Source organism: Halomonas saccharevitans (assembly GCF_032333995.1).
GTDB lineage: Bacteria > Pseudomonadota > Gammaproteobacteria > Pseudomonadales > Halomonadaceae > Halomonas > Halomonas saccharevitans.
Map to the genome: position 1 here is coordinate 1 of NZ_JAVXUR010000004.1, position 112214 is coordinate 112214.

A 112214-nucleotide genomic window follows, 5' to 3' on the forward strand; every position below is an offset into this window, starting at 1 on the left:
AGTGAAACCGATCAGCGCCGATGGTAGTGTGGGGACTCCCCATGCGAGAGTAGGTCATCGTCAGGCACCTATTCCGAGAAAACCCCGAGCTCATAAGAGCTCGGGGTTTTTTCATGTGGGCTCAGAAATTGTTGATCGTGTCGGCGCGTCCGGTCAACTGGTTTGGGGTGCCGGGAACGGGGCAGGGGCGGGGTAGCCAGATCATGCGTGAGCGACTAGGGTGTATGCCGGTACACGTGCAATGGATTCCGATATCTCAGGAGGAGATGATCATGAAAAAGAGAAACATGCTGCGCAAGCTTAGCCTGGCCCTGCTGATTGCCATGCTGGGGGCCGGCCTGGCCGCCTGTGAGGAGGAAGGACCTGCCGAGCAGGCGGGGGAGAACATCGATGAGTCGATGGAAGAGATGGGCGATGGCGTCGAAGAGATGGGCGATAATCTGGAGCAGGCCGCGGAAGACGCGCAGAACTGATTTCAGCATCGTGACACGAAAAAGGCCGGGCAATGCCCGGCCTTTTTGCGTTTCGGTTCGGTTCGAGGTGCGGCGAGCGATCAGCTCGGGTTCTGCTCGATGCCCTGGAGGTACCAGGGCGCGTCGTCACGTAGCTGGCGAATCAGGTGCCAGGTCTCGTTGAACTCGGTCTCCTCGCCGTTCTCGGCGATGATGCCGTGGAAGATCACCGTGGCCTCTGCCTGCTGGCCGACCTCGCGAATATCCCCCAGCTCGGCGAACAGGCGCACGATCTCGGTGCGGTTGTTGGCCGGCTGGCGATCCCGCTCCTCGCGCAGCAGATTGTAGAGCTCCGGCGTCACGTACTCCTGAATGCCGGCGAAGTCGTTGTTGTCCCAGGCGCGCTGCAGGGTCATGAAGTGCTCCTTGGCACCGCCCAGGAAGCGCTCGCGGTCGAACCACTCGGGCTCCGAGGCGAGTCCACCGCCCATCGGCGCGCTCGCGGCCTGGAAAGCCTGGGGGCGGGCTGGGGCCTCCTGGGGACCGGAGCCGCCTGCCGTGGCGGTCCGGCGACGGCTGGCAAACAGCCGGAAGAGCAGGAAGGCCACGCCGGCGACCAGCAGGATATCCATCAGGCGAAGCTCATCGAAGGCGCCGCCGAAGAACAGCGCGGCGAGCAGACCACCGGCCAGCATGCCACCGAGCATCCCGCCCAGGCGAGATTTCGGGCGGGTCTGGGTGGTGCGGTTGCCGGCGGCGTCTCGGCTGGTGGTGGCGGCGGGCTGCTGCACGCTGCGCGACTGGCTGCCGAAGCTTTTGCCGCCGCCCATGCGGCGGGCATCGGCATGGTCGACGGCGAGGCCGAAGCCCAGCACGCCGACCATGAGCATGACGAAAAGGTGACGCATCAGGGGGAATCTCCATCGGGGAAGGGGTGGGGTGATACGGGAAAAAGTCGGAAGTCTCCATTCTAGCGACTATGCTGGTCGGCCACGACAACTAACCGCGCCACCACAAGGCATCAAGGAGTCCGTTCATGCGCCTGTCACGAGAGAAGAGCCTGCTGCTGATCGTCGACCTGCAGGCCGGCCTGCTGCCGGTCATCGAACACGGCGAGCAGGCGGTCACCGAGGCGGCCTGGCTAGGGGCGCTGGCCGGCTCCCTGGAGGTGCCGGTCTGGCTCACCGAGCAGTATCCGCAGGGGCTGGGGGGCAGCGAGCCTCGCCTGCTGGAGGCGCTGGTTGATCATCGCCTCTGGCAGAAGCTGCATTTCGGCGCCCATGACGAGCCGGCCTTCGCCGAGGCCCTGGCGCAGAGCGGCAAGCGTCAGGTGATACTGTGTGGCGCCGAGGCGCATATCTGCGTGATGCAGACCGGGCTTGGCCTGCTCGAGGCTGGCTATGAGGTCTATTGGCTGGTCGAGGCGACCGCCAGTCGTCGCGCCGGGGAGGCGCGGCTGGCGAGAGAGCGGATGACCCAGGCCGGCGCGGTGGCGGTGAGTGCCGACATGGTGGCCTACGAGTGGCTGCAGCGCTGCGACGACGAGCGGTTCAAGCAGGCCCATCGCCGCTTTCTCAAGGGGCGTTCGGCGCGCCCCCTGACGTTTACGTGAGCGTTTTGCTGAGTGGGCTCAGGCGGCCCCTTCGGCACGGGTGAAGACCAGGGTGTCGCCTTCGGAGAGCGCCGCGTTGAAGGCGTAGCCGGCCACGTCGAAGTCCTTCAGGCCCTCAGGGTCGTCCAGGCGCTGGTGGATCATCCAGGCGGCCATCAGGCCGCGGGCCTTCTTGGCGTAGAAGCTGATGATCTTCAGCTTGCCGTTCTTCTCGTCCTTGAAGACCGGGGTGATCACCCGGGCGGCGAGCCGGCGCGCGTCGATGGCCTTGAAGTACTCGTTGGAGGCCAGGTTGACTAGCACCGGGCTGCCGCTGTCGGCCACGGCGCGATCGAGCTCGGCGGTCAGGGTCGCCTTCCAGAAGGCATAGAGGTCCTTGCCGGCCGGGTTCTCGAGGCGGGTCCCCATCTCCAGGCGGTAGGGCTGGATCAGGTCCAGGGGGCGCAGCAGGCCGTAGAGACCGGAGAGGATGCGCAGGTGATCCTGGGCGAAGGCGTTGTCGCCGTCATCGAAGCGGTCGGCCTCGAGGCCCACGTAGACGTCGCCCTGGAAGGCCTGGGCGGCGGGCTTGGCGTTGTCCGGGGTGAAGGGCGTGTGCCACTCGGCGAAGCGAGCGGCATTGAGCCCGGCGAGCTTGTCACTGATGCCCATCAGCTCGCTGAGCCGTTGGGGCGAGTAGTCCCGCAGTATCTCGATCAGTTCTTGGCTCTGCTCGAGATGATCCGGCTGAGTGTGCCGGCTCGTGGTGGCGGGGGTCTCGAAGTCCAGCGTCTTGGCGGGCGATATCACGCTCAGCATGGGGGCGCTCCTATGGTAAATGGGTGGCCTGACGGCGATGGCAGCCAGTATATCAAGTCGCCTGCATGCCATGGGCTATCGGGCAGATAGCCCCTCCTCGACGCGCCTTGCAGTCGGCGGCCGCAGGGCCCCGGCGGCGTGACAAACTGCCGGGGTTGAGTCGCCGACGGGGCGAGCGTATGCTTGCCCTCCCAAAGCCCCGGCGGAGCCCGGAAGGCCATCGTTTATTGCCAGGAGGGATGCCGGATACAGGGCGTGACCGGCTTCCCTCCGCTTCACTGGACGCAGGGTAGTTGCCATGCCAGAGGCATCCTCACTGTTCACCCGGCTCGAATACCGGCTTGCACAGCAGCTGTTCCATATTCGCTGGCTGCCCCGGTCGCCGCGAACGCAGCGCCTGACCATGCACCTCTTCCAGCGCTGTGCCGATGCCGGGCATCCGGCGGCGCTGGCCCAGTACGGTCACATGCTCTTCCATCGTGGCGTCAGTCCTCAGGACAAGGCTCGTGGGGCGCGTTACGTGCTCGAGGCCGCCCAGGCCGGAGATGCCAAGGCGCAGTATCAGGCGGGCCAGATCCACGAGCACGGCTGTGCCCAGTATCCGCGGCGCGATGACCACGCCGTGACCTGGTACGCGCGTGCGGGCGAGGCGGGCCATCCCCTGGCGGCGACCCGCCTCGCCCGGGCCTATCGCCATGGCGAGCTGGCCCTGCCGGTGGATGCCGAGAAGGCCGGGCACTGGCAGGCTCTGGCCGATCGCCTGGCCGGCTTCGACGATTCGCAGGCTGCCGTCATGCCGGGCGCCGCAGTGGACAAGGCCGGAGGCGAGACGCGACACTAAGCCTTTGCCGCGACGGCACCGGTACTTCGACCAAGGACTCTCCCGCCCGTGACGCTACCCACACTGCTGGATATCGAGGCGTCCGGCTTCGGGCGCGGCAGTTACCCCATCGAGATCGGCCTCGCCCGCGCCGATGGCAGCACCTGTGCCTTCCTCGTCCAGCCGCTGGATGAGTGGACGCACTGGGATCCTAAGGCCGAGCTGCTGCACGGCATCAGCCGCGGCCGGCTGCAGCGCGAGGGGTATCCGGTGCGCCAGGTGGCGCGCTGGCTCAACGACGAGCTCGGAGAAATCGGCATCGCCTACAGCGACAGCTGGGGCTACGACAACACCTGGCTGTCGCTGCTCTTCCATCATGCCGGCATGCTGCCGGCCTTCCGCCTGGAAGCCCTGCGCATCCTGCTGAGCGAATCCCAGCAGGCGCAGTGGAGCCGCACCAAGGAAGCCCTCATCCTCGAACAAGGCATCCATCGGCATCGCGCCGGGGAAGACGCCCGCCTGCTGCAGCTTACCTACCAGCGCACCCTCGAGCTCGATGCCGACGCCTGAACCTTCAGGCGTCACGGTCCAGCCGGTCCTCCAGGACATCCAGCAGCTCAACGGGGTCGGTGGCATCGATCAGCTCGGCTCGGGTCCGGCCGTTCAGGAACCCCTGTTCCACCGTGCTGTCGAGGAAGGTCAGCAGCGGGGCATAGAAACCGGCGGTGTCGAGCACGCCGATGGGCTTGTCGTGCAGGCCGAGATACTGCCAAGTCCAGGCCTCGAAGAACTCCTCAAGGGTGCCGATGCCGCCGGGCAGGGCGATGAAGGCATCGGCACGGGCGGCCATGCTGGCCTTGCGCTCGTGCATGTTGCGCACCCGCACCAGCTCATTGAGGCCGTGGTGGGCCTGCTCGCGCTCGACCAGGTGGTCGGGCATCACCCCGATCACTTCGCCGCCGGCGGCCATCACGGCATCGGCGAGGCGGCCCATCAGGCCGACACGGGCGCCGCCGTAGACCAGGCCGTGGCCGCGGCGAGCCAGCGCCTCGCCGAGCCGCTCGGCGGCCTCGAGGTGTTGCGGGTCGCGGCCCTCCCGGGACCCCAGGTAGACGCAGAATCTCGACATGCTCTCCTCCTTGGCAGGGCCATTATCCTAGCCCGTCCTGCCGCGGCACCGGAAGGGCCGGTCCGCAAACGCGAAGGGCGCCTCAAGGGCGCCCTTCGTGGTCGTGGTGGGCGGCTCAGCGAGCGCCTGAGGCGTCGCGCTTGATGGCCTGGCGCAGCAGCTTGATGCCCACGCCGCTGATGACGATCATGCTGGCGATCAGCGCGAGACTGGCAATCACATGGGTGTCCAGGTACATCCGGGAATTCTCCTTATGTTATCGGAATCGTGTCGTCGGGGACGGTGTCGCGGGGGTGATGCGATCGGCTCGGAGCCGGCGTCACGGCAGGCAGTCGGCGACGCCATAGTGTTCGTCGAGCCACTGGCCGATGACGTTCTCGCCGCACAGGTGGTGCGCATACTGTGTGTGCAGGCAGCGGACCTGGTCGCGGTTGGCGATCCCGCCGATGCCGCGCGCGGTGAGCACGCCATCATACCCGAGGCGGAAGACCTCCGCCTTCTGCGCCTCGCTCATGTAGTTCCAGCGCGCCGCCACGTAGGCATCGTGGCTGCGGTGGTAGGCGGTCAGGAAGTCGGGGTCTTCCTGCAGGCGGGTCTCAAGCTGCTTGATCACACCGGCGGCCTCGATGTGCGAAATCTCGATCTTGAGACGCTCCGAACAGAGCCAGTAGAGCGTCGGGAAGGGCTTGCCATCGACGATGGGCGCCATGCGCAGCACCAGCGGGGTGCCCTCCCCGTCGGTGGCGGCCAGGGCCTCGATGCCTCGGGGCGCGCGGCCGAGCTGCTCGGCGATGATGGCCAGCTGGCGCTCATCAGGGGCCTGATCGGTTCGGATCACCATCGTCGTTGTCCCGTACAAACTTGTTCGAGTGCCCCACGGCCAGGAAGAAGGCGCGGTTGAGCTGCTCGGGGGTGGGCACGTAGCGCCATTCCCGCTCGCAGTACTCGCCGGCCCTTGCCATCAGCACGTCGTAGAGGCGGTTGAACGGCGCATCATAATCGTAAGGGTCGGCGCCGAACAAGCGGATGTGCGGATAGTCGGCGAAGCGGTCGATGAAGTATCGCTTCAGGTCGGCCTCGACGGCGCGGTGGCGAGGAGTATCGTCCGGGTCCAGCCAGAGGGTGTAGCGGATGGCCATGGGGGCTCCCGTGGTTGGAGGGCTGTGGTGATGTGACAGCGGCGGGGCGGGTTTGGCTCGGGCGCGGCCCGGCCGGGGGCGTGCTCACCCAGTCTTCGGGCGGGTGCGGCTCATTGCCGGGCCAGCAGGGCCTCGCGGGCGCCGGTGAGCCGCATCAGATCGCCCGGGGCGAGGCGGATCTCGAGCCCCCGCCGGCCGCCGCTGACGTGGATCGCCTCGAGGGCCCGGGCGCTCTCATCGAGGAAGGTCGGCAGGCGCTTGCGCTGGCCCAGCGGGCTGATGCCGCCCACCACGTAGCCGGTGGCCCGCTCGGCCTCGGCGGGATCGGCGAGGCTCGCCTTGCGCGCCCCGGCGGCTCGGGCCAGGGCCTTGAGGTCGAGCTGGCAGGGCACCGGCACGATGGCCACCGCCAGGCGGCCGTCGTCGAGGCGGGCGAGCAGGGTCTTGAACACCTCGTCGGGCGGCAGGCCCAGCGCCCGGGCGGCCTCCTCGCCATAGGCGGGGGTGCGGGGGTCGTGCTCGTAGCTTTCGAGCTGGAAGGCCACGCCGGCCTTCTCCAGCATCTTCACGGCCGGGGTCATGCGTCTGCCGGCTCCTCCTGGCGATGGGCCTCCAGGGCCTCGCGCAACTCTCCCTCGATGGGCACGGCCTGCTTGGTCGCGTGATCGAAATGCACCATCACGGTGTGGCCGAGGTTGGTCAGCTGGCCATCCTGGCGCGCCTCCTGGCTCACCGTGAAGGAGCTGTTGCCGAGCCGCGAGACATAGGTGCGGATCTCGATCTCGCGGCCGTACTGCAGCTCGGCCCGGTAGTCGACCTCCATGCGCGCCATGATCAGCCGCCACTTGCGCGGGTCCAGGTCCGGCGTGAAGAGCCGGAAGAGGTCGTTGCGGGCCCACTCGAACCAGGCCGGCAGCCGGGTGTTGTTAACGTGACCCAGGGCATCGGTGTCATAGAAGGCGGGTTCCACGGTGCGGACGAACATCGGCGGTTTCCTCTTGGGCGTCTCCGGAGGGACAGCTTTGCCCCGAGCAAGCGCTCGGTCAAGTGCTGGTGCTGGGCGATTGGGGCCGGCGCGCGGCGAACCAGGCCTGCAGGCGGGTCCAGGCCACCAGCCAGGCGGTGGCGACGACGAAGCCGGCCACGGTGCCGACCAGCAGCCCGAAACGCTCGTAGGTCAGCGAGACGCACAGCGCGTAGCAGAGCAGCGAGCCGAGCCCGGCCGGGTAGTGCTTGATCACCGTGGCCACCGGCGCCGCGCCGTGGGTCAGGTGCAGGATCACCAGGAAGGGATACATGGTCACCGGGAAGGCGGCCATGACCCCGGCCCAGGCGGCCGGCATCACATGAGCGAGGCCGGTGATCAGGAAGATGATGCCGGCGGCCAGGGCGGCCCGCAGGCCGAGTGCCGCCCAGCTGAAGCCGCCCCGGGGGCCGGCCGCGGTATCGGGGACCCGCCGATAGAGCCGGATGAACAGCACGATCGCCGCCAGGGTGGTGAGGGTGCCGGTCAGCCGCGTGAACTCCACCTGGGTCAGCAGCAGACTCACTCCCAGCCAGGCCACGAAGCCGCCCGCGCTGCCTGCCAGTACCCCGGGCAGGCCATCGCGCCGGGCACATAGCAGGTAGCCGCCCCCCAGCGCCAGGGTGGCGCTGAAGCCGGCCAGGGTGTGCACGGCGCTCTGGGTGGCGAAGGCCGGCGAGATCTCCAGGCCGATGAAGAACAGGGCGATGGCGGTGCCCAGGGGGTAGCCGGAGAGCAGGCCGGCCACGCGGGTGCTGACGCGCTCGGCGATCATCGAGAGGCCGAGCACCACGCCGATGGAGACCGCGAGCTTGGCCAGCTGCCAGGAGAGGGGAACGTCCATATCGTATCTGGGTCCTTATCATCAGGGTAAGACGAGTCGTCGAGGAGACGTGCCATGGCCGGTCATGAACTCTCGCCCCCGCCGCGGCCCGAGGCCTGCGAGCTCTGCGAGCGGGCGGCACCGCTGACCAAGCACCATTTGATTCCGCGGGCCCTGCACGGCAAGGCCCGCTACCGGCGCCGCTTCGACCGTGCCGAGCGTCTCACCGCCATCCTCTGGGTCTGCCATGCCTGCCACCGGCACATCCACGCGGTGCTCGGCGAGCGCGAGCTGGCCGAGCATTATCGCAGACGCGAGGCCCTGTTGGCCCATCCGCAGATCCAGACCTTCGTGGCATGGCTCTCCACCAAGCCGGCGGGGTTTCGGCCCAAGAAGCGAACCGTCCGCCGCGGCTAGCGGGGCAGGGCGGGCTTTACGCAGGCATCAGATCAGGCTCAGACCAGACGCAGGCCCTTGAGGTCGGTCCAGGCGGCCCTGAGCGCGGCGGCCAGCGGTTCGCGCAGGTGCTCGGGCAGCGCCTGTTCGGCGGCCTCGACGCTCTCGACATCGCGGTTGCGCAGCCAGCAGTAGGCCCAGGCGCAGGCCTCGTCGTCGCTGGCCGGCACGGGGCGGGCGGGCATCTGCACCAGCAGGAAGGTGGCGGTGCGCGCCGCCCACAGCGGCGGCTCCTCGCCGTCGGCGCGGCTCCAGTCGTTGAGCGTCTCGCCGCTGGGGGTCTCCTCCGGCAGGCCGATGCGGGTTACCCGGGCGCTCTCGGCGAGCAGCAGCGCCAGGCGATCGGCATCGCCCTGGCCGAGTGTCAGCCACTGGGCGACCAGGTCGGGCAGGCCGCGGCGCACCTTGGCATAGAAGCCGTCTTGCGGCATGGTCTTGGTCATCTTGTTGGCCTTCTGGGAGCGGGAACTGCACATGGAATTCGATTTTGCCACGCCCGTCGAGCGTCGCCACCCTCCCGAGGGCGACTGGCCCTCGCAGAAGTGGCATCGCTACGGCGAGGACGTGCTGCCGCTGTGGGTCGCCGACATGGACTTCGCCTCGCCGCCGGCGGTCATCGAGGCGCTGCAGGCGCGGGTCGCCCACGGTGTCTTCGGTTACGGCCAGGTGCCCGAGAGCCTCAAGCAGGCGGTCTGCGACTGGAGCGCCGAGCACTACGCCTGGAGCATCGAGCCGGACTGGCAGCTGTGGCTGCCGGGCGTGGTGCCCGCCCTGCACCTGGCGAGCCTGGCGCTCACCGCGCCGGGGGACGGGGTGCTGACGGTCACGCCCATCTATCCGCCCTTCCTGCGCGTCGCCGAACATACCGGCCGCATGCCCCAGCAGGCGGCGCTGAGGGCGCCGGGTGCCCCCGGGGAGCCCTGGCGGCTCGATCTCGAGGCGCTGGAGGCGGCGATCACCCCCGAGACCCGGCTGCTGCTGTGGTGCCAGCCCCATAACCCCACCGGTCGCGTCTGGACGCGGGAGGAGCTGGCGGGGCTCGCCGCGTTGGTCGAGCGCCACGACCTGCTGGTGGTCTCCGACGAGCTGCACTGCGACCTGCTGCTCGAAGAGGGGGCGCGCCACACGCCGCTGGCCGCCGCCTTTCCGGCGCTTGCCTCGCGCATCCTGACCCTCTGGGCGCCCTCCAAGACCTTCAACCTGGCGGGGCTCACCGCGGCCTGCGCGGTGATTCCCGACGCCGGCCTGCGTCGGCGATTCGCCGCGGCGGCCAAGGGCCTGCAGCCGGACGGTAACGTGCTCGGGCTGGTGGCCGCCGAGGCGGCCTATCGCCATGGCGAGCCTTGGCGCCAGGCGCTGCTCGAGACGCTGCGCGAGCAGCGTCGGCGGCTGGTCGAGCGGGTGGCGCACTGGCCGGGGGTGAGTATGAGCGCGCCCGAGTCGACCTACCTGGCCTGGCTGGACCTGCGTGAGGCGCCCGCCCTGCAGGGCACCGAGGCATCCCCCCAGCGCTGGTTGCTGGAGCACGTGGGCGTCGCGCTCTCCGACGGTGCCGACTTCGGCTGGCCGGGCTTCGTGCGGCTCAACTTCGGTACCACGGCGGCTCAGCTGGAGGCGGCCCTGAGTCGGCTCGACGGCGTGCTGAAGGGCTGAATCGCCGCGCTCCGGCGTCGGCAAGGCTCAGACGACGACGGCCGCCCCATGTGGCGGCCGTTGTCGCGAGCGTGCTCGGGCGATCGGTGGTTCAGTAGAGTTGGGCGAAGAGCTTGCGGCGGTAGGTGACCGTCAGCGGATGATCGGCGCCCAGGGCGTCGAAGGCCTGCAGCAGGGTGCGACGAGCGGCATCCTCACCGTATTCCCGGTCGCGCTTCATCAGGGCGAGCAGGGCCTCCAGGCCGTCCTCGTACTGGCCATCGGCCAGCTGACGCAGGGCGCGCTTGAACTGTGCCTCGCTGTCGTCGCGCTCGCCCAGGGCGGCCAGCTCTTCGGCGGAGGGCGCCTGCTCGCCGAAGGCGATGCTGGCGCGCACGCCGCGCGCGGGGGCGGCATCGCGCTCCTCCGGCGGCAGGTTGTCGAGCAGCTCGCGGGCCTGCTCGGCCTCGCCGTCGGCCACCAGGGCGCGGGCCAGCTCCACCTGGTAGGGCGTGTGCTGGGGATACTGCTGGATGAGCTCCTGATAGATGCTGCGGGCGGTGGCGGCATCGCCGGCGGCCAGGGCCTCGGCGGCCTGGTCCTCGGGCGTCTGCGGGGCCTCCTCCGGGGCCGGAAAGTAGCGGCCCAGCCACTCGCGGATCTGCTTCTCCGGCAGGGCGCCCTGGAAGTGGTCGACCAGGCCGCCCTGGCTGATCAGCTTGACGTCGGGCGCGCTCTGCACGCCCAGCTGGGCGGCGATCTCCGGCTCCTGATCGATATCCAGGCGACCCAGCAGGAAGGTGCCCTGATATTCCCGGGCCAGCTTTTCCAGCACCTGGCTCAGCTGTTGGCTCGCCGCCTCGTTGCGGCTGCCGCAGTCGAGCAGGACCGGGACCTGCATGGAGGTCTCGAGCAGCTGTTGGATGTTGCTGCGGTCGACGTCGAGGATGACATCGGCCTGCTGGCCGTCGGCGGGCCCGGCGTTGCTATCTCCGGCGGGGGTGTCGGTGGTGAGCGGCTCACCGGTGCGGGGGTCGACGATGGGCATGGTGACTAGCCTTGATCCGGGATGAGTTTGCTCAGTAGATGCGGGTCGCCGGCGGCGACTTCAAGGGCTGATCGAAGGATGGGGTCACGTCAGAGAGGGTGTGCGAGCACAGTGGCGGACACAACGAAAAAAGGCGTATCGTCCTAGGACGATACGCCTTTCTCGAAATTGGTAGCGGGGACCGGATTTGAACCGATGACCTTCGGGTTATGAGCCCGACGAGCTACCAGACTGCTCCACCCCGCATCAACGTGGAGCGTATTTTACACGGAGTTCTCCTTTAGTCAAGGATCGATTTCCAACGCTCGTCCCAGGGCCGGTCCCTGGTCCATACTCGACTGGCGTCACAAAAATGACTGTCCAACAACTCATAATGGTCATGCTGGTGGTGGCCCGCCGGGTCACCCCATGACGATGTCATTCATATCAGGGAGATAGCCAATGACAAATCAAGCACCCGTCGCCTGGGTCACCGGTGGTACTGGCGGCATCGGCAGCGCCATCTGTCGTACGCTGGCCTCACAGGGCTACCTGGTGGTCGCGGGATACCACAATCCGGAGAAGGCGAAGGCCTGGCTGGAGACTCAGAAGGCCGAGGGCTACGACAACATCGCCCTGTCCGGCATCGATCTCACCGACTACGATTCCTGCGTGGCCGGGGTGAAGGAAATCCGCGAGGCTCACGGTCCCGTCAGCGTCCTGGTCAACTGCGCCGGGATCACCCGCGACGGCACCATGAAGAAGATGTCCCCGGACCAGTGGAACGAGGTGATCGATACCAACCTCAACAGCGTTTTCAACACCTGCCGCAGCGTGATCGAGGACATGCTGGAGCAGGGCCATGGCCGCATCATCAACATCTCCTCCATCAATGGTCGTAAGGGTCAGTTCGGCCAGGTGAATTACGCGGCGGCCAAGGCAGGGATGCACGGTCTGACCATGTCACTGGCCCAGGAGACCGCCACCAAGGGGATTACCGTCAACACGGTGTCGCCCGGCTATATCGCCACCGACATGATCATGAACATTCCCGAGAAGGTGCGCGAAGCCATCCGCGAGACCATTCCGGTCAAGCGCTACGGTACCCCGGAGGAGATCGGTCGTCTGGTCGCCTTCCTGGCTGACAAGGAACAGGGCTTCATCACTGGCGCCAACATCGACATCAACGGCGGGCAGTTCATGGGCTGACCGCTCACCGCTGCAGCAGACTCGCCGTCGGTGATCCCGGCGGTGAAGAGAAGAACGCGAGGCCTCCGCCTCGCGTTCTTGTGTTTTGACAGGGGGTGTCTCGACGGAGAGTCGTCTCAGGGCGGCGGCCGCTCGGCGAGGATCTCGAGCATTCGGTCGAGCTCGCCGACCTCGCGTTCCCAGGGCTGCTCGGGCATCGGGCCGTTGGCGAGCAGCTCGCCGAGCAGCTGATGGAGCTCGTCGGCGCGGGAGATCGTCTGGCCCATGTTCTCGTTGAGCCGCTCCACCTGAATCGCCAGGCGCAGTGGATCGTCGCGGTGCTGGACGCGGCCGCCGGCCAGCAGGGAGAGATGGGCGCGCAGGCGGGCGAGCCTCTCCTGGGCCTCGGCCGGGGTGCCGGCCTCTCGGGCGGCATTGCGCGCCTCGTGGGCGCGACGCAGTGCCGACGGCAGATCGAGGTCGCGGGGCAGAGAGATCTCCTCGGCGGGACCGCCGGCCAGGCGCCGGGCATCGGCTTGCAGGTGCGCCGTGAGCAGCGGGCGGATGGCCTGCCAGCGGTTGGCCTCCTCGGCCAGGGCCAGGCGGTCCAGGCGCTCACGGCGGGCCCGCACGATGCCGCTCCAGCGGCGACGCATGCCCTCGGTGCGCCGACCGGAGGGCAGTGGCTCCAGCGCCGTGGCCTCGCGGACGGCCTCGTCCAGCTTGTGGGCCTCTTGGCTCTGCGTGGGATGCCAGGCGTCCAGTCGGTCGATCAGTGCCTGCATGGCCTCGAGCCGGGCGCGGTTGCGCTGGGCCTGATCATCGCGGGCGGCCTCGCGGCTGGCGAAGATGTCGTCGCACAGCGCGCGGAACTCTCGCCACAGGGCCTGCTCCTCGCCCTTGGGTGCCCGGCCCAGCGCTCGCCAGCGTCGCTGCAGGGCCTTGGCCTGGTCGGCCCGTTGGCCGGGCGGCAGGTCGCGTGCCAGCAGCTCGCGCGTCTCGTCGATCAGTGCCCGCTTGGCTTCGGCGATCTCCCGCGCCCGCCGATCGATCAGCGCCTGGAGCTCGTGGAGAATGCGCCCGAAGCGTCGGCCGATCGGTTCGGCCTGGTCGCGGGGCACCGGGGCGAGGCGACGCCACTGCTCCCGCGCGCGGTCGCGGATCTCGCGCAGCCCATCAGGGTCGGCTTCATGGGCAGGCTGCTCGAGCAGCGTCTCAAGCTGCTCGCACAGCGCCAGACGAGCCTCCAGGTGGCGCTGCCGCTCGGCCTGCTGGCGCTCTCGCCAGGGGGCCAGGCGTTCCTTGATGCGATCGGAGGCGGCGCGGAAGCGGGCAGAGAGTTCGCGATTGGCGGCGGCGTCACCCAGCGCCTTCCACTCCTTGACCATCTGGCGATGGCGACGGTCGAGTTCGGCCTCGTTCATTTCGGTCTGCTCGGCCAGCGCCTCGATGGCCTGGCACAGCTGATCGCGCTTGGGTCCGGCCACGAAGCCGCGCCAGTCGCGAAGCTCGGCCAACCGCGCCGCCAGGCGCTTGAGACGAGCCTGGTCGGCGGGTGGGAGGGGCCTGGGCAGCTGCTCGGCCTGTTGGCGCAGGCGCTGGTGGAGACGGCTGGCGCCCTTGAAGGCGCCGCGCTCCAGCAGGCCCTCCAGCTGGTCCAGCTCCTCGTTGAAGTGGGCGAGCCGGGCGTCAGGCTCGCCACCGTCGTCCTGGGCCTCTCGAGCCAGGTGCTCTCGGGCGCGCGCCAGCAACGGCGTCGGCGCCAGTCGCGCCGGCCAGCCACAGGCCTCGATCAGGGCGCCCAGTCGATCATCGTCGCCTTCCGCCAGCGCCTGCTCGATGGCGTCGGCGCGTTCGTCCAGGCGCACCCGGGCCTGGACGATCCGTTCGTAGTCGGCGAGTGCCGTATCATAGCGGCGGCGCAGCGCCTCGTCGGCCAGGTGATGGTCAGAGAGGGCCTGCCAGCGGCTGGCCATCAGGCGCTTCTGGGCGCGCAGGCTGGCGATGTCCTGATCGGTGAGCCGCTCACCCTGATGCAGGCCCTCGAGGCTCTCCTCCAGCGCCTCGACGAGGGATTCTCGGGTCTGGTCGGCATCCTCGCGCCGGCGGTGGTCGGCATGGCGGGCATGCTCCTGGGCCTCGTGGTCGCCGATGATCTTGCGACAGCGCTGGCAGGCATCCTGGTAGCGGCGCTCCTGGTGGGCATCCGCCAGGTCACGCAGCTTCGCCCATTCGCGCATCAGGTGGCGCAGGCGGCCGGCATAGAGCGGCTCCCAGGGGCCATGGGCATGGCGCTCGAGTTTCTCCAGCAGCGCCTCGCGCTCGGCATGGGCCGCCGTCAGGGAGGCGGCGTCGGCGCGTCGTCGATTGAGGCGCTCGCGAGCCTGGCGGGCCACCTGGCGATCACGCCGGGCATCATGGGCCAGCCGGGCGAGGCCCGCCTCGCTCTCGACCCGCGCGGCGGCGGCATGGCGCACCGCGGCGATGCCGTTGTCGCAGGCCTGGCGGACCAGATCTTCCTCCGCGTCGAGGCGGGCCAGCGCCGCCAGGCGCAGCTGCTGGTTGTCGCCCTGCAGTGCCAGTTCGTTGAGCAGCGCTCGATCCTCGAGCCGCTCGACCAGTGCGATACGCGCCTGAAGGTCGTGATGGCCGCGGCGACCGGTGAGCAGGGCGACCAGATGCCGCCTGAGTTCGGGGGAGGCATCCGGCCGCTCGCTTAGTGTCAGCAGGCGTTCGGGATCGTCGATCGCCTCCAGGGCGGCCAGGCGCACGCCGGCATCGGGGTCCAGGGTCAGTTGCTCGAGGGTGCGGCGCTGGTCGTCTCTGGAGGGGTCGAGGCGCGATACTGCCTGACGGCGCACCTCGGGGGCCGGGTGCTTCCAGCGCGGGGCGAACAGGCGGCGAAGGAGTCCTGACATGGGGCATCCTGACGAGGAGAGCGCGCCCGGAGGGGGCGCGAGATGATCATTATTATCGGAAAAAACGGCGCGAAACTTGAGTCTCTCGTATCTAAGCACGTGACGTGGCGGCAGAAAAGGCTCGACGCCGGCGAGGTGTGGCCGCTAGGAGACACTGACAATGCGCGCCTATGTCCTTATGATCGGTTGCAGGGTTGCAGTCACTCGCTTAGCTTTGAGCTGTACCCCGATCATCACCCTACGCGGAGTTCGGCAATGAGTCTCAATGTGGACAGGGACAGTATGGCCTTCACCTTCAAGGGGGGAATGCTGCCGATGACGGTCATGGAACTGACCAGTGCCGACCCCGAGCGCATTCGCGAGCAGCTGGCGAGCAAGCTCAGCCAGTCGCCGGCCTTCTTCCAGCACACTCCGGTCGTTCTCAATGTGGAGAAGCTCGACGAGCCGCACCTGGCGCTCGAGCGCATCTGCGCGGTGTGCCGCGCCCACAAGCTGTTGCCGGTGGCTGTGCGCGGCGGCCCGGATCCGGTCAAGCAGTCGGCCTGGGCCCTGGGGTTGGGCTGGTTCCCCCCCCAGGAAGCGTCGCGTCCGCGCGCCCTGGAGAGCGTTGCCGACGCTGCGCCTGCCGGTGATGGCAAGCCCGACGCGCCTGAGGCGGTCGCCACCGAGGCTCCTCCCGGCGCCACCGCGGGGGGGCGTATCTATCGCGGCACGGTGCGCTCCGGCCAGCAGGTGACCGCCCCCGAGGGCGATCTGGTGGTAGTCGGAGCGGTCAATGCCGGGGCCGAGGTGCTCGCTGCCGGCAACGTTCACGTCTATGGTGCCCTGCGCGGGCGGGCACTGGCCGGCATCCACGGCGACGACAAGGCCGGCATCTTCTGCCGCGAACTGCATGCCGAGCTGCTTTCAGTGGCCGGTAACTACAAGCGCCTCGAGGACATCGATCCGCGCCTGCTGGGCACCACCGTTCAGGTTCAGCTGTTCGACGGCCAGCTGAGCATCAAGTCGCTGGACTGATGTCGGCCAAGCGCGTGGCGGCAAAGTTCACGCCCGCGTTATTTTTCCTCATGACAAGACAGGATGTGACATTTGGCCAAGATCATCGTTGTGACCTCCGGCAAGGGAGGGGTCGGCAAGACGACCAGCGCAGCCGCCATCGCCACCGGGCTAGCGCTGCGTGGCAAGAAGACCGCGGTCATCGACTTCGACGTGGGTCTGCGTAACCTCGATTTGATCATGGGGTGCGAGCGCCGCGTGGTTTACGACCTGGTCAATGTGATTCAGGGCGAGGCGGGGCTCAATCAGGCGCTGATTCGCGACAAGCGGGTCGATAATCTGCATATCCTGCCGGCCTCCCAGACTCGCGACAAGGAAGCCCTGACCCAGGAGGGCGTCGAGAAAGTGCTCGATACCCTGAATCAGGACTTCGACTTCATTATCTGCGACTCCCCGGCCGGCATCGAGCGCGGCGCCCAGCTCGCCATGTACTTTGCCGACGAGGCAATCGTGGTCACCAATCCCGAGGTCTCCTCGGTGCGTGACTCCGATCGTATCATCGGCCTGCTGGCATCCAAGACACGGCGCGCCGAGCGCGGCGATGATCCCATCCGGGAGCATCTGCTGATCACTCGCTATAATCCGGGCCGGGTCGACCTGGGGGATATGCTGAACCTGGATGATATCCGCGAGATCCTGGCCATCGACCTGCTGGGCCTGATCCCCGAGTCCGAGGCGGTGCTGCGGGCCTCCAACCAGGGGGTGCCGGTTACCCACGACGACAGCAGCGATGCCGGCCAGGCCTACGCCGATACGGTGGCCCGGCTGCTCGGCGAGGAGGTGCCGCTGCGCTTCCACGAGTACCAGAAGAAGGGCCTGTTGAGCCGCATGTTTGGAGGAACCCGCCGGTGAAGTTGCTCGATTTCCTCAAGCGAGAGCGCAAGAAGTCCGCGTCGGTCGCCAAGGAGCGGCTGCAGATCATCGTGGCCCACCAGCGCACCCAGCGAGGGCAGCCTGACTACATGCCGCTGCTGGAGAAGGAGCTTTTGGAGGTGATTCGTCGCTACGTGCAGATCGATGACGACGCGGTCAACATCACCCTCGACAGCGAGGACAACTGCTCGGTGCTGGAGCTCAACGTGACCCTGCCCAAGGCTTGAGCGGGCCTCGTGCTGCTCCCGATCACATCGCGGGAGCAGGGCCGGCGGCTGAGCCGGTCGAGGCGCTGTGGTAGGCTGGGCCGCTGAATCCCTGCCTTCGGAGAGCTCGCCCATGGCGCAGTCGAAAGCCGCCCCGCAGACCTTCCTGTGGCACGACTACGAGACCTTCGGTGCCGATCCGCGCCGCGATCGTCCCTCGCAGTTCGCGGCCATCCGTACCGATGCCGAGTTCAACGAGATCGGCGAGCCGCTCGAGTTCTTCTGCAAGCCCGCCGATGACTTCCTGCCCCATCCTCAGGCCTGCCTGATCACCGGGATCACGCCGCAGCAGGCCCGCCGTCGCGGCCTGCCGGAGGCCGAGTTCGCCGGTCGCATCGAGGCGGCCATGAGCGAGCCCGGGACCTGTGCGCTGGGCTACAACAGCCTGCGATTCGACGACGAGGTGAGTCGCCACCTCTTCTATCGCAACCTGCTCGATCCTTACGCCCGGGAGTGGCAGAACGGCAACTCGCGCTGGGATCTGATTGACGTCGTGCGCGCCTTTCACGCCCTGCGCCCCGAGGGTATCGAGTGGCCGACCCGCGACGACGGCGCGCCGAGCTTCAAGCTCGAGGAGCTGACCGCCGCCAACGGTATCGCCCATGCGGGCGCCCACGATGCCCTGGCGGACGTGCGCGCCACCATTGCCCTGGCGAGGCTCCTGCGCGAGCGTAACGCCCGCCTCTTCGACTACCTGCTCGGCCTGCGCGGCAAGCGCGCCGTCTCCAAGCAGCTTGACCTGCCCAGCCGCAAGCCGGTGCTGCACATCTCGCGGCGCTATCCGGCCAGTCGCGGCTGCAGCGCCCTGGTGATGCCGCTGGCCGAGCATCCCTCCAATCCCAACGGGGTGATCGTCTTCGATCTGTCGATGGATCCGACTCCGCTGATGGAACTCTCGCCCGAGCAAATTCGCGAGCGGGTCTTCGTCAGCAACGACGATCTCGCGGAGGGCGCCGAGCGCATTCCGCTCAAGGTCATCCATATCAACAAGTGTCCGGTGCTCTTCCCGGCCAGCGCGCTCAAGGATGTCTCGGGGCCCCGCCAGGGCGAGTACGGCGAGATCGTCGAACGCCTGGGGCTCGACCTGGCCGCGTGCCGCGAGCACTGGAAGCGACTCGCCGCCCGCCCAGAGATCGCGGCGCGTGTCGCCGAGGTGTTCGCCGCGCCCCATCCCGAGCCGCCCTACGATCCCGACCTGATGCTCTACGCCGGCGGCTTTTTCTCGCCGACGGATCGCCAGCAGATGCAGCGGGTGCGCGAAACCGATCCCTGGGATCTGGTGGGGGCGCGCTTCGCCTTCCAGGATCCGCGCCTCGAGGAGATGCTGTTTCGCTATCGGGCCCGCAGCTATCCCGACACCCTGGAGAGCGAGGAGCAGGCGCGCTGGGAGGCCTTCCGTTGGGAGCGCATGAACGACCCCGCCGTCGCCAGCCTCACGCTGAAGGACTTTGCCCGCGAGATCGAGCGGCTCAATGGCGCATCGCTCGCCGATCGCGACCGGCAGGTGCTCGAGGAGCTGGTGATGCACGTCGAGTCGATGATGCCGCCCCAGGCCTTCGGCTGACCAAGCCCCTCCTTCGTGATGATCAACGAACAGCGCCCGGCCAGATGGCCGGGCGCTGTCGTCTCGGGGGGTGAGGCCCCGGGTCAGTCATCGTCCTCGGGCAGCGGCGCCAGGTGCCGGCTCAGGGCCAGCACGTCGCTGGGCTCATCGCCCGGATCGAAGCTGACGCGTGCCACGGCGCTGTCGCCCAGGGCCGGCCAGGCCTGGCGCAGTTCGTCGGCCGTCACCGTCAGGACGCGCTCGGCGAGACGCCGGTGGCGGTCGAAGCCGGTGTCGCCGTTGGCCAGCGCGCGCCAAAGGCGGTTGGTGCGCCCGGAGAGGCTGGTATCGCGCTGCATCAGGGCATCGTGCACTGCCTGGCGATAGGCGGCCAGCTCGTCGTCGTCGAGCGCTTCGAGGCGCTTGGCGAAGTCGTCCAGGAAGGCGTCGATATGGCCCTGGATCGCCTCGCTCTCGGTATCGGGGGACTGGACCAACAGGCTGATGCCGGGGGCGTCGAGCATGGGCGAGTAGCCGGCATTGACCACGTAGCCCAGCTGCTCCTCGGTGCGCAGGCGCTGGTAGAAGGGGGTCTCCAGCAGCTGGCCGAGCACCGCCAGGCGGGCCTGGCTCTTAAGCGAGCGGTCCGGCCCCTGCAGATAGCGCAGCACCAGCGAATCCTCCCGGGTAGTGGTGGGAATGAGCTCGGGGAGATCCTCTGCCTGCAGCGGGGTGAGGTCGGGAATGGCCTCGCTGGGTAGGGTCGGGGCGAGCGCCTCGGCCACCTGCCGGGCCTCGCGGCCGGCGAGCTCGCGCGTCAGGTTACCCACCGCCATCGCCTCCAGGTGCAGCTCGGCGAGGAAGCGCTGGCGGAAGTCGCGCAGGTCGGCGGTCTCCAGGTCGCGGCTCGCCTGAAGCAGCGCCTCGGTAGGCCACTGCGGGCGCACCAGCGCCTCGGACAGGGTGCGGTGAGCCTGGCGGTAGAGCGCATCCTGCGGAGCGTTGCGCCACTCGCGCTGGAGGCGGTAGCGCACCCGCTCGAAGGTCGCCTCGTCGATGGTCGCGTCCTCGAGCTGGGCGATGACCCGTCCGATCAGGCGCTCCTGGCGATCCCGCCAGCCGGAGAACGACAGGGTGATGCCGCGGGCGTGGGCGTAGGCCTCGAAGCGGTGGCCGGCCAGGCGTGCCGGATAGAGGGTCTCGTTGAGGCTGTCGACGAGCCAGCCGGCGAGCAGCCGGGAGAGCGCCGCCTCGCGGGCCTCGCGGCTCGCCGCGGGGTGCTGGAGGCTGAAGCGCCACTCCACCTGGGGGGTGTCGAAGGTGGCATCCGCCATGTGCCAGAAGTCGAACCCCGTCTCGTCGATGGCCAGGCCCGGCACCTCGTCCTGGCGCTCGATCAGCTCGAGGTCGGCGGCGATGTAGGGGTTCGGCTCGGGCAGGGCGATGCCGGGCAGCGGCTCGCCTTCGTCTTGCATCGCGACCTCGCGCCAGGGGGTGTCGAACCAGGGCGAGACGGCGTCGCCCTCGACCTCCGGGCCGCTATAGAGGCGCAGCAGCCGGTTGGGGCGCAGGCCGTCGAGCCACTGCTCGATCAGCGCGCGATCGAAGCCGTCGTGGCGGTAGGGCGCGATGTTGACGTCCTCCAGCGGGTAGCGCGACAGGTTCATGGCCAGGCGGATGGCGTCGCCCTGGGGCGCGCCGTGCTGCTGGAAGCGGAACTGCTGGTCGGCCAGGCGCGCCTGCTCCTCATAGCGCCAGGCCTCGAGACCTTTATCCCGAATGCCCTCGATGGCGGCGAACAGGCTCGCCTGGACGCGCGGCAGCGCCTCGGCACCCTCGGGCGTCAGGCTGATGTCCACGGCGAACAGCGCATGGCGACCATCGCCGCGGGTCACCCCGGCGGAGAGGCCGTCGGCCCAGCCCGCCTCGCGCAGCACCGCGAGCAGGCTGCCTTCGCCCTCGTGGCCGAGCAGGTGAGCCAGATAGTCGGCCGGCTTGTGGCGATAGGCGGTCTCGGGGTCGGGCACCGGGAACAGGAAGCTGACTCGCTGGCTGTCTCGCACCGACTCGAGCCGCACCGCGCGCGGCAGGCTCTGCTCCTCGACCAGCGGGGCCTCGATGCTTGGCCGGGCGAGGCCGCGGTCGGGCACGCCGGCGAAGCGCTCGGTGATCAGGGCCTCGAGCTCGTCGAGGGGCTGGGGCGCCACCACCGCCAGGTGCATGACGTTAGCGTCGTAGTGCGCCTCGTAGAAGTCGATCACGCGCTCGCGCAGGCTCGGCTCTCCCACCGGCCGGTCGCCCAGGGTCTCGCGGCTGCCTACCGAGAAGCCGGTGGCGGGGTGGGCGGGGTTGAGCAGCTGATCGAGCACGTCCTGGGCACGGCGGCCGTCGTCGCGCAGGCGCGCCTGGTATTCGGAGTGCACCACGTTGCGCTCGCTCTCCAGGCGCTCGGCGTTGAACAGCGGTGATACGAAGAAACGGCTGAAACGATCCAGGGCGCCGGCCAGGGCGTCGGGCTCGATATCGAAGAAGTAGTTGGTGTCGTAGGGGGCGGTGAAGGCGTTGTGGCTACCGCCGTGACGCGTCAGGTAGCCCTGGTAGGCATCGGGCTCGGGATAGGCGTCGGTGCCGAGGAACAGCATGTGCTCGAGGTAGTGGGCCAGGCCGGCGAGATCCTCGGGATCCTGGGCGCTGCCCACGTCGACGTTCAGTGAGGCCGCGGCCTTGTCGGACTCCGGGTCGCTGACCAGCAGCACGCTCAGTCCGTTGTCGAGGGTCAGGGCGCGGTAGTCGCGATCGTCGTGGGGGCTGACCTTGGGCGAGACGCTGGCGTTCACGGCGTCGGCGCGGGCGGTCAGGCCCGTCAGCAGGGCCGCGGCAACGGCCAGCCAGGCGAGCAGATGGCCCGGGTAGCGGCAAGAGGCAGGCAAGGCGTTGATCATCATCGCTCCTGTGGGACGGAATGGCGCAGCATGGGGCCGGTGGGATGGGCGCAGGTCGGCTCCTGGCAGGCTGGGTCGTTGACCTTCCTTGATACCATGAAAGCGCCCAGGAGTTCCGCGGGGGCGGAGCCGAGCAGGGCCTGAGCCTCGCTAGGCGGTGTCTGCGGATCGAGCCAGCGCTCGGCCTGTCCGGGCTCGATCACCGCCGGCAGGCGGTCGGTGATGGGCGCCAGCAGGGCGTTGGTCGGCACCGTGATCAGCGCCATGGAGTCGTGGTGCTGGCTGAGGCTGGTGTGAAAGCGACACCAGATCCCGGCCAGCAGCAAGGGGCCGCGATCGACGCGGGTGACCAGGAAGGGCTGCTTGAAACGCGGCTGTGGCTTCCAGGCATAGACGCCGCTGACCGGTACCAGACAGCGCCGGGCCGTGAAGGCCTCGCGAAACATGGGGCGCGTCTGCAGGGCCTCGGCCCGGGCGCAGTGGGGAGCATGGTCGAGCACCTTGAGCCAGGGGGGCGTCAGCCCCCAGAAGGCCGTCACCAGCCGCGGCCGCCCGGCATCCAGGCGGATCATCGACAGGGGGCGGCGTGGCGCCAGGTTGGGGCCGGTGATCAGGGCGGTCTCGGCGACCAGGTCGGGCAGCAGGCGCTCGAGGTCGAGCGGGGCGATGTGCAGTCGGCCGGCCATGGGGACTCCGAGTGGATGGAGCGTCAGGGTAACCAAGTCCATGGGCGGAGAAAAGCCGCGAACGCGGCGCGATCCGGCCGCCGCTTGCATCGTGAATGGCCCTGGATATCCTGTCGAAAACAGTGTTCGATGAGAGTATCCTTGTCGCCCGACGCGCGTTGCGCGCCACCACTCCGCGAGGATCCCGATGGCTCGACCCAGACAGCATGCACCCGAGGCGCTCCATGCCCACGTCATGGACGCCTGCGATGCCTGGCTTAAGCAGCATCCGGTCCACACGCTTTCGCTGCGGGCGCTCGCGCGGGAGGTCGGCTGTGCGCCCAGCACGCTGCTCAAGCTCTACGGCAGCTTCAGCAACCTGCTGCAGCACGTCAACGTCGAGACCCTGGCCCGGCTGCGTGAGGTGATCGAGCCGCTGCTCGCCGATCAGGTGCCTGAGCAGCGCCTCAAGGCCCTGGCGCGGGTCTACTGGCAGTTCGCCCGCCAGGACCCCCATCGCTGGCAGCTGCTCTTCGACTATCCGCTGGCTCAGGAGGGCGAGCTGGATCAGCGTCAGAACGCGATGATCGAGGGGCTCTTCCTGCGGGTGGAGGCGACCCTCAAGGAGTACCAGCCATCGCTGGATGACCTGGAGGCGTGGCGGCTGAGTCGCACCCTTTGGGGCAGCGTGCACGGCCTGGTCCAGCTGGGCCTCAACGAGCGTCTCGGCCACTGGCACGGCGAACCGCTGGAGGTGGGCGAGCTGCTCGACCAGCTGCTCTCGACCATCCTGGCCGGCCTCGGGCGCGCGCCAGACGCGCCGTGATGTCCCCGCTGCTGTGGGGGGCGACGGGGCTGGTGATGGCGGCGGGTGGCTGGCGGCTGGCCAGTGCCCCGCGACCCTTTCTGCGGGGCGCGCTCTTCCTGTTGCTTCATCTGGTCTATCGGCTGCGCTTTCGTGGTCGCGGAAGCATTCCCGCGAGCGGCCCGGCCATCGTCGTCTGCAACCACGTCAGCTTCATGGACGCGCTGGTGGTGGGCGTGGCCACCCCCCGGCCGCTACGCTTTTTGATGGACAAGCCGATCTATGATTCGCCCTGGCTCAACTGGCTATTTCGCCGGGTGGGGGCCATTCCCGTGGACGCCGATCGGCGAGATCCGGGCAGCGTGCGACAGGCGCTGGCCGAGGTCAGTCGGGCGCTGGGGCAGGGTGAGGTGGTGATGGTGTTTCCCGAGGGGCGACTGACACCGGACGGCGAGATACAGCCCTTTCGCCGCGGCCTCGAGCTGATACTGGCTCGCGATGCGGTGCCGGTGATCCCCGCCGGGCTGGCTGGCCTCTGGGGCTCCTGGACCTCGCACCGGGCCGGCAAGGCGCTGACCCGGCCGCCGCGGCGCTGTCGCGCCCGAGTGGCGCTCTACTTCGGGGAGGCCATGCCGCCCGGCGAGGCGAGCCGGCAGCGCGTCGCCGAGCGGGTGCACGCCCTCAAGGTCGAGGCCGATGGCTGGGCCGAGCCCGACGCGGACCGCGACTAGGCCGCGCCGGTCTCATCCGGGGCCTGGATGGCGGGCCTCACGCGACCCGTGCGGCGCGACGCACCGGCTGCCAGCAGCGGGCGGCGGTGATCAGGTTGTCGCGCACCTCGAGGATCTCCATGCGCACGTTGCCGATCTGCAGGCAGACCGGTCCGTCGGGGAAGGACTCCAGGTGCTCGAGGATAACGCCGTTGAGGGTCTTAGGGCCGTCGGTCGGCAGCTGCCAGCCCAGCGCCTTGTTGACATCGCGGATGTTGGCGGTGCCGTCGATCAGATGGCTGCCGTCGTCCTGCGGGTGGATCTCCTGGTCGAGGCCCGCCACGTCGGTGGTGAACTCGCCGACGATCTCCTCGAGGATGTCCTCCAGGGTCACCAGGCCCTCCACGTCGCCGTACTCGTCCACCACGATCCCGATGCGCCGCTTCTGCTTCTGGAAGTTGAGCAGCTGGGTGTGCAGTGGCGTGGACTCGGGAATGAAGTAGGGTTCTCGCGCCTCCTGGACGATGGCCGCCTTGGTCACGTCGCCGCGGGAGAGAAAGCGCGCCGCGTTGCGCAGGTGGAGCATGCCGATGATGTTGTTGATGTCACCCTTGTAGACCGGCACCCGGGTATGCTGGCTGGTGCGGATCTGGGCCAAGATCTCCTCCAGGTCGTCGTCCAGGTCGAGGCCCATCACCTCGTGGCGCGGCACCATGATGTCGTTCACGGTGACGTTCTCCAGGTCGAGGATCGACAGCAGCATCGACTGGTGGCGGCGGGGGATCAGCGTGCCGGCCTCGTGCACCACGGTGCGCAGTTCGTCGCGGGTCAGGTTGTCGGCGCCGCCGTCGATGCTCTTCACGCCCATCAGGCGCAGCAGGCCGTTGGAGATCGCGTTGACCAGCCACACCAGCGGGTAGAGCAGCTTGAGCAGCGGCTCCAGGGCCAGCGAGGCGGGGTAGGCGATGCGCTCGGGCTTGATTGCCGCGTAGGTCTTGGGCGTGACCTCGGCGAAGATCAGGATGGTGATGGTCAGAAGCGCGGTGGCGACGGCCGGGCCGGTCACCTCGCCGAAGAAGTGGATGGCGATGATGGTGGCGATGGAGGCCGCCAGGTTGTTGACGAAGTTGTTGCCGATCAGGATCACGCCGATCAGCCGATCCGGCCGCGACAGCAGGCGCATGACCCGCTGGGCGCGCGACTCGCCGCTGCTCGCCTGATGGCTCAGGCGGTAGCGGTTGATCGACATCATTCCGGTCTCGGAACTGGAGAAGAAGGCGGACAGGCAGACGAGCAGGAACAGCAGGCCGAACAGCAGTCCCAGCGGGAAGTCGTCACTCAATGTCGAAGGATCCTCAAAGGCGTATCAGGCTCGAGTTGTAGGGGCTCGGCCAGCGGGTGTCAAGGCGGTGCCGGGCTCAGCCGCGGTCGAGCACGATCTCCAGCACGAACTTGCTGCCGAAGTAGGCCAGCAGCAGCACCAGGCAGCCGCCCAGGGTCCAGCGCACCGCGCGCATGCCGCGCCAGCCCAGCCGATGGTGGCTGAACAGCAGGGTGGCGAAGATCACCCAGGCGGCCAGCGAGAGGATCGACTTGTGGGCGAGGTGCTGGGCGAACATGTTGTCGACGAACAGGAAGCCGCTGACGATCGACAGGGTCAGCAGGATCATGCCGGCCCAGATCATCTCGAAGAGGATCCGCTCCATGGTGGTCAGCGGGGGCAGCGACTGGACGACGCCGCGGATGTGGTGATGGCGCAGCGCCTGGTTCTGGATGCCCAGCAGCACCGCCTGGACGGCGGCGATCGCCAGCAGGGCGAAGGCCAGGGCGCTGCTCAGCGCGTGCAGGGCGATGCCCGGGGTCATGCCGGTGGCACGCTCCGGACTCGGCAGCCCCGATGCCAGCAGCAGGCTCAGGCCGGCCAGCGGCAGCAGTCCGGTGGCGATGTTGAGCACCGGCTTGAAGAGGCTGGCCAGCAGCAGCACCAGCACGGCCAGCGCGCCGACCAGCACCGCGCTGGTCGAGAGGCCGGGCAGCAGGGAGTCGCCCCGGGCCAGCAGCGTGGCGGCCAGCGGCAGGTGGCAGAGCAGTCCGAACAGGGCCAGGGCACGCACCAGCATGTCGCGCGGTGGTACCCGCCGGGCTAGGGCGAGGCCCTGCCAGGAGGCGGCCCCCATGTAGAAGAGGAAGGCCATGACGGCAAGTGATAGCGGCTGCATCGATCGCTGTCCGTGCGCCTTCGCCAGCGCTTATGAAATGGTATTGCTACTATACCGAATCCCCACGGCGGCGCACAGCGCGGCGGCGCTCCCTCGGGACAGCGAATGCCGGTCATGCATGGAGACTGCCGGCCAGGGCGCGTATAATTTTCGACCATTGCAGGGAGCCCCGGCCGATGCCGGAGCGGTTTCCCCGGCCATCGTGATTGGAGAGGCCCCATGTTCCAGAATCTCAGCGAGCGTCTGTCCCAGACGCTCAAGTCCATCAAGGGTCAGGCCCGCCTGACCGAGGACAACGTCAAGGACACCCTGCGCGAGGTGCGTCGAGCCCTGCTCGAGGCGGATGTCGCGCTGCCGGTGGTCAAGGCCTTCATCGACCGGGTGCGCGAGCGCGCCGTGGGTCAGGAAGTCTCCCAGAGCCTTTCTCCGGGCCAGCAGTTCGTCAAGATCGTCCAGCAGGAGCTCGAGGCGATCATGGGCGAGGCCAACGAGGGCCTGACCCTCAAGGGCTCGCCGGCCGTGGTGTTGATGGCCGGCCTGCAGGGCGCGGGCAAGACCACCTCGGTGGCCAAGCTGGCGCGCTACCTGCGCGAACGCGAGAAGAAGAAGGTGCTCGTCGTCTCGGCCGACGTCTATCGTCCGGCGGCCATCGACCAGCTCGAGACCCTGGCCCGCGAAGTCGAGGTCGACTTCTTCCCGTCGCGCAGCGATCAGCAGCCGGTGGCCATCGCCGAGGCGGCGATCAAGCACGCCAAGATCCAGTTCCATGACGTGGTGCTGGTCGATACCGCCGGTCGCCTGGCCATCGACGAGGCGATGATGGCCGAGATCCAGGCGCTGCATAAGGCGGTGGTGCCCGACGAGACGCTGTTCGTCGTCGATGCCATGACCGGCCAGGACGCCGCCAATACCGCCAAGGCCTTCCACGAGGCGCTGCCGCTGACCGGGGTGATCCTCACCAAGGCCGACGGCGATGCCCGCGGCGGCGCGGCGCTCTCGGTGCGCCACGTCACCGGCAAGCCGATCAAGTTCATGGGCGTGGGCGAGAAGGTCGACGCCCTCGAGCCCTTCCACCCGGACCGGGTGGCCTCGCGCATCCTCGGCATGGGCGACGTGCTCTCGCTGATCGAGGAGGCCGAGCGCACCGTCGACAAGAAGAAGGCCGACCAGCTCGCCAAGAAGGTCAAGAAGGGTCAGGGGTTCGACCTCGAGGACTTTCGCGACCAGCTCCAGCAGCTCAAGAAGATGGGCGGCATGGGCGGCCTGATGGGCAAGCTGCCGGGTATGGGGCAGATGGCTGAGATGGCCCAGGGCCCAGGGCCCGAGAAGGAGATGGGCAAGCTCGAGGCGCTGATCAATTCGATGACGCCCCAGGAGCGGCGCAAGCCCGAGATCATCAACGGCTCGCGCAAGCGTCGCATCGCCGCCGGTGCCGGCCTGCAGGTGCCCGACCTCAATCGCCTGCTCAAGCAGCACAAGCAGATGCAGAAGATGATGAAGAAGGCGGGCCAGAAGGGCGGCATGCAGAAGATGATGCGCGGCATGTCCGGCATGATGGGCGGCGGCGGCCCGGGTGGCCCTGGCGGCATGGGCGGTATGGGTGGTCCCGGCGGGATGCCCCGGCGCTGAGCCGGCGCATGGCGCGGCGTCGAGCGCAAAAAGGTTTCCAAGTCGAGCGATTTTCCGTAGAATATCGCGTCTTCACAGGCAGGGCCGCGATCGACGCGGTCATCGTCGTGACCGAATGACCCGAAGCCGGGCCGTCGGCCCGCTTCCCGGAGCAGATTGGCGAGGGCCAGCAGGGTATCGGCACCTCGGCCGAAACATCCGTAACTTCAACCGAAGGATAATCAACGCATGGTTACCATTCGTCTGGCACGTGGTGGCGCCAAGAAGCGTCCCTTCTACCACCTCACCGTGACCGATTCTCGCAAGTCCCGTGACGGTCGCTTCATCGAGCGCCTGGGTTTCTTCAACCCCGTCGCCCGCGGTCAGGAAGAGCGCCTGCGCGTCGACCTGGAGCGCATCACCCACTGGCAGAGCCAGGGTGCCCAGCTCTCCGACCGCGTCGCCGAGCTGGTCAAGGAAGCCCGCAAGCAGGCCTGATAGGTCTGACTTGCCTGCTGCAACGGTCCAGGGGTCGTCGATGAGCGAACATGCGCAAGCGCAGCCAGCCGACGATCACGTGGTGCTGGGCAAGCTGACCAGCCCCTACGGCGTGAAGGGCTGGCTGAAGGTGTATTCGTATACCAGTCCCATGGACGGCATCCTCGACTACGAGGTCTGGGTGCTGCGCCAGGGGAGTCGCCTGACCCGCGCGCGCCTGCTGCAGGGGCGCCGCCAGGGCAAGGGCCTGGTGGCGCAGCTCGAGGGGGTCGACAGCCGCGAGGCGGCCGAGGCCCTGGCGGGTGCCGAGATCCTTTTGCCCAAGGCCGAACTGCCCGAGCTCGACGCCGACGACTTCTATTGGTATCAGCTCGAAGGGCTCGCCGTGGTGACCCGCGACGGGCTGGCACTGGGCCGCATCGACCACCTCTTCGAGACCGGCGCCAACGACGTCATGGTGGTGAAGGGCGAGGCCGACGAGCGCATCGAGTCGCGTGAGCGACTGCTGCCCTTCCTGCCCGGTGACGTCGTGCTGGAGGTCGATATCGAGGGTGGCGTGATGACCGTAGACTGGGATCCGGAATTTTGAGTTCCGATTCGATCCCGGCGCCGGCCATGTGGATCGGCGTGGTGTCGCTGTTTCCCGAGATGTTCGAGGCGATCACTCGTCACGGCGTCACGGGCCGGGCGGTGGAGCAGGGGCGCATCGCGCTCGAGTTCTGGAATCCCCGGGACTACGCCACCGACCGGCATCGCACCGTGGACGACCGCCCCTACGGCGGCGGCCCGGGCATGTTGATGAAGGTCGACACCCTGCGGGCGGCCATTCACGCCTCTCGCGAGCGCGCCGAGGCCGCCACCGGCCAGCGGGCCAGGGTCATCTACCTGTCCCCCCAGGGGCGGCGCCTGGATCAGCAGGGCGTGCAGGAGCTGGCCTCGGGCCCCCCGCTGGTGGTGGTGGCCGGGCGCTATGAAGGCATCGATGAGCGGGTGGTGGAAGCCGACATCGATGAGGAGTGGTCGATCGGCGACTATGTGCTCAGCGGCGGCGAGCTGCCGGCCATGGTGCTGATCGATGCCGCGGCGAGACTGGTGCCCGGGGTGCTGGGCCATCAGGATTCCGCGGTCGAGGACTCCTTCAACGACGGGCTGCTGGACTGCCCGCACTATACGCGCCCCGAGGATGTCGACGGGCGGCGAGTGCCGGAGGTCCTGCTCAGCGGCCACCATGGCGCCATCCGGCGCTGGCGGCTGAAGCAGTCACTGGGGCGGACCTGGCTCAGGCGTCCCGACCTGCTGGAAAGCAGGTCGTTGAGCGACGAGCAGCGCGTGCTGCTCGAGGAGTTCATCGAGGACTACGCGCTGGCCGCGAAGTAGGTCAGGGCGGAGGTGCAGGGCGCGTCCCCGGGACGGCGGACCTGTGTCACCAACGGCATTCCCGCGCTCTCGAGCTCGACTCGGGCGCCGGGATCACGACGCACCGGCGACGAACCGCATCCGGCGCGTCACGAGATATTTTTGAGGAGTTGTTGTCATGAGTAGCAAGAACAAGGTGATCCAGGCGCTCGAGACCGAGCAGATGAGCAAGGAAGTCCCGGCCTTCGCCCCCGGCGATACCGTGATCGTCCAGGTCAAGGTCAAGGAAGGCACCCGCGAGCGTCTCCAGGCCTTCGAAGGCGTGGTCATCGGCAAGCGTAACCGCGGCCTGAACTCCGCCTTCACCGTGCGCAAGATCTCCCACGGTGTCGGTGTCGAGCGTACCTTCCAGACCTACAGCCCGCTGGTCGATTCTATTGAGGTCAAGCGTCGCGGTGACGTGCGCCAGGCCAAGCTGTACTACCTCCGCGAGCGCAGCGGCAAGTCTGCTCGCATCAAGGAAAAGCTGGCCTGAGGCGAGAGCCTCTGCCCGCGTGTGGCGTCGGGGCTCAGGCCCTGACCCCACTTCCGGAACCCCGTCACCGCTGCCGCGGGGCGGGGTTTCGCTCTGATTGGGCCCGTTCGGGAGTCGTATGGGAAGCACCACGCAGGCCGCCGCGCTGATCGATGCCTTCCTCGACGGCCTGTGGCTGGAGCAAGGCGCCAGCGACAACACGCTGAGCGCCTATCGCCACGACCTGACGCGCTGGCAGGCCCGCCTGACAGCGGTCGGCGAGCCGCTGCTGTCGCCGACGAGTACTGCCCTGCCGGCCTGGCTCGACGAGCGTCGCACGGCGGGCTACAGCCTGCGCAGCAACGCGCGGCTGCTCTCGAGCCTGCGGCGCTTCTACCGCTGGGCTCTCGGTGAGGGGCTGGTCGATCACGACCCGCTGGTCGACGTGCGCCTGCCCCGGGTGCGCCCGGCGCTGCCCGACACCCTGGAGGAGGACGAAGTGGAGCGCCTGCTCGCGGCGCCGGACCTCACCACCGACCTCGGCGTGCGCGACCGGGCCATGCTGGAGGTGCTCTACGGTGCCGGGCTGCGGGTCACCGAGCTGGTGGGGTTGACCACCGATGCGGTCAACCTGCGCCAGGGCGTGGTCAGGGTGCGCGGCAAGGGCGACAAGGATCGCCTGGTGCCCCTGGGCGAGGAGGCCGTGAGCTGGCTCGAGCGCTATCTGCGAACCGCTCGCGGCGCGCTGATGGCCGACATCACCCGGCCGGCGCTGTTCCCCGGGCGCGACGACCGCTGCCTGACGCGTCAGGCCTTCTGGTACCGCATCAAGGCCCATGCGCGGGTCGCCGGGATCGAGCGTCCGCTGTCGCCGCACACCCTGCGCCATGCCTTCGCCACTCATCTGTTGAATCATGGCGCCAACCTGCGTGTCGTACAGCTGCTGCTCGGTCACAGCGATCTCTCGACCACGCAGATCTATACCCATGTGGCGCAGGTGCGACTCGAAGACCTGCATGCCAACCATCACCCTCGAGGCTGAACCATGAGATTATCGATCCTTACCCTATGCGGGGGCCTGCTGGCCGCGTCCCTGGCCCTATTGCCCGTTGCCCAGGCCGATCCGGCCCGGCAGCTGGCCGAGACCCTGTCGGTCAACGGCCAGCCCATGCCGGTGGAACGCGTGCGCGAGACGCCGCTGGAGGGCTTCTATGAGGTGACGCTTTCGAGCGGCGAGACCTTCTACAGCAACGCCGACGGCAGCCACTTCCTGGTCGGTGACCTCTACGAGAACGCCGAGCGCGGCCTGGTCAACCTCACCGAGCAGGGCCGCAACGCCGAGCGCAGCGCGCGACTCGCCGCGGTGCCGGAGAGCGAGCGGGTGATCTATCGCGGCACCGGCGAAACGCGCGCCGAGCTGGTGGTCTTTACCGACACCACCTGCCCCTACTGCCGCCAGCTCCACGAGGAGGTGCCGCGGCTCAACGAGATGGGCATCGAGGTCCACTACCTGGCTTTCCCGCGCAGCGGGTTGGGTTCGCCGGGCGGACGCCAGCTGCAGCAAGTGTGGTGTGCCGACAACAAGGCCGAGGCGATGTCGGCGGCCAAACGCGAAGAAGCGCTGAGCGGCGCCGCGGACTGCGACAATCCGGTCGAGGAACAGTATCATCTGGGCATGCAGCTCGGCGTGCAGGGCACGCCGGCGATTGTGCTGCCCGACGGCCGCCTGGTGCCCGGCTATGTGCCGGCGGAGCGTCTGGCCGCCATGCTCGGTTTGAGTGAATGATGGCCGAGTGATGACCGACGCCGACGAGCGTCGGCACGAGGGGCCCTGCGGGCCCCCTTACACGCTGAGACACATGCCAGAACAAGGGGAAAGACATTGAAACCGGTGAGAGTGGGAATCTGTGGCCTGGGGACCGTCGGTGGCGGAACCTTCAACGTGCTGACGCGCAACGCCGACGACATCGCCCGGCGGGCGGGGCGTCCGATCGTCATCGAGCAGGTCGCCTACCGCAGCCCCAATCCCGGTTGTGATACCACCGGTATCAAGACCACCGCCGACGTCTTCGAGGTGGCCTCCAACCCCGATGTCGACGTGCTGGTCGAGCTGATCGGCGGCTACGACGTGGCCCGCGAACTGGTGCTGACCGCCATCGAGCACGGCAAGCACGTGGTCACCGCCAACAAGGCGCTGATCGCGGTGCACGGCAATGAGATCTTCAAGGCGGCCCATGAGAAGGGCGTGATCGTCGCCTTCGAGGCCGCCGTGGCCGGCGGTATCCCGGTGATCAAGTCGCTGCGCGAGGGCCTCGGCGCCAACCGCATCGAGTGGGTCGCCGGGATCATCAACGGCACCGGCAACTACATCCTCACCCACATGCGCGACGAAGGCCGTGCCTTCGAGGACGTGCTGGCCGAGGCCCAGGCGCTGGGCTATGCCGAGTCCGACCCGACCTTCGACGTCGAGGGCATCGACGCCGCGCACAAGCTGACCATCCTCGCCTCCATCGCCTATGGCGTACCGCTGCAGTTCGAGAAGTCCTACACCGAGGGCATCTCGCGGATCACCGCCGAGGACGTGGAACAGGCCGATAACCTGGGCTACATCATCAAGCATCTGGGGCTCTCCAAGCGCACCGAGTCCGGGCTCGAGCTGCGCGTGCACCCGACCCTGATTCCCAAGGACCGGCTGCTGGCCAACGTCCACGGCGTCAAAAATGCCATCGCAGTGATGGGCGACGCCGTGGGCCCGACCCTATACTACGGCGCCGGTGCCGGCGCCGAGCCCACCGCCTCCGCGGTGGTCGCCGACCTGCTGGACGTGGCCCGCGACATCTCCACCGATCACCACTACCGCGTGCCCTACCTGGCCTTCAGCGGCATCGACGAGGATGTCAGCCAGCTGCCGATCATGCCCATGGAAGACATCACCACCGCCTACTACCTGCGGCTCTTGGCGGTGGATCGCCCCGGCGTGCTGGCCCGGGTGGCGACCATCCTCTCCGAGCAGGGCATCTCCATCGAGGCGCTGATCCAGAAGGAGGTCACCGAAGGCGAGCTGGTGCCGATCATCCTGCTGACTCACCGTACCCGCGAGAAGCAGATGAACGAGGCCATCCGCCTGATCGAATCGCTGGCCGACGTCGCCGGACCGCTGACGCGGATCCGCGTCGAGTCGCTGGACGAGGAGTAAGACATGCGCTACATCAGCACCCGCGGGCAGGCGCCCGCGCTCTCCTTCGAGGAGGTCGTGCTCACCGGCATGGCCAGCGACGGCGGCCTCTACGTGCCCGAGACGATCCCCGAACTCGGCCATGACGACCTGGCCGCCATGGCCGGGCTCTCCTACGCCGAGATCGCCTTCCGGGTCATGCAGCCCTACGTCAACGGCGAGATCGACGACGACACCTTCCGCGGCATCGTCGAGGAGGCCTACGCGACCTTCAGCCACGACGCCGTGGTGCCGCTGAACCAGCTCGACGCCAACCACTTCCTGCTCGAGCTGTTCCACGGCCCGACGCTGGCCTTCAAGGACGTGGCGCTGCAGCTGCTCGGCCGCATCCTCGATCACTTCCTGAAGAAGCGCGGCGAGCGGGCGGTGATCATGGGCGCCACCTCCGGCGACACCGGTTCCGCCGCCATCGAGGGCTGCCGCCACTGCGACAACCTCGACATCTTCATCCTCCATCCCCACAACCGGGTCTCGGAGGTGCAGCGTCGCCAGATGACCTCGGTGCTCGCCGACAACGTCTTCAACGTCGCCATCGAGGGCAACTTCGACGACGCCCAGGCGATGGTCAAGGCGAGCTTCGCCGACCAGGGCTTCCTCGACGGCACCCGACTCGTCGCGGTGAACTCGATCAACTGGGCGCGCATCATGGCCCAGGTGGTCTACTACGTGGCCTCCGCCGTAGCGCTGGGCGCCCCGCACCGCGAGGTCAGCTTCTGCGTGCCCTCGGCGAACTTCGGCAACGTCTTCGCCGGCTACATCGCCAAGCGCATGGGGCTGCCGGTTGCGCAGTTCATCATCGCCACCAACGCCAACGACATCCTGCACCGCACGCTGGCCGCCAACGACTTCTCCAAGCAGGAGCTCAAGGCCACCCTGGCGCCGTCCATGGACATCGTGGTGTCGTCCAATTTCGAGCGGCTGCTGTTCGAGGCCTACGGCCGCGACGGCGATGCGGTGAGGGCGCTGCTCGAGCGCTTCCAGAACGAGCCGACCGCCCTGGCCGATGCGCCGCTGGCCCGGCTTCGCGAGAGCTTCGCCAGCCACAGCGTGGACGATGCCACCATCCTCGAGGTGATTCGCGAGGCGCACCATCGCACCCAGGAGATCCTCGATCCCCATACCGCCACCGGCTACCGGGCGGCCGAGCGGGCGCGCGCCAATGCCACGACGCCGGTGATCACCCTGGCCACGGCCCATCCGGCCAAGTTCGCCGAGGCGGTGGTCAAGGCCGGCTTCCCGGGCGTGCCGTTGCCGCCGCACATGGACGACCTGCTGGAGCGCGAGGAGCGCTACACCGTGCTGCCGGCAGAGCTCTCCGCGGTGCAGAAGTTCGTGGTTGAGAACCGCCGCTAAAGCGTGCAGCTGAAAGTAAAGCAGCGAGGGGCGCCGGGGATAGGCCTTGAGGGGGTCCGATGCCATGGATGGCATCGGTAGCGCCCAGGGAGGGGTTAACAGCGCCCCCGAACAGGCCTATCGCCGGATCAGCCCCGAGCGGGGATCTCCGGCATCACCAAGTCCTGAGCCCTTCTCACGATGCCCCTCGCTCAGCCTGGAGGTCTTCCCCTGCCTCTCGGGTTCACCCCTGAACTTCAGAGGAGCCTGGCGTGGACGCCGTGACCGATCCCATCGACCTGAATGAACGCCTCCAGCCGCGCATCGAGCCGCGTCCCCGCGACGAGGCGCTCTATGCCCGTGCTCGCGAAGAGGGGCTCTCCGAGCTTCAGGCCCGGGTGCTGGCCGGGCGGCTTGCCGGCTACCAGGGGGAGCTTGGCCCGCTGGTCTCGCCGAGCCTTCGCCACCTGGCGCATCCCGAACGACTTAAGGATGCCCGACGCGCGGCCGAGCGCATCGCCCAGGCGGTAGTCGACGGCGAGCACATTGGCATCCTCACCGACTACGACGTGGACGGCATCACCTCCCACGTGGTGATCCGCCGCACCCTGGTGGAACTCTTCGGGGTGCCCGAGGCGAAGCTGCACAGCCTGATCGGCCATCGCATCCACGACGGCTACGGCATCAGCCTCCCGCTGGTGGAGCGGACGCTTGCGCTCTCGCCGCGGCCGAGCCTGGTGATCACCGCCGACTGCGGCAGTAGTGACGAGCCGCGCATCGCGCGGCTCAAGGCCGCCGGCGTCGAGGTGGTAGTCAGCGATCACCACGCCCTGCCGCTCGAGGGGCCGCCGGCCTCGGCCTACGCCACCGTGAACCCGACCCGCGACGACTGCGACTACCCGGATCCGACCATCGCCGGCTGCATGGTGGCGTGGCTCGTCATGTCGCTGGCCCGCCAAGTGCTGGTCGAGTGGGGCGTGCTGGCGCCTGCCACCCCCAAGCTTTCACCCTGGCTCTCTTACGTGGCGCTGGGCACCGTGGCCGACTGCGTGTCGCTGGGCGGCAGCGCCGCCAACCGCGCCGTGGTTCACCACGGCCTGACCCTGATCAACCGCATGGAGGCCGCCTGCTGGCGCACCATGGCCGAGCGCCTGGGGGCCGACAGCGTGCCCTTCGACGCCGAGACCCTGGCCTTCCAGATGGGGCCGCGCATCAATGCCCGCTCACGGCTCGACGACCCCTACGCGGCGCTGCACTTCATGCTCGCCGCCAACGAGGCGGTGGCCCATCGCCACCTCGAGACCCTCGATCAGGACAACCAGTCCCGCAGGGCGATCGAGGCGGAGATGGCCCAGCAGGCCAAGGCGCTTGCGGTGCCGGCGCTGAGCGCCGACGAGCCCGCCATCGTGATCTATCTGGAGGAGGGCCATCCCGGGGTACAGGGCATCGTCGCCTCGCGACTGGTGCAGGCCTTCGGCCGGCCGGCCCTGGTGCTGACGCCGGCGGCGGCGCCCGGGATGCTGACCGGCTCCGGGCGCTCCATCGAGGGCCTGCACCTGCGCGAGGCCCTGCAGCGCACCTTCGAGCTGGCACCCGAGGCGCTGCCGCGCTTCGGCGGCCACCGCGGCGCCGCCGGGGTGGGGATGCCGGCCGAGCGGCTGACGGAGTTCCGCGCCGCCTTCCTCACCGCCGTGGGCGAGCAGCTGGGCGATATCGAGCTGCGCCCGCGCATCCTCACCGATGGCGAGCTCGCGCCCGACCAGCTCTGCCTCGCCACCCTGGATGAACTCGAGCGGCTCGCGCCTTTCGGCCGTGAGTTCGATGCCCCGCTTTTCGAGGGCGACTTCCTGGTCGAGTCGCTGCGCCCGGTAGGTGCCGACGGCAGCCACCTGATGCTCGAGCTCTCGGCCGGCGCCACCAGCCTCAAGGCGATCTGGTTTCGCGCCCTCACCCCCGGCGAGGTGCCGGCCTTCGGCGTCGGCGCCAACCTGCACTGCGCCTTCAAGCTCAACCGCAATCGCTGGCGGGGGCGCGAGAGTTTGCAGCTGATGATCGAGCACGCCGAGCGTAAACCCTGATTTCCCGCTGCGCTCGATATCCGGGTCGCCGGCGAAGCCTCGCAATCCTCATTGAGCAGTCAGTCAACTCCGGTTGCTCCTCTCCGGCGGCAGCCAGCCTCCCTTCGCTCGCGACGGAAATCAGCGCTCACGAATATTTTAGGAGCACGTGATGGACCCTAAGGAACTGCCCACCGACCCCCATCGCCTCCACGAGGACGTCATGGCGATGCTGATCGGCACGCTCTTCGTCGCGCTCGGCGTGAGCTTCTATACCCAGGCGATGCTGCTCACCGGCAGCACCGCGGGCCTGGCCTTCCTGCTGCAGTACGCCACCGGCTGGCGCTTCGGGGTCGGCTTCTTCCTGATCAACCTGCCGTTCTACTGGCTGGCGATCCGGCGCATGGGCTGGAGCTTCACCCTGCGCACCTTCGTGGCCATCGCCATGGTCTCGATGTTCTCGGAGTTCACCGCCGGCTGGGTGCGCTTCGAGTGGCTCCAGCCCCTCTATGCCGCCCTGATGGGCGGCAGCCTGATCGGCATCGGCATGCTGGTGCTCTTTCGTCACCGCACGAGCCTGGGCGGCATCAACATCCTCTCGCTCTACCTGCAGGACCGCTATGGCTGGCGGGCGGGCTATGTGCAGCTGGGCATCGACGGCGGGATCATGCTGATCGCGCTCTCGATGCTGCCCCTGGAGCGGGTCGGGCTCTCGGTGCTCGGCGCCGTGGCGCTCAACCTGATCATCGCCCTGAACCACAAGCCGGGCCGCTACATGGGCGTCAGCTGACGACCCGTCGGCGGTCCGCCCGGGGAAGGGCCTCATTAGGTCGGCCAGACCCCGGGCGTGGCGAGTTCCAGCAGATGGTCGTCGGGATCCCGGAAGTAGATGCTTTCGCCCCCGCGCGGCCAGTGGGTGCGCCCCTCGATCGCGACGCCGTGCTCTGCGAGTCGCGTCTCCCAGACGCCGAGCTCTGTTTTAGCAATGGCGAAGGCCAGGTGCACTCGGCCGTCGCCGTCGTGGGGCGGGATGGTACCCATGCCGTCGGGCAGCACCACGGTGTCCCGGGTCTCGCCGTGCCGGAACAGCAGAAGCACCGTGCTAGCCCCGGCGTCATAGGCGGTGAAGCGGTGGTCGGCGTTGAAGGGCGAGAGCCCCATTACCTCCTCGAAGAAGGCCCGGGCGCGGGCCATGTCCGCCACGTAGAGTGCGGTTTCCAGCACGCCGTCGAGTCTAGGCATCGGCGCCTCCGCGTCGAGATTCTTCCCGTAGCCTAGCAGTCCCCGTCGAGCACTCTCGAGTCTCGTCGCCTTCCTTAATGTGCCGCCCCGTCCGGGGTGGTGCTCGTCACGAATCGCCCCTCTTCTCGATCCGCTCCTCGTCCTGAACGGCCGCTAGGCGTGGGCGGCGGCGTGGTTCGATAGCTATATGAATCAATGCTCACATGTCTCCGGCTTGATCAGAGTCACGAGAGGCGGGCGGAGAGCGGCTAGAGTGTTAAGACACCATTAACACGGTAACTCAGGCGTCGTGATGTCCGTCCGATGGCTCGTCTCGAGCCACGACGGCGCCAAGGGCACGACAAGACCTTCAAGGGGGGCGATATGGGTGAGGCCAACGATCAGGGCGAGACCCGTTCCAGCGGCAAGCGGCGCGAGTGGCTTGCCTTCCTGTTTGTGACGGCGGTGGTGGTTCCACTCCTGACCATTGCGGTAGTAGTCGGCTATGGCTTCGTGGTGTGGATGTTGCAGATCTTCGTGCTGGGCCCGCCCGGGCACGGCGGTTAACCCTCACGAATCAGTCGAGCGAGAAGAGACATGAAGATCATAGCGGCGCTGTGGAATACGCTGAAACGCCCCCCCGTGCACATCAGCCTGGGGGTCATCATAATCGTCAGTTTCCTGGCGGGCATCATCTTCTGGGGCGGCTTCAACACCGCGATGGAGGTGACCAACACGGAGAAGTTCTGCGTCAGCTGCCACGAGATGGAGAACAACGTCTATCAGGAGCTGCAGCAGACGGTGCACTGGTCGAACCGCTCCGGCGTTCGCGCGATCTGCTCCGACTGTCACGTCCCCCACAACTGGACCGACAAGATCGCGCGCAAGATGCAGGCCAGCAAGGAGGTGTGGGGCGCCATCTTCGGCACTATCGATACCCCCGAGAAGTTCGAGGCCAAGCGCCTCGAGCTGGCGCAGCACGAGTGGGCCCGCTTCAAGGCCAACGGCTCCCAGGAATGCCGCAACTGCCATGACTACGACAGCATGGACTGGAACGAGATGAGCGACGAGGCGCGGCGCTTCATGGAGCCTGCCGCGGAGCGCGGCCAGAGCTGCGTGGACTGCCACAAGGGCATCGCCCACCAGCTGCCCCAGCAGATGGGCAGCGTCGATCCCCTGCTCGCCGGCCTGGTTCGCGAGGCGACCTCGGTCAGCCTGGACGAGGGGGAGACCTACTACAGCGCCAAGTCCGTGGATCTTTACGCCGATGCCGAGCGCACCGAGCAGGCCGGCGTGCTGCAGGTAGCGACCGAGGTCAATGTGCTCGAGACCCAGGGCGAGAGTGTGAAGCTGGAGATCGACGCCTGGCGCAAGGAGAAGGGCTTCGGGCGCGTGCTCTACGAGGACTTCGGCCAGAACATCAGCAGCGCCGTGCTCGACAAGGACATCGCCCAGGACGGTGCAATGATCGAGACGCACCAGAGCGATGTCGTCGACGAGCTGACCGGCCTGCCCTGGGGCCAGGTGTCGGTGACGCTGTGGGCCGAGAAGGGGGCCTACCTGGGCAACCGAGAGGCGCTCTGGGAGACCGCTGGACAGACCTACCGCGACGCCTGCAGCGTCTGCCACACGGAGCCTGCGCCCGAGCATTTCGATGCCAACACCTGGCCGGCCATGTTCTCGGGGATGGTGGGGTTCACCAACATGAGTGCGCCCACGCAGGAACTGGTGCTCAAGTACCTCCAGATGCACTCCTCCGACTTCGTCGACGCTGCCCACTGAGTCCGCCCAAGGAGCTCTCATGACTATTAGCCGCAGAAGTTTCCTCAAGGGGGCGATGGCAGGATCCGCCGCCTCGCTGATCGGCCCAGGGCTGCTCGCCTCCTCGGCGGTCGCCGCCGAGGAGGCCGAGGTCGGGTTGGGCGTCTGGAAGACGTCCGGTTCCCACTGGGGCGCACTGAACGCCCTGGTCAAGGGCGGCAAGGTGGCCGAGATCAAGCCGTTCGGCGCCGACCGGCACCCCACCGAGATGCTCAACGGCATCAAGGGGCTGATCTACAACCCCTCGCGCATCCGCTATCCGATGGCCCGGCTGGAGTGGCTCAAGCATCGCCAGGACGCCGACCGCACCACCCGCGGCGACAACCGCTTCGTGCGCCTGACCTGGGACGCCGCGTTGGACCTCTTCCACGAGGAGCTGGAGCGCACCCAGACCGTCTACGGCCCCTGGGCGCTCTACGCCGGTGCGACCGGCTGGCGCCAGACCGGCCAGGTGCACAGCTGCGGCAACCACATGCAGCGGGCGGTGGCGATGCACGGCCACTTCGTCAAGAAGGTGGGGGACTACTCCACCGGCGCCGGGCAGGTCATCCTCCCCTACGTGCTCGGTTCCACCGAGGTCTACAGCCAGGGCACCTCCTGGCCGCTGATCCTGGAGAACAGCAAGACCGTGGTGCTGTGGGCCAACGATCCCTACAAGAACCTGCAGGTGGGCTGGAACTGCGAGACTCACGAGTCCTACGCCTACCTGGAGCAGCTCAAGGCCAAGGTGGCCGACGGCAGCATTCGGGTGATCAGCGTGGATCCGGTGCGCACCAAGACCCAGAACTACCTGGGCTGCGAGCAGCTCTACCTCAACCCGATGACCGACGTGGCCTTCATGCTGGCCATGGCGCACACCCTCTATAACGAGGAGCTCTACAGCCAGGCGTTCATCGACGCCTACGCCCTGGGCTTCGACGACTTCATCGCCTACGTCCAGGGCGAGGGCAACGACGGCGAGGCCAAGACGCCGGAGTGGGCCGCACCGATCTGCGGCGTCGACGCCGAGCAGATTCGCGACTTCGCACGGCTGCTGGCGGCCGATCGCACCCAGCTGCTGTTCGGCTGGGCGATCCAGCGCCAGCAGCACGGCGAGCAGCCCTACTGGATGGGCGCGGTGCTGGCCACCATGCTGGGCCAGATCGGCCTGCCCGGCGGCGGCGTCAGCTACGGCCACCACTACAGCTCTATCGGCGTGCCTTCCTCGGGGGCTAGCGCGCCGGGCGCCTTTCCGCGCAACGTGGATGCCGGCAAGACGCCCGAGCACGACAACACCGATTTCCAGGGGGCGGCCTCGACCATTCCCGTGGCGCGCTGGATCGACTGCCTGCTCAACCCCGGGGAGAAGATCCAGTACAACGGCAGCGAGGTGGTGTTCCCCGACATTCGCATGTGCGTCTTCAGCGGCTGTAACCCCTGGCATCACCACCAGGATCACAACCGCATGAAGCAGGCCTTCCGCAAGCTCGAGACCGTGGTCACCATCGACTACGCCTGGAACGCGACCTGCCGCTTCTCCGACCTGGTGCTGCCGGCCTGCACGCAGTTCGAGCGCAACGACCTCGACGTCTACGGCTCCTACTCCAACCGCGGCGTGCTGGCCATGCACAAGCTGGTGGACCCGCTGTTCCACTCGCGCAGCGACTTCGACATCTTCACCGACCTGTGCCGGCGCTTCGGGCGCGACGAGGAGTACCGCCAGGAGCTGGACGAGATGGGCTGGGTCAAGAAGCTTTACGACGAGTGTCGCGAGGCGAACACGGCGCTGAGCGCCGCGCCCGGGGGCGATGAGCCGATTTCGCCGATGCCCGACTTCGCGACCTTCTGGAAAGAGGGCTACGTCGACTTCGGACCCGGCGAGAACTGGGTACGCCACGCGGACTTCCGCCAGGCGCCCGAGGTAAACGCTCTGGGTACGCCCTCCGGCTTCATCGAGATCTCCAGCCGCAAGATCGGGCGCTACGAGTACGACGATTGCCAGGCCCACCCGACCTGGATGGAGAAGGTCGAGCGCTCCCACGGCGGCCCCGGCTCCGATCGCTACCCGCTGTGGCTGCAGTCGGTGCACCCCGACAAGCGGCTGCACTCCCAGATGTGCGAATCCGAAGAGCTGCGCGCCACCTACGCGGTGCAGGGACGTGAGCCGATCTTCATCGGCCCCGAGGACGCCGAGGCGCGCGGGATCCTGGATGGCGATCTGGTACGCGTTTATAACGATCGCGGCCAGCTGCTGGCGGGTGCGGTGGTCTCCGACGACTTCCCGAGCGGCGTGGTGCGCATCCAGGAGGGCGCCTGGTACGGCCCGGTGGGTCCGGAGATCGGCGCGCTGGATACGTACGGCGATCCCAACACCCTGACCATGGATGTGGGCACCTCGAAGCTTGCCCAGGCGCCGAGCGCCAACACCTGCGTGGTCGAGATCGAGCGTTTCGAGGGCGAGGCGCCGGCGGTGACCGCCTTCGGCGGACCGGTCACGGTGGACGTATGAACCAGCGGACGACGCCCGCACCCTCGGAGCAAACGGTGGAGCCGGCCGACTGGTCGGCCATCTGGGAATCGGAGGGCCTGCTTTGCGGTTGGTTCGCCACGCTACTCAGCGCCGAGCTGGATGAGGCGACGCTTGCCCGCTATCGCCGGGGCGAGGCGCAGCCGCTCTTGAACCTGCTGCGCGATGAGCATGGCCTTGTAGACGAGGTGGCGCGGGTAGACCGCGCCCTGTCGCAGCTGTTGATGTTCACCACGCCGCAGCTGGAGCTCGCCGCCGATTTCGCCGAGCTGTTCCTGGCCGATGCGCGCAGCGGCGCGCCGCCCTACGCCTCGCTGTATGCCGACGAAGCGGGGCGCTTCCACGGGGCCGCGGCCGAGCGCATGGAGGCGCGCCTCGCCGAGGCAGGCTATGCGGTTCGCCGCGAGGTGGGCGAACCTGCCGACCACCTGGCGATCATGCTCGACTATCTGGCCCGCCGCCTCCTGAGCCTGTCCGAGGCGAAAGGCGAAGGGGAGGATGTAGGGAGTAGCGAGGCGCTGCGCCTCGATACCCGCGGCTTCCTCGCCGAGGAGCTCTGCCTTTGGCTGCCCCGCCTCGTCGAACGCAGCGCTGCGCCGACGACGGCCAGCGACTTCTACCCGGCCGTGCTGGCGCTGACGGCCGCCTACCTCGAGACCCTGCGTGAGGCGCTCTAGCCTCGACCATGACGTGTTACGACGGCGACCGGAGCACAGAGCTCCGGTCGCCGTTTTTTTGCGTTTGGCCACACCTAGCCGGCCGCCCAGAACCACCAGGCGATCAGGGCGATCAGGGCCAGGCCGGCGAGATTGACGATCCAGCTCATCGTGCGTCCTCCTGCTTCGAGCCGCTGTCCTGTGTATCGCCACGGACCTCGGCGGTGGGGCGGAACAGGCGCAGCCGGTTGGCGTTGCTCACCACGGTGATCGAGGAGAGCGACATGGCGGCGCCGGCGATCATCGGCGAGAGCAGGGTGCCGGTGACGGGGTAGATCACCCCGGCGGCGATGGGGATGCCCAGCACGTTGTAGCCGAAGGCGCCCACCAGGTTCTGCTTGATGTTGGCAAGCGTCGCCCGGCTGATCTCGATGGCGGCGGCCACGCCGTGCAGCGAGCCGCGCACTAGGGTGATGCCGGCGCTCTCGATGGCCACGTCGGTGCCCTGGCCGATGGCGAAGCCCACGTCGGCGCGGGCCAGCGCCGGGGCGTCGTTGATGCCGTCGCCGACCATGCCGACCACCTCGCCCTGGGCCTGGCGGCGGCTGATCTCGTCGAGCTTGTCCTCGGGCAGCAGGCCGGCGCGGAAGTCGTCGATGCCCACCTCCCGGGCGATGGCGGCGGCGGTGTGCTCGTTGTCACCGGTCAGCATCACCACCCTCAGGCCGTCGGCCTGCAGGCGCTTCACCGCCTCGCGGGTGTCGTGGCGCAGGGGGTCGCTGATGCCGAAGATCGCGGCGAGCCGGCCGTCCACGGCGAGATAGACCACGGTGCGCGCCTTCTTCTCGAGACTGCCAGCGATCTCGCGACCGGCGTCCAGCGTGACGCCGGCCTCCTTCAGCAGCCGAGCGTTGCCCAGCAGCAGCGGCCGGCCATCACCGGCCGTTGCCGTGACGCCCCCGCCGGTGACGGTATCGAAGTCCATGATCTCGCCGGGTTCGGCGCCCTGTTCCTCCGCATGCGCCATCAGCGCCTCGGCCAGGGGGTGCTCGGAGCCGCGCTCCAGGGCCGCGACCAGGCCCAGTACTGCCTGTTCGTCACCCTCGATCACCTCGGCCTCGGTGACCCGGGGCTTGCCCTCGGTGAGGGTGCCGGTCTTGTCCACCACCAGGGTGGAGAGCCTGCTGGCGGTCTGCAGGGCGTCGCCATGGCGCACCAGCACGCCGTGCTCGGCGGCCTTGCCGACCCCGATCATGGTGGAGATCGGCGTGGCCAGGCCCAGCGCGCAGGGGCAGGCGATGATCAGCACCGTGGTGGCCGTGACCAGCATGTGGATCACCCGCGGCTCGGCGCCAACGTTGAACCAGACGAGCGCGGTGAGCACGGCGATGATCATCACCGAGGGCACGAACACGCTCGATATCCTGTCGGCCAGCTGGCCAATGGGCGGGCGGGAGGCCTGGGCGCTGGCCACCTGTTCGGTGATCTGGCCGAGGCGCGTGTTCGCCCCGACCCGGGTGGCCCGGTAGACCAGGCCGCCCTTGCCGTTGACCGTGCCGGCGCTGACCTCGTCGCCTTCGCCCTTGGCCACGGGCACCGGCTCGCCGGTCAGCATCGACTCGTCGATGTGACTCTGCCCCTCGGTCACCTCGCCGTCCACCGGCAGGCGCTCGCCGGGGCGCACGCGGATATGATCGCCCTGGCGCACCTCGTCGATGTCGACCTCGCGCTCCGTGCCGTCGCGGATCACCCGGGCGGTGCGGCTCTGCAGGTCGAGCAGGCGCTTCAGGGCCTCGCTGGTGCGCCCGCGAGCACGCAGCTCCAGGGCGTTGCCCAGCAGCACCAGGCCGATGACCATCGCCGAGGCTTCGAAGTAGATGCCCCGGGCCACCTCCGGCAGCCAAGGGCCGACGGCCACCACCGCCATGGAGTAGAGCCAGGCGGTGCCGGTGCCCATGGCGATCAGGGTGTCCATATTGGCCTGATGGTGGCGGAAGTTCTTCCAGGCGTTGACGAAGAAGTGGCGTCCCGGATAGGCCATCACGGCAAGCGTCAGCAGGCCGATCGCCAGCCAGTAGAGGCGTCCGCCGCCTACCGGCTGGGGGTGATAGACGAACATGCTGGCCATCAACGGCACGGCGAGCGCCAGCGACAGCAGGCTGCCCCTGAGGCGTTGGCGATAGGTCTGCTCGTCCTTGCGGGCTCGCGCCGCTTCCGCCTCGCGCATGTCGACGATGGGCTCGGCGCCGTAGCCCACGTCCTGTACGGCGTGGATCAGGGCTTCCGGGTCGGCGCTGCCGCGCACCTCGGCGGTATGGGTGCCGAAGTTCACCTCCGCGCTGACCACCCCGGGCGTCTGCTCGATGGCCTGCTGGACGCTCTTCACGCAGCTGGCGCAGGTCATGCCGCTGATGGAAAGGCGCCGGGTGGCCGGCCTCTTCTCACTATCCGTCTCACCACCAGGTTCATCACTCGGTGCGTCGCCGGATGCCCGGGGCTCCGCCGACTCGGCGTCTTCGGGTGTCTCGGCCTCGTCGGGGTCATCCGTTTCGTCGGAAGCCTCGTCTTCACCGGGCGGGTAGCCGGCATCAATCAGGGTCTCGTCCAGCTCGATCGCCGAGAGCGCCGTGGTGATCTCGAGGCGCTTTTCGGCGGGGGTGCCGGTAACCTCGGCGTCGGCGTCCTGGGCCTGGATGGCGCGACGCATCGTGGCCACGCAGCCCTGGCAGTTCATGCCGGGTACCCGGCGCTCGAGGGTGTGTCTGGCGTTCATCGGGTCTCCTTGCCGGCGTCGACGTCGGCATTGAGCGGTTCGGGAAAGCTCTCGATCAGGCGGCAGAGGCTGTGGCCGTCCGGTGTGCCGTCGGGCATCTCCTCCCAGGCCGCGAGGGCCTGCTCCATGCGCGTGGCGAGCGCCTCCAGCTCGGCGATGCGTCCGCGGATCTGGGGCAGCCGACTGGCCAGCAGGTCGCGCACCATCGGGCAGGGCGAGTCGCCATGATCGGCATGCTCGAGGATGTCGCGGATCTCAGCCACGCCGAAGCCCAGGGTGCGGGCGCGCTGAATGAAGCGCAGCCGCGCCAGGTCCTGCTGGCCGAACAGCTGGTAGCCGTTGTCGGGATGGCGCTCGGGGGTCAGCAGCCCCTCACGGGTGTAGTGACGAACGGTCTCGGCGGTGACGCCGGCCTGGCGGGCGAGTTCGCTGACCTTCATCGAGGGTTCTCCAGTGGATGTCATGACGCGAGTGTAAAACCTTTGGGTAACCCAAAGGTCAAGGGCAATGGCATCCTACGGACCCTGGCGAGCGTCAAGCGGATAAGTTAATGAAAGATAAAGAAATGAAACGTTCGTTCTACTAAAGTATTAGCAGATTTTGTTTTAAAACGGTCGTTTGGGCTTGATCCCCGACGGCAGATGCGCGAACACTGACGGCACGTGACCGCCCCGCGGCAAAACGACAACAACGATCCATCAGAAAGGGATGCCTCGCCATATGTCCAACAACGTCAATCGGCTCACACTCGCCATCGCCCTTGCCTCCACGGCGCTGATCGCCGGCCAGGCGGCGGCCTCCGGCTTCCAGGTGCGTGAGCAGAGCGCCAAGACCCTCGCCAACGCCCTGTCCAACGCCACCGCCGGCGCCGAGGACGTCAGCTTCATGGCCTACAACCCGGCCGCCATCGGCAACATCGACGGCAACCAGGTGGCCGGCGGGGTGGCCTATATCGATGCCACCTTCGAGCTTCAGGGTGCCGAAGCCTCTAGTCGTACCATCCCCGGCCTCGGCAATGTCGATTACGATCGAGGCGGCTCTCGTCAGGGCGGTGAGACGGCCACGGTGCCGAGCTTCGCCGCCAAGATGCAGCTCAACGAGCAGTTCGACCTGGGCTTGGCCATCTATGCGCCCTACGGCCTCTCCACCAAGTACGACGAGGACTGGATCGGCCGCTATCATGCTGTGGAGACCGAGCTCACCACCATCGATTTCCAGCCGACGCTTAACTATCGGGCAACCGAGCGGCTCAACCTGGCCGTTGGCCTGCGGGCGCAATATGCCGATGCGACGCTTTCTAACGCCATCGACTTTGGCACGGCAGCAGCCCTTAAAGGCGGAACCCCCGGTCGCGACGACGTGATTGGTACGGTTGAGGGTGATGACTGGGGCTATGGCTATACCTTGGGCGCTCTCTTCCAGGTGACCGATAAGACACGGCTCGGCGCCAGCTACCGCTCCGAAATCGACCTGACGCTCGATGGGGATGCGACCTTCCGGGGCACCACCGCCTACTCCGATGGCGCGGTTGCCACGGAAGCTGATCCCCGCATCATAGATCGTGGCGGCAAGGCCGAGCTGACGACCCCCGCTAACCTGAACCTGGGGGTCTACCATCAGCTGACCGATCGCCTGGCGCTGATGGCCAACGCCGAGTGGACCGAGTGGAGCAGCTTCGACGAGTTGGTAGTCGAATTCGAGGATGGCTCTAGCAGCCCAACCACCGAGAACTGGAACGATACCTGGGCCTTCTCGGTAGGCGCCAACTACGCCCTGAACAAGCAGTGGCTGCTGCGTGCCGGCCTGGGCGTCGACGAGAGCCCGGTGCCGAGCGCCGAGTTCCGCACCCCGCGGGTGCCGGATGCCGACCGCCAGTGGGCGACCTTCGGCGCCACCTGGATGCCCAGCCCCGAGCTCGGCATCACCGCCGGCTATATGCACGTCTTCGCCGACGATGGCGACATCGACCAACAGGCGACCGCCGACAACGAGAATGCCAGCAAAGGCAACCTCTCCGGCACCTACGAGGTGGAGGCCGACGTCTTCGCCCTCTCGGTGGACTACCGCTTCTAGGCGCGGCCTTTCCCGCACAATCTAGTCTTCATGACTCCGCGACCCCGGCCACTGGCCGGGGTTTTCGCGTTTGGGTGAGGGGTCAGGCGGCCGCGTCCTCGAGGAAGGCCGCCTGCATCAGCTCCCGGGTGTAGGCCTCCCGGGGCGCCTGGAACAGCGCCTCGGTGTCGCCCTGTTCGACTACCGCGCCGTCCTTCATCACCAGCACGCTATCGGCCAGGGCCCGCACTACCGCCAGGTCATGGCTGATGAACAGGTAGGTGAGGCTGTGTCTCTCCTGCAGGTCGCGCAGCAGCGCGATCACCGTGGCCTGCACCGAGCGGTCCAGCGCCGAGGTGGGCTCGTCGAGCAGCAGGAACTCGGGCTTGAGCACCAGGGCGCGGGCGATGGCGATGCGCTGGCGCTGGCCGCCCGAGAACTCGTGGGGGTAGCGGTGACGCATCGCCGGGTCCAGGGCGACATCGTCGAGCGCCTCCTGAACCCGGGCGTCCCGCTCGCGGCGACCGAGCTCCGGGGCGTGCACCCGTAGGCCCTCGCCGACGATCTCGCCCACCGTCATGCGTGGCGACAGCGAGCCGAACGGGTCCTGGAAGACCACTTGCATCCGCGAGCGCAGCGGGCGCATGCCGCTGCTGTCGAGGCCCTCGAGGGCGGTGTCGCCGAAGCGGATCTCGCCTCGGCTCTCGAGCAGGCGCAGCAGGGCGCGCCCCAGGGTCGACTTGCCTGAGCCGGATTCCCCGACGATGCCTACCGTCTGCCCCCAGCGGATCGCCAGATCGATGCCGCGCACCGCCTCGAAGTATTCGGCGGGTCGAAAGAGGTGCCGCTTGAGGGGAAAGCGCACCCGCAGGTCGTGGGCCTCGAGCAGCAGCGGGGCGTCGGTCGGCACCGGCGCCTTGCGCCCCTGGGGCTCGGCGTTGATCAGCATGCGCGTATAGGCGTGCTGCGGTTCGGCAAAGAGGGCGGCGGTCTCGCCGCTTTCCACCCGCTCGCCGCGGCGCATCACGCAGACCCGATCGGCGAAGTGGCGCACGATGCCCAGATCATGGGTGATGAACAGGATCGCCATGCCGTAGCGGCGCTGCAGGCCCTTGAGCAGGGTCAGGATCTGCGCCTGGACGGTGACGTCCAGCGCCGTGGTCGGCTCGTCGGCGATCAAGAGCCGGGGCTCGCAGGCCAGCGCCATGGCGATCATCACCCGCTGGCGCTGGCCGCCGGAGAGCTCATGCGGGTAGCTCGCCAGGCGCCGCTCGGGCTCGGGGAGGCCCACCTGCTCCAGAAGCTCGAGGGCGCGCGCCCGGGCGGCACGGCCGCGCAGCGCGGTGTGTTTGGTGAGTACCTCGATGATCTGGCGGCCCACCCGGTGCAGCGGGTTCAGCGAGGTCATGGGCTCCTGGAAGATCATCGAGATCTCGTTGCCGCGGATCTGGCGCAGGCGCTTGGGCGGCACCCGCAGCAGGTCCTCGTCGCCCGCCCCGCCGTGCCAGTGGATGGCGCCGGCGGGCCGGGCAAGCGCCGGCAGCAGGCCCATGGCGGCGGTGGAGGAGACCGACTTGCCGGAGCCGGACTCGCCTACGAGTGCCAGGGTCTCGCCCTCGTGGATGGTGATGCTCAGGTCCTTGACGGCGGCGACGCTGCCGCCCGGCAGGTCGAAGTCGACCCGCAGGCGATCGATCTCGAGCAGTGGCTGTGGCATGGAGCCTCCTTGGCGGTCGCGTTCAGCGGGTCGTTAACGGGTCTTGGGGTCGAGGGCATCGCGCAGGCCGTCGCCCAGGAAGTTGAGGCACAGCAGGGTCACCGCCAGGAAGGCGGAGGGCACCAGCAGCATCCAGGGGGCCGTTTCCATCATGTCCTTGCCCTCGCTGATCAGCACGCCCCAGCTGGTCAGCGGCTCCTGCACGCCGAGCCCCAGGAAGGAGAGGAAGCTCTCCAGCAGGATCACCTTGGGCACGGTGAGGGTGACGTAGACGATCACCGGGCCGAGGGCGTTGGGGATCAGGTGGCGGGTGACGATGGTGTGGCGGCGCACGCCCAGCGCCTGGGCGGCCTCGACGAACTCGCGGCGCTTCAGCGCCAGCACCTGGCCGCGCACGATGCGCGACATGTCGAGCCACTCCACGGCGCCGATGGCGGCGTAGATCAGCAGGATGTTGCGGCCGAACACCACCATCAGCAGGATCACCAGGAACATGAAGGGCAGCGAGTACATGATGTCGACGAAGCGCATCATCAGGGTGTCGGCGCGCCCGCCCAGGTAGCCGGCGACAGCGCCGTAGAGCACGCCGATCACCAGCGAGACGAAGGTGGCCACTAGCGCCACGGAGAGCGATACGCGACCGCCGTGGAGCACCCGAGTGAGCAGGTCGCGGCCGTTGGCGTCGGTGCCGGCGTAGTGGTCCTCGGCCAGGCTCGGCGCAGTGAGGAAGGCGTTCCAGTCCACCTCGTCCAGCGTCCAGGGCGTCAGCCAGGGCCCGGCGATGCAGGCCAGGGCGACCAGCACCAGCAGCATCAGGCTGGCGGTGGCGGCCCGATTTTGCCGGAGCCGGCGCCAGGCCTCGCGGGCCAGACTGTCGCTGGCGATATCGAGGGTCGAGACAGCGGTATCAGTCGTCATAGCGAATCTGCGGGTCCAGGGCCGAGTAGAGCAGGTCGACGAGCAGGTTGAGCAGCACGATCAGGGCGCCGTAGAACACCACCGTGCCCATCACCAGGGTGTAGTCGCGGTTGAGGGCGGCCTGCACGAAGTAGCGGCCGATGCCGGGGATGCCGAAGATCTGCTCGATCACCACCGAGCCGGTGATGATCCCGGCCACCGCCGGGCCAAGGTAGGAGACTACCGGCAGCATCGCCGGGCGCAGGGCGTGGCGCCAGATCACCTCGGCCTCCGATAGCCCCTTGGCGCGGGCGGTGCGGATGAAATGGCTGCCGAGGATCTCGATCATGCTGGCGCGCATCATTCGCGCGATGTAAGCGATCTGCTGGATCGACAGGGCGACCACCGGCAGCACCAGATTGGGCCAGGCGCCATCGTTCCAGCCGCCCACCGGCAGCCAGCCGAGGAAGACCCCGAACACCAGCGCGAGCAGCGGGGCGATCACGAAGTTGGGGACCGCCACGCCGGCAAGGGCGGTGCCCATCACCAGGTAGTCGACGGTGGAGTTGCGCTTGAGCGCGGCGATCACCCCCAGCGGCAGGCCGATCAGCAGCGCCAGGCCGATGGCCCAGAGGCCGAGCTCGAGGCTTACCGGGAAGCCCTGGGCGACCAGTTCGGTGACGGTGAAGTCCTTGTACTTGAAGGAGGGGCCGAGATCGCCCTGGAGCAGGTTGCCCATGTAGATCAGGTACTGCTGCCACACCGGCTCATCCAGGTGGTAGGTGGCCAGCAGGTTGGCCTCGATCTCCGGCGGCAGCTGGCGTTCGCCGTCGAAGGGGCCGCCCGGGGCCAGGTGCATCAGGAAGAACGACAGGGTGATGACGATCCACAGCGTCGGAATCGCCTGCAGCAGGCGGGTCAGGGTATAGCGGAGCATGACGGGGCCTCGCGCCCCGGGCCATGGGCCCGGGGTCAGTCGCAACGATGGAGAACAGCTCTTGATCGAAAAGATGAGCCTTTCCGGCGACAAGCCTGCGCGAGGGCGCTGTGAACCCTTCCTTGGGCGCTACTTTTGACGTCCATGATCAAAAGACCCTCGCTCCGCCTTGTCCCCGGCGCTCATCCTGCCAGCATGCTGGAATGAGCGCTTAATCCTCGATGTCGATCCAGCGCGAGCGGTGGATGTCCTCGATGTTGGTCTGCCAGCCGCTCAGCGCGGGGCTCACCAGGTTACGCGAGACGTAGTAGTAGAGGGGCAGGGTGGCGTTGTCATCGAGGGCCAGCGCCTCGGCCTCGGCCATCAGCTCGGCGCGGGCGTCGGTGTCCTGGGTCTCGGCAGCCCGGTCCATCAGGGCATCGAACTCGGCGTTGGCGTAGGCGCCGTAGTTGTTGGCGACGCCGCCCTCCAGCAGGCTCAGGAAGTTCTGGGCGTCGTTGTAGTCGCCGATCCAGCCGGCCCGGGCCACGTCGAAATCGCCCTGGCGGATGTCGGCATAGTGGACCGCCACCTCGGCATTGTAGAGCTCCACCTCGACGCCCAGCGGCTTCCACATGGCGGCCAGGGCGATGGCGACCTTGCGGTGGTCTTCGCTGGTGTTGTAGCGAAGCTGTAGCTCGAGCGGGTCGTCCGGGCCGTAGCCGGCCTCTTCCATCAGCGCGCGGGCGCGTTCCAGGCGTGCTTCCTGGCTCATCTCGGCGAAGTCCAGCTCCGCCCCCTCGTAGTGGGCCACGTTCGGCGGCACGAAGCCGTAGGCGGGCTGCTCGCCGGTGCCCAGGATCTGGTCGGTGATCACCTCGCGGCGCGCCGCCAGGCTCAGCGCCTCGCGCACCCGCGGGTCGGCGGTGGCGCGATCGTCCCGGGTGTTGAAGGCGTAGTAGTAGATGCCGAGGTAGGGGGCCACCTGCACGGCCTGGGGCAGGTTCTCCTTGAGCCAGGCGTACTGCTGGGTCGGGAACTCCCGGGCGATGTCGATCTCGCCGGCGCGGAAGCGGTTCAGGGCGGTGTTGCGCTCCTCGATGGGGAAGTAGATCACCTCGTCCAGGGCGACGTTCTCGGCGTCGTGGAAGTGCGGGTTGCGTGTGGCCTCGATGCGGGTCTGGGACTGCCACTCGTGCAGGGCGAAGGCGCCGTTGGAGACCATGTGCTCGGGGCTGGACCAGTCGTCGCCGTACTCCTCCACCGCGTGCCGGGGCACCGGGTAGGCGGTGTAGTGAGCCAGCTGGTCGAGGAAGTAGGGGGTGGAGCGCTCCAGGGTGATACGCAGGGTGCGTGGGTCGAGCGCCTCGATGCCCAGCGCGCTCGGCTCGGCCTCGCCACCGTAGACCGCCTCGGCGTTCTTCACCGGATAGAGCAGGTAGGCGTAGCTGGCGGCGGTGGCCGGGTCGAGGATGCGGCGGAAGGCAAAGACGAAGTCATCGGCGGTCACCGGGGTGCCATCGGACCACTGGGCGTCCTCCCGCAGGGTGAAGGTGTAGGTGGTGCCGTCCTCGGCAATCTCCCAGGACTCGGCGACGCCGGGAATGCGCGCGCCGTCGGCGGCCTCGGTCACGAGCCCCTCGAAGAGGTCGCCGACCACGTCGTTCTCCCAGGTGCCGCTGATCTTGTGGGGGTCCAGGGAGGCGGGCTCGCCCATGATGGCGAGGCGCAGGGTCTCGGCACTGGCGGGCAGGGCGAGGCAGGTGGCGGCCAGCAGCAGCGAGCCGGCGGCAAGGCGTGGGATGATCATGATGCACTCCGTTGCTTGTGATTGTGTGGAGTTCCGGCCGTTTGGACCATGGCCTCACCATGTCCAAGCCGGCGGTCGCGGTCTATTCGAAATTGCGCATGGCTTCATCCATGAATTCGATACCCCCCTCGTGGCGAGGGCCGGGGGAGGATGGTCGCTGCGGTCGCGTTTCGCTACAATGTCGGCCTTTTCCGCGCCGCCGCGGCGGCCGTCTTTCCACTGCAGATTCAGGCGAGCGAGCCCATGCTGGAAACCAATGCCATCCATAACCTCATCAAGGACCTGTCCGAGCGGACAGACGTCCTGAGGGGGTATCTTTGACTATGCTGAAAAGAAAGATCGGTTAGAGGAAGTCACCCGCGAGCTCGAGGATCCCAACGTCTGGAGCGATCCCGACTACGCCCAGAAGCTGGGCAAGGAGCGGGCTACGCTGGAGACAATCGTCGCCACCATCGATGAGCTCGACCAGGGCCTGGGCGATAGCCGGGACCTGCTGGAGCTGGCCGAGATGGAGGGGGACGAGGGCACCGTCGCCGAGGTCCAGAAGGAGCTCGACGGCATGCAGGCGAGCCTCGCCAAGCTCGAGTTCCGGCGCATGTTCTCCGGCGAGATGGACGAGAACAACGCCTATCTCGATATTCAGGCAGGCTCCGGCGGCACCGAGGCCCAGGACTGGGCCAACATCCTGCTGCGCATGTACCTGCGCTGGGCCGAACACCACGGCTTCAAGGCGGAGATCATCGAGGTCTCGGCCGGCGACGTGGCGGGCATCAAGTCGGCCTCGGTGCATATCCAGGGCGATTACGCCTTCGGCTGGCTGCGCACCGAGACCGGCGTGCACCGCCTGGTGCGCAAGAGTCCCTTCGATTCCGGCGGTCGCCGCCATACCTCGTTCGCCTCGGTGTTCCTCTCGCCGGAGGTCGACGATAGCTTCGAGGTCGAGATCAATCCCTCGGACCTGCGTACCGACACCTACCGCTCCAGCGGGGCCGGCGGTCAGCACGTCAACACCACCGACTCCGCCGTGCGCATCACTCACGAGCCCACCGGCATCGTGGTGGCCTGCCAGAGCCAGCGCAGCCAGCACGCCAACCGCGACTTCGCCATGAAGCAGCTCAAGGCGAAGCTGTGGGAACACGAGATGCAGAAGCGCAACGCCGCCAAGCAGGAGGCAGAGGACTCCAAGGCCGACATCGGCTGGGGCAGCCAGATCCGCTCCTACGTGCTGGACGACCAGCGCATCAAGGATCTGCGCACCGGCGTGCAGTCGAGCAGCTGCGACAAGGTGCTGGACGGCGATCTGGATCAGTTCATCGAAGCCAGCCTGAAACAGGGGTTCTGAGCCCTTGCCCTGCCGCGCCCCGGGCGATGCTCGTTCGGGGCGCGGCGCGACGCCCACTCTTTCACAGTAGCGGCCTCCCGTGAGGCCGCGACGCCACAGGTAGCGACATGGCCCACCCGGACTCCCCGCAGAACGATGAGAACCGCCTGATCGCCGAGCGCCGTGCCAAGCTGGCCGCGCGCCGCGCACTGGCCGCCGACACCGGCGCGAGCGCCTTCCCCAACGATTTTCGCCGCGACAGCCTGGCGGCCGAGCTCGACGCCGAGCTCGGCGACAAGGACAAGGCCGAGCTGGAGACGCTGGGGCGCCAGGCCGCCGTGGCCGGGCGCATCATGCGCAAGCGCGGGCCCTTCCTGGTCATCCAGGACCCCTCTGGCACGATCCAGCTCTACGTCGACAAGAAGGGACTGCCCGCCGAGGTGCTCGAGGACGTCAAGGGCTGGGACATCGGCGACATCGTGGCCGCCCGCGGTCCGGTGCACAAGTCGGGCAAGGGCGATCTCTACGTGATGATGGTCGAGGCCAAGCTGCTCACCAAGAGCCTGCGTCCGCTGCCCGACAAGTTCCACGGCCTGACCGATCTCGAGGCGCGCTATCGCCAGCGCTACGTCGACCTGATCGTGAACCCCGACTCGCGCCGGGTCTTCGAGGCCCGCGCCGGGGTGATCAGTGCCATGCGCCGCTTCTTCGAGGATCGCGGCTTCATGGAGGTCGAGACGCCGATGCTGCAGCCGATTCCCGGCGGCGCCACGGCCCGGCCCTTCGTTACCCATCACAATGCGCTGGACATCGACATGTACCTGCGCATCGCGCCGGAGCTCTACCTCAAGCGCCTGGTGGTGGGCGGCTTCGAGAAGGTCTTCGAGATCAACCGCAACTTCCGTAACGAGGGGCTCTCCACGCGGCATAACCCCGAGTTCACGATGATCGAGTTCTACCAGGCCCATGCCAATCATCATGACCTGATGGACCTCACCGAGGAGATGCTGCGCAGCGTGGCCCAGAAGGTGCTGGGCACCACCACGGTGGTCAATACCGTGCGCAACGCCGAGGGCGAGGTGCTGGAGACCTTCGAGTACGACTTCGGCCAGCCGCTGCGCCGCATCAGCGTGTTCGACGCCATCCTCGAGTACAACCCGGACATCCATGCCGAGGCCCTGGCCGACGAGGCGGCGGCCCGCCAGATCGCCGAGCGCCTGGACATCGACGTCAAGGACGGCTGGGGGCTGGGCAAGATCCAGATCGAGATCTTCGAGAAGACCGTCGAGCACCGCCTCCAGCAGCCGACCTTCATCACCGAGTATCCCACCGAGGTGAGCCCGCTGGCGCGCCGCAAGGACAGCGACCCCTTCGTCACCGAGCGCTTCGAGTTCTTCGTCGGCGGCCGCGAGATCGCCAACGGCTTCTCGGAGCTCAACGACGCAGAGGACCAGGCCGAGCGCTTCGCCGCCCAGGCCGCGGAGAAGGAGGCCGGCGATCTGGAAGCGATGTACTACGACGCCGACTACGTGCGCGCCCTGGAAATCGGCCTGCCGCCGACCGCCGGCGAGGGCATCGGCATCGATCGGCTGGTGATGCTGTTCACCGACAGCGCCTCGATCCGCGACGTCCTGCTGTTCCCCGCCATGCGTCCGGAAGTCGATTGACGGGCGAGGCGTTGAGTTGAACGGGGAAGGAGGTAGGTCGAAGAGGAGGTCCTACGCCAGGGGTGAGAAGCATGGCTTCGAACGGGCTGGCCATGGATGGCCAGCACCGGCCCTGCAAGCGGAGCAGGACGCGAGAGCGACGCAGGGCGTCGGTAGCGCCCAGGGAAGGGTTTACAGCGCCTCCTCGTAGACCTGCCTCCGGACCAGCCTGGCTCGAGTAGGTCGCTGACCGGAAGTGTTGGTAAGGGGCGCCCCAAGCGCCCATAATGACCGTCGTTTCGACGTCGAGGAGACCGTGATGAAACTGCTCAACCGCTCCGCCCTGAGCGTCAGGCCGACCCGGCACTTCGTGGACTGGATCAATGCGCTCGAACCCACCATGGACGGGGACGACCTGACCCTGGCCGACGTCGAACGCGAAAGCACCGTCTATCTGATTCCGGAGATGGACACCCCGGAGGCCCTGGAGGGCTTCGTGCGCGAGCGCTATCTCGAGATCCTCGAGACCGAACTGCGCGCCTGGGAAGAGGACGAGCGACAGTGGCCCGAGGCCCTGGACTGGGCGCTCTTCCAACGCTTCCTGCAGGTCGAGCACAGCTACCTGGCCATCGATCTGGAGAACGAGGCGGCGCTGGAGATCTCCGAGGTGGACGACGCCCTGCTGCTGGAGACCGACCAGGACTGAGGCGTCTGCTTGGCCGTCATCTCGACGACGGCGACCGCGAGAAACCGGCTTCGGCCGGTTTCTGTCTTTTAATCTCCTAGCAACGGAAACAGGATGAGTCGACTCTTTGCGACCCGTCCCGGCGACGATGGCCTGCCGGGCCCGGAACGGCGCCTGGCGGTGCTGGCACTGATCCTCGGGACCCTGATGGCGGTGGTAGACACCACCATGGTCAACATCGCCCTGCCCACCATCGCCGCCGACCTCGATGCCTCGCCCTCTCGGGTGGTGTGGGTCACCAACCTCTTCCAGGTGGTCTGCGCCGCCTTCCTGCTGGTCTTCGCCGCGCTCAGCGAGCGGGTCGGGCGCTACCGCCTCTACACGGCCGGGGTGGGGCTCTTCACCCTGGCCGCGCTGGGCAGCGCCCTGTCCCGTGACCTCACGACCCTGCTGCTGTTTCGTGCCCTGCAGGGGCTCGGTGCGGCGGCGACGCTCTCCATCGGGCCGTCGCTCTATCGCTCGATCTTCCCCTCGCGGCTGCTCGGCAGCGCCCTGGGTCTCTCCGCCCTGGTGGTGGCCGGCGGCTATGCGGCGGGGCCGACCATCGGCGGGCTGGTGCTCTCGGTGGCCCACTGGCCGTGGCTCTTCGCGCTGCACGTGCCGCTGGGACTCTGCGCTGCCAGCCTGGCCTGGCGGGCGCTACCGCGCGAGCCGGGGCGCCGGGAGGACTTCGACTGGCGCGGTGCGCTATTCGCGGTGGCCATGATGGCCGGGCTCTTCGTGGGCCTCGACGGCGCCGGTCACGGGGTGCCCGGCTGGCAGGTGCTCGCCTGGCTGGGCGGCAGTGCGCTGAGTGCCGGGCTCTTCCTGCGTCGCCAGCGGCGCGCGCGCCATCCGCTGCTGCCGCTGTCGCTGTTCGCCGAGCGGCGCTTCTCGCTGGCGGTCTGCGCCTCGGGGCTGGCCTTCGTGGGGCAGGGGCTGGCCTTCGTGGCACTTTCCTTCCTCTATCAGCAGGAGATGGGCTTCACGCCGCTGCAGACCGCCTGGATGTTCACCCCCTGGCCGCTGGCGATCATGGTGGTGGGGCCGCTGGCCGGCCGGCTGGCGGACCGGGTCAATCCCAGCCTGCTCTCCAGTGCCGGTCTCGTGCTGCTGCTGCTGGGCCTGGCGGCGCTGGCCGGGCTGGACGCCGAGGCGGGCCTCGCCGACAGCCTGTGGCGCACGGCGCTCTGCGGCGCCGGCTTCGGCCTCTTCCAGCCCCCCAACAACCGCGAGATGATGGCGAGCGTCCCCCGCGAGCGCAGCGCCCGGGCCTCCGGGGTGATGAGCACCACCCGCACGGTGGGACAGTCCCTCGGCGTCGCCCTGGTCGGCGCCTTCCTGGCCGCCGGCGCCCCGGTGCAGGCGACGCTCTGGGCCGGCGCGGTAGCCTGCGTACTGTCGCTTCTGGCGAGCCTCTCGCGGGTCGGCCTGGCCGGCCGGGCGCAGCGCGAGGCGCGCCGAGCCTGATCGCGGCGGGCGTCGTCGGACCCGCACGGAAGGCGTACAATGGCATCCTCACTCACCCAGTATCGAGACGTCGACAATGAGCATCCAGGACACCATCGAAGCCAAGCTCAAGGCCCTCGAGCCCGACTTCCTGGCGGTGGAGAACGAGAGCCACCGGCACAACGTGCCGGCGAATTCGGAGACGCACTTCAAGGTCACCCTGGTCGCTTGCCGCTTCGAGGGGCTGATGCCGGTCAAGCGCCACCAGCAGCTCTACGCGCTGCTCGCCGATGAGCTGTCAGGCCCGGTGCACGCCCTGGCCCTGCACCTCTTCACCCCCGAGGAGTGGGAGGCCAGTGGCCGGTCGCGCCCCGACTCTCCCGACTGCCGGGGCGGCAGCACCTCGTGACCCCGGAACCGCAGCGCCTGCAGTACCTGGAGGCCATGGGCCTGACGGCCTGGGTCTCTCGCTACCGCCTGCCCAATGCCCTGCCCACGCCGGAGTGCGAGTGGGCGCCGCCCGCGCCCGAGGCCGCGGCGGCGGCGCCGGGCGAGCGCCTGCATGCCCTGCTCGACGAGGCCGCCCAGGCCCAGGTCGCCACGCCCCGGGAGGCGCCCGCCGAGCCGGAGCCGTCCCAGCGCCCGCCGGCCGGCCCCGGTAAGGCGCGCGCCCTGCTCGGTGACATGGTGCCCACCACGGAGGCGGAACCCGCTCCCGAAGCGGTGGCGGCGCGTCCCGTGCAGCGCGCCGGCGAGGCGCTGCGCTTTACCCTGCAGGTGGCCTGCCTGGATGGCCGCTGGCTGATCCTGCTGCCCCAGGAAGCGGCGCCGGGCGCCATCGAGGTGCGCCTGCTGCGCCATGTGCTGCAGGCCGCCGGGGTGGTGCCCGAGCAGATGCCGGCCTTCGAGGCCTTCCGCTGGCCGCAGGTGGAAGGGCTGCCGGTGGAGGCGCCGGTCGAGGAGGCTCGGGAAGGGCTCCAGGCCTTCCTGGCCGGGCGCCGGCGGCGCGGCTGGGTGCCGGAACGGCTGCTGGTGTTCGGCAACGACGCCGTCCTCGATGAGCTGCTCGCCCTGGTGGAGGCACACTGCCCGCTGCTGGCGCTGCCGGCCTGGCAGGGGCCCGCCCTGGAGTCGCTTGCCGGCAGCGCCGAGGCCAAGCGCGCGCTCTGGCCGCGGATGGCCGGCTGGCGGCAGGCCTGGGAGGCGGGGCATGCGCCCGACTGAGGCGAGGCTGCGTTCGCTGGGGATCGAGGATCTGGCGGCGTTGACCACCCTGGAACAGGCCGGCCAGCACGACCCCTGGACGCCGGCTCAGCTCGAGGCCGTGCTGGACGATCCCGAGGCACGGGTCGTCGGCGTCGAGCAGGACGAACGGCTGGTGGGGCATGCGGTGGTGGTGCGCCTGCCCTTCGATGCGGAGCTGCAGGCCATCATGGTGGCCGGCGATCGGCGTCGCCAGGGGCTGGCGAGCCGGCTGCTCGAGGCGGTGATCGAGGCGGCGAAGGGCTGGGACGCGGAGCGCCTGCTGCTGGAAGTGCGGTCCAGCAATGACGCGGCTATCGGGCTCTATCGACGCGCCGGCTTTAACGAGGACGGCCGGCGCCGCGGCTACTATCCACCGCTCGCCGGCCGTGACCGGGAAGACGCGCTGCTGATGTCGCGCCCGCTGGCCTGATCCCGTCTCAGCTGGTCGCGGTGGTCTCGACCTCGTCGAACTTGCCCAGCAGGCTGGAGAGGCGACGCTCCCACTCCTCGCGCTCCTGCTTCAGGCGAGCGTTTTCCTCGCGCAGCTCCTCGGCTTCCATCCTCATCAACTCCAGGGCCTCGACGGCGCTGGTGACCTTCTGTTCGAGCTGGTTGAAGAGTTCGATGCTCATCCTGTTCTCCTGGCAACATCCTGCTGATCGGGCCGCGCCCGGTGGGGATTCTTCTGATGGCAGCGTAACGCCGCGGCCGGGGCTCAGCAACCGTCGCCGTCGGGCGACTGATCATCGGCCTGACGGCGCCGGAAGAGCCGCCCGGTGCTGTCACCGGCCCGCACCTCGCGATGCAGCTGCCAGCTGGTTGGCACGGCCGGCGCCAGCGAGGACTCGGTCTCGAGGTAGATCCAGGCCTCCTCGGCGAGCCAGCCGCCGGCCTCCAGGGCCGCGCAGCAGCCGGCGGCGAGGTCTTGATGGAAGGGCGGGTCGAGGAAAACCAGCGAGAAGGGGGCAGCGGTGCCGGCCAGGAAAGCCTGGGTCTGGATGGCCAGCAGGGTGGCGCGCTCGCTGGCCCCCAGGGTGGCGAGGTTGTCGGCCAGCTGGCGCGCCACCCTGGCGTCGGCCTCGACGAACGTCGCCTCCCGGGCGCCTCGCGACAGGGCCTCGAGGCCGAGCGCCCCGGTGCCGGCGAAGAGGTCGAGCACCCGGGCTCCGGGAACGGCGGCGGTCAGCCAGTTGAAGAGCGTCTCGCGCACCCGGTCGGGGGTCGGGCGCAGCCCGGGGTGGTCGAGCACCGGGAGTTGGCGGCGGCGGTAGTCGCCGCCGATCAGGCGCAGCCGTCCGGTCTTGGCTGGGGCGGCCGGGCCCGGGCGGCGGGACTTGCGGGAAGAGGAGAGGCGACGTGTCATGGGGCGGATTGTAACCGCCGGCTTGTCCACAGTCATGGTGCGCAATGGTAGGATGAGGCGATTCGTTCATCCGTGAGGCGTGATCCCCCCATGTTCGGTTTTCTCAAGCGCAAGAAGAAGCAGGAACAGCAGCAGACGACACCGGAACAGGAGGCCGAACGCCGGTCGGAAGAGGAGCAGGACGCGATAGCGGACGGAGCGCTGCCCGAGCAGGACGAGTCCTCCTCTGCCACGGGCGCGCCCGTGGCAGAGGAGTCCGACGAGGCGCGGACCGCCGAGACCGTGCCCGCCGCCGAGGAGGAGGTCGCGGTCGATGAGGCGGTGGCGGCCGAGCCCGCGTCTGAGGAGCCCGCCGAAGAGGCGACACAGCAGGCTGCGCCGGAGCAGGCCACCCCCGAGCCTGTTGTCGAGCCCGAGCCCGAGCCCGAGCCCGAGCCCGAGCCCGAGCCCGAGCCCGAGCCGGCGCCTGCCGCCCTGCAGGAGAAGCCGGTCAGCGAGAAGAAGGGCTGGTTTTCCCGCATCCGCGCCGGCCTTGGCAAGACCCGCGCCAACCTCACCGATGGCCTGGCCGACCTCTTCATGGGGCGCAAGCAGATCGATGACGATCTGATGGAGGAGCTCGAGACCCAGCTGCTGATGGCGGACGTGGGCATCGAGGCCACCACCGAGATCATCGACCGGCTCGCCGACCGGGTCTCGCGCAAGGAGCTCAAGGACCCCCAGGCGCTCTACCGGGCCCTGCAGGAGGAGCTGGCGGCGAGCCTCGAGCCGGTCACCGAGCCTCTGGCCCTGCCACCCAAGGGTGAGGGGCCCTTCGTCATCCTGGTGATCGGCGTCAACGGCGTGGGCAAGACCACTACCATCGGCAAGCTGACCCAGCGCTTCCAGCGCGAGGGGCGCAGCGTGATGCTGGCCGCCGGCGATACCTTCCGCGCCGCCGCCGTGGAGCAGCTCAAGGTATGGGGCGAGCGCAACGACGTGCCGGTGATCGCCCAGCATACCGGCGCCGACAGCGCCTCGGTGATCTTCGATGCGCTCTCGGCGGCCAAGGCGCGGGGGGTCGACGTGCTGATCGCCGACACCGCCGGGCGCCTGCACAACAAGGCGCACCTGATGGAGGAACTCAAGAAGGTCCATCGCGTGATGGGCAAGATCGACGGCGGCGCGCCCCATGAAGTGATGCTGGTGCTCGACGCCGGCACCGGACAGAACGCCCTGGCTCAGGCCTCGACCTTCCATGAGGCGGTGCCGATCACCGGCGTGACCCTGACCAAGCTCGACGGCACGGCCAAGGGCGGCATCATCTTCGCCCTGGCGCGACAGCTCGGTACCCCGATCCGCTTCATCGGCGTCGGCGAGGGGTTGGATGACCTGCGGCCCTTCGTGGCGCGCGAGTTCGTCGATGCCCTGTTCGACCGAGACCAGGACACGCCCGCGTCATGATCGCCTTCGAGCACGTCGGCAAGCGCTACGGAGGGCGCTATGATGCGCTCGCCAATATCGACTTCCGCGTGCGCCGCGGCGAGATGGTCTTCTTGACCGGCCACTCCGGGGCGGGCAAGAGCTCGCTGCTGCGGCTGATCATGCGCCTGGAACGGCCCAGCCGCGGCCGGGTGCGGGTGGCGGGCCACGACATCGATCGCCTGCACCATAGCCAGATTCCCTTCTATCGCCGCCAGATCGGTGTGGTCTTCCAGGACCACCAGCTGCTCTTCGACCGCTCGATCTACCACAACGTGGCGCTGCCCCTGGAGATCCAGGGCATCGAGCGCCGCGAGGCCGCGCGCCGAGTGCGGGCGGCGCTCGACAAGGTGGGGCTGCTGCACCGCGAGGCGGCCCTGCCCATCGAACTCTCCGGCGGCGAGCAGCAGCGGGTGGGCATCGCCCGGGCGGTGGTCAACAAGCCGGCGCTGCTGCTGGCCGACGAGCCCACCGGCAACCTCGACCCGCAGCTCTCCGCCGACATCATGGGGCTGTTCGAGGACTTCAACCGCATCGGCACCACGGTGATGGTCGCCAGCCACGACCTGGCGCTGATCGCCCGATTGCGCCACCGCACCCTGCGGCTGAGCGGGGGCCGCCTGGTGGCCGACGAGGAGATCGCATGAGTCGACCCGCGCCCTCGCCCCGCGGGGCCCGCACGCAGCGGCCGGGAAGCGCCCTGCGCTGGCGTGCCTGGGCCCGTCACCACCGCTCCATGGCCGCCGACAGCGCGCGCCGGCTGCTGCGCCGGCCCCTGGGCAGCCTGCTGACCATGCTGGCCATCGCCATCGCCCTGGTGCTGCCGGCCGGCCTGTGGCTGACCCTGGACAGCGCCCGCCTGCTAGATGCTCAGCTGGAGCAGAGCGCCACCCTCACCACCTACCTGGACGAGGAGGTCGGCGAGGCCGAGGCCGGGCGCATTGAGCAGGCCCTGGCCGCCCAGGAGGGCGTGGCGGCCACCCGGCTGATCACCGCCGCCGAAGGCATGGCCGAGTTCCAGCAGGCGCTGGGGCTCGAGGACGCCCTGGCGCGGCTCGAGACGAATCCGCTGCCGGCAAGCGTCGTGGTGCGCCCCGCCGATGCCTCCCCCGCGGCCGTGCGTCGGCTCGCCGATGGCCTGGCGGCCGTGCCCGGCGTCGATGAGGTGCGCCTGGACCTCGCCTGGCTGGAGCGCCTGCGCCACCTCGCCGCGCTGGGCCAGCGCGTCACCCTGGCGCTTGGCGTGCTGTTCGCGCTCGGCGTACTGCTGGTGGTCGGCAACACCATTCGGCTGGCCGTGGAGAGCCGCCGCCAGGAGATCGAGGTGGTCACCCTGATCGGCGCCACCCACGCCTTCGTGCGACGCCCCTTCCTCTACAGCGGCGCCTGGTTCGGCTTCGGCGGTGGCCTGTTGGCCTGGGGGCTGTTGAGCCTCGGCAGCGACTGGCTCGCGGCCCCGGTTTCCGCGCTGGCGGCCAGCTACGGCGCCAGTTTCGCCCTGCCGCGGCTGGGGGGCGAAGGGTCTACAATACTGTTGGGCTGTAGTACACTGCTTGGCTGGCTGGGCGCCTGGTTGGCCGTGAATCGGCACCTGGCGGAGATTCGGCCTCGTTAAGGCAAGCAGTCGGATGATATCTCGCTATATGCGAGCACATCCGGAACTTTCAACGGCCTTTATCGTCTTAGTCAGCGATCACGAACAGCATTATGGGCTTCGAAGGAGACAACCTGCACATGAGCACCAGTCTTCTGCCGGTGGGGCAGCTCTCACCGGGTCACGACCTGAACGGCTACATCCAGGCGGTCAACGGCATCCCCATGCTGACCGTCGAAGAGGAGCGCGACCTCGCCTTCCGGCTTCACGACGAGGGTGATCTGGAGGCGGCTCGCCGTCTGGTGCTGTCGCATCTGCGCTTCGTCGTCTATATCGCCCGCAGTTACTCCGGCTATGGCCTGCCTCAGGCGGACCTGATCCAGGAGGGCAACGTCGGCCTGATGAAGGCCGTCAAGCGCTTCGACCCCCATCAGGGCGTGCGGCTGGTCTCCTTCGCCGTGCACTGGATCAAGGCCGAGATTCACGAGTTCGTGCTGCGCAACTGGCGGATCGTCAAGATCGCCACCACCAAAGCCCAGCGCAAGTTGTTCTTCAACCTGCGCGGCGCCAAGAAGCGCCTGGCCTGGCTGAACACCGACGAGGTCGAGGCGATCGCCAAGGACCTCGACGTCAAGCCGGAGGTGGTGCGCGAGATGGAAGGTCGCCTGTCGGCCCACGACGCCGGCTTCGACGCCTCGCCCGGCGAGGACGACGAGTCCGCCTACCAGGCGCCAGTGCACTTTCTCGACGACGCCAGTGCCGATCCGGCCACCCAGCTCGAGGACAGCGACTGGGAGCAGGACGCCACCCAGCGCCTGCAGACGGCCCTTGCGGCTCTCGATGAGCGCTCGCGGGACATCCTGCAGCAGCGCTGGCTCGGCGACGGCAAGGCCACCCTGCACGAGCTGGCCGACGTCTACGGCGTCTCCGCCGAGCGCATCCGCCAGCTCGAGAAGAACGCCATGAAGAAGATCCGCCTGCAGATCGGCGACGCTCTGGCGGCCTGATTCCCGCCCGGCTCTCGCCTTCGAGCTCAGCGACGAAGCCCCGGCCATTGGCCGGGGCTTCGTGCGTTTACCGCGAGGGTTTCCGGTGGTGGGTCAGGCCGTCTGGGTCGCGGGGTGCAGCAGCTGTGCCGAGAGCAGCGGCCACTGGTCGTCCCAGTGTTCGGTGGGGCGGTGACGGAAGTCGCTGCGCACGTAGCGCGAGATCTGCCCCTCGAGCTGGGCCAGCATCAGGTTGGCGGCGGCGGAGACCGGCAGGGCGGGGCGGCGCCCCTCGCGCAGTTCGGCCTCGCGCAGCACCTGCTTGAGCTGGGTCTCCAGGCGCTCGAAGAGCTGATGGATGCGAAGGCGCAGCCGGGCCGTCTCGCCGGTCAGGGCGTCGCCGCCGAGCAGGCGCGAGAGGCCGGGGTTCTTCTCGGCGAAGGCCAGCACCAGGGTGAGGATCTGGCCGCAGCGTGGCACCGCCTCGGGTACCTCGTCGAGGATTCGGCCGATGCGCTCGAAGAGGCTCTCTTCGATGAACTCGATCAGGCCCTCGAACATCCGCGCCTTGCTCGGGAAGTGGCGATAGAGCGCCGCCTCCGAGACGCCGACCTGGCGGGCCAGCGCGGCCACGGTGATGCGCTTGCCGCTGTCTTCCTCCAGCATCAGCGCCAGGCCCTGCAGGATCTGCTCGCGGCGGCTGGGGGTGTAGGTTGCCTGCGTCATGTCGTTATATTCTTATCGGTCGGGTGGATCGGGCTGGCCCTCTGCGTGGCTCAGCTCGTAGGGCCGGCTTCTGGGGCCGGCTCACAGGGATCGGGTCGCCGGCGTTCAGCTGTCGCTCGGTTCCTGTGGTTCGTCGGTGATCAGGGTGCCGACACCTGCGTTGGTGAAGATCTCCAGCAGGGTAGCGTGAGGCACTCGGCCGTCGATGATGTGGGCACTCTTGGCGCCGCCCTTCACCGCCTCCAGCGCGCAGCGGATCTTCGGCAGCATGCCGCCGTGGATGGTGCCGTCGGCGATCAGCTCATCGACCTGGCCGGTGGTCAGGCCGGTGAGCACCTCGCCCTCGGCGTTCATCAAGCCGGCCACGTTGGTCAGCAGCATCAGCTTCTCGGCGTCCAGGGCCTCGGCCACCTTGCCGGCGACGAGGTCGGCGTTGATGTTGTAGCTCTTGCCTTTCTCATCCACCCCGATAGGCGCTATCACCGGGATGAAGTCACGGGCGGCGAGCATCTCGATCAGGTCGGTGGAGATGTGCTCCACCTCGCCGACGTGGCCGATGTCGATGATCTCCGGCGCGGTCATCTCCGGGCTCTGGTGCTCGACCTGGAGCTGGCGGGCGCGGATCTGGGCGCCGTCCTTGCCGGTCAGGCCGATCGCCTTGCCGCCGCACTGGTTGATCAGGTTGACGATGCCCTTGTTGACCAGCCCGCCCAGCACCATCTCCACCACGTCCATGGTCTCGGCGTCGGTGACCCGCATACCGTTGACGAAGCGCGACTCGATGTTGAGCTTGGCCAGCAGGTCGCCGATCTGCGGGCCGCCGCCATGCACCACCACCGGATTGATGCCGACCTCCTTCATCAGCACCATGTCGCGGGCGAAGGAGTCGATCAGGGTGTCTTCGGTCATGGCGTTGCCGCCGTACTTCACCACCACGGTCTTGCCGGAGAAACGCTGGATGTAGGGCAGCGCCTCGGAGAGCACCTCCACCACCTGGCGCGGGTCGCGAGTCTGTTCGGTCATCGGTCGAGTTCCCTGTCCTGTTTCATCTGGCGAGCGCTCCCTGGGTGAGCGCGCGTGCCGAGCAGTCATGTGGCGAGCCGCCCCTCAGCGGGGCAGCTCGAGTTCGGGTGACACCTGGGCGAGGGCGTCGGCGAAGCGGGCGCGGATGCGGGTGAGCGCCGCCTCGTCCTTGCCCTCGAAGCGCAGCACCAGCACCGGCGTGGTGTTGGAGGCGCGACACAGGCCCCAGCCGTCGGGGTAGTCGACGCGGATGCCGTCCAGGGTGGTCTTGATGCCGTCGTCGCCGAAGTCGCCCTCCCGCGCCAGCCGGTCCACCAGGGCGAACTTGGTCTCGTCGGTCACGGCGATGTTGATCTCCGGCGTGCCCAGGTCCTGGGGGTAGCGGGCGAAGAAGTTGTCGGCGTCCTGGGTCTCGGGCTGCTTCGCGAGGATCTCGAGCAGTCGTGCCGCGGCGTAGAGGCCGTCGTCGAAGCCGTACCAGCGCTCCTGGAAGAAGATGTGACCGCTCATCTCGCCGGCAAGCGCCGCGCCGGTCTCCTTCATGCGCGCCTTGATCAGCGAGTGACCGGTGCGCCACATCTCGGGGGTGCCGCCCGCTTCCTCGATCACCCGGGTCAGGTTGCCGGTGCACTTGACGTCGAAGATCACGCGGGCGCCCGGGTTGCGCGACAGCATGTCCTCGGCGAAGGCCATCAGCAGGTGATCGGGGTAGATCAGCGCTCCGCTCGGCGTGATCACGCCCAAGCGGTCACCGTCGCCGTCGAAGGCCAGGCCGATATCGGCGCCGGTCTCCTGCACGGTGAGGATCAGATCCGTCAGGTTCTCGGGTTTGCCCGGGTCCGGATGGTGGTTGGGGAAGGTGCCGTCGATCTCGGCGAACAGCGGGATCGTCTCGGCGCCCAGGCGCTCGACCAGCGCCGGGCCGAGCTCGCCGGCCACGCCGTTGCCGCAGTCGACCACGGCCTTGAGTGGGCGGGAAAGCGTGACGTCGCCGAGGATGCGCTCGAGGTAGGCGTCGCGCACGTCTTCCTGGCGCGTCTGGCCCTGGCCCTCGGCGAGATCATGGGTCGCGATGCGGGTGTGCAGCGCGGTGATCGCCTCGCCGGAGAGCGTCTCGCCGCCCAGCACGATCTTGAAGCCGTTGTAGTCCGGCGGGTTGTGGCTGCCGGTGACCATCACGCCGGAGGCGGTGCCCTCGAGAACGTGGGTGGCGAAGTAGAGCATCGGGGTGGGGACCATGCCGACGTCGACCACGTCGCACCCGGTCGACGTCAGGCCGCGGGTCAGGGCCTCGAGCAGCCGCGGCCCCGAGAGGCGCCCGTCGCGGGCGACGACCACGGTGGAATCGCCGCGGGCGAGGGCCTCGCTGCCGATGGCGCGGCCGATCTGCTCGACTCCGGTCTCGGTCAGGGTGTCGTCGACGATGCCGCGGATGTCGTAGGCGCGGAAGATCGAGGCGGGTACGGTCTCTGGGGTCATGGGGTCCATCCGTTGTGGGGGTGCGAGGGGCTCAGTGCCGGCCCGAACTGCCGAAGCCGCCGGTGCCACGTTGGCCGGTGCCATGCTGGCCGTCGCCGCGGAGGCTTCCGTCGAAGTCGTCGACGATCTCGAGTTCGGCCTGCACCACGGGCACGAGCACGTACTGGGCCAGCCGCTCGAAGGGCTCGATGGTGAAGGGCGCGTCGCCACGGTTCCAGGTGGAGATCATCAGCTCGCCCTGGTAGTCGGAATCGATCAGGCCGACCAGGTTGCCCAGCACGATGCCGTGCTTATGGCCCAGGCCCGAGCGGGGCAGGATCATCCCGGCGAGGCCCGGATCGGCGATGTGGATGGCGAGCCCGGTGCGAATCAGCTCGCACTGGCCGGGCGCCAGGGTCAGCGGGGCGTCGAGCAGGGCGTGCAGGTCCATGCCGGCGGAGCCGTCGGTGGCATAGCGGGGCATCACGTCGCGCAGGCGCTCGTCGAGTAGCTTGACGGCGAGACGCGGGCGTTCTGGGGCGAGAGACATCGGGGCTCCTCGGGATGCGGTGTCAGGGGGTATGTCGGGCCGTCAGGCAGGCCAGGGCGCGGCGCATCACCGCCAGGGCGAGGCGGGCCTTGGGTTGGGGCGAGAGCGCCTCGCGGCCCTCGGCCTGGCCGTCGCGCCACAGCAGCAGGGCGGCGTTGTGATCGGTGCCGAAGCCGATCTCGGGGTCGGAAACGTCGTTGGCGACGATCATGTCCAGCCCCTTGCGGGTCAGCTTGTCCCGGGCATAGGCCTCGAGGTCGCGGGTCTCGGCGGCGAAACCCACCACGAAGGGGCGATCCGCCAGGGCTGCCACCGCGGCGATGATATCCGGGTTCTTGACCAGGCGCAGGGTGAGGCCGTCCTCGCCGTCGACCTTCTTGATCTTGTGCTCGGCGGCCGTCGCGGCGCGGTAGTCGGCCACGGCGGCGCAGCCGATGAAGAGATCGCTGTCGGGCGCCAGCCGCTGGGCGGCCTCATGCATTTCCCGGGCGCTCTCCACATCGATGCGCTCCACGCCCTCGGGGGTGGGCAGGGTCACCGGGCCGCTGATCAGCCGCACCCGGGCGCCGAGCGAAGCCGCGGCGGCTGCCAGGGCGAAGCCCATCTTGCCGGAGCTGTGGTTGGAGAGGTAGCGCACCGGGTCCAGCGCCTCCCGGGTGGGGCCGGCGGTGATGGTCACGGTCAGGCCGTCGGCCTCGCGCGCCTCGGCGGGCGCGGCGTTGGGCGTCACGGAGAAGGGCAAGGCCTCGGGCGCCATGGCTGTCGCGGCGTCGGGCGCCTTAGCTGGCGCGGCTTTGGGCGCCATAGACAGCAGCGCCTCGACGATCGCTTCGGGCTCCCACATGCGCCCCGGCCCCACGTCGCCGCAGGCTTGGTCGCCGCTGTCCGGCCCCAGCAGGCGCCAGCCGTCCTGGGCGAGCCGGTCGGCGTTGCGCAGGGTGGCGGGATGGCGCCACATGGCCTGGTTCATCGCCGGGGCCATCACCATCTCGGCGTCGCTCGCCAGGCACAGCGTGGTCAGCAGGTCGTTCGCGAGGCCCTGGGCGAGGCGCGCCATCAGGTCGGCGGTCGCCGGGGCGATCAGGATGGTGTCGGCCCAGCGAGCCAGCTCGATGTGGCCCATGCCGGCCTCGGCCTCAGGGTCGAGCAGCGAGGTGCGCACCGGCTCGCCGGTCAGTGCCTGCAGCGTCAGCGGCGTGATGAAGGCCTGGGCGCCCTCGGTCATGACCACGCGTACCTCGCAGCCCGCCTGCTTGAGCAGGCGGGCGAGCTGGGCGCTCTTGTAGGCGGCGATGCCGGCACTGATGCCGAGCAGTATGCGGTGGCCCGCATTTGGGCGGCCCGCATTCGGGCGGCCGCTGCGCCGTGGACCGGGCAGTGTAGACATGGTGATATCCGAGCGGGAATCGGGCCTCATACCTTACCATCGGCGCCCGACCTTGCGTAGCCGCTGGCCCGACTACACTGATACACACGAACGTCGGGCAGGGAGGCCGAGATGTCGATTCGCGACTGGCCGGAAGGGGAGCGTCCTAGAGAGAAGCTGCTGGCACTCGGCGTGGAGGCGCTCTCCGATGCTGAGCTTCTGGCAATATTTTTGCGTGTGGGGGTGGCGGGACGCTCGGCGGTGGATCTGGCGCGCGACCTGCTGACGTCCTTCGGCGGCCTGCGGCCGCTGCTCGAGGCCGACCAGGCGCGCTTCTGCGCAGAGCGCGGCATCGGCACGGCCACCTTCGTGCAGCTCCAGGCCACCCTGGAGCTGTCGCGGCGCCACCTCGCGAGCCAGCTCGAGCGCGGTCACGCCCTGACGTCGCCCACGCTGGTGCGCGCCTACCTCGCCGCGAAGCTTCGCCATCTCGGCCATGAGGAGTTCGCCGCGCTCTTCCTCGACAGCCAGCATCGGGTGATCCGCTACGAGTCGCTGTTTCGCGGCACCCTGGACAGCGCCTCGGTCTATCCCCGCGAGGTGGCTCGTCGTGCCCTGGCGCTGGGCGCCGGGGCGGTGATCTTCGCGCACAACCATCCCTCCGGTTTGGCTGAGCCTTCCGATGCCGACCGGCGCATCACCGAGCGGCTGCGCGAGGCGCTCTCGCTGTTCGAGATTCGCGTGCTGGACCATTTCGTGGTCGGGGATGGAGAAGTGGTCTCCTTCGCCGAGCGGGGATGGCTGTGATGGGGATAAGCCAGGATCGTGATAGGAAAAATGCGCGCGGGCCGCTATAATGCCGCACCGGTTGCGCTGGGCCCTTTGGTACGGGTCCCGCCTGTCATCGCCGTATGCCGCGCCACCCTGGGTGTCGCGAGGCCATGCCACGCCCTCATCGGATCATCGCCGCGTCGCTTGCCGACTGTGGCGGTCTCTGGTATAAAGTGCAGCCTTTGAATTCCCTTGGGTCAAATGACAACGGGGTCGTCCCGGTTTGCCCGACAGGTTTTGAACACTCAGGTCTATACACCTGGCCAAGCGGTTGGAGGCTCTCATGTCCAAAGTATGTCAGGTTACCGGCAAGCGCCCGGTGACTGGTAACAACGTTTCACACTCCCAGCGCAAGACTCGCCGTCGTTTCGTGCCGAATCTGCATTCCCACCGTTTCTGGGTGGAGTCCGAGAAGCGCTTCGTCAAGCTGCGCGTCTCCTCCAAGGGCATGCGCATCATCGACAAGAAGGGCATCGAGGCGGTGCTCGGCGATATTCGCAAGCGCGGCGAAGCCGTCTAAGCGTTCCACCAGGGGAGACACGTCATGCGTGACAAGATCAGAATGATTTCCAGTGCCGGTACCGGCCACTTCTACACCACCGACAAGAACAAGCGGAACACTCCGGACAAACTCGAGAAGAAGATGTTTGATCCGACGATCCGCAAGCACGTGATGTACAAGGAAGGCAAGATCAAGTAAGACTTGGTCGCTTCCGCCGCAGGTACGAGCCTGTCAGCCTGAACCCGGCCCGATGGTCGGGTTCTTGCGTATCCTCGCTTCTCCGGACGAGACCATGCCCGAGCTGCCCGAAGTCGAGACCACCCGCCGCGGCATCGCGCCCCACGTGGAGGGCCGGCAGATCACCGAGGTGATCGTCCGCCAGGTCCGCCTGCGCGTACCGGTGCCGGTGGATATGGTCGAGCGCCTGGTCGGGGCGCGGATCGGCGCTCTCGCGCGCCGCGCCAAGTACCTGCTGGTGCCGCTGGTGGATTCGGAGTCTGGCGACTCGGTGGGCACCCTGCTCTGGCACCTGGGCATGTCCGGCAGCCTGCGGCTCGCCCGCCTCGGCGAGCTGCCGAAGAAGCATGACCACATCGATCTGGTGCTCGACGATGGCGGCATCCTGCGCTATCACGATCCGCGCCGCTTCGGCTTCGTCGACTGGCTCGCCGAGGACTCGACAGCGGACCCGCGGCTCGCCCGGCTGGGGCCGGAGCCGCTCTCCGACGCCTTCGACGGTGGCCGGCTCTTCGACCTGTCCCGCCGTCGGCGCCTCGCGGTGAAGCCCTTCCTGATGGACAACGCCGTGGTGGTGGGGGTGGGCAACATCTACGCCGCCGAGGCGCTGTTCCTGGCCGGCATCGACCCGCGCCGGGCCGCCGGGCGTATCTCCCGGGAGCGCTTCGACCGCCTCGCCGCGGCAGTTCGCGAGGTGCTGGCGGCCGCCATCACCCAGGGCGGTACCACCCTGCGCGACTTCGTCGGCGGCACCGGCGAGCCCGGCTACTTCAAGCAGCGCCTCAACGTCTACGGTCGCGACGGCGAGCCCTGCCGACGCTGCGGCGCCGAGCTGCGCCTGGTGACCCTGGGGCAGCGGGCCAGCGTGTTCTGCGGCCAGTGCCAGACCTGATCGATCCCCTCTTTCCCTTGCGAGACCCCTCATGACCCAGCACACCCTGCGCCTGAAGAAGAATGCCGACCGTCGCCTCAAGGCCGGCCATCTGTGGCTCTACTCCAACGAGATCGACATCCAGGCCACGCCACTCAAGGACATCGTTCCCGGCACGCAGGTGGTGGTCGAGGCGGCCAACGGCAAGGGCATGGGCGTGGCCTACGTCAATCCGCACTCGCTGATTTGCGCGCGGATGGTCTCCCGCGATCCCAAGCAGGAGCTCGACCGCTCGCTGCTGGTGCACCGCCTGAACCAGGCGCTGGCCCTTCGCCAGCGGCTCTTCGACAAGCCTTTCTACCGCCTGGTGCACGGCGAGGGGGACCTGTTGCCGGGGCTGATCATCGACCGCTTCGGCGACGTCGTTGTGGTCCAGCTCAATACCGCCGGCATGCAGGCCGTAGCCGACGAGCTGCTGGATGCCCTGGAGAAGGTGCTCTCGCCGGCGGCCGTGGTGTTCCGTAACGACACCAGCGGGCGTCGCCAGGAGGGCCTCGAGGCGAACATTGAGGTGGTGAAGGGCGAGTTGCCCGACCAGGTGCTGCTGGAGGAGAACGGCGTGCGCTTCGTCGTGCCGGTGCTCGATGGCCAGAAGACCGGCTGGTTCTATGATCACCGGGTCAACCGCACCTGGCTCAATGGCCTGGTCGGCGGCAAGCGAGTGCTCGACCTGTTCAGCTACATCGGCGGCTGGGGCGTGCAGGCCGCGGCCAGCGGTGCCAGCGAAGTGTTCTGCGTGGATGCCTCCGGCGCGGCCCTCGAGCGGGTCGCCGAGAACGCCACCCTCAACGGCCTGCATGAGCAGGTGTCGGTGGGCGAAGGCGATGCCTTCGAGGTGCTCGCCGCCCTCAAGGCCGAGGGAGAGGAGTTCGACGTGGTGATCCTCGACCCGCCGGCCTTCATCCGCAAGCGCAAGGACATCCCCAACGGCGAGCGTGCCTACGGCAAGCTCAACCGCGAGGCGATGCGCCTGCTCGGCCGCGACGGCCTGCTGCTTTCGGCCTCGTGCTCCATGCACCTGGCGCCGGAGCGCCTGGTGGACGTGGTGCGCGGCGCGGTGCGCCATCAGGACCGCCAGGGCCAGATTCTCTTCCAGGGCCATCAGGGGCCGGATCATCCGGTGCATCCGGCGATCCCCGAGACCGCCTACCTGAAGGCCCTGGGCGTGCGCGTCTTCCGGGACTAGCTCGCGATGGTGCCCGGCTACGTTCGCGCCTTCGCCCATTCCAATGCGCTGCTGGTCAGTCACGTGCATAACGTGCTGACCGCGGCCGGCATTCCGGTGGCGCTGCGCAACCTGACCCTGGGCGGCGGCGCCGGCGAATTGCCGCTGGGCGAGTGCGAGCCGGAGGTCTGGGTGGCGGCCCACAACCGCGAGCGGGCCGAGGCGTTGATCCGCCAGGCCCTCCATGGGGGAAGCGAGCGCCCGGCCTGGACCTGTAGCGGTTGCGGCGAGCGCCTCGAGGGCGCCTTCGATACCTGCTGGCACTGCGGTGCCACCCGGGAGGGATGGGACTAGCGCGTCACGCGGGCAGGGAAGATGCCCGTCTCTCCGCGTGATCGTCACTGCCGCTCGGCCCTGGCCACAGGGTTTTCTGTAGACGCCTTCTCTCCTAGAAGATTTTCCGGTGAAAAAGCCGGTGTCTACTCATCCTTTTTGTTCTTTTGCGTGGACTCTTCGTGTATCGACTGCCTGTGCTGTAATGGGGGAACACCGATTCCGTCACCCAACGCAGGAGCGTGCCATGCAGATCGCCGTGCCCAAGGAAATCAAGAACCACGAGTACCGCGTCGCCCTCACCCCCTCGGGGGCCCGGGAGCTTGTCGGCCGTGGCCATGCGGTCACCGTGCAGGCCGGGGCCGGCGAGGGCGCCGGCTTCCATGACGCCGCCTATGAGGCCGCCGGGGCTCGCCTCGAGGCCGATGTGGCGAAGGTCTGGGGCGAGGCCGAGCTGATCCTCAAGGTCAAGGAGCCCCAGGCCGAGGAGGTCGCCCGGCTCGCCAAGGGCCAGACGCTCTTCACCTACCTGCATCTGGCCGCCGAGGAGACGCTGACCCGCGGCCTCATGGAGAGCGGCGCCACCTGTATCGCCTACGAGACCGTCACCGATCGTCAGGGCGGGCTGCCGCTGCTGGCGCCGATGAGCACCGTGGCCGGCCGCATGGCCGTGCAGGCGGGCGCCCACAGCCTGGAGAAGGCTCAGGGCGGGGCCGGCGTGCTGCTGCCCGGCGTGCCCGGCGTAGCCCCGGCCAAGGTGGCCGTGATCGGCGGCGGCGTGGTGGGCGAGAACGCCGCCCGCATGGCGCTGGGCCTGGGCGCCGAGGTCACGGTGCTCGACACCTCCATCCCGCGCCTCGAGACCCTGGACGATCGCTACCAGGGGCGCATGAAGACCGTCTTCTCCACCGCCGACGCCATCGACGAGGCGGTGCGCGAGTGCGACCTGATCGTCGGTGCCGTGCTGATTCCCGGCGCCGCCGCGCCCAAGCTGATCACCCGCGAGATGCTTGCCGAGATGAAGCCGGGCAGCGTGCTGGTGGACGTGGCCATCGACCAGGGCGGCTGCTTCGAGACCAGCCGGCCCACCACCCACGCCGAGCCGACCTATATCGTCGATGGCGTCGTGCACTACTGCGTGGCCAACATGCCCGGCGCCGTGGCGCGCACCTCCACCCAGGCGCTGACCAACGCCACCCTGCCGTTCGTGCGGGCGCTGGCCGACAAGGGCTGGCGGCAGGCCCTGGCCGACGACCCGCACTTCACCGCCGGCCTCAACGTCCATGACGGCCAGGTCACCTACCAGGCGGTAGCCGAGGCTTTTGGACTGGAGTACATCGTGCCAGATAAGCTGTTGGGCTGATACCTCTGCGTGCACCACCGAGGCAAGCGGCGCCGGGGATAGGCCGTAAAGGAGGTCCTACGCCAGGGGTGAGGAGGATTCCTCCGAACGGGCTGGCCATGGATGGCCAGCACCGGGCCTGCAAGTGGAGCAGGATGCGAGAGCGCCGCAGGGCGTCGGTAGCGCCCATGGAGGGTTTCACAGCGCCTCCTTGGAGGCCTATCGCCGGAAAAGCCGCGGATCAGGGCTTGTGCCGGTTCAACCCGCCCCGGTCGCCTTGACCGGGGCCTCGCGTTACCATAGCGGCCATTCGAGAGTCAGCAGAGTCCCGCTTTCATGATCGCACCGTCCGACAAGACCCGTGTCCTCACCGGCATCACCACCACCGGCACGCCCCACCTGGGCAACTACGTGGGGGCGATCAAGCCCGCCATTGCGGCGAGCCAGGATCCGTCCGTCCAGTCCTACTACTTCCTCGCCGACCTGCATGCGCTGATCAAGTGCCCGGATCCGCGGCGGGTGCAGGAGTCGCGCCTGGAGATCGCCGCCACCTGGCTGGCGCTGGGGCTGGATACCGATAACGCCATCTTCTACCGCCAGTCGGACGTGCCGGAGATCCCGGAGCTGACCTGGATGCTCTCCTGCGTCTGCGCCAAAGGCCTGATGAACCGCGCCCACGCCTACAAGGCGGCGGTGGCCGAGAACGAGGCCGCCGGCAATCAGGATCCGGACAAGGGCATCACCATGGGGCTGTTCGGCTATCCGGTGCTGATGGCGGCTGACATCCTGATGTTCAACGCTCACAAGGTGCCGGTGGGCCGCGACCAGATCCAGCACATCGAGATGGCGCGCGACATCGGCGGGCGCTTCAATCACCTCTACAAGGGGCAGTACTTCACCCAGCCCGAGGCGGTGGTCGACGAGCAGGTCGAGGTGCTGGGCGGCCTCGATGGACGCAAGATGTCCAAGAGCTACGACAACACCATCCCGCTGTTCGCCTCCGAGAAGAAACTCCAGAAGCTGGTGCGCAAGATCAAGACCAACTCCCTGGAGCCCGGCGAGCCCAAGGACCCGGCGAGCTGCACGCTGTTCCAGATCTTCTCGGCCTTCGCGACGGCCGACGAGACCAAGGCCATGCGTGGCGAGTACGCCAACGGCATCGGCTGGGGCGAGGCCAAGAACCGTGTCTTCGAGCTGCTCAACGAGCAGCTGCGCGAGCCCCGCGAGCGCTATCAGGGGCTGATGGAGGATCCCGGTCATATCGAGCAAGTGCTGCTCCAGGGCGCCGAGCGGGCCCGTGCCGAGGCGGCGCCCTTCATGGATCGCCTGCGCCAGGCGGCGGGGCTCGGCCGCTTCGTCTGAGCGTCGCCTGAGCCATGCTCACGGCCTCGGGCCGGGCCCCTTGTGGGCCCGGCTCTTTTATTGCCGGATCGAATGAAAACCATCCATACGATGATTTCACGTTCTGCCCCGGATTCGTTAGTCTGCGCGCTAACCTGACCACTGATCCAGACGCCTCCGGAGGCTCCGTCATGAGTGAACTCGCCCTGTCGCGGCGCTCCCGTCTGACCCTGCCGACCCTCGCCGCCGCCGGCCTGCTGCTGGGAGCGCTGGCCGTGGGCAGCGCCTTCGGCGCCCGTATAGGGGGGCTGATGGTGGTGGGGGGGCTGCTCGGCATGGTGCTCTACCACGCCGCCTTCGGCTTCACCTCCGCCTGGCGGGTCTTCATCACCGAGCGTCGTGGCCGCGGCCTGCGCGCGCAGATGCTGATGCTGGCCATCGCCGTGGCGCTGTTCTTCCCAGCGCTCTCGGACGGCAGCCTGTTCGGCCAGTCCGTCACCGGTTTCGTGGCGCCCATCGGCGTGTCGGTGATCGTCGGCGCCTTCCTGTTCGGGCTCGGCATGCAGCTGGGCGGCGGCTGCGCCTCCGGTACCCTGTTCACGGCCGGGGGCGGCAACGCCCGCATGCTGATCACCCTGCTGTTCTTCGTGGTCGGCTCGGTGATCGGCACGGCCCACTTCGCCTGGTGGCAGAGCCTGCCAGCTTTCCAGCCGGTCTCGCTGGTCAAGACCGCCGGTGCCGGCGGCGGCATCGCGATCAGTGTTGCGCTGTTCGCCGCCATCGCGGGGCTTACCGTGGTGATGGAGCGTCGCCGCCACGGCCAGCTGGAGCAGGCGCCTCGGGTCGATGTCGGCAATCGGCGCTGGCTCACCGGCCCCTGGCCGCTGCTGGCCGGCGCCGTGGCGCTGGCGCTGCTCAACTTCGCCACCCTGTCGCTCGCCGGCCGCCCCTGGGGGGTGACCTCGGCCTTCGCGCTCTGGGGCGCCAAGGGCTTCGAGCTGCTGGGCGGCGACGTCGGCCAGTGGGGCTACTGGCAGGCCCCATGGAACGCCAGGGCGCTCGAGGCCAGCGTGTGGGGGGACATCACCACGGTGATGAACGTCGGCATCATGGTCGGCGCCCTGGTGGCAGCGTCGCTCGCCGGCAAGTTCGCCCCCAGCCTGCGCATCCCGGCGCGCTCGGTGCTCGCCGCGGTGATCGGCGGCATCCTGCTGGGCTACGGGGCTCGCCTGGCGTTCGGCTGCAACATCGGCGCCTATTTTGGCGGCATCGCCTCCGGCAGCCTGCATGGCTGGGTGTGGCTGGTGGCGGCCTTCGCGGGCAACATGCTCGGGGTCAAACTGCGGCCCTTCTTCTTCGACGGGCGTGCCGCCCGGGTGTCGACAGCGAAGGGCTGCTGAGCCGCGTTTTCGTCTGCATCCAAGGCGCCCCGGCCCCCGGCCGGGGCGTCGTTGTTTTCGGCGTGGTAGAGTGTCGCCAAAGGCGCCGGTAGAGCGCCAACGGCCCGTTCCAGTCACCCTATCGAGGCGAGAGATGACCATCGAACACAAGCGCGCCCTCTACATTCCCTATGCCGGTCCACCGCTGCTCGAGATGCCGCTGCTCAACAAGGGCAGTGCCTTCACCCGTGAGGAGCGCCTGGAGTTCAACCTGATCGGGCTGCTGCCACAGAATGTGGAGACCATCGAGGAACAGGCGGAACGGGCCTATCGACAGTACAGCCAGTGCCAGAACGACCTCGACAAGCACATCTACCTGCGGGCGATCCAGGACGACAACGAGACCCTCTACTACCGGCTGGTCTCCGAGCATCTCGAGGAGATGCTGCCGATCATCTACACCCCCACTGTCGGCAAGGCGTGCGAGGAGTTCTCCAACATCTATCGCAACCACCGCGGTCTCTTCATCGCCTATCCCGACCGCGATCGCATGGACGACATCCTCAGGAGCTCCACCAAGGACAACGTCAAGGTGATCGTGGTCACCGACGGCGAGCGCATCCTGGGGTTGGGCGACCAGGGCATCGGCGGCATGGGCATCCCCATCGGCAAGCTGGCGCTCTACACCGCCTGTGGCGGTATCAGCCCGGCCTATACCCAGCCGATCATGCTCGACGTGGGCACCAACAACCAGGCGCTGCTCGACGATCCCATGTACATGGGCTGGCGCCACCGGCGGGTCTCTCAGGAAGAGTACGACGCCTTCATGGCGGAGTTCATCACCGCGGTTAAGCGCCGCTGGCCGAACGCGCTGCTGCAGTTCGAGGACTTCGCCCAGGCCAACGCCCTGCCGCTGCTGGATCGCTATCGTGACCAGCTGTGCTGCTTCAACGACGACGTCCAGGGCACGGCCTCGGTGGTGGTGGGCACCCTGATGGCGGCCTGCCAGGCGCGCGACGAGGGCATCGGCCAGCAGCGAGTGGTGTTCGTGGGCGCCGGCTCCGCCGGCTGCGGCATCGCCGAGCAGGTGGTGGTGGCCATGCAGGCCGAGGGGCTGACCGAGAAGGAGGCGCGCTCGCGCATCTACATGGTCGATCGCGAGGGTCTGGTCACCAATGAGCAGGCCTGGCTGCGCGAATTCCAGGGGCGCCTCGCCCACGACCCGGCCCTGGTGGCCGAGTGGGAAGGCCAGTCGCTGCTCGAGGTGGTACGCCGGATCGAACCCACGGTGCTGATCGGGGTCTGTGGCATGCCGGGCATCTTCACCGAGGAGGTGGTGCGCGCCATGCACGCCAACTGCGAGATGCCGCTGATCATGCCGCTTTCCAACCCCACCTCCCGGGCCGAGGCGGTGCCTGAGGACGTGATCCGCTGGACCGATGGCCAGGCCCTGGTCGCCACCGGCAGTCCCTTCCCGCCGGTCGAGCACGACGGCCGGAGCATTCCCATCGCCCAGTGCAACAACGCCTACATCTTCCCGGGCATCGGCCTGGGCGTGGTGGCGGCCGGGGCGAAGCGGGTCACCGATGCCATGCTGATGGCCTCGTCCCGAGCGCTGGCCCGCGAGGCGCCGCTGGTCAAGGAAGGGAAGGGCGCGCTGCTGCCGCCGCTCTCACAGATTCGCGAGCTCTCCAAGGCGATCGCCTTCGACGTCGCCGCCCAGGCCCAGGGCGAGGGCGTGGCGCTGAAGACCAACGGCATCAAGCTGCGCCAGGCCATCGAGCGCAACAGCTGGACGCCGGAGTATCGGCGCTATCGTCGCCGCTCCTTCTGAGCGGATTCCGGGCATGAAATAGGCCCCGCCGGTTTTCCGGCGGGGCCTTTTCGTTGCTCGTCATGGTGGAAGGGCTCGGGCTCTTTCGGCGACAGGCCCGGGGGTGCCGGACCATCGATGAGGCGCTGTGACCCCACCCCTGGGCGCTACCGATGCCCTGCGTCACTTTCGCATCCTGCTCCGCTAGCAGGGCCGGTGCTGGCCATCCATGGCCAGCCCGTTCGGAGGAATCCTCCTCACCCTTGGCATCGGACCCCCTCTTAGGCCTGTCCCCGACAGCCTCTCGCCCGTTGGTGTCAGGCCGACCCAATCATCTTGCGCAGCACGTAGTGGAGGATGCCGCCGTGGCGGTAGTACTCCAGCTCGTTGGCGGTATCGATGCGGCACAGCGCCTCGATCTTCTTCTCGCCCTTGTCGCTCTTGATGGTCACCTTGACCTTGCCGCCGGGCGTGAGCTCACCGAGCCCCTCGATGGAGACCTGTTCGTCACCGGTCAGGCCCAGCGTCGTGCGGCTCTCTCCCTCCGGGAACTGTAGCGGCACCACGCCCATGCCGATCAGGTTGGAGCGGTGGATGCGCTCGTAGGATTCGGCCAGCACCGCGCGCACGCCGAGCAGGCGGGTGCCCTTGGCCGCCCAGTCGCGGCTGGAGCCGGTGCCGTACTCCTTGCCAGCGATCACCACCAGCGGTGTGCCTTCCTGCTGGTATTGCATGGCGGCATCGTAGATCGCCATCTGCTCGCCGCTCGGCACGTGGCGCGTCTCGCCGCCGACCACGCCGTCGAGCATCTCGTTTTTGATGCGCACGTTGGCGAAGGTGCCGCGCATCATCACCTCGTGGTTGCCGCGCCGCGAGCCGTAGGAGTTGAAGTCCACCGGCTTGACGCCGTGTTCCTGCAGGTAGCGCCCGGCGGGGCTATCGGGCTTGATGGCGCCGGCGGGGGAGATGTGGTCGGTGGTCACCGAGTCGCCCAGCATGGCGAGCACCCGGGCGTCCTTGACGTCCTCGATGGCCTCGGGGGTGCGGCCCATGCCTTCGAAGAAGGGTGGGTGCTGGATGTAGGTGGAGTCCTCGGACCACTGGTAGACCTTGCTCTGCGGTACCTCGATGGCCTTCCAGACCTCGTCGCCGTCGAAGACCTCGGCGTACTCCTTGCGGAACATCTCGGTGTTGACCTGCTCCACGGCCTCGGCGATCTCCGCCTGGCTCGGCCAGATGTCCTTGAGGAACACCGGCTCGCCGTCCTGGTCGGTGCCCAGCGGGTCGCGGGTCAGGTCGCGCTGAACGTTACCGGCCAGCGCATAGGCGACCACCAGGGGCGGCGAGGCGAGCCAGTTGGTCTTGACCAGCGGATGTACGCGGCCCTCGAAGTTACGGTTGCCTGAGAGCACCGAGGCGACGGTCATGTCGCTGCCGTTGATGGCCTCCTCGATGGGCTCGGCCAGCGGGCCGGAGTTGCCGATGCAGGTGGTGCAGCCGTAGCCCACCAGGTTGAAGCCCAAGGCATTCAGGTCCTCCTGCACGCCGCCGGCTGCCAGGTAGTCGGTGACCACCTTGGAGCCCGGCGCCAGCGAGGTCTTGACCCAGGGCTGGGTGGTGAGCCCCTTCTCGCGAGCCTTTCTGGCCAGCAGGCCGGCGGCCATCATCACGCTGGGGTTGGAGGTGTTGGTGCAGGAGGTGATGGCGGCGATCACCACGGCGCCCGGGTTGAGCTTGAAGCTCTTGCCGTCGAGGTCGACGTCCTGGCTGGTGTGGTGTTCGTAGCTCTCCTCGACGCCCACGGCGGTCTGGCCGCCCTCGGACTGCCAGTTGCCCTGCTCTTCCTCCGTGGCCTTGTCGCCGTTGTCGGCCAGCAGCGTCGCGAAGGTGGTCTTCATGTCCTTCAGGGTGACCCGGTCCTGGGGCCGCTTGGGGCCGGCCAGGCTCGCCTCGACCTCGGTCATGTCCAGCGCCAGGGTGTCGCTGAAGATCGGCTCATCGCCGGGCTCGCGCCACAGGCCCTGCGCCTTGCTGTAGGCCTCGACCAGCGCCAGCTGCGCGTCGTCGCGGCCGGTCAGGCGCATGTAGGTGAGGGTCTCGTCGTCCACCGGGAAGAAGCCGCAGGTCGCGCCGTACTCCGGCGCCATGTTGGCGATGGTGGCGCGGTCGGCCAGCGGCAGGTCCTTGAGGCCGTCGCCGTAGAACTCGACGAACTTGCCCACCACGCCCTTCTTGCGCAGCATCTCGGTGACGGTCAGCACCAGATCGGTGGCGGTGATGCCCTCGCGCAGCTTGCCGGTGAGCTTGAAGCCGACCACCTCGGGAATCAGCATCGAGACCGGCTGGCCGAGCATGGCCGCCTCGGCCTCGATTCCGCCGACGCCCCAGCCGAGCACGCCCAGGCCGTTGATCATGGTGGTGTGGGAGTCGGTGCCGACCAGGGTGTCGGGGTAGGCCAGGGTCTTGCCGTCCTGCTCCTTGGTCCACACGGTCTGGCCCAGGTACTCCAGGTTCACCTGGTGGCAGATGCCGGTGCCGGGCGGCACCACGCGGAAGTTGTCGAAGGCCTGCTGGCCCCAGCGCAGGAATTCGTAGCGCTCGTGGTTGCGCTCCATCTCGATGGCCACGTTGTCCTTGAACGCCGTGGGGTTGCCGAACTTGTCGACCATCACCGAGTGATCGATGACCAGGTCCACCGGGGAGAGCGGGTTGATGCGGGCGGGATCCTCGCCGAGCGACTCCACCGCGGCGCGCATGGAGGCCAGGTCGACGACGCCGGGCACACCGGTGAAGTCCTGCATCAGCACCCGGGCCGGACGATAGCCGATCTCGCGATCGGAGTGGCCCTGCTGCTGCCAGTCGACCAGCGCCTGCAGGTCCTCGCGCTCGACGCTATCGTCATCGGCGAAGCGCAGCTGGTTCTCCAGCAGGATCTTCAGCGTCTTGGGCAGGCGGTCGATGTTGCCGAGCGCCTCGGCGGCCTTGGGCAGGCTGTGGAAGTGGTAGGTATGGCCGCCGGCGTCCAGCGTCTCCATGGTATCCGGTAGGGAGTCGTTGCTCATGCTGTCTGTCCTCCTTTCGCATCGCGGGGAGTAGGGGGCACCATCCTGGCACCTCCTCGGTACATGGTCATGATAGAAGGCGTTTTCAAGCGCTGCCCGGGACCGGCAGTGGCCGGACGCCCTTGAAATGGCGGGCCTGGCCCTCCATATTGCTGCAACATCACACGAGGGCGGTGAACGTCGAATGAACGAGGAACAGCTCGAGTCGCGGGAGGTGCACTGCCCCTACTGCGATACGCCGTTCGACCTGCTGGTCGATCTCTCCCAGGGCAGTCACGCCACCTGGGAAGATTGCCCGCGGTGCTGTGCCCCGATCCAGCTGCGCATCGATGTCTCGCCGGTCAGCGGCGAGCTCGACTCGCTTTCGCTGGGGCGTGACGACGACGTGCTCTAGTCGGCGCTGCTCTCCGGGGCCGCAAGAACATCGCATCGTCGGGCTCACCGCACTGGCCCCAGCGGCCTGAGCCATGCCGGCATGCGTCGGCATCGCCCAGCCCACTGTGCCACTCCCGACTCCACGAGGTCATTCCATGAGCGACGCGCGTCACGAACGCCTGATCATCCTCGGCTCCGGCCCCGCCGGCTACACGGCGGCCGTCTATGCGGCCCGCGCCAACCTCAAGCCGCTGCTGATCACCGGTATCCAGGCCGGCGGTCAGCTGACCACCACCACCGATGTCGACAACTGGCCGGGCGATGACGAAGGCGTTCAGGGCCCCGAGCTGATGGAGCGCATGAAGCGCCACGCCGAGCGCTTCGACACCGAGGTGCTGTTCGATCACATCAGCGAGGTCGAGCTGCGTGAGAAGCCCTATACCCTGAAGGGCGATGGCGGCACCTATACCTGTGATGCGCTGATCATCGCCACCGGCGCCAGCGCCCGCTACCTGGGGTTGCCCTCCGAGCAGGCGTTCATGGGCCAGGGCGTCTCGGCCTGCGCGACCTGCGACGGCTTCTTCTATCGCAAGCAGGAGGTCGTGGTGGTTGGCGGCGGCAACACCGCGGTGGAGGAGGCGCTCTACCTCTCCAACATCGCCTCGAAGGTGACCCTGGTGCATCGACGCGATAGCCTGCGCGCCGAGAAGATCCTCCAGGACAAGCTCTTCGAGAAGGCCGAGAACGGCAACGTGGTGCTCGAGTGGAACCAGACCCTCGACGAGGTGCTGGGCGACAACAGCGGCGTGACCGGCGTGCGGCTTCGCTCCACCGAGACCGGCGAGACCAGGGAGCTGGAGGCACCGGGGGTGTTCATCGCCATCGGCCACAGCCCCAACACCGGCATCTTCGAGGGGCAGCTGGAGATGGCCGGCGGCTACATCCGGGTGCAGTCCGGCCTTGCGGGCAACGCCACCGCCACCAGCGTGCCGGGCGTGTTCGCCGCCGGCGACGTCATGGACCATGTCTACCGCCAGGCCGTGACGTCCGCCGGCACCGGCTGCATGGCGGCGCTGGACGCCGAGCGCTACCTCGACGAGCTCTGATAGCGCCAAGTCGTAAGCGCCGAGCGCCAAGCTGACAAGTGCCCGCAGAGTTGTTGGTGCTGAAACAACATTGACCCCGTTGGTTGTGAAAGCCAGCGGGGTCAATGGTTGATGCAAGCCGGGCCTAAGCGATGATTCTGCGGCGCTCGGCGCTCGGCGCTCGGCGCTTGTGGCTAGTAGTGCGGCGGCCGCTCGTCCTCGGGGCGGGAGGCCGCCGCATCGCCCTCCTGCAGTGTCCGCTGCTGGTCGCGCAGCCGCTCCTGCATCAGCGCATTGATCCGCTCGAGCTGGGTCAGGCGCCGTTCCTGGCCGGTCACGGCCTCGTCCAGGGTGTCGAGCCAGTGCTCCTGGTAGGCGATCCGGCTCTCGAGGGCCTCCAGGCGGCGGGCCAGCTCGTCAGGCGTCGTTGCATCGCTCATGATAGAATCCTTGTGCTGCGTGTCGCCGTTCATCGTGGCACCTTCATGCATGAGGGTCCCTTTCTTCCTTTCACCACTACTAGAGAGTTTTACAGGTCCATGAATCGAAAGGTCGTGTTTCGTTGCAGTCTCATCAGCCTGCTGCTGGCCGCTCCGGCGCCGCTGCTGATCGCCCTGCTCGTCCATCTCACCGGCGGCGTGTTGTCCCGTGAGCTGTTTGCCAGTCTCGAGGTCGGCGGCGTTGCCGCGGTCTATTTTGCCACCGCGGTCGCGGTGTTTCTGGTGCTGCTGATCGCCACCCTGGCGCTCAACGCGCTGACGCCGCAATTGGTCAACCTGGCCGAGGTCGAGGACGACGATCGCGAGATCGGCGAGGTCAAGTGGTTCAACGTCAACAAGGGTTACGGCTTCATCACCCGCGACGACGGCGAGGATGTCTTCGTGCACTTCCGAGCCATTCGCGGGCGCGGGCATCGCACCCTGGCCGAGGGCCAGAAGGTGCGCTACCACGTCATCCAGAATGAGCGGGGGCTGCAGGCCGACGACGTCACCGTGATTACGTGAATCGAAGCGCCTGCGCTCGCCCAGGCGTTGTTGGAGGCGCGACTCGCGCGCGAGCCCGGTCGAGATGCTCATTTACTAACGTAAACTCCGCTCTCACGCCGCACTTCCGCCTAGCCTGGTCATCGCTCGGCAGCTTCTGGCTTGGAAAGGCCGCTGGATGCAAGCCTGTAGACATCGCCCCGCCTCGAGCGGGGCGATGTCGTTTTGGGCTCACTGGCCGGAGTCGGGCCAGTCGATCGGCCGCTCGGTGCCGTCGGGCAGCACCTGCAGGAAGCGGTCCGGATCGTCGCCGGGCTGCCAGCCGCCCAGCGAGCAGCGCACCTCGCACTCCAGCCGTCGGGCGGCCTCGCGGGCGCACTCGGCGTCCGTCGCCCAGGGCGTGTGCGAGCTGTCGAACCACAGGCTGGCGAAGCCGTCGGCGGCCTTCTCCATCAGCAGCACCGGCACCGGCGTCTCGTCCGTCCCGCCGCGGGTGCGCCACTGGCGCTTGCCGGCCGGGGCCAGCGCCTCGGCGCCGATGGCCTCGGCGAGCCAGGCGTTCAGGCGCGCAATGTCGCCGCGGGCCAGATAGATCTCGATATCGGGATAGGATTCCATGGGTGCCTCAGGGCCGCGCCGTGCCGTTGACGAAGAGCCGTGCGAGGATTGCCTCGTAGACTTGGCTCAGGTCGTCGAGGTCGGCGGCGCGCACCCGCTCGTTGACCTGGTGGATGGTGGCGTTGCAGGGGCCGAGCTCGACCACCTGGCTGCCCAGGGTGGCGATGAAGCGCCCGTCGGAGGTGCCCCCGGAGGTGGAGAGCGTCGGTCGGATCCCCACGGCATCCTCCACGCCGGCCACGGCGGCCTCGACCAGGTCGCCCTCGGCGGTCAGGAAGGGCTCGCCGTTGAGCGTCCAGTCCAGCCGGTAGTCGAGGCCATGGGCATCGAGCAGCGCTTCGGTGCGGGTCTTGAGCTGCTCGTGGGTCACCTCGGTGGAGAAGCGGAAGTTGAACACCACTTCCACGTCGCCGGGGATGACGTTGGTGGCGCCGGTGCCCGAGCGGAGGTTGGAGATCTGGAAGCTGGTCGCCGGGAAGAAGGCGTTGCCCTCGTCCCAGTGCTCGTGGGTCAGGGCGTCCAGGGCGGGCATCGCCTGGTGAATGGGATTGCGCGCCAGGTGCGGGTAGGCCACGTGACCCTGGATGCCCTTGACGTGCAGCACGCCGCCCAGCGAGCCGCGCCGGCCGTTCTTGATGACGTCGCCGAGGCGGTCGGTGGAGGAGGGCTCGCCGACGATGCAGTAGTCGAGGCGGTCGTGGGTCTCGCGCAGGTGCTCGACCACGGCGCGGGTGCCGTCCACCGCCGGGCCCTCCTCGTCGGAGGTGATCAGAAAGCCGATCCGCCCGTGATGATCCGGGTGGGCCGCGATGAAGCGCTCCACCGCGGTGACCATCGCCGCCAGGCTGCCCTTCATGTCGGCGGCGCCGCGGCCCCTGAGCATGCCGTCGTCGTCGATGACGGGCTCGAAGGGCGGGGTGTCCCAGTGCAGGTGCGGGCCGCTCGGCACCACGTCGGTGTGGCCGGCGAAGGCCAGCAGCGGGCCATGGTGGCCGCGGGTGGCCCAGAAGTTCTCCACGTCGCCGAACGGCAGGCGCTCGATGTGGAAGCCGAGCGCCTCCAGGCGCTCGATCATCAGCGCCTGGCAGCCCAGGTCATCCGGCGTCACCGAGGGACGCCGGATCAGCTCGCAGGCGAGCGCCAGGGTCGGCGAGAGTTCGGCGGCCTCAGTTGTGGGCATGCAGCGCCTCGTTCAGCGCGATGGCGCTCTTGTTGGTGAGGCACTCGATGCGGCCGTTCTGGGAGTTGCGGCGCAGCAGCAGGTCGTCCTGGCCGGCCAGCTCGCGGGCGGCCACGGTGCTGGCGACCTGGCCCTGATCATCGAGCACGGTGACCTTGGCCCCGGCGGTGAGGTAGAGGCCGGACTCCACGGTGCAGCGATCGCCCAGCGGGATGCCGATGCCGGCATTGGCGCCGATCAGGCAGCCTTCGCCAACCTTGATGACGATGTTGCCGCCGCCGGAGAGAGTGCCCATTGTCGAGCAGCCGCCGCCGAGATCCGAGCCCTTGCCGACCATCACGCCGGCGGAGATGCGGCCCTCGATCATGCCCGGGCCTTCGGTGCCGGCGTTGAAGTTGACGAAGCCCTCGTGCATCACCGTGGTGCCCTCGCCGAGGTAGGCGCCCAGGCGCACCCGGGCGGTGTCGCCGATGCGCACGCCGGTCGGCACCACGTAGTCGGTCATCTTGGGGAACTTGTCGACGCAGTCCACGGAGAGCGGGCGCCCTTCCAGGCGAGCCTTGAGGCGACGAGCCGGCAGCTCCTCGATGTCGATCGCACCTTCGCTGGACCAGGCGATGTTGCGCAGCAGGCCGAACATGCCGGTGAGATCCAGGCCGTGGGGCCTGACCAGGCGATGGGAGAGCAGGTGCAGCTTGAGGTAGACCTCCGGGGCGCTCTGCGGCGGGGCATCGACGTCGAGGAACATCGCCACCAGCGGACGCTGGCTGGCCGCCAGGGTCTCGGCCAGCTCGGCCTGTTCCGGGTGGCCGGCGTCACGCAGCGCCCCGGCCAGCGCGCCGCACTGCTCGGGCAGGAAGCTCACCGCGGCGTTGCCGTCGGGGGCGTCGAGCACCTCGGCGGCGGCGGCCACCAGGCTCGCGTCCGGGCCGAGCAGCGGGGTCGGGTAGTAGATCTCCAGCCAGTCGCCCTGGGTGTTCTGGGTGCCGATTCCGAGTGCAAAGCTCAGCATGGGGGTGTCCTCTGAAAGCGTGGGGAGGGGCACTCGGGCCCCTAGAGTGAGTCGTAGTCGCCGTCGCGGTAGCCGACGAGGATCTCGTCGCCGTTCTCCAGCAGCGGTCGCTTGAGCAGGGTGGGGTGCGCCAGCAGCAGCTCGCGGGCCGAGTTGGCGTCGAGGTTCTCCTTCTCCTCGTCGTCGAGCTGGCGCCAGGTGGTGCTGCGCTTGTTGAGCACCTCCATGAGCGGCACCCGGTGCAGGATGTGCTCCAGCAGCGGGGCCGAGAGGCCGTCCTCGCGCAGGTCATGGACCTGGAAGGGCATGCCCACACCCTCCAGGGCCTTGCGCGCGCGGCGGCAGGTGTCGCAGTTCTTGATCACATAGAGCGTCAGCATCGGGGGCTCCTCTCGATGAAGCGGCGAATCCGGCGCGCGGCCTCGGCGGTGGCCTCCACCTCGGCTACCAGGGCCAGGCGCAGGCGCCCGGCGCCGGGATTGGTGCCATCGTGTCCCGGGCGCCCCCTTTCGTCGTCGATAGCGGGACGACCCATTCCGTCGTCGGTAGCGGGACGACCCATATAGCTGCCGGGCAGCACGCCGACGTTCTCCTCGGCGTAGAGCGCGCGGGCGAAGGCCGAGTCGTCGCCGCCCGGCACCGCGGGCCACAGGTAGAAGCCCGCCTCGGGGGCGGGGAAGTCTAGCACCGGGGCGAGGATCTCGGTGACCGCGGCGAACTTCTCGCGGTAGGCGTCGCGGTTGGCGCGCACGTGGTCCTCGTCGCTCCAGGCGGTGATGGAGGCGTGCTGCAGCGGCAGCGACATGGCGCAGCCGTGATAGGTGCGGTAGCGCCGGAAGGGCGCGATCAGCGCGGCATCGCCGGCCACGAAGCCCGAGCGCAGCCCCGGCAGGTTGGAGCGCTTGGACAGCGAGTGGAACACCAGGCAGCGCCGGTAGTCGTGGCGGCCCAGGCGCGCGCAGGCCTCGAGCAGCCCGGGGGGCGGCGCGGCCTCGTCCAGGTAGAGCTCGGAATAGCACTCGTCGGAGGCGATGATGAAATCATGCTCGTCGGCGAGCTCGAGCAGTCGTTTGAACTCCGCGAACGGCGTCACCGCCCCCGTCGGATTGCCCGGCGAGCAGACGAACACCAGCTGGACCTCGCGCCAGGTCTCCGCCGGTACCGCATCAACATCCGGGCGAAAGCCCGTCTCGGCGCGGCAGTCCAGGTAGAGCGGCTGGCCGCCGGCGAGCAGAGTCGCCCCCTCGTAGATCTGGTAGAACGGGTTGGGCATGGCCACCCGGGCCGGGCGGCTACGATCCAGCGCCGCCTGCACGAAGGCGAAGATCGCCTCGCGGGTGCCGTTGACCGGCAGCACCTGCTGGTCGGCGTCGAGGCCCGCCAGGCCGAAGCGCCGGGTCGCCCAGTCGGCGATGGCGCCACGCAGCTCCGGGATGCCGGCGGTGGCCGGGTAGCGGGCGAAGGCCTGGCGGTGCTCGTCGAGCGTCTCGAGAGCGGCGGCGTAGGGCGCGTGCTGGGGCTCGCCGATCGTCAGCGAGATGGGCGAGACCCCCTCGGGCGGTGTCACGCCGGCCCTGAGGGCGGCGAGCTTCTCGAAGGGGTAGGGCTTGAGGGCGTCGAGATCGGGGTTCATGGGTGTCCAGGTGCGCCTTGGGCGTTCGAGCGCCGGCGTCGTTATCGGTGATGACCCCGCACGGGGTGAGGCGCACGGGCGGGGAGGGCGTCGATTATAGGGAAGCCCCGGGGCGGCCTCAAACGCCGGCCGCCCCTCGCGCTCATCCGGCGACCGAGAGCACCTCAATGAGCCGCTCACGCAGCCGCTGCTGCCGCTCGGGATCGGTGAGCGGCGCGCCGGCCTTGTCGGTGATGAAGAAGACGTCCTCGACCCGCTCGCCGAGGGTCGCGATCTTGGCCGCCGACAGGGCGATGTCCTGCTCCATGAAGATGCGTCCGACCCGGGCGAGCAGGCCGGGGCGGTCGGGGGCGACCACCTCGAGCAGGGTGCGCTCGTTGGCCGGGTCCTGCTCGATGCTGACCTCGGTAGGAACGCGGAAGTGCTTGAGCTGGCGCGGGGTGTGGCGGGTGACGATCTGCGGGTAGTCGTCCGGATCGTCGAGTTCCTCCACCAGGTGGCGACGGATCGCCGCGATGCGCTCGCGGTCGCGGATCGCCTGGCCGTGATCGTCGAGCACGATGAAGGTGTTCAGCGTCCAGTCGTTGCTGGAGGTGGCGATGCGGGCATCGTGGATCGACAGCCCCAGCTGGTCCATGGCGGCGGCAGTGGCGGCGAACAGATCGTCCACCGAGCGGGTGTGGATGAACACCTTGGTGCCGCCCTCGGCCATGTCGTCGGTGGGGGCGTTGATCAGGATCAGCGGCAGCTGGCTCGCGCCGTGGTCGAGGATGCCCTGGGTCTGCCAGACGATCTCGCTGGGCGCGTACTGCAAGAAATAGTCCTCGCCGAGCGACTCCCAGAGCCGGTCGACTCGGGCCATGTCGGCGCCCACCGTGGCGAGCAGCGAGTGGGCCTCGCTGCGCGTCTCCTGCACCCAGTCGTCGCGCTCCAGGGGGTTCTCCAGGCCACGGCGCAGGGCGCGCTTGGTCTCGCCGTGCAGCTGGCGCAGCAGCGAGGCCCGCCAGCCGTTCCACAGCGTCGGGTTGGTGGCGTTGATGTCGGCCACCGTCAGCACGTAGAGGTAGTCGAGCCGGGTCTCGTCGCCGACCAGGCGGGCGAACTCGGCGATCACGTCGGGGTCGGTGATGTCGCGCTTCTGGGCCACCATGGACATCATCAGGTGGTGCTCCACCAGCCAGCTGACCAGGCGGGTGTCGCGGCTGGAGAGCCCGTGGCGCTCGCAGAAGCGCTCGGCGTCCCGGGCGCCGAGGATCGAGTGGTCGCCGCCGCGGCCCTTGCCGATGTCGTGGTAGAGCCCGGCGATCCACAGAAGCTCCAGCTTGGGCAGCTGGTGGATCAGGGTGGCGGCCACCGGGTACTCCTCGCGGGCCTCCGGCTTGCGAAAGCCGTGGATGCACTTGAGCAGGCGCAGGGTGTGGGCGTCCACGGTGTAGATGTGGAAGAGGTCGTGCTGCATCAGCCCCACGGCCTGGCCGAACTCGGGCAGGTACTTGCCGAGCAGGCCGTAGCGGTTCATGCGCCTGAGCTGGCGGGCGACGTTGCCGCCGGAGCGCAGCAGGGCCATGAACAGGCTCTGGTGGCGCAGGTCGTCGCGATAGAGATCGTCGATCTGGTGGCGATTGTCGCGCAGCAGGCGGATGGTGGCGGCACGCACGCCCTCGATCTCCGGATGCTCGGCCATCAGCAGGAAGAGCTCGAGCAGCGCCGAGGGGCGCTTGTGGAAGACGTTGCGCGAGCGCGCCTGGATGTAGCCGCCCTTGATCTCGAAGCGCTCGTTGAGCGGCACCGTGGGCAGCGCCTGGCCGGCGTGCAGGATGGCCTCGTCGAAGTGCTGCAGGAGCATGTCGTTGAGCCCGGCCAGCGCCGTGACGTGGCGATAGTAGCGCTTCATGAACTGCTCGACGGCCAGGCGTTCCGGAGTGTCGCGGAAGCCGAACAGCTCGGCGATGGTGCGCTGGTGGTCGAACAGCAGCCGATCCTCGGCCCGGTCGGTGAGCATGTGCAGGGCGTAGCGGACCTGCCACAGGAAGGCCTGGCCCTGGCTCAGGATGCGCAGCTCGGCATCGTTCATGAAGCTGCCGGCGACCAGGTCCTCGTAGCGCTGGGTGTCGAAGTGGCGCTTGGCCACCCAGCCGATCATCTGGATGTCGCGTAGCCCGCCGGGTGAGCTCTTGATGTTGGGCTCGAGGTGGTACTCGGAGTTGTTGTAGCGGTAGTGGCGGCTGATCTGTTCCTGCCACTTGGCCTCGAAGAAGCGATCCGCCGGCCATAGCCGGTCGGTGGCAAGCCGCGCCTGCATCGCCTCGCGCAGCCGCTCGGGGCCGGCCAGGGTGCGGGTCTCGAGCAGGTTGGTGATCACCGTCACGTCGGCCTCGGCCTCGCGCTCGCAGTCGGTGAGCGAGCGCACGCTGTGACCGATCTCCAGGCCGATGTCCCACAGGAAGGTGATGAAGGCGGTCAGCGGCTCGCGGTAGGGCGCGTCGTCGTCCGCCTCGAGTAGCAGCAGCAGGTCGACGTCGGAGTGGGGATGCAGCTCGCCGCGGCCGTAGCCCCCCACGGCGAGCAGCGCCACGCCCTCGTCGGGCCAGTCGTGCTGCTCCCAGGCGATGGCCAGCAGGCGGTCCAGGCACCAGGCCCGGCCGTGCACCAGATCGCGGATGTCGGCACCGGCGCGGAAGCGCTCGTCGAGGCGGGCCTGGATGCTCCGCAGCGCCGCCTTGAAGGGGGCGATGGGGGAACGCTCGCCGGCGAGTTCGGCCCGGAAGGCCTCGACGTCGAAGAGGCTCTGGTCGGGCACGAAGCGATAGTGGTGCAGCAGCATGGCGTCGACTCAGCGGTCGAGGAAGGAGAGGTCTTCGTCGCTACGCGCGGTCAACACCTCGACCCCCGTCGCGGTGACCAGTAGCGTGTGCTCCCACTGGGCGGTGAGGCCCTTGTCCTTGGTCACGGCCGTCCAGCCATCGCGCAGCACCTTGGTCTGGTGGCTGCCGACGTTGATCATCGGCTCGATGGTGAAGCACATGCCCTCTTCGAGGGCGATATCGGCCTCGGGGGCGTAGCCGTCGTAGTGCAGGATCTGCGGGTCCTCGTGGAAGCCGGCGCCGATCCCGTGGCCGCAGAAGTCGCGCACCACCGAGTAGCCGTTCTCCTCGGCGTGGGACTGGATGGCGCGGGCCAGTTCGGACAGGCGCGCGCCCGGGCGCACCAGGGCCATGCTGCGGTAGAGGCACTCCTGGGTGACGCGGCACAGGCGCTCGCCCTGGATGCTTTCGCCGACGATGAACATCATGCTGGTGTCGCCGTGATAGCCGTCGGCGGTCTTCACGGTGATGTCGATGTTCATGATGTCGCCTTTCTTGAGCTTCTTGGCGTCATCGGGGATGCCGTGGCAGACCACGTGGTTTATCGAGGTGCAGATCGACTTGGGAAAGCCGTGATAGTTCAGCGGCGCGGGGGTCGAGCCGAGCTCGTTGACGATGAAGTCGTGGCAGCGCCGGTCGAGTTCGCCGGTGCTCACGCCGGCCTTCACGTGCGGGATGATCATCTCGAACACGCTGGCGGCCTGGCGGCCGGCTTCGCGCATCTTCTCGATCTCGTCGGGCGTCTTGATGGGTACGTTCATGGAATCTCGAATCAGCGGTGGGGCCGCCCGGAAAACGGCAGGGACGGGGAGCGGGTGACTTCATCTTGGAGGCCATCCATGGTATAAAGCTGCGCGCTTTCCTGCAATCGCGGAGCCCATGTCGGTCCATCGGCACCTCGGCGAGGCACGAGGGAGTGCGTCAATCAATGCAATGCCTTGAAAACACACATGCACCGGCACATGGTCCCGGGTGCTGTCGTGGCCATCCTCGATGACGCGACGGTCGGATCCATGGGGTGCGTGGAGGCCTAACCCGATTTTCCAGGAGTCATCCATGGCACACGTCAACATGCGTGACCTGCTCAAAGCAGGTGCTCACTTCGGTCACCAGACCAAGTACTGGAACCCGAAGATGTCCAAGTTCATCTTCGGTGCCCGCAACAAGATTCACATCATCAACCTCGAGCACACTCTGCCGGCCCTCAACGAGGCCATCGATGTGGTCGAGAAGATGGCAGCGGCCAACAACAAGATCATGTTCGTCGGCACCAAGCGCAGCGCGAGCAAGATCATCAAGGAAGAGGCTAACCGCGTCGGTCAGCCGTTCGTCAACCACCGCTGGCTCGGCGGCATGCTGACGAACTACAAGACCATCCGCGTCTCCATCAAGCGTCTGCGCGAACTCGAGGCCATGCACGAAGATGGCACCTTCGAGAAGCTGACCAAGAAGGAAGTGCTGATGGCGACCCGCGAGCAGGACAAGCTCGAGCGGTCTGTGGGCGGTATCAAGGAAATGGGCGGCCTGCCCGATGCCCTGTTCGTGATCGACGTCGATCACGAGCGCATCGCCATCAACGAGGCGAACAAGCTGGGCATCCCGGTCATCGGCGTGGTGGACACCAACTCCAACCCCGATGGCGTCGACTACGTGATCCCGGGCAACGATGACTCCATCCGCGCCATCCAGATCTACGTCAAGGCCGTCGCCGACGCCTGCGCCCGTGCTAAGGAAGGTCGTCCCGACGAGTTCGTCGAGGTGACCGAAGCCGAAGAGAGCCAGAGCGACGCGGCCGCCGAGTGATCGTCGGCCCGCCTGGGCCGGCCCGTCTGCCGTCGCTTCGGTGACGGCTCGCCGGACAGGCGCAAGGGGGCCCAGGCCCCCTTTTCTCGCTTCTTCTCCGCTATTATTCCAGGTCGAACCATTCAGAGGACACTACCATGGCAGCTATCAGCGCCTCCCAGGTCAAGGAACTGCGCGAGCGTACCGGGCTCGGCATGATGGAGTGCAAGAAGGCACTCACCGAAACCGATGGTGACATCGAGCAGGCGATCGATAACCTGCGCAAGAACTCCGGCCTCAAGGCCGCCAAGAAGGCCGGCCGCACCGCCGCCGAAGGCGCCGTGGTCACCCGTGTGGCCGATGACGGCAGCTACGGCGTGATGGTCGAGATTAACTCCGAGACCGACTTCGTCGCCCGTGACGAGAACTTCACGGCCTTCGCCGAGAAGATCGCCAACGCCTTCTTCACCGCCAAGAGCGAAGACGTGGCCGCCGTGATGGACGGCGAGCTCGAGACCGTTCGCGAGCAGCTGGTGCAGAAGATCGGCGAGAACATCAGCGTGCGTCGCTGCGTCGTCGTCGAGGCCGGCGACGGCAACCTGGTGGGCGAGTACGTCCACGGTGGCCGCATCGGCGTAATGACCGTGCTCAAGGGCGGCAACGCCGAGACGGCCCGTGACGTCGCCATGCACGTCGCCGCCATCAACCCGACCGTGGCGCATCCCGAGGACATGCCTCAGGAGCAGCTGGACGCCGAGAAGGCGATCATCCTGGCTCAGCCGGACATGGCCGGCAAGCCCGAGCAGATCGCCGAGAAGATGGTTCAGGGCCGCCTGAAGAAGTACCTGGCCGAGAACAGCCTGACCGAGCAGGCCTTCGTCAAGAACCCCGACCAGACCGTGGCCGAGTTCGCCAAGGCCGCCGGCGGCGAAGTGATCGGCTTCACCCGCTTCGAAGTGGGCGAGGGCATCGAGAAGGAAGAGGTCGACTTCGCCACAGAAGTCATGGAACAGGCCAAGCGCAGCTAAGGTCGCAGGTTCCAGAGTGACGATGGCGTGCGCGTAAGCGCACGCCATCGCGTATCCGGCCGGTAGATCCGGCCACCCCCACCAGGTCCCATGCGTCGAGAATCCCGGAGACATCCCATGACCAGCGCCGATCAACCCGCCCCCAGCAAGCCCGAGAAATCCCGTTCCGAGGTGTCCAAGTACAAGCGCATCCTGCTCAAGCTGTCCGGTGAGGCCCTCACCGGAGATGCCGACTTCGGCATCGACCCCAAGGTGCTGGATCGCCTGGCGCTGGAGATCGGCCAGCTGGTGGGGATCGGCGTTCAGGTCGGCATCGTGGTCGGCGGCGGCAACCTGTTCCGCGGTGCGGCCCTGCACGAGGCGGGCATGGACCGCGTCACCGGCGACCACATGGGCATGCTGGCCACCGTAATGAACGCCCTGGCCATGCGCGACGCCCTGGAGCGCTCCAACATCCGTTCGCGGGTGATGTCGGCGATTCCCATGAGCGGCGTGGTGGAGCATTACGACCGTCGCACCGCCATCCGCTACCTGACCTCCGGCGACGTGGTGATGTTCTCGGCCGGCACCGGCAACCCCTTCTTCACCACCGACTCCGCGGCCTGCCTGCGTGGCATCGAGATCGACGCCGACGTGGTGGTCAAGGCCACCAAGGTGGACGGGGTCTACGACAAGGATCCCGTCAAGCACGCCGATGCGGTCAAGTACGAGCAGCTGTCCTATGATGATGCGCTCGACCAGAAGCTCGGCGTGATGGATTTGACCGCTATCTGCCTGGTGCGGGACCATGACATGCCGGTGCGGGTCTTCAACATGAACAAGCCTGGCGCCCTGCTGAACCTGGTGGTGGGTGGCAAGGAAGGCACGCTGATTGACAGAGGGTGAGACAGTGATCGACGACATCAAGAAGGATGCGGAAAGCCGCATGAAGAAGAGCCTCGAGGCCCTTCATTCCAACTTCAACAAGATCCGTACCGGTCGGGCGCATCCCAGCATCCTGGATGCGGTGACCGTCGAGTATTACGGCAGCCAGATGCCGCTCAACCAGGTGGCCTCGGTCAACGTCGAGGACGCCCGCACCCTGACCGTGGTGCCCTGGGAGCAGAGCATGGTGCCGAAGATCGAGAAGGCCATCATGACCTCCGACCTGGGCCTCAACCCGGCAAGCGCCGGTAACGTGATTCGCGTGCCGATGCCGATGCTGACCGAGGAGACCCGCAAGGGCTACATCAAGCAGGCCCGCCAGGAAGCCGAGCACGCCCGCGTGGCGGTGCGCAACGTGCGCCGCGATGCCAACGGGGATTTCAAGTCGCTGCTCAAGGACAAGGACATCACCGAGGACGAGCAGCACCAGGGCGAGGACGCGATCCAGAAGCTGACCGACAGCATCGTCGCCGAGATCGACAAGGCGCTGGAGTCCAAGGAACGCGACCTGATGCAGGTCTGAGGACGGCGATCGGCGCAGGCGAGCGCCGCCGGCGACGGATCGCCCCACGGCGAGCCGCGGGCCCTCGGTCCGCGGCTCGCCGGCCTTCATGCTCTTACCCGCCATGCGAGACATCATGACGTCACCGCAGTCCCCCCGCGGCGCGGCCGCTGCCGACCCCGCCGCCTCCGAGGCCCCGCTGCCGCGCCATGTCGCGATCATCATGGACGGTAACAACCGCTGGGCGAAGGCGCGCGGCCTGTCCGGCATCCGCGGCCATCACGCCGGCGTCGAGGCGGTGCGAGCCGTCATCCGCCGCGCCGCCGAGCGCGGCATCGAGACCCTGACGTTGTTTGCCTTCTCCAGCGAGAACTGGAAGCGCCCCGCCAGCGAGGTCAATGCCTTGATGGAGCTCTTCCTGATGGCGCTCCAGCGCGAAGTGAAGAAACTGCATCGCCACGGTCTTCGCCTCTCCGTGATCGGCGATCGCGGCGGCTTCTCCGCCTCGATCCAGAAGCATATCGAGAGCGCCGAGGCGCTGACTCGCGACAACACCGGCCTGCACCTGGTGATTGCGGCGAACTACGGTGGTCGCTGGGACATCGCCTGCGCCGCGCGTCGCCTGGCCGAGCGAGTGGCCGCCGGCGAACTCGCCCCCGAGGCGATCGACGAGCAGGCCATGGACGAGGCGGTGAGCCTCGCCGGCGATGCGCCGGTGGATCTGTGCATCCGCACCAGCGGCGAGCAGCGCATCTCCAACTTCTTGCTCTGGCAGATGGCCTACGCCGAGCTGCATTTCACGCCCGTGCTGTGGCCGGATTTCGACGGCGAGGCCTTCGATTCTGCCCTGGCCGATTACCAGGGGCGCAAGCGGCGCTTCGGCATGACCGACGAACAGCTCGAAGCGCAGCTGGGGGAGTAACACGTGCTCAGACAACGCATCATCACCGCGGCCTGGCTGGCCCCCCTGGCCCTGTTCGGCCTGTTCGGCCTCGACGGCGCGGGGTTCGGCCTCTTTACCGCGGCCATCGTGCTGCTCGCCGGCTGGGAGTGGGCCAACCTCGCCGGCGTTGCCGCGCCGGGGCGCCGCCTGCTGCCGGTAGCCGGCCTGGCCGTGCTGATCGCGCTGTGCTGGGCCAGCGGCGTGGCCTGGGAGAGCTGGCCGCTGTGGCTCGGCGCGCTGGGCTGGCTGGTCAACCTCTACTGGGTGACCGGCTACCCCCAGCGCCTGGCGCAGTGGCAGTCGACCGGCATGCGTCTGGGCATGGGCCTGTGGGTGCTGTTGCCGACCTGGATCGGTTTCAACGTGCTGCGCGAGAGCGGCGCCGTCTGGCTGCTCTTCGTGCTGCTGCTGGTGTGGGGCGCCGATATCGGCGCCTACTTCGTCGGCCGAGCGTTCGGGCGTCGCAAGCTGGCGCCCGCCGTCAGCCCCGGCAAGACGTGGGAGGGCGTGTCCGGGGGCCTCGCGGTCACCGCCGCGCTGGCGGTCGGCTTCGCCGTCTGGCAGGGCCTCGGCCTCGCCTCCGGTCTGGCACTGCTGGGCGCTACCCTAGTGGTGACCCTGGCCTCGGTGCTGGGCGATCTGCTCGAGAGCATGCTCAAGCGTCATCGCGGCATCAAGGACTCCAGCCGGCTGTTGCCGGGTCACGGCGGGGTGCTCGACCGCATCGACAGCCTGACCGCGGCGGTACCGCTGTTCGCGCTGCTGCAGGGTGGCGTACTGTGATGCCGCGTCGGGTGACCGTGCTGGGCGCGACCGGCTCCATCGGCACCAGCACCCTGGAGGTGCTGGCTCGCCACCCGGATCGCTACCGGGTGCACGCGCTGACCGCCCATCGCTCCCGGGAGGCGCTGCTGGCCCAGTGCCGGGTTCACCGTCCGGCGCTGGCCGTGCTCGACGCCGAGGGCGACGCCGCCTGGCTGCGCGCGCGCCTGGGCGAGGCGGGCTTGGCTACCGAGGTGCGCGCCGGCGCCGAGGCTCTGGTCGAAGTCGCCGAGGCCGCCGAGGTGGACACCGTGATGGCGGCCATCGTCGGGGCCGCCGGCCTGCTGCCGACGCTCGCCGCCGTGCGTGCCGGCAAGCGGGTACTGCTGGCCAACAAGGAGGCCCTGGTGATGTCCGGGGCGCTGTTCATGGACGCGGTGGCGCGCCACGGCGCCACCCTGCTGCCCATCGATTCCGAACATAATGCCATCTATCAGTGTCTACCCGTCGAGCATCGCGGCGGGCTGGCGCGTCACGGCGTGACCCAGCTGCTGCTGACCGCCTCGGGCGGCCCCTTTCGCGGCTGGACGGCGGCTGATCTCGCCGCCGTGACCCCGGATCAGGCCTGCGCCCACCCCAACTGGTCGATGGGACGCAAGATCTCGGTGGACAGCGCCAGCCTGATGAACAAGGGGCTCGAGCTGATCGAGGCATGCTGGCTCTTCGATGCCCGCCCCGATCAGGTGCAGGTGGTGGTGCACCCGCAGAGTGTGATCCACTCCATGGCCGCCTACAGCGACGGCTCGGTGATCGCCCAGCTGGGCAACCCGGACATGCGCACGCCGATCGCCTATGGGCTGGCCTGGCCGGAGCGCATCGAGGCCGGCGTCGAGGCGCTGGATCTGTTCCAGGTCGCGCGGCTCGACTTCGAGCCGGCCGATGAAATCGCCTTTCCCTGCCTGCGCCTGGCCCGCGAGGCCATGGCGGCCGGGGGGACAGCGCCGGCGGTGCTCAACGCCGCCAACGAGGTGGCGGTGGAGGCCTTCCTCGATGGCCGCCTCGGCTTCACCGGCATCGGCGAGCTGGTGGCGCGGGTGCGCGACACGCGCCCGGTCGAGGCCGCCCGGGATCTCGAGACCGTCCTCGCGGCCGATGCCCTCGCTCGGCAGGCGGCACATGACTGGCTGGCGCGGCAATGAGGCGCGCGCCATGACGCTGTTGACTGCAAGGAGATTGCCGTGGGCCTGATCCAGAACGTGCTGGCCGTCATCGTGGTACTTGGCCTGTTGATCACCTTTCACGAGTTCGGCCACTTCTGGGTGGCGCGGCGCTGCGGCGTCAAGGTGCTGCGCTTCTCGGTGGGCTTCGGCAAGCCGCTGTGGTCGCGCCGGGACCGCCACGGTACCGAGTTCGCGGTGGCTGCCATTCCGCTGGGCGGCTACGTAAAGATGCTCGACGAGCGCGAGGGTCCCGTCGACCCCGCCGAGCAGCACCTCGCCTTCAACAACAAGACCGTCTGGCAACGTATCGCGGTGGTCTCCGCCGGCCCTCTGGCCAACTTCCTGCTGGCCATCGTCGCCTACTGGGCGCTGTTCGTGGCGGGCACCACTACGGTGGCGCCGGTGGTCGGCAGCGTGGCCCCCGACTCCCCGGCCAGCCAGGGTGGGCTCGTGCCGGGTCAGGAGATCACCGCGGTGCAGGGCGCGGCGGTGCGCTCCTGGGAGGAGATCAACCTCAAGCTGGTGTCGGCGATCGGTGAGAGCGGTGCGCTCACGGTGGCGGCGCGTGACGACGCTACCGCCGTTCCCCGGACCTATCGACTGCCGGTCGAGGACTGGCTGGTGCGACAGGACCCGCCGCGTCCGTTGGCAACCCTGGGCGTCACGCCCTGGCGTCCCGAGATCCCGGCGGTGTTGGGTCAGGTGGTCGAGGGCGAGGCCGCCGCCGAGGCCGGCCTGCAGGCCGGTGACGAGGTGGTGGCGGTCAACGGTGAGCCGGTGGCCGACTGGATGGCCTTCGTCGATCGCGTGCGCGAGAGCCCTGGCGAGACCCTCGAGGTCGCGGTACGCCGCGACGGCGAGCGGCGCTCGCTCTCCCTCACGCCCCGGCACCGCGTACAGGAGGCAGGGGAGGCCATCGGCTATATCGGCGCCGGCGCCGAGCCCGTCTCCTGGCCCGAGGAGTATCGCCGCGAGATCCGCTATGGGCCGCTGGCCGCCGTCGGCGAGTCGCTTGCGCGCACCGGCGAGATGACGGTGCTGACCCTGGGCGCCATTCGCAAGATGGTGGTGGGGCTGATCTCGCCGTCGAACCTCTCCGGCCCGATCACCATCGCGCGCATCGCCGGGGATTCGGCGCGCAGCGGTCTTGAGAGCTTCGTCAGCTTCCTGGCCTACCTCTCGATCAGCCTCGGGGTGCTGAACCTGCTGCCGATCCCGGTGCTCGACGGCGGCCACCTGCTCTATTACTTCGTCGAAGTGGTGCGTGGTCGTCCGGTCTCCGAGCAGGCCCAGGCGGTGGGGTTGCGCATCGGCCTGGCCCTGGTCGGCACCCTGATGCTGATGGCGCTCTATTTCGACCTGATGCGGCTCTGGTAGCCGGGCGTCGGCTTGTCAGTGGCCATGACAAATGTATAAGGTGCCTGTCTGGACCGGACGGCAGACCAACGCGAGCGAATCGATTGCATGAAAATCAAGACCATCGGACTGGCGGCGCTGCTGCTTGCCGGTGCCCAGGCGGCACTGGCGGATCCCTTTGACGTATCCGACATCAGGGTGGAAGGACTGCAGCGGGTCTCTCCCGCCTCCGTGTTCAACGCCTTCCCTGTCAGTGCCCGCGATCGGGTCGACGAGCGCGAACTGGCCGAGGCGGCTCGCGAGCTCTTCGCCACCGGCCTCTTTGAGGACGTGAGCCTGGCCCGCGAGGGCGATGTGCTGATCATTCAGGTGGTCGAGCGGCCGACGCTGGCGCGTCTCAATATCGAGGGCAACAGCCAGATTCCCGATGAGGACCTGCGCGATGGCCTCAAGCAGGCCGGCCTCGACGAGGGGCAGGTCCTGCAGCTCTCGACCCTCGAGGAGATCCAGCGCGAGCTGGAGGGTGTCTACCAGTCCCAGGGGCGCTACAGCGCCCGTATCGACACCTCCGTCGAGGAGGTGGGCGAGGGGCAGGTCCAGGTCAACATCGATATCGATGAGGGCGCGGTCGCCAAGATTCGCCAGATCAACATCGTCGGCAATCGCGACTTCGACGACGAGCGCCTGCGAGAGCTCTTCGAGCTCGAGGACTCCCCGGGCTGGTTCTTCGGCTGGTTCTCCAGCGACGAGTACTCCCGCGAGGCCCTGGCCGGCGATCTCGAGCGGCTGCGCTCCTTCTACCTGGATCGCGGCTACGTGAACTTCGCCATCGAGTCCTCCCAGGTCTCGATCAGCCCCGACAAGTCGAAGATCTTCGTCACCGTCAACGTCGACGAGGGACGCCAGTACCGCCTCGGCGACATCCGCTTCTCCGGTGATCTGCGCATCGCCGAGCGCGAGGCCCGGGAACTGCTCGAGGTCGAGAGCGGCGAGATCTTCTCGCGCAGCGACGTCACCGCCTCCACGGAGGCCCTGCGCTCGCGACTCGGCGCCGAGGGCTTCGCCTTCGCCAACGTCGATGGCATTCCCGAGGTCGCCGCCGCCGGCGACACCGTGGATCTGATCTTCCGTGTCGAGCCCGGCGAGCGCGCCTACGTGCGTCGCATCGAGTTCACCGGCAACACCACCACCCAGGACGAGGTGCTGCGCCGGGAAATGATCCAGATGGAGGGCGCGCCGGCCTCCACCGAGTCGATCAGCCGCTCGAAGCAGCGCCTGGAGCGCCTGGGCTTCTTCAAGCAGGTCGACGTCGAGACGCGGCCCGTGGCCGGCCAGCCCGACAAGCTCGACGTCACCTACACGGTGGAAGAGCAGCCCTCGGGCTCGATCTCGGCGAGCATCGGCTTCTCGCAGAGTGCCGGGGTGATCTACGGTGCCTCGCTCTCCCAGAACAACTTCCTGGGCACCGGTAACCGCGTCAACATCGGCGCCCAGCGCAGCGACACCTATACCAGCCTGAATTTCGGCTTCACCGATCCCTACTGGACCCTCGACGGCATCTCCCGCGGCTACAACCTCTTCTACCGCGAGACCGACTACGAGGATTCCGACATCTCGACCTACTCCACCGACTCCTTCGGTGGCGGGATCAACTTCGGCTATCCGATCAACGAGCTGGCTCGCCTGAACTTCGGCGCCAGCGTCGAGGATCTGTCGATCAAGACGTATAACGACACTTCCTTGGAAGTCCAGCGCTACGTCGACGATCAGGGCGGCGACGCACAGAGTCTGAAGCTCTCGGCCAGCTGGACCCGCAACAACCTCAACCGCGGCATCATGCCGACCGCCGGCAGCTACCAGCGTCTGTCGCTGGAGTCCGCGGTGCCGGGCAGCGATGCCGAGTACTACAAGCTGCGCGCCCGGGCCCGCCAGATCTTCCCGTTCAACGAGGAGCAGACCTGGGGGCTGAAGTTCAGCGGCGAGCTGGGCTACGCCGACACCGTCGGCAACGATCCCTATCCGTTCTATGAGAACTTCTTCTCCGGCGGCCTCGGGTCGGTACGCGGCTTCACCGGCAATACCCTGGGCACGCCCACCACGCCTCCAGACGAATTCAGCGGCGAGGACCGCACCCTGGGCGGCAACGTCCTGGTCGAGGGCAGCGCCGAGGTGCTCTTCCCGGTGCCCTTCGTCGAGGATCAGCGCTCGCTGCAGGCCTCGCTGTTCCTGGACGCCGGTAACACCTTCCTCACCGACTGCTATCCGGTGCGCGATGAAGAAGCCGGCCGCCAGCGCTGCGAGTCCGGCGTGGATCTGGGCGAGCTGCGCTACAGCGCCGGCCTCGGGCTCTCCTGGTTGACGCCGGTGGGGCCGCTGACCTTCAGCGTCGCCGAGCCGCTCAACGAAAAGGACGGGGACGATACCCAGTTCTTCCAGTTCTCGCTGGGTCAGACGTTCTGATCCGGCCCCGTTCCGAGGAATCTTGCCGCATGCGCACGCTCCCCGCCGCCCTCTGCCTCGGCCTGCTGGTCGCCACCACCGTGTCGGCCCAGGCCGATGAGGTGGCCGTGCTCGACTGGCGCGCCGCGCTGATGGAGACCGATGCCGCCGAGCGCACCATGACCGCGCTGAGCAATCGTCTCGCCGACCGGCAGCAGGAGGCAAAGGCCCTGGGCGAGGAGCTCCAGCAGATGCAGCAGCGCCTGCAGGCCTCGGGCGAGAGCATGACCGAAACCGAGCGGCGTACTACCCTCCAGGCGTTTCAGCGCAAGGGGCAGCGCTTCGAGACGCTGCGCCGTGAGATCGCCCAGGCGCGCCGCGAGGCCGAGCAGGGCTTCCTCCAGGAGGCCGAGCCCAGGCTGGATCAGGCGGTCCGGCAGGTCATCGAGCGCCATGGCGTCGCGGTGCTGGTGGATCCCAACGGCGTGCTGCACGCCGAGCAGGACCTGCAGGACCTGACCGGCGAGGTCACCGAACGCCTCAACGCCCTCTACTAGCCGGCCGTCCCCATACGATAGTGAGTTTCCATGAATCAAGACGCCCGAACCCTCACACTGGCAGAGATCGCCACGCGCCTGGGAGCCCGCCTCAAGGGCGACGGCGAGCGGCGGGTGAGCGGCCTGGCCACGCTACGCGACGCCACGCCGGATCAGGTGGCCTTCCTCGCCAACCGTGCCTATCTCAAGGACCTGCCCGAGACGCGTGCCGCCGCGGTGCTGCTGGCACCTGCTCACGGCGAGGCCTGCCCGGTGGCGAGCCTGGAGCTGGATAACCCTTACCTCGGCTATGCAGAACTCTCGCGCCTCTTCGATCCCCTGGTCGGGCGGACGCCGTCCGGCACTCATCCCACGGCAGTGGTCGCCGATGACGTTCGCCTGGGCGAGAACGTGGCCATCGGTCCTCAGGCGGTGATCGAGGAAGGGGTCGAGTTGGGCGACGACGTCGTGATCGGTGCCGGCTGCGTGGTGGGCGCGGATTCGCGCATCGGCGAAGGCTCGCGCCTGCACGCCAACGTCACGGTCTGCCACGGGGTGGTGATCGGCCAGCGTGCCATCCTCCACAGCGGCTGCGTGATCGGCGGCGACGGCTTCGGCTTCGCCCACGACGGCGGGCGCTGGCACAAGATCGCCCAGCTGGGCGGGGTGATACTGGGCGACGACGTCGAGATCGGCAGCTGCTCGAGCATCGACCGCGGGGCACTCGGCGACACCGTGATCGGCGACGACGTGAAGATCGACAGCCAGGTGCAGATCGCCCACAACGTGCAGATCGGCGACCACAGCGCCCTGGCCGGCTGCGTGGGCATCGCCGGCTCCACCCGGGTGGGCAAGCACTGCATGCTGGGCGGCGGCGTGGGGCTCTCCGGCCACCTGACCATCGCCGACGGCGTGCAGGTTACCGGCATGAGCCTGGTGACCAATTCGCTCCTCGAGCCCGGCATCTACTCCTCGGGCACCGGCGCCATGGACAACGCCCAGTGGCGTCGCAACGCGGTGCGCTTCAAGCAGCTCGACGACATCGCGCGTCGTCTGTCGCGTCTCGAGAAGGTCGGTCGCAGCGGTTGAGGCCCGACCACAGGGCGGTATAATCCTCCGCCTGTCTTCGCCGGCGCCCGAGCGCCGGCCGTGCCCCTCCCCGGGAAGGGCATCCTGTCATTTCAGAGGTTGCTACGATGGTAATGGACATCAACGAGATCCGTGAGTATCTGCCCCACCGCTATCCTTTCCTGCTGGTGGATCGGGTCACGGAGCTCACGCTGGGAGAATCCATCGTTGCCTACAAGAATGTCAGCATCAATGAGCCCTTCTTCAACGGCCACTTCCCGCACCACCCGATCATGCCCGGCGTGCTGGTGGTCGAGGCCCTGGCCCAGGCCTGCGGCATCCTCGGCTTCAAGACCGTCAACAAGCTGCCCGCCGACGGCTACGTCTACTACCTCGTCGCCAGCGACAACGTGCGCTTCAAGCGCCCGGTGATGCCCGGCGACCAGCTGGTGCTCGAGGCCCGGGTCGAGCGCACCAAGCGCGGCATCTGGAAGTTCGCCTGCCGCGCTACCGTGGACGGCGAGCTGGCCTGCGAGGCCGACATCACCTGTGCCGAGAGGAAGGTCGCTTGATACACCCCACCGCCCTCATCGATCCCGCGGCGCGCCTGGCCGATGATGTCGAGGTCGGCCCCTTCACGGTGATCGGGGCCGATGTCGAGATCGGGCCCGGCAGCCGCATCGGCCCTCATGTCGTGATCAAGGGGCCCACCGTGCTGGGCGCGCGCACCCGCATCTTCCAGTTCGCCTCGGTAGGTGAGGATTGCCAGGACAAGAAGTACGCCGGCGAGCCTACCCGTCTGGTGATGGGGGACGACAACGTCATCCGCGAGGGCGTCACCCTGCACCGCGGCACCGTCCAGGATCGCGGCGAGACCGTCGTTGGCTCGCGCAACCTCTTCATGGCCTACGTCCACGTCGGCCATGACTGCGTGATCGGCAACGACGGCATCTTCGCCAACCAGGTGACCTTGGCCGGTCACGTGAAGCTTGGCGACTCCGTCATCCTCGGCGGCCTCTCGGCGGTCCATCAGTTCTGCCACTTCGGCGACCACGCCATGGCCGGCGGCGGATCGATCATCACCAAGGACACCCCGGCCTACGTGATGATCAACGGCAACCCGGCCCAGGTCCACGGCCTCAATCTGGTCGGGCTCAAGCGTCGTGGCTTCTCCAAGGAGGCCATCCGCGGGCTGAGCGAGGCCTACAAGCTGGTCTATCGCCAGGGACTGACCACCGACCAGGCGCTGGAGCAGATCCGCGCGCGTTTCGCGCTGCCCGAGACCGAGATCTTCGCCGCCTCCATCGAGGCCTCGACCCGCGGCATCATCCGCTGAGGGAGGCGCGAACATGACGGTGCGTCGCGTCTATCTCGTCGCCGGCGAGCTCTCCGGCGACATCCTCGGCGCCGGCTTGATGCGCGCGCTTAGGGCGCGTCATCCCGGCATCGAGTTTCGCGGCATCGGCGGCCCGCGGATGATCGCGGAGGGTATCGAATCCCGCTATCCCCTGGAAACGCTTTCGGTGATGGGCCTCGTCGAGGTGCTCAAGCACCTGCCGGGGCTGGTGCGGGTGCGCCGTGCGCTGAAGCGCGATGCGCTGGCCTGGCGGCCGGACATCATGGTCGGTATCGACGCCCCGGACTTCAATCTGGGCCTCGAGCGACAGCTGCGCGAGGCCGGTATCACCACCGCCCACTACGTCAGTCCTTCCGTCTGGGCCTGGCGCCAGGGGCGCGTCAAGGGCATCGCCAAGTCCGTGGACGCCATGCTCACCTTCCTGCCCTTCGAGGCGGCCTTCTACGTGCGCCACCGGGTGCCCGTGGCCTTCGTCGGCCATCCGCTGGCCGACGAGCTGCCCCTGGAAAATGACCGGCAGGGCGCACGGACGGCCCTGGGGCTGCCGGCGCCGGAGGAGGGCGGGGCGCTGCTGGCGGTGCTGCCGGGTTCGCGCGCCAACGAAATCCGCTTTCTCGGCGAGACCTTCCTCGCGGCCGTCGAACGCCTGTGCCGGGAGCGCCCGGCGCTCTCGGTGGTGATCCCGGCCGCCACGCCGGCGCGGCGCAGCGAGCTCGAGACGCTGCTGGCGACGCGCCCGTCTCTCGCGGGGCGCGTCACCCTGATCGACGGCCGGTCGCGGGAGGCCATGGTGGCTGCCGACGCCGTACTGCTGGCCTCTGGCACCGCGGCGCTGGAGGCGATGCTCTGCCATCGGGCGATGCTGGTGGCCTACAAGATGGCGCCGGCGACCCACTGGCTGGCCAAGCGGCTGGTCAACACCGAGTGGATCTCGCTGCCCAACCTGATCGCCCGCGAGACCCTAGTGCCGGAGCTGATTCAGGACGCGGCGAGCCCGGAAGCCATTGCCGCCCAGCTCGCCGAGATGTTCGACGACGAGCCGGCACGCAAGGCCCTGGAGGCGCGCTTCGCTTCGATGCATGCGGCACTTCAGCGCGACGCCAGCCGACGCGCCAGCGAGGCCATCGAGGCGCTGGTGGAGGGGCGCGCCCTACCGGCGAGCGTGGCCTCCGAGGCGGGCGAGGCCGCGATCGTCGAGGATGAGCGATGACCGCCCGCCGTGACGGCCCGGTCGTGAAGGGCAAGACGCTGCCGCCGCTTGTGATCGACTATGCCGGCGACCGGTTGGCCGGGGTCGACGAGGTCGGCCGCGGCCCGCTGATCGGTCCGGTGGTCGCCGCGGCGGTGATCCTCGATCCCGCGCGGCCCATCGAGGGGCTGAATGACTCCAAGGCGCTCACGGCGCGGCGGCGCGAGGCGCTGGACCGTGAGATCCGCAGCCGCGCGCTGGCCTTCGCCGTGGCCGAGGCCAGCGCCGCCGAGGTCGATGCGCTCAACGTCTATCACGCGACTCATCTCGCCATGCGTCGCGCCATCGATGCCTTGGCGCTGGGGGCCGAATACCTGCTGGTGGACGGTAATCGCCTGCCCGGGCATCATGTCCCCGGCCAGGCCGTGGTCAAGGGCGATGCCCGTCATCCGGCCATCGCCGCCGCCTCGATACTGGCCAAGGTCGAGCGCGACGCCGGCATGGTGGCCCTCGATGCCCGGCATCCCGACTACGGCTTCGCCCGCCACAAGGGCTATCCGACCCGCGAGCACCTGGCCGCCCTCAAGCGCCTGGGCGCGCTGCCCGAGCACCGCCGCTCCTTCGGCCCGGTCAAGCGCCAGCTGGCGCTGCTGTGAATCACAGAGCTGCAACGAGGACACCGGCGGATCGGCCTGCGAGGAGGCGCTGTGACCCCCTCCATGGGCGCTACTTTTGCCATCCATGGCAAAAGACCTCCTCTCCGGCCGGTCCCCCGCTGCCCGGCAGCGTTTGGCTGCCATACTGAGCTCTCTTGTCGCCCCTTCACTGCCAAGTAACGAGTCCGTCATGACCGCACCCTTCGTACATCTCCGCGTGCACAGCGAATTCTCCCTGGTCGACGGCCTGGTGCGTCTCAAGCCGCTGATCAAGGCCGCCGTGGCCCAGGACCTGCCGGCCGTGACGCTGACCGACGAGGCCAACCTCTTCGGTCTGGTCAAGTTCTACACGGGCGCCCAGGGCGCCGGGCTCAAGCCGATCATCGGCAGCGACCTGTGGCTCGCCAATCCCCACGACGAGGCGCACCCCTATCGCCTGACCCTGCTGGCCATGGACGACACCGGCTATCGCAACCTCACCGAGCTGATCTCCCGGGGCTGGATGCACGGCCAGCGCCAGGGCCAGGCGCTGCTCGACAAGGCCTGGGTGCTGGAGCAGAGCGAGGGGCTGATCGCGCTCTCCGGCGGCCGGGAAGGGGAGGTGGGGCGCCATCTGCTGAGCGACCATCACGACGAGGCGCGCGAGCTGCTCGAGGCGTGGAACGCCGCCTTCCCGGGGCGCTTCTACCTGGAGCTGACCCGCACCGGCCGCGCCCTGGAAGAAGACTGCGTACACCTCTCGGTGGAGCTTGCCATCGAGACCGGCACCCCGGTGGTGGCCACCAACGACGTGCGCTTCCTCGAGCGCGAGGACTTCTGGGCTCACGAGACCCGGGTGGCCATCGGCGAGGGCAAGGCGCTGGACGACAAGCGCCGCGAGCGGCGCTACACCGAGGAGCAGTACCTCAAGAGCCCCGAGGAGATGGCCGAGCTCTTCGCCGATATCCCCGAGGCCATCGAGAACAGCGGCATGATCGCCGCGCGCTGCAACGTCGACGTGCGCCTGGGCGAGATCTTCCTGCCCGAGTTCGAGATCCCCGAGGGGCTGACCCAGGACGAGTTCTTCCGCAAGATCTCCCACGACGGCCTGACCGAGCGCCTGGACTTCCTCTTTCCGGCCGAGCGCTACCCGAGGGACGGCCAGGAGTACGCCGAGATCGACGCCCGCTACCGCGAGCGCCTCGACTTCGAGCTCAACATCATCATCCAGATGGGCTTCCCCGGCTATTTCCTGATCGTGATGGACTTCATCCAGTGGGCCAAGGACAACGACGTCCCGGTGGGCCCGGGGCGCGGTTCCGGTGCCGGCTCGCTGGTGGCCTATGCGCAGAAGATCACCGACCTCGATCCCATCGGCTACGATCTGCTGTTCGAGCGCTTCCTGAACCCCGAGCGGGTCTCGATGCCCGACTTCGACGTCGACTTCTGCATGGAGAAGCGCGATCGGGTCATCGACTACGTGGCCGACCGCTACGGCCGCGATGCCGTCTCGCAGATCGTCACCTTCGGCACCATGGCCGCCAAGGCGGTGGTGCGCGACGTGGCGCGCGCCCAGGGCAAGCCCTACTCGCTCGGCGACAAGCTCTCCAAGCTGATCCCCTTCGAGGTCGGCATGACGCTGGCCAAGGCCATCGAGACGGAGCCTGCCCTCAAGGAGTACCTCGAGGCCGACGAGGAGGCCGCCGAGATCTGGGAGATGGCGAAGAAGCTCGAGGGCATCACCCGGGGCACCGGCAAGCACGCCGGGGGCGTGGTGATCGCGCCGACCAAACTCACCGACTTCTCGCCGCTGCTCTGCGACGAGGAGGGCAACGGCCTGGTGGTGCAGTTCGACAAGAACGACATCGAGGACGCGGGCCTGGTCAAGTTCGACTTCCTGGGCCTGCGCACCCTGACCATCATCGACTGGGCGCTGGAGATGGTCGACAAGGTGCGCGCCGTCGAGGGGCAGGGCGCACTGGACATCGACACCATCCCGCTGGACGACGCCCCGACCTTCGAGATGCTCAAGAAGGCCGAGACCACGGCGGTCTTCCAGCTCGAATCCCGCGGCATGAAGGAGCTGATCAAGCGCCTGCTGCCCGATTCGCTGGAGGACATGATCGCCCTGGTGGCGCTGTTCCGCCCCGGCCCGCTGCAGTCGGGCATGGTCGACGACTTCATCAACCGCAAGCACGGCCGGGCGGAGATCTCGTATCCGCACCCGGACTACCAGCATGAGCTCCTGAAGCCAGTGCTCGGCCCCACCTACGGCATCATCCTCTACCAGGAGCAGGTGATGCAGATCGCCCAGGTGATGGCCGGCTACAGCCTGGGCCAGGCCGACATGCTGCGTCGCGCCATGGGCAAGAAGAAGCCCGAGGAGATGGCCAAGCAGCGCGCGGGCTTCATGGAGGGCTGCGCGACCAACGGCATCGATAAGGATCTCGCCGGCAACATCTTCGACCTGGTGGAGAAGTTCGCCGGTTACGGCTTCAACAAGTCGCACTCGGCGGCCTATGCGCTGGTCTCCTACCAGACCGCCTGGCTCAAGGCGCACTATCCCGGGCCCTTCATGGCCGCGGTGATGTCCACCGAGATGGACAACCTCGACAAGGTGGTGCCGCTGATCGAGGAGTGTCGCCACCTGGGGCTCACGGTGACCCCGCCGGATGTCAACGTCGGCGGCTACAAGTTTACCGTCGATGAGCAGGCGCGAGTGGTCTATGGCCTGGGTGCGATCCGCGGCGTCGGCGAGGGCCCGGTCGGCGCCATCGTCGAGGCCCGCGAGGCGGGCGGCCCCTTCGCGGATCTCTTCGACTTCTGCCGTCGGGTCGATCCCAAGCGCATGAACAAGCGCACCCTGGAGGCGCTGATCCGCTCCGGGGCGCTGGATACCCTGGGGCCGAGCCGCGCGGTGCTTACCGCGGCGCTGGAAGACGCCCTCAAGGCCGCGGCCCAGAACCAGACCAACCAGAACCTCGGCATGGTCGACATGTTCGGCGAGGCCTTCGCCGCGCCGGAAGAGGAGCAGCAGGACGCCTACGGCGACTATCGCCAGGTCCGGGAGTGGACCGACAAGGAGCGCCTGGCCGGCGAGAAGGACACCCTGGGGCTCTATCTCACCGGGCACCCCATCGACGAGTACGAGCAGGAACTCGCCCGCTTCGTCTCGACCCGCATCGGCGATCTCAAGCCGTCGCGGGAGCCCCAGCGGGTGGCCGGGCTGGTGGTCGGCGTGCGCACCATGAAGTCCAAGCGCGGCGACACCATGGCCTTCATCACCCTGGACGATCGCACCGGGCGCATCGAGGCGTCGCTGTTCGGCGAGCTCTTCGATCAGCTGCGCGGCCGGCTCGAGGCCGACCAGGTGATGATCGTCGAGGGCGAGGTCTCAAGCGACGACTACTCCGGCGGCCTGCGGCTGCGCGGCAAGGAGGTCACCCCCATGGTCGAGGCGCGCAGCCGCTTCGGACAGGCGGTGGAGCTCTCCCTGGACGGTGGTCGCCTCAACGGCCGCCTGGTCGACAGCCTGCGCGCGAGCCTCGCGCCCTACTGCGACGAGGCGGGCCTGCCGGTGCGGCTGCGCTATCGAAACGCCGAGGCCACGGGCTGGATGGAGCTTGCCGAGCAGTGGCGCGTCATCCCCTCCGATGAGCTGCTGACGGGGCTGCGTGAGGTGCAGGGTCAGGATGGCGTGCGGCTGAAGTACCGCTAGACCGGCGGTGGGCGACAGCAGCGTGCTGTGGTCCGCATGATGCCGGCGAGGGCGCCGGGGACAGGCTGAAGTGGAGGTCCGAGGACCATGG

At 68.3% G+C, this 112214-nt stretch carries 109 protein-coding genes and 1 tRNA gene; 70 read left to right on the forward strand and 40 right to left on the reverse strand.

Annotated elements, in window-relative coordinates:
• The first annotated feature begins 272 nt into the window (after positions 1-272).
• Positions 273-473 (forward strand): hypothetical protein, encoded by a 201-nt coding sequence (locus RSO68_RS10455; protein ID WP_315586559.1) that lies wholly within the window; start codon positions 273-275, stop codon positions 471-473.
• A gap of 80 nt (positions 474-553) precedes the next feature.
• Here RSO68_RS10455 and RSO68_RS10460 read toward each other — a convergent pair whose 3' ends face one another.
• A complete protein-coding gene (locus tag RSO68_RS10460; protein WP_315586560.1) occupies positions 554-1360 on the reverse strand; it encodes a Tim44 domain-containing protein in 807 nt (268 codons plus the stop codon).
• 128 nt (positions 1361-1488) lie between these two features.
• On the opposite strand from RSO68_RS10460, the gene RSO68_RS10465 reads away from it, so the two are divergent.
• On the forward strand, positions 1489-2064 hold the full coding sequence (locus tag RSO68_RS10465; protein WP_089849969.1) for an isochorismatase family protein: 576 nt from the start codon (positions 1489-1491) through the stop codon (positions 2062-2064).
• 18 nt (positions 2065-2082) lie between these two features.
• Here RSO68_RS10465 and yaaA read toward each other — a convergent pair whose 3' ends face one another.
• The gene (yaaA, locus tag RSO68_RS10470) at positions 2083-2862 is read right to left on the reverse strand and encodes a peroxide stress protein YaaA (RefSeq protein ID WP_315586561.1); all 780 of its coding nucleotides are present in this window, start codon (positions 2860-2862) and stop codon (positions 2083-2085) included.
• A gap of 298 nt (positions 2863-3160) precedes the next feature.
• Here yaaA and RSO68_RS10475 point away from each other — a divergent pair, with 298 nt between their 5' ends.
• Entirely contained in the window at positions 3161-3703 is a 543-nt protein-coding gene (locus RSO68_RS10475) for a tetratricopeptide repeat protein (protein WP_089849966.1), read from the forward strand.
• Between the two features lie 48 nt (positions 3704-3751).
• Positions 3752-4252, forward strand: a complete 501-nt coding sequence (locus RSO68_RS10480; RefSeq protein ID WP_089849964.1) for a hypothetical protein — start codon at positions 3752-3754, stop codon at positions 4250-4252.
• Between the two features lie 4 nt (positions 4253-4256).
• Here the strand turns inward: RSO68_RS10480 and RSO68_RS10485 are convergent, their stop codons facing one another.
• From RSO68_RS10485 to RSO68_RS10515, 7 genes are all read right to left on the reverse strand, one after another.
• Positions 4257-4811 carry an LOG family protein gene (locus RSO68_RS10485; RefSeq protein ID WP_315586562.1) on the reverse strand — a complete coding sequence of 185 codons (555 nt, stop codon included), beginning with the start codon at positions 4809-4811 and terminating at the stop codon, positions 4257-4259.
• Positions 4812-4926: 115 nt separating this feature from the next.
• Positions 4927-5049, reverse strand: a complete 123-nt coding sequence (locus RSO68_RS10490) for a hypothetical protein (protein ID WP_281245186.1) — start codon at positions 5047-5049, stop codon at positions 4927-4929.
• An 81-nt stretch (positions 5050-5130) separates the two neighbouring features.
• Complete coding sequence (locus tag RSO68_RS10495) at positions 5131-5652, reverse strand: DUF501 domain-containing protein (protein WP_315586563.1); 522 nt, start codon at positions 5650-5652, stop codon at positions 5131-5133.
• Positions 5624-5950, reverse strand: coding sequence for a hypothetical protein (locus tag RSO68_RS10500; protein ID WP_089849985.1), 327 nt, complete (start codon positions 5948-5950; stop codon positions 5624-5626). Before RSO68_RS10500 ends, RSO68_RS10495 begins: the two co-directional genes overlap by 29 nt.
• Positions 5951-6060: 110 nt before the next feature.
• A complete protein-coding gene (gene ybaK, locus RSO68_RS10505; protein WP_315586564.1) occupies positions 6061-6531 on the reverse strand; it encodes a Cys-tRNA(Pro) deacylase in 471 nt (156 codons plus the stop codon).
• Positions 6528-6935 carry an acyl-CoA thioesterase gene (locus RSO68_RS10510; protein WP_315586565.1) on the reverse strand — a complete coding sequence of 136 codons (408 nt, stop codon included), beginning with the start codon at positions 6933-6935 and terminating at the stop codon, positions 6528-6530. The genes ybaK and RSO68_RS10510 overlap by 4 nt, the downstream gene beginning before the upstream one ends.
• Before the next feature lie 58 nt (positions 6936-6993).
• Complete coding sequence (locus RSO68_RS10515; RefSeq protein ID WP_315586566.1) at positions 6994-7818, reverse strand: hypothetical protein; 825 nt, start codon at positions 7816-7818, stop codon at positions 6994-6996.
• A gap of 54 nt (positions 7819-7872) precedes the next feature.
• On the opposite strand from RSO68_RS10515, the gene RSO68_RS10520 reads away from it, so the two are divergent.
• Entirely contained in the window at positions 7873-8214 is a 342-nt protein-coding gene (locus RSO68_RS10520) for a hypothetical protein (protein WP_315586567.1), read from the forward strand.
• A 38-nt stretch (positions 8215-8252) separates the two neighbouring features.
• Here RSO68_RS10520 and RSO68_RS10525 read toward each other — a convergent pair whose 3' ends face one another.
• The gene (locus tag RSO68_RS10525) at positions 8253-8684 is read right to left on the reverse strand and encodes a hypothetical protein (RefSeq protein WP_089849983.1); all 432 of its coding nucleotides are present in this window, start codon (positions 8682-8684) and stop codon (positions 8253-8255) included.
• Positions 8685-8727: 43 nt separating this feature from the next.
• Here RSO68_RS10525 and RSO68_RS10530 point away from each other — a divergent pair, with 43 nt between their 5' ends.
• A complete protein-coding gene (locus tag RSO68_RS10530; protein ID WP_315586568.1) occupies positions 8728-9906 on the forward strand; it encodes a MalY/PatB family protein in 1179 nt (392 codons plus the stop codon).
• A gap of 91 nt (positions 9907-9997) precedes the next feature.
• Here RSO68_RS10530 and RSO68_RS10535 read toward each other — a convergent pair whose 3' ends face one another.
• Together RSO68_RS10535 and RSO68_RS10540 are read right to left on the reverse strand one after the other, a co-directional pair.
• Positions 9998-10933, reverse strand: a complete 936-nt coding sequence (locus RSO68_RS10535) for a co-chaperone YbbN (RefSeq protein WP_315586569.1) — start codon at positions 10931-10933, stop codon at positions 9998-10000.
• 169 nt (positions 10934-11102) lie between these two features.
• Positions 11103-11179, reverse strand: a tRNA-Met gene (locus RSO68_RS10540).
• Positions 11180-11374: 195 nt separating this feature from the next.
• On the opposite strand from RSO68_RS10540, the gene phbB reads away from it, so the two are divergent.
• Complete coding sequence (gene phbB / locus RSO68_RS10545; protein WP_089849946.1) at positions 11375-12121, forward strand: acetoacetyl-CoA reductase; 747 nt, start codon at positions 11375-11377, stop codon at positions 12119-12121.
• Positions 12122-12237: 116 nt separating this feature from the next.
• Here the strand turns inward: phbB and RSO68_RS10550 are convergent, their stop codons facing one another.
• On the reverse strand, positions 12238-15018 hold the full coding sequence (locus tag RSO68_RS10550) for a DUF349 domain-containing protein (RefSeq protein ID WP_315586570.1): 2781 nt from the start codon (positions 15016-15018) through the stop codon (positions 12238-12240).
• A gap of 255 nt (positions 15019-15273) precedes the next feature.
• Between RSO68_RS10550 and minC the strand changes: the two genes are divergently transcribed.
• From minC to sbcB, 4 genes are all read left to right on the forward strand, one after another.
• Complete coding sequence (gene minC, locus RSO68_RS10555; protein WP_089849943.1) at positions 15274-16035, forward strand: septum site-determining protein MinC; 762 nt, start codon at positions 15274-15276, stop codon at positions 16033-16035.
• Between the two features lie 72 nt (positions 16036-16107).
• Positions 16108-16926: a septum site-determining protein MinD gene (gene minD / locus RSO68_RS10560; protein ID WP_089849941.1), complete on the forward strand. Its 819-nt coding sequence runs from the start codon at positions 16108-16110 to the stop codon at positions 16924-16926.
• A complete protein-coding gene (gene minE / locus RSO68_RS10565; protein ID WP_071944062.1) occupies positions 16923-17174 on the forward strand; it encodes a cell division topological specificity factor MinE in 252 nt (83 codons plus the stop codon). The genes minD and minE overlap by 4 nt, the downstream gene beginning before the upstream one ends.
• A 112-nt stretch (positions 17175-17286) precedes the next feature.
• Positions 17287-18777 (forward strand): exodeoxyribonuclease I, encoded by a 1491-nt coding sequence (gene sbcB, locus RSO68_RS10570; protein WP_315586571.1) that lies wholly within the window; start codon positions 17287-17289, stop codon positions 18775-18777.
• 83 nt (positions 18778-18860) lie between these two features.
• Here sbcB and RSO68_RS10575 read toward each other — a convergent pair whose 3' ends face one another.
• On the reverse strand, positions 18861-21698 hold the full coding sequence (locus RSO68_RS10575) for an insulinase family protein (protein WP_315586572.1): 2838 nt from the start codon (positions 21696-21698) through the stop codon (positions 18861-18863).
• Positions 21698-22384 (reverse strand): SOS response-associated peptidase, encoded by a 687-nt coding sequence (locus tag RSO68_RS10580; RefSeq protein WP_315586573.1) that lies wholly within the window; start codon positions 22382-22384, stop codon positions 21698-21700. The genes RSO68_RS10575 and RSO68_RS10580 overlap by 1 nt, the downstream gene beginning before the upstream one ends.
• Before the next feature lie 187 nt (positions 22385-22571).
• On the opposite strand from RSO68_RS10580, the gene RSO68_RS10585 reads away from it, so the two are divergent.
• Positions 22572-23189 (forward strand): TetR/AcrR family transcriptional regulator, encoded by a 618-nt coding sequence (locus tag RSO68_RS10585; protein WP_089849934.1) that lies wholly within the window; start codon positions 22572-22574, stop codon positions 23187-23189.
• A complete protein-coding gene (locus RSO68_RS10590) occupies positions 23189-23899 on the forward strand; it encodes a 1-acyl-sn-glycerol-3-phosphate acyltransferase (RefSeq protein ID WP_315586574.1) in 711 nt (236 codons plus the stop codon). The genes RSO68_RS10585 and RSO68_RS10590 overlap by 1 nt, the downstream gene beginning before the upstream one ends.
• A gap of 37 nt (positions 23900-23936) precedes the next feature.
• Here the strand turns inward: RSO68_RS10590 and RSO68_RS10595 are convergent, their stop codons facing one another.
• Both RSO68_RS10595 and RSO68_RS10600 read right to left on the reverse strand, forming a co-directional pair.
• Positions 23937-25220, reverse strand: coding sequence for an HlyC/CorC family transporter (locus tag RSO68_RS10595; RefSeq protein WP_089849930.1), 1284 nt, complete (start codon positions 25218-25220; stop codon positions 23937-23939).
• 76 nt (positions 25221-25296) lie between these two features.
• Positions 25297-26097, reverse strand: coding sequence for a cytochrome C assembly family protein (locus tag RSO68_RS10600; RefSeq protein ID WP_315586575.1), 801 nt, complete (start codon positions 26095-26097; stop codon positions 25297-25299).
• A gap of 219 nt (positions 26098-26316) precedes the next feature.
• On the opposite strand from RSO68_RS10600, the gene ffh reads away from it, so the two are divergent.
• The 11 genes from ffh to RSO68_RS10655 all read left to right on the forward strand — a co-directional run bounded on the left by ffh (position 26317) and on the right by RSO68_RS10655 (position 37487).
• Positions 26317-27726 carry a signal recognition particle protein gene (ffh, locus tag RSO68_RS10605; protein WP_315586576.1) on the forward strand — a complete coding sequence of 470 codons (1410 nt, stop codon included), beginning with the start codon at positions 26317-26319 and terminating at the stop codon, positions 27724-27726.
• A gap of 228 nt (positions 27727-27954) precedes the next feature.
• The gene (gene rpsP / locus RSO68_RS10610) at positions 27955-28203 is read left to right on the forward strand and encodes a 30S ribosomal protein S16 (protein WP_071944078.1); all 249 of its coding nucleotides are present in this window, start codon (positions 27955-27957) and stop codon (positions 28201-28203) included.
• A gap of 40 nt (positions 28204-28243) precedes the next feature.
• Positions 28244-28792 carry a ribosome maturation factor RimM gene (rimM, locus tag RSO68_RS10615; RefSeq protein ID WP_315586577.1) on the forward strand — a complete coding sequence of 183 codons (549 nt, stop codon included), beginning with the start codon at positions 28244-28246 and terminating at the stop codon, positions 28790-28792.
• A gap of 26 nt (positions 28793-28818) precedes the next feature.
• Positions 28819-29580 carry a tRNA (guanosine(37)-N1)-methyltransferase TrmD gene (gene trmD, locus RSO68_RS10620; protein WP_315586814.1) on the forward strand — a complete coding sequence of 254 codons (762 nt, stop codon included), beginning with the start codon at positions 28819-28821 and terminating at the stop codon, positions 29578-29580.
• 157 nt (positions 29581-29737) lie between these two features.
• Positions 29738-30094 (forward strand): 50S ribosomal protein L19, encoded by a 357-nt coding sequence (gene rplS / locus RSO68_RS10625; protein ID WP_108447385.1) that lies wholly within the window; start codon positions 29738-29740, stop codon positions 30092-30094.
• Positions 30095-30212: 118 nt separating this feature from the next.
• Positions 30213-31115, forward strand: coding sequence for a site-specific tyrosine recombinase XerD (xerD, locus tag RSO68_RS10630; RefSeq protein ID WP_315586578.1), 903 nt, complete (start codon positions 30213-30215; stop codon positions 31113-31115).
• A 3-nt stretch (positions 31116-31118) separates the two neighbouring features.
• Complete coding sequence (locus RSO68_RS10635; RefSeq protein ID WP_089849915.1) at positions 31119-31859, forward strand: DsbC family protein; 741 nt, start codon at positions 31119-31121, stop codon at positions 31857-31859.
• 96 nt (positions 31860-31955) lie between these two features.
• Positions 31956-33269, forward strand: coding sequence for a homoserine dehydrogenase (locus tag RSO68_RS10640; protein WP_315586579.1), 1314 nt, complete (start codon positions 31956-31958; stop codon positions 33267-33269).
• A gap of 3 nt (positions 33270-33272) precedes the next feature.
• Positions 33273-34661: a threonine synthase gene (gene thrC, locus RSO68_RS10645; RefSeq protein WP_089849911.1), complete on the forward strand. Its 1389-nt coding sequence runs from the start codon at positions 33273-33275 to the stop codon at positions 34659-34661.
• 251 nt (positions 34662-34912) lie between these two features.
• The gene (locus tag RSO68_RS10650) at positions 34913-36718 is read left to right on the forward strand and encodes a single-stranded-DNA-specific exonuclease RecJ (RefSeq protein WP_315586580.1); all 1806 of its coding nucleotides are present in this window, start codon (positions 34913-34915) and stop codon (positions 36716-36718) included.
• A gap of 151 nt (positions 36719-36869) precedes the next feature.
• The gene (locus tag RSO68_RS10655; protein ID WP_315586581.1) at positions 36870-37487 is read left to right on the forward strand and encodes a YitT family protein; all 618 of its coding nucleotides are present in this window, start codon (positions 36870-36872) and stop codon (positions 37485-37487) included.
• Positions 37488-37522: 35 nt separating this feature from the next.
• Here RSO68_RS10655 and RSO68_RS10660 read toward each other — a convergent pair whose 3' ends face one another.
• Positions 37523-37939, reverse strand: a complete 417-nt coding sequence (locus tag RSO68_RS10660; protein WP_315586582.1) for a VOC family protein — start codon at positions 37937-37939, stop codon at positions 37523-37525.
• A 363-nt stretch (positions 37940-38302) separates the two neighbouring features.
• On the opposite strand from RSO68_RS10660, the gene RSO68_RS10665 reads away from it, so the two are divergent.
• The 4 genes from RSO68_RS10665 to torD are packed head-to-tail and all read left to right on the forward strand — an operon-like array spanning position 38303 to position 42922.
• Entirely contained in the window at positions 38303-38485 is a 183-nt protein-coding gene (locus RSO68_RS10665; protein ID WP_089849904.1) for a periplasmic nitrate reductase, NapE protein, read from the forward strand.
• A gap of 30 nt (positions 38486-38515) precedes the next feature.
• Positions 38516-39700 (forward strand): pentaheme c-type cytochrome TorC, encoded by a 1185-nt coding sequence (torC, locus tag RSO68_RS10670; protein ID WP_315586583.1) that lies wholly within the window; start codon positions 38516-38518, stop codon positions 39698-39700.
• 19 nt (positions 39701-39719) lie between these two features.
• Positions 39720-42227, forward strand: a complete 2508-nt coding sequence (gene torA / locus RSO68_RS10675; RefSeq protein WP_315586584.1) for a trimethylamine-N-oxide reductase TorA — start codon at positions 39720-39722, stop codon at positions 42225-42227.
• The gene (gene torD, locus RSO68_RS10680) at positions 42224-42922 is read left to right on the forward strand and encodes a molecular chaperone TorD (RefSeq protein ID WP_315586585.1); all 699 of its coding nucleotides are present in this window, start codon (positions 42224-42226) and stop codon (positions 42920-42922) included. The genes torA and torD overlap by 4 nt, the downstream gene beginning before the upstream one ends.
• A gap of 145 nt (positions 42923-43067) precedes the next feature.
• Here the strand turns inward: torD and RSO68_RS10685 are convergent, their stop codons facing one another.
• Complete coding sequence (locus RSO68_RS10685) at positions 43068-45674, reverse strand: heavy metal translocating P-type ATPase (protein WP_315586586.1); 2607 nt, start codon at positions 45672-45674, stop codon at positions 43068-43070.
• Positions 45671-46114 (reverse strand): MerR family transcriptional regulator, encoded by a 444-nt coding sequence (locus RSO68_RS10690; RefSeq protein ID WP_089849893.1) that lies wholly within the window; start codon positions 46112-46114, stop codon positions 45671-45673. Before RSO68_RS10690 ends, RSO68_RS10685 begins: the two co-directional genes overlap by 4 nt.
• Before the next feature lie 280 nt (positions 46115-46394).
• Here RSO68_RS10690 and RSO68_RS10695 point away from each other — a divergent pair, with 280 nt between their 5' ends.
• A complete protein-coding gene (locus tag RSO68_RS10695) occupies positions 46395-47747 on the forward strand; it encodes an OmpP1/FadL family transporter (protein WP_315586587.1) in 1353 nt (450 codons plus the stop codon).
• An 82-nt stretch (positions 47748-47829) separates the two neighbouring features.
• Here RSO68_RS10695 and RSO68_RS10700 read toward each other — a convergent pair whose 3' ends face one another.
• The 4 genes from RSO68_RS10700 to RSO68_RS10715 all read right to left on the reverse strand — a co-directional run bounded on the left by RSO68_RS10700 (position 47830) and on the right by RSO68_RS10715 (position 53066).
• Entirely contained in the window at positions 47830-49443 is a 1614-nt protein-coding gene (locus RSO68_RS10700) for an ABC transporter ATP-binding protein (protein ID WP_315586588.1), read from the reverse strand.
• A 33-nt stretch (positions 49444-49476) separates the two neighbouring features.
• Positions 49477-50361 (reverse strand): ABC transporter permease subunit, encoded by an 885-nt coding sequence (locus RSO68_RS10705; protein ID WP_315586589.1) that lies wholly within the window; start codon positions 50359-50361, stop codon positions 49477-49479.
• Positions 50351-51277 (reverse strand): oligopeptide ABC transporter permease OppB, encoded by a 927-nt coding sequence (gene oppB, locus RSO68_RS10710; RefSeq protein ID WP_315586590.1) that lies wholly within the window; start codon positions 51275-51277, stop codon positions 50351-50353. The genes RSO68_RS10705 and oppB overlap by 11 nt, the downstream gene beginning before the upstream one ends.
• A gap of 211 nt (positions 51278-51488) precedes the next feature.
• Entirely contained in the window at positions 51489-53066 is a 1578-nt protein-coding gene (locus RSO68_RS10715; RefSeq protein ID WP_315586591.1) for a peptide ABC transporter substrate-binding protein, read from the reverse strand.
• Positions 53067-53216: 150 nt separating this feature from the next.
• Between RSO68_RS10715 and RSO68_RS10720 the strand changes: the two genes are divergently transcribed.
• From RSO68_RS10720 to rimI, 8 genes are all read left to right on the forward strand, one after another.
• Positions 53217-53387, forward strand: coding sequence for a hypothetical protein (locus RSO68_RS10720; protein ID WP_315586820.1), 171 nt, complete (start codon positions 53217-53219; stop codon positions 53385-53387).
• Positions 53310-54408 (forward strand): peptide chain release factor 2 gene (prfB, locus tag RSO68_RS10725; protein WP_315586592.1). Its coding sequence is split into 2 segments (ribosomal slippage): positions 53310-53384 and positions 53386-54408, totalling 1098 coding nucleotides; the frame shifts between segments, so codons are not numbered across the junction. The genes RSO68_RS10720 and prfB overlap by 78 nt, the downstream gene beginning before the upstream one ends.
• A gap of 107 nt (positions 54409-54515) precedes the next feature.
• Entirely contained in the window at positions 54516-56054 is a 1539-nt protein-coding gene (gene lysS / locus RSO68_RS10730; protein WP_315586593.1) for a lysine--tRNA ligase, read from the forward strand.
• A 298-nt stretch (positions 56055-56352) separates the two neighbouring features.
• Positions 56353-56739, forward strand: coding sequence for a hypothetical protein (locus RSO68_RS10735; protein ID WP_089849980.1), 387 nt, complete (start codon positions 56353-56355; stop codon positions 56737-56739).
• Between the two features lie 93 nt (positions 56740-56832).
• Positions 56833-58227 carry an MFS transporter gene (locus RSO68_RS10740; RefSeq protein WP_315586594.1) on the forward strand — a complete coding sequence of 465 codons (1395 nt, stop codon included), beginning with the start codon at positions 56833-56835 and terminating at the stop codon, positions 58225-58227.
• Positions 58228-58303: 76 nt separating this feature from the next.
• Positions 58304-58615, forward strand: a complete 312-nt coding sequence (locus RSO68_RS10745; protein WP_315586595.1) for a BolA family protein — start codon at positions 58304-58306, stop codon at positions 58613-58615.
• Entirely contained in the window at positions 58612-59430 is an 819-nt protein-coding gene (locus RSO68_RS10750; RefSeq protein WP_315586596.1) for a hypothetical protein, read from the forward strand. Before RSO68_RS10745 ends, RSO68_RS10750 begins: the two co-directional genes overlap by 4 nt.
• On the forward strand, positions 59417-59881 hold the full coding sequence (gene rimI, locus RSO68_RS10755; protein ID WP_315586597.1) for a ribosomal protein S18-alanine N-acetyltransferase: 465 nt from the start codon (positions 59417-59419) through the stop codon (positions 59879-59881). The genes RSO68_RS10750 and rimI overlap by 14 nt, the downstream gene beginning before the upstream one ends.
• A 7-nt stretch (positions 59882-59888) precedes the next feature.
• Here rimI and RSO68_RS10760 read toward each other — a convergent pair whose 3' ends face one another.
• Together RSO68_RS10760 and rsmD are read right to left on the reverse strand one after the other, a co-directional pair.
• A complete protein-coding gene (locus tag RSO68_RS10760; protein ID WP_089849877.1) occupies positions 59889-60083 on the reverse strand; it encodes a cell division protein ZapB in 195 nt (64 codons plus the stop codon).
• An 83-nt stretch (positions 60084-60166) separates the two neighbouring features.
• Complete coding sequence (gene rsmD, locus RSO68_RS10765) at positions 60167-60814, reverse strand: 16S rRNA (guanine(966)-N(2))-methyltransferase RsmD (RefSeq protein ID WP_315586598.1); 648 nt, start codon at positions 60812-60814, stop codon at positions 60167-60169.
• 90 nt (positions 60815-60904) lie between these two features.
• On the opposite strand from rsmD, the gene ftsY reads away from it, so the two are divergent.
• The 4 genes from ftsY to rpoH all read left to right on the forward strand — a co-directional run bounded on the left by ftsY (position 60905) and on the right by rpoH (position 64876).
• Complete coding sequence (gene ftsY / locus RSO68_RS10770) at positions 60905-62257, forward strand: signal recognition particle-docking protein FtsY (protein WP_315586599.1); 1353 nt, start codon at positions 60905-60907, stop codon at positions 62255-62257.
• Positions 62254-62922, forward strand: coding sequence for a cell division ATP-binding protein FtsE (gene ftsE, locus RSO68_RS10775; RefSeq protein ID WP_089849870.1), 669 nt, complete (start codon positions 62254-62256; stop codon positions 62920-62922). The genes ftsY and ftsE overlap by 4 nt, the downstream gene beginning before the upstream one ends.
• On the forward strand, positions 62919-63890 hold the full coding sequence (ftsX, locus tag RSO68_RS10780) for a permease-like cell division protein FtsX (RefSeq protein WP_089849868.1): 972 nt from the start codon (positions 62919-62921) through the stop codon (positions 63888-63890). Before ftsE ends, ftsX begins: the two co-directional genes overlap by 4 nt.
• Positions 63891-64009: 119 nt before the next feature.
• Entirely contained in the window at positions 64010-64876 is an 867-nt protein-coding gene (rpoH, locus tag RSO68_RS10785; protein ID WP_089849976.1) for an RNA polymerase sigma factor RpoH, read from the forward strand.
• Between the two features lie 93 nt (positions 64877-64969).
• Here rpoH and slmA read toward each other — a convergent pair whose 3' ends face one another.
• The 5 genes from slmA to coaBC form a co-directional block, all read right to left on the reverse strand.
• Positions 64970-65581, reverse strand: coding sequence for a nucleoid occlusion factor SlmA (gene slmA / locus RSO68_RS10790; protein WP_089849866.1), 612 nt, complete (start codon positions 65579-65581; stop codon positions 64970-64972).
• A 105-nt stretch (positions 65582-65686) separates the two neighbouring features.
• On the reverse strand, positions 65687-66604 hold the full coding sequence (gene argB, locus RSO68_RS10795) for an acetylglutamate kinase (protein ID WP_089849864.1): 918 nt from the start codon (positions 66602-66604) through the stop codon (positions 65687-65689).
• A gap of 84 nt (positions 66605-66688) precedes the next feature.
• A complete protein-coding gene (locus RSO68_RS10800) occupies positions 66689-68083 on the reverse strand; it encodes a phosphomannomutase/phosphoglucomutase (protein WP_315586600.1) in 1395 nt (464 codons plus the stop codon).
• A 31-nt stretch (positions 68084-68114) separates the two neighbouring features.
• Complete coding sequence (gene dut, locus RSO68_RS10805) at positions 68115-68612, reverse strand: dUTP diphosphatase (protein WP_315586601.1); 498 nt, start codon at positions 68610-68612, stop codon at positions 68115-68117.
• 22 nt (positions 68613-68634) lie between these two features.
• On the reverse strand, positions 68635-69999 hold the full coding sequence (coaBC, locus tag RSO68_RS10810; RefSeq protein ID WP_315586603.1) for a bifunctional phosphopantothenoylcysteine decarboxylase/phosphopantothenate--cysteine ligase CoaBC: 1365 nt from the start codon (positions 69997-69999) through the stop codon (positions 68635-68637).
• A gap of 111 nt (positions 70000-70110) precedes the next feature.
• Between coaBC and radC the strand changes: the two genes are divergently transcribed.
• The 10 genes from radC (at position 70111) to RSO68_RS10860 (ending at position 79873) form a co-directional block, all read left to right on the forward strand.
• Entirely contained in the window at positions 70111-70785 is a 675-nt protein-coding gene (gene radC / locus RSO68_RS10815) for a RadC family protein (protein ID WP_315586604.1), read from the forward strand.
• A 307-nt stretch (positions 70786-71092) separates the two neighbouring features.
• Entirely contained in the window at positions 71093-71329 is a 237-nt protein-coding gene (gene rpmB, locus RSO68_RS10820; RefSeq protein ID WP_040184989.1) for a 50S ribosomal protein L28, read from the forward strand.
• 24 nt (positions 71330-71353) lie between these two features.
• On the forward strand, positions 71354-71509 hold the full coding sequence (rpmG, locus tag RSO68_RS10825; protein ID WP_071944136.1) for a 50S ribosomal protein L33: 156 nt from the start codon (positions 71354-71356) through the stop codon (positions 71507-71509).
• Positions 71510-71603: 94 nt separating this feature from the next.
• On the forward strand, positions 71604-72440 hold the full coding sequence (gene mutM, locus RSO68_RS10830) for a bifunctional DNA-formamidopyrimidine glycosylase/DNA-(apurinic or apyrimidinic site) lyase (protein WP_315586605.1): 837 nt from the start codon (positions 71604-71606) through the stop codon (positions 72438-72440).
• A 31-nt stretch (positions 72441-72471) separates the two neighbouring features.
• Positions 72472-73665: a class I SAM-dependent rRNA methyltransferase gene (locus RSO68_RS10835; RefSeq protein ID WP_315586606.1), complete on the forward strand. Its 1194-nt coding sequence runs from the start codon at positions 72472-72474 to the stop codon at positions 73663-73665.
• Positions 73666-73671: 6 nt separating this feature from the next.
• Entirely contained in the window at positions 73672-73998 is a 327-nt protein-coding gene (locus RSO68_RS10840; RefSeq protein ID WP_315586607.1) for a putative signal transducing protein, read from the forward strand.
• Between the two features lie 226 nt (positions 73999-74224).
• Positions 74225-75340 carry an alanine dehydrogenase gene (gene ald, locus RSO68_RS10845; protein WP_315586608.1) on the forward strand — a complete coding sequence of 372 codons (1116 nt, stop codon included), beginning with the start codon at positions 74225-74227 and terminating at the stop codon, positions 75338-75340.
• 315 nt (positions 75341-75655) lie between these two features.
• Positions 75656-76681: a tryptophan--tRNA ligase gene (gene trpS, locus RSO68_RS10850; protein ID WP_390882403.1), complete on the forward strand. Its 1026-nt coding sequence runs from the start codon at positions 75656-75658 to the stop codon at positions 76679-76681.
• A gap of 170 nt (positions 76682-76851) precedes the next feature.
• Positions 76852-78060, forward strand: coding sequence for a YeeE/YedE family protein (locus RSO68_RS10855; RefSeq protein WP_315586609.1), 1209 nt, complete (start codon positions 76852-76854; stop codon positions 78058-78060).
• A gap of 133 nt (positions 78061-78193) precedes the next feature.
• On the forward strand, positions 78194-79873 hold the full coding sequence (locus tag RSO68_RS10860) for an NAD-dependent malic enzyme (protein ID WP_315586610.1): 1680 nt from the start codon (positions 78194-78196) through the stop codon (positions 79871-79873).
• 296 nt (positions 79874-80169) lie between these two features.
• On the opposite strand, the gene acnA is transcribed toward RSO68_RS10860, so the two are convergent.
• On the reverse strand, positions 80170-82914 hold the full coding sequence (gene acnA, locus RSO68_RS10865) for an aconitate hydratase AcnA (protein WP_315586611.1): 2745 nt from the start codon (positions 82912-82914) through the stop codon (positions 80170-80172).
• 184 nt (positions 82915-83098) lie between these two features.
• Between acnA and RSO68_RS10870 the strand changes: the two genes are divergently transcribed.
• Both RSO68_RS10870 and trxB read left to right on the forward strand, forming a co-directional pair.
• Complete coding sequence (locus RSO68_RS10870) at positions 83099-83308, forward strand: CPXCG motif-containing cysteine-rich protein (protein WP_089850234.1); 210 nt, start codon at positions 83099-83101, stop codon at positions 83306-83308.
• Between the two features lie 136 nt (positions 83309-83444).
• Positions 83445-84395, forward strand: coding sequence for a thioredoxin-disulfide reductase (gene trxB, locus RSO68_RS10875; RefSeq protein WP_315586613.1), 951 nt, complete (start codon positions 83445-83447; stop codon positions 84393-84395).
• Positions 84396-84568: 173 nt separating this feature from the next.
• Here trxB and RSO68_RS10880 read toward each other — a convergent pair whose 3' ends face one another.
• The gene (locus tag RSO68_RS10880) at positions 84569-84814 is read right to left on the reverse strand and encodes a SlyX family protein (protein WP_315586614.1); all 246 of its coding nucleotides are present in this window, start codon (positions 84812-84814) and stop codon (positions 84569-84571) included.
• A 99-nt stretch (positions 84815-84913) separates the two neighbouring features.
• Here RSO68_RS10880 and RSO68_RS10885 point away from each other — a divergent pair, with 99 nt between their 5' ends.
• Positions 84914-85378, forward strand: a complete 465-nt coding sequence (locus tag RSO68_RS10885; protein WP_089850238.1) for a cold-shock protein — start codon at positions 84914-84916, stop codon at positions 85376-85378.
• Between the two features lie 210 nt (positions 85379-85588).
• On the opposite strand, the gene RSO68_RS10890 is transcribed toward RSO68_RS10885, so the two are convergent.
• The 7 genes from RSO68_RS10890 to map form a co-directional block, all read right to left on the reverse strand.
• Entirely contained in the window at positions 85589-85975 is a 387-nt protein-coding gene (locus tag RSO68_RS10890; protein ID WP_315586615.1) for a hypothetical protein, read from the reverse strand.
• A 7-nt stretch (positions 85976-85982) separates the two neighbouring features.
• Positions 85983-87155 carry a succinyl-diaminopimelate desuccinylase gene (dapE, locus tag RSO68_RS10895; RefSeq protein WP_315586616.1) on the reverse strand — a complete coding sequence of 391 codons (1173 nt, stop codon included), beginning with the start codon at positions 87153-87155 and terminating at the stop codon, positions 85983-85985.
• Entirely contained in the window at positions 87142-88167 is a 1026-nt protein-coding gene (dapD, locus tag RSO68_RS10900) for a 2,3,4,5-tetrahydropyridine-2,6-dicarboxylate N-succinyltransferase (RefSeq protein WP_089850245.1), read from the reverse strand. Before dapD ends, dapE begins: the two co-directional genes overlap by 14 nt.
• Before the next feature lie 41 nt (positions 88168-88208).
• A complete protein-coding gene (locus tag RSO68_RS10905) occupies positions 88209-88547 on the reverse strand; it encodes a Spx/MgsR family RNA polymerase-binding regulatory protein (RefSeq protein WP_089850247.1) in 339 nt (112 codons plus the stop codon).
• Positions 88541-89800, reverse strand: coding sequence for a succinyldiaminopimelate transaminase (gene dapC, locus RSO68_RS10910; RefSeq protein WP_315586617.1), 1260 nt, complete (start codon positions 89798-89800; stop codon positions 88541-88543). The genes RSO68_RS10905 and dapC overlap by 7 nt, the downstream gene beginning before the upstream one ends.
• 142 nt (positions 89801-89942) lie before the next feature.
• Positions 89943-92624 (reverse strand): [protein-PII] uridylyltransferase, encoded by a 2682-nt coding sequence (locus RSO68_RS10915; protein ID WP_315586618.1) that lies wholly within the window; start codon positions 92622-92624, stop codon positions 89943-89945.
• A gap of 9 nt (positions 92625-92633) precedes the next feature.
• Positions 92634-93425, reverse strand: coding sequence for a type I methionyl aminopeptidase (map, locus tag RSO68_RS10920; protein ID WP_089850252.1), 792 nt, complete (start codon positions 93423-93425; stop codon positions 92634-92636).
• Between the two features lie 295 nt (positions 93426-93720).
• On the opposite strand from map, the gene rpsB reads away from it, so the two are divergent.
• From rpsB to dnaE, 16 genes are all read left to right on the forward strand, one after another.
• A complete protein-coding gene (gene rpsB, locus RSO68_RS10925; protein ID WP_138181418.1) occupies positions 93721-94467 on the forward strand; it encodes a 30S ribosomal protein S2 in 747 nt (248 codons plus the stop codon).
• Positions 94468-94604: 137 nt separating this feature from the next.
• Positions 94605-95474 carry a translation elongation factor Ts gene (gene tsf, locus RSO68_RS10930; protein WP_089850256.1) on the forward strand — a complete coding sequence of 290 codons (870 nt, stop codon included), beginning with the start codon at positions 94605-94607 and terminating at the stop codon, positions 95472-95474.
• A 117-nt stretch (positions 95475-95591) separates the two neighbouring features.
• Positions 95592-96359 (forward strand): UMP kinase, encoded by a 768-nt coding sequence (pyrH, locus tag RSO68_RS10935; RefSeq protein WP_089850258.1) that lies wholly within the window; start codon positions 95592-95594, stop codon positions 96357-96359.
• Positions 96360-96363: 4 nt separating this feature from the next.
• A complete protein-coding gene (frr, locus tag RSO68_RS10940) occupies positions 96364-96921 on the forward strand; it encodes a ribosome recycling factor (protein WP_089850260.1) in 558 nt (185 codons plus the stop codon).
• A 115-nt stretch (positions 96922-97036) separates the two neighbouring features.
• Positions 97037-97822, forward strand: coding sequence for a polyprenyl diphosphate synthase (uppS, locus tag RSO68_RS10945; protein WP_315586619.1), 786 nt, complete (start codon positions 97037-97039; stop codon positions 97820-97822).
• 3 nt (positions 97823-97825) lie between these two features.
• Positions 97826-98626: a phosphatidate cytidylyltransferase gene (locus RSO68_RS10950; RefSeq protein WP_089850264.1), complete on the forward strand. Its 801-nt coding sequence runs from the start codon at positions 97826-97828 to the stop codon at positions 98624-98626.
• On the forward strand, positions 98626-99804 hold the full coding sequence (gene ispC / locus RSO68_RS10955; protein WP_089850267.1) for a 1-deoxy-D-xylulose-5-phosphate reductoisomerase: 1179 nt from the start codon (positions 98626-98628) through the stop codon (positions 99802-99804). The genes RSO68_RS10950 and ispC overlap by 1 nt, the downstream gene beginning before the upstream one ends.
• A 39-nt stretch (positions 99805-99843) precedes the next feature.
• Positions 99844-101202 (forward strand): sigma E protease regulator RseP, encoded by a 1359-nt coding sequence (gene rseP, locus RSO68_RS10960; RefSeq protein ID WP_315586620.1) that lies wholly within the window; start codon positions 99844-99846, stop codon positions 101200-101202.
• A gap of 87 nt (positions 101203-101289) precedes the next feature.
• Positions 101290-103641, forward strand: coding sequence for an outer membrane protein assembly factor BamA (gene bamA, locus RSO68_RS10965; protein ID WP_315586621.1), 2352 nt, complete (start codon positions 101290-101292; stop codon positions 103639-103641).
• Positions 103642-103670: 29 nt separating this feature from the next.
• The gene (locus RSO68_RS10970) at positions 103671-104177 is read left to right on the forward strand and encodes an OmpH family outer membrane protein (RefSeq protein WP_315586622.1); all 507 of its coding nucleotides are present in this window, start codon (positions 103671-103673) and stop codon (positions 104175-104177) included.
• Between the two features lie 30 nt (positions 104178-104207).
• A complete protein-coding gene (gene lpxD, locus RSO68_RS10975; protein ID WP_089850274.1) occupies positions 104208-105245 on the forward strand; it encodes a UDP-3-O-(3-hydroxymyristoyl)glucosamine N-acyltransferase in 1038 nt (345 codons plus the stop codon).
• 107 nt (positions 105246-105352) lie between these two features.
• The gene (gene fabZ / locus RSO68_RS10980; RefSeq protein WP_089850276.1) at positions 105353-105796 is read left to right on the forward strand and encodes a 3-hydroxyacyl-ACP dehydratase FabZ; all 444 of its coding nucleotides are present in this window, start codon (positions 105353-105355) and stop codon (positions 105794-105796) included.
• Positions 105793-106560 (forward strand): acyl-ACP--UDP-N-acetylglucosamine O-acyltransferase, encoded by a 768-nt coding sequence (gene lpxA / locus RSO68_RS10985; protein WP_089850278.1) that lies wholly within the window; start codon positions 105793-105795, stop codon positions 106558-106560. Before fabZ ends, lpxA begins: the two co-directional genes overlap by 4 nt.
• Before the next feature lie 13 nt (positions 106561-106573).
• Positions 106574-107791, forward strand: a complete 1218-nt coding sequence (gene lpxB, locus RSO68_RS10990; RefSeq protein ID WP_315586623.1) for a lipid-A-disaccharide synthase — start codon at positions 106574-106576, stop codon at positions 107789-107791.
• A complete protein-coding gene (gene rnhB / locus RSO68_RS10995) occupies positions 107788-108426 on the forward strand; it encodes a ribonuclease HII (protein ID WP_315586624.1) in 639 nt (212 codons plus the stop codon). Before lpxB ends, rnhB begins: the two co-directional genes overlap by 4 nt.
• Before the next feature lie 190 nt (positions 108427-108616).
• Positions 108617-112123, forward strand: a complete 3507-nt coding sequence (gene dnaE, locus RSO68_RS11000; protein WP_315586625.1) for a DNA polymerase III subunit alpha — start codon at positions 108617-108619, stop codon at positions 112121-112123.
• The last annotated feature ends 91 nt before the right edge of the window (positions 112124-112214 follow it).

Bases quoted from the DNA above. Each gene is read 5' to 3' on its own strand.
- RSO68_RS10455 (WP_315586559.1), top strand. From the start codon at position 273: ATGAAAAAGAGAAACATGCTGCGCAAGCTTAGCCTGGCCCTGCTGATT.
- RSO68_RS10460 (WP_315586560.1), bottom strand. From the start codon at position 1,360: ATGCGTCACCTTTTCGTCATGCTCATGGTCGGCGTGCTGGGCTTCGGC.
- RSO68_RS10465 (WP_089849969.1), top strand. From the start codon at position 1,489: ATGCGCCTGTCACGAGAGAAGAGCCTGCTGCTGATCGTCGACCTGCAG.
- yaaA (WP_315586561.1), bottom strand. From the start codon at position 2,862: ATGCTGAGCGTGATATCGCCCGCCAAGACGCTGGACTTCGAGACCCCC.
- RSO68_RS10475 (WP_089849966.1), top strand. From the start codon at position 3,161: ATGCCAGAGGCATCCTCACTGTTCACCCGGCTCGAATACCGGCTTGCA.
- RSO68_RS10485 (WP_315586562.1), bottom strand. From the start codon at position 4,811: ATGTCGAGATTCTGCGTCTACCTGGGGTCCCGGGAGGGCCGCGACCCG.
- RSO68_RS10490 (WP_281245186.1), bottom strand. From the start codon at position 5,049: ATGTACCTGGACACCCATGTGATTGCCAGTCTCGCGCTGATCGCCAGC.
- RSO68_RS10495 (WP_315586563.1), bottom strand. From the start codon at position 5,652: ATGGTGATCCGAACCGATCAGGCCCCTGATGAGCGCCAGCTGGCCATC.
- RSO68_RS10500 (WP_089849985.1), bottom strand. From the start codon at position 5,950: ATGGCCATCCGCTACACCCTCTGGCTGGACCCGGACGATACTCCTCGC.
- ybaK (WP_315586564.1), bottom strand. From the start codon at position 6,531: ATGACCCCGGCCGTGAAGATGCTGGAGAAGGCCGGCGTGGCCTTCCAG.
- RSO68_RS10510 (WP_315586565.1), bottom strand. From the start codon at position 6,935: ATGTTCGTCCGCACCGTGGAACCCGCCTTCTATGACACCGATGCCCTG.
- RSO68_RS10515 (WP_315586566.1), bottom strand. From the start codon at position 7,818: ATGGACGTTCCCCTCTCCTGGCAGCTGGCCAAGCTCGCGGTCTCCATC.
- RSO68_RS10520 (WP_315586567.1), top strand. From the start codon at position 7,873: ATGGCCGGTCATGAACTCTCGCCCCCGCCGCGGCCCGAGGCCTGCGAG.
- RSO68_RS10525 (WP_089849983.1), bottom strand. From the start codon at position 8,684: ATGCCGCAAGACGGCTTCTATGCCAAGGTGCGCCGCGGCCTGCCCGAC.
- RSO68_RS10530 (WP_315586568.1), top strand. From the start codon at position 8,728: ATGGAATTCGATTTTGCCACGCCCGTCGAGCGTCGCCACCCTCCCGAG.
- RSO68_RS10535 (WP_315586569.1), bottom strand. From the start codon at position 10,933: ATGCCCATCGTCGACCCCCGCACCGGTGAGCCGCTCACCACCGACACC.
- phbB (WP_089849946.1), top strand. From the start codon at position 11,375: ATGACAAATCAAGCACCCGTCGCCTGGGTCACCGGTGGTACTGGCGGC.
- RSO68_RS10550 (WP_315586570.1), bottom strand. From the start codon at position 15,018: ATGTCAGGACTCCTTCGCCGCCTGTTCGCCCCGCGCTGGAAGCACCCG.
- minC (WP_089849943.1), top strand. From the start codon at position 15,274: ATGAGTCTCAATGTGGACAGGGACAGTATGGCCTTCACCTTCAAGGGG.
- sbcB (WP_315586571.1), top strand. From the start codon at position 17,287: ATGGCGCAGTCGAAAGCCGCCCCGCAGACCTTCCTGTGGCACGACTAC.
- RSO68_RS10575 (WP_315586572.1), bottom strand. From the start codon at position 21,698: ATGATCAACGCCTTGCCTGCCTCTTGCCGCTACCCGGGCCATCTGCTC.
- RSO68_RS10580 (WP_315586573.1), bottom strand. From the start codon at position 22,384: ATGGCCGGCCGACTGCACATCGCCCCGCTCGACCTCGAGCGCCTGCTG.
- RSO68_RS10585 (WP_089849934.1), top strand. From the start codon at position 22,572: ATGGCTCGACCCAGACAGCATGCACCCGAGGCGCTCCATGCCCACGTC.
- RSO68_RS10590 (WP_315586574.1), top strand. From the start codon at position 23,189: ATGTCCCCGCTGCTGTGGGGGGCGACGGGGCTGGTGATGGCGGCGGGT.
- RSO68_RS10600 (WP_315586575.1), bottom strand. From the start codon at position 26,097: ATGCAGCCGCTATCACTTGCCGTCATGGCCTTCCTCTTCTACATGGGG.
- ffh (WP_315586576.1), top strand. From the start codon at position 26,317: ATGTTCCAGAATCTCAGCGAGCGTCTGTCCCAGACGCTCAAGTCCATC.
- rpsP (WP_071944078.1), top strand. From the start codon at position 27,955: ATGGTTACCATTCGTCTGGCACGTGGTGGCGCCAAGAAGCGTCCCTTC.
- rimM (WP_315586577.1), top strand. From the start codon at position 28,244: ATGAGCGAACATGCGCAAGCGCAGCCAGCCGACGATCACGTGGTGCTG.
- trmD (WP_315586814.1), top strand. From the start codon at position 28,819: ATGTGGATCGGCGTGGTGTCGCTGTTTCCCGAGATGTTCGAGGCGATC.
- rplS (WP_108447385.1), top strand. From the start codon at position 29,738: ATGAGTAGCAAGAACAAGGTGATCCAGGCGCTCGAGACCGAGCAGATG.
- xerD (WP_315586578.1), top strand. From the start codon at position 30,213: ATGGGAAGCACCACGCAGGCCGCCGCGCTGATCGATGCCTTCCTCGAC.
- RSO68_RS10635 (WP_089849915.1), top strand. From the start codon at position 31,119: ATGAGATTATCGATCCTTACCCTATGCGGGGGCCTGCTGGCCGCGTCC.
- thrC (WP_089849911.1), top strand. From the start codon at position 33,273: ATGCGCTACATCAGCACCCGCGGGCAGGCGCCCGCGCTCTCCTTCGAG.
- RSO68_RS10655 (WP_315586581.1), top strand. From the start codon at position 36,870: ATGGACCCTAAGGAACTGCCCACCGACCCCCATCGCCTCCACGAGGAC.
- RSO68_RS10660 (WP_315586582.1), bottom strand. From the start codon at position 37,939: ATGCCTAGACTCGACGGCGTGCTGGAAACCGCACTCTACGTGGCGGAC.
- RSO68_RS10665 (WP_089849904.1), top strand. From the start codon at position 38,303: ATGGGTGAGGCCAACGATCAGGGCGAGACCCGTTCCAGCGGCAAGCGG.
- torC (WP_315586583.1), top strand. From the start codon at position 38,516: ATGAAGATCATAGCGGCGCTGTGGAATACGCTGAAACGCCCCCCCGTG.
- torA (WP_315586584.1), top strand. From the start codon at position 39,720: ATGACTATTAGCCGCAGAAGTTTCCTCAAGGGGGCGATGGCAGGATCC.
- torD (WP_315586585.1), top strand. From the start codon at position 42,224: ATGAACCAGCGGACGACGCCCGCACCCTCGGAGCAAACGGTGGAGCCG.
- RSO68_RS10685 (WP_315586586.1), bottom strand. From the start codon at position 45,674: ATGAACGCCAGACACACCCTCGAGCGCCGGGTACCCGGCATGAACTGC.
- RSO68_RS10690 (WP_089849893.1), bottom strand. From the start codon at position 46,114: ATGAAGGTCAGCGAACTCGCCCGCCAGGCCGGCGTCACCGCCGAGACC.
- RSO68_RS10695 (WP_315586587.1), top strand. From the start codon at position 46,395: ATGTCCAACAACGTCAATCGGCTCACACTCGCCATCGCCCTTGCCTCC.
- RSO68_RS10700 (WP_315586588.1), bottom strand. From the start codon at position 49,443: ATGCCACAGCCACTGCTCGAGATCGATCGCCTGCGGGTCGACTTCGAC.
- RSO68_RS10705 (WP_315586589.1), bottom strand. From the start codon at position 50,361: ATGACGACTGATACCGCTGTCTCGACCCTCGATATCGCCAGCGACAGT.
- oppB (WP_315586590.1), bottom strand. From the start codon at position 51,277: ATGCTCCGCTATACCCTGACCCGCCTGCTGCAGGCGATTCCGACGCTG.
- RSO68_RS10715 (WP_315586591.1), bottom strand. From the start codon at position 53,066: ATGATCATCCCACGCCTTGCCGCCGGCTCGCTGCTGCTGGCCGCCACC.
- RSO68_RS10720 (WP_315586820.1), top strand. From the start codon at position 53,217: ATGGTCGCTGCGGTCGCGTTTCGCTACAATGTCGGCCTTTTCCGCGCC.
- lysS (WP_315586593.1), top strand. From the start codon at position 54,516: ATGGCCCACCCGGACTCCCCGCAGAACGATGAGAACCGCCTGATCGCC.
- RSO68_RS10735 (WP_089849980.1), top strand. From the start codon at position 56,353: ATGAAACTGCTCAACCGCTCCGCCCTGAGCGTCAGGCCGACCCGGCAC.
- RSO68_RS10740 (WP_315586594.1), top strand. From the start codon at position 56,833: ATGAGTCGACTCTTTGCGACCCGTCCCGGCGACGATGGCCTGCCGGGC.
- RSO68_RS10745 (WP_315586595.1), top strand. From the start codon at position 58,304: ATGAGCATCCAGGACACCATCGAAGCCAAGCTCAAGGCCCTCGAGCCC.
- rimI (WP_315586597.1), top strand. From the start codon at position 59,417: ATGCGCCCGACTGAGGCGAGGCTGCGTTCGCTGGGGATCGAGGATCTG.
- RSO68_RS10760 (WP_089849877.1), bottom strand. From the start codon at position 60,083: ATGAGCATCGAACTCTTCAACCAGCTCGAACAGAAGGTCACCAGCGCC.
- rsmD (WP_315586598.1), bottom strand. From the start codon at position 60,814: ATGACACGTCGCCTCTCCTCTTCCCGCAAGTCCCGCCGCCCGGGCCCG.
- ftsY (WP_315586599.1), top strand. From the start codon at position 60,905: ATGTTCGGTTTTCTCAAGCGCAAGAAGAAGCAGGAACAGCAGCAGACG.
- ftsE (WP_089849870.1), top strand. From the start codon at position 62,254: ATGATCGCCTTCGAGCACGTCGGCAAGCGCTACGGAGGGCGCTATGAT.
- ftsX (WP_089849868.1), top strand. From the start codon at position 62,919: ATGAGTCGACCCGCGCCCTCGCCCCGCGGGGCCCGCACGCAGCGGCCG.
- rpoH (WP_089849976.1), top strand. From the start codon at position 64,010: ATGAGCACCAGTCTTCTGCCGGTGGGGCAGCTCTCACCGGGTCACGAC.
- slmA (WP_089849866.1), bottom strand. From the start codon at position 65,581: ATGACGCAGGCAACCTACACCCCCAGCCGCCGCGAGCAGATCCTGCAG.
- argB (WP_089849864.1), bottom strand. From the start codon at position 66,604: ATGACCGAACAGACTCGCGACCCGCGCCAGGTGGTGGAGGTGCTCTCC.
- RSO68_RS10800 (WP_315586600.1), bottom strand. From the start codon at position 68,083: ATGACCCCAGAGACCGTACCCGCCTCGATCTTCCGCGCCTACGACATC.
- dut (WP_315586601.1), bottom strand. From the start codon at position 68,612: ATGTCTCTCGCCCCAGAACGCCCGCGTCTCGCCGTCAAGCTACTCGAC.
- coaBC (WP_315586603.1), bottom strand. From the start codon at position 69,999: ATGTCTACACTGCCCGGTCCACGGCGCAGCGGCCGCCCGAATGCGGGC.
- radC (WP_315586604.1), top strand. From the start codon at position 70,111: ATGTCGATTCGCGACTGGCCGGAAGGGGAGCGTCCTAGAGAGAAGCTG.
- rpmB (WP_040184989.1), top strand. From the start codon at position 71,093: ATGTCCAAAGTATGTCAGGTTACCGGCAAGCGCCCGGTGACTGGTAAC.
- rpmG (WP_071944136.1), top strand. From the start codon at position 71,354: ATGCGTGACAAGATCAGAATGATTTCCAGTGCCGGTACCGGCCACTTC.
- mutM (WP_315586605.1), top strand. From the start codon at position 71,604: ATGCCCGAGCTGCCCGAAGTCGAGACCACCCGCCGCGGCATCGCGCCC.
- RSO68_RS10835 (WP_315586606.1), top strand. From the start codon at position 72,472: ATGACCCAGCACACCCTGCGCCTGAAGAAGAATGCCGACCGTCGCCTC.
- RSO68_RS10840 (WP_315586607.1), top strand. From the start codon at position 73,672: ATGGTGCCCGGCTACGTTCGCGCCTTCGCCCATTCCAATGCGCTGCTG.
- ald (WP_315586608.1), top strand. From the start codon at position 74,225: ATGCAGATCGCCGTGCCCAAGGAAATCAAGAACCACGAGTACCGCGTC.
- trpS (WP_390882403.1), top strand. From the start codon at position 75,656: ATGATCGCACCGTCCGACAAGACCCGTGTCCTCACCGGCATCACCACC.
- RSO68_RS10855 (WP_315586609.1), top strand. From the start codon at position 76,852: ATGAGTGAACTCGCCCTGTCGCGGCGCTCCCGTCTGACCCTGCCGACC.
- RSO68_RS10860 (WP_315586610.1), top strand. From the start codon at position 78,194: ATGACCATCGAACACAAGCGCGCCCTCTACATTCCCTATGCCGGTCCA.
- acnA (WP_315586611.1), bottom strand. From the start codon at position 82,914: ATGAGCAACGACTCCCTACCGGATACCATGGAGACGCTGGACGCCGGC.
- RSO68_RS10870 (WP_089850234.1), top strand. From the start codon at position 83,099: ATGAACGAGGAACAGCTCGAGTCGCGGGAGGTGCACTGCCCCTACTGC.
- trxB (WP_315586613.1), top strand. From the start codon at position 83,445: ATGAGCGACGCGCGTCACGAACGCCTGATCATCCTCGGCTCCGGCCCC.
- RSO68_RS10880 (WP_315586614.1), bottom strand. From the start codon at position 84,814: ATGAGCGATGCAACGACGCCTGACGAGCTGGCCCGCCGCCTGGAGGCC.
- RSO68_RS10885 (WP_089850238.1), top strand. From the start codon at position 84,914: ATGAATCGAAAGGTCGTGTTTCGTTGCAGTCTCATCAGCCTGCTGCTG.
- RSO68_RS10890 (WP_315586615.1), bottom strand. From the start codon at position 85,975: ATGGAATCCTATCCCGATATCGAGATCTATCTGGCCCGCGGCGACATT.
- dapE (WP_315586616.1), bottom strand. From the start codon at position 87,155: ATGCCCACAACTGAGGCCGCCGAACTCTCGCCGACCCTGGCGCTCGCC.
- dapD (WP_089850245.1), bottom strand. From the start codon at position 88,167: ATGCTGAGCTTTGCACTCGGAATCGGCACCCAGAACACCCAGGGCGAC.
- RSO68_RS10905 (WP_089850247.1), bottom strand. From the start codon at position 88,547: ATGCTGACGCTCTATGTGATCAAGAACTGCGACACCTGCCGCCGCGCG.
- dapC (WP_315586617.1), bottom strand. From the start codon at position 89,800: ATGAACCCCGATCTCGACGCCCTCAAGCCCTACCCCTTCGAGAAGCTC.
- RSO68_RS10915 (WP_315586618.1), bottom strand. From the start codon at position 92,624: ATGCTGCTGCACCACTATCGCTTCGTGCCCGACCAGAGCCTCTTCGAC.
- map (WP_089850252.1), bottom strand. From the start codon at position 93,425: ATGAACGTACCCATCAAGACGCCCGACGAGATCGAGAAGATGCGCGAA.
- rpsB (WP_138181418.1), top strand. From the start codon at position 93,721: ATGGCACACGTCAACATGCGTGACCTGCTCAAAGCAGGTGCTCACTTC.
- tsf (WP_089850256.1), top strand. From the start codon at position 94,605: ATGGCAGCTATCAGCGCCTCCCAGGTCAAGGAACTGCGCGAGCGTACC.
- pyrH (WP_089850258.1), top strand. From the start codon at position 95,592: ATGACCAGCGCCGATCAACCCGCCCCCAGCAAGCCCGAGAAATCCCGT.
- uppS (WP_315586619.1), top strand. From the start codon at position 97,037: ATGACGTCACCGCAGTCCCCCCGCGGCGCGGCCGCTGCCGACCCCGCC.
- ispC (WP_089850267.1), top strand. From the start codon at position 98,626: ATGCCGCGTCGGGTGACCGTGCTGGGCGCGACCGGCTCCATCGGCACC.
- bamA (WP_315586621.1), top strand. From the start codon at position 101,290: ATGAAAATCAAGACCATCGGACTGGCGGCGCTGCTGCTTGCCGGTGCC.
- RSO68_RS10970 (WP_315586622.1), top strand. From the start codon at position 103,671: ATGCGCACGCTCCCCGCCGCCCTCTGCCTCGGCCTGCTGGTCGCCACC.
- lpxD (WP_089850274.1), top strand. From the start codon at position 104,208: ATGAATCAAGACGCCCGAACCCTCACACTGGCAGAGATCGCCACGCGC.
- fabZ (WP_089850276.1), top strand. From the start codon at position 105,353: ATGGTAATGGACATCAACGAGATCCGTGAGTATCTGCCCCACCGCTAT.
- lpxB (WP_315586623.1), top strand. From the start codon at position 106,574: ATGACGGTGCGTCGCGTCTATCTCGTCGCCGGCGAGCTCTCCGGCGAC.
- rnhB (WP_315586624.1), top strand. From the start codon at position 107,788: ATGACCGCCCGCCGTGACGGCCCGGTCGTGAAGGGCAAGACGCTGCCG.
- dnaE (WP_315586625.1), top strand. From the start codon at position 108,617: ATGACCGCACCCTTCGTACATCTCCGCGTGCACAGCGAATTCTCCCTG.